The 110,491-nt window shown below is 67.0% G+C and carries 110 protein-coding genes and 2 tRNA genes (1 of these 112 cut by a window edge); 65 read left to right on the plus strand and 47 right to left on the minus strand.

Going from position 1 to position 110,491, the window contains the following annotated elements; translation table 11 throughout:
• Together AC5P9L_RS03215 and AC5P9L_RS03220 are read left to right on the plus strand one after the other, a co-directional pair.
• The coding region (locus tag AC5P9L_RS03215) for an integrase core domain-containing protein (RefSeq protein ID WP_224481892.1) at nt 1-135 on the plus strand (135 nt) is incomplete at its 5' end.
• Nucleotides 136-282: 147 nt separating this feature from the next.
• Nucleotides 283-669 (plus strand): VOC family protein, encoded by a 387-nt coding sequence (locus tag AC5P9L_RS03220; RefSeq protein WP_012481460.1) that lies wholly within the window; start codon nt 283-285, stop codon nt 667-669.
• A gap of 138 nt (nt 670-807) precedes the next feature.
• Here AC5P9L_RS03220 and AC5P9L_RS03225 read toward each other — a convergent pair whose 3' ends face one another.
• The 4 genes from AC5P9L_RS03225 to pdhA are packed head-to-tail and all read right to left on the minus strand — an operon-like array spanning nt 808 to nt 4,699.
• Nucleotides 808-2,205 carry a dihydrolipoamide acetyltransferase family protein gene (locus AC5P9L_RS03225; RefSeq protein WP_012481459.1) on the minus strand — a complete coding sequence of 466 codons (1,398 nt, stop codon included), beginning with the start codon at nt 2,203-2,205 and terminating at the stop codon, nt 808-810.
• Nucleotides 2,202-2,555 carry an SH3 domain-containing protein gene (locus AC5P9L_RS03230; protein ID WP_005411349.1) on the minus strand — a complete coding sequence of 118 codons (354 nt, stop codon included), beginning with the start codon at nt 2,553-2,555 and terminating at the stop codon, nt 2,202-2,204. Before AC5P9L_RS03230 ends, AC5P9L_RS03225 begins: the two co-directional genes overlap by 4 nt.
• A gap of 1 nt (nt 2,556) precedes the next feature.
• A complete protein-coding gene (locus AC5P9L_RS03235) occupies nt 2,557-3,624 on the minus strand; it encodes an alpha-ketoacid dehydrogenase subunit beta (protein ID WP_005414714.1) in 1,068 nt (355 codons plus the stop codon).
• Nucleotides 3,617-4,699, minus strand: a complete 1,083-nt coding sequence (gene pdhA, locus AC5P9L_RS03240; protein WP_188246401.1) for a pyruvate dehydrogenase (acetyl-transferring) E1 component subunit alpha — start codon at nt 4,697-4,699, stop codon at nt 3,617-3,619. Before pdhA ends, AC5P9L_RS03235 begins: the two co-directional genes overlap by 8 nt.
• A gap of 335 nt (nt 4,700-5,034) precedes the next feature.
• Here pdhA and AC5P9L_RS03245 point away from each other — a divergent pair, with 335 nt between their 5' ends.
• The 4 genes from AC5P9L_RS03245 to AC5P9L_RS03260 all read left to right on the plus strand — a co-directional run bounded on the left by AC5P9L_RS03245 (nt 5,035) and on the right by AC5P9L_RS03260 (nt 9,620).
• On the plus strand, nt 5,035-5,910 hold the full coding sequence (locus tag AC5P9L_RS03245) for a tryptophan 2,3-dioxygenase (protein ID WP_043034276.1): 876 nt from the start codon (nt 5,035-5,037) through the stop codon (nt 5,908-5,910).
• Between the two features lie 181 nt (nt 5,911-6,091).
• A complete protein-coding gene (locus AC5P9L_RS03250) occupies nt 6,092-7,591 on the plus strand; it encodes a peptide MFS transporter (RefSeq protein WP_005411345.1) in 1,500 nt (499 codons plus the stop codon).
• Between the two features lie 19 nt (nt 7,592-7,610).
• Nucleotides 7,611-8,216 carry a thioredoxin family protein gene (locus tag AC5P9L_RS03255; RefSeq protein ID WP_279915755.1) on the plus strand — a complete coding sequence of 202 codons (606 nt, stop codon included), beginning with the start codon at nt 7,611-7,613 and terminating at the stop codon, nt 8,214-8,216.
• Between the two features lie 264 nt (nt 8,217-8,480).
• Entirely contained in the window at nt 8,481-9,620 is a 1,140-nt protein-coding gene (locus AC5P9L_RS03260) for a hypothetical protein (RefSeq protein WP_049395603.1), read from the plus strand.
• A gap of 31 nt (nt 9,621-9,651) precedes the next feature.
• Here the strand turns inward: AC5P9L_RS03260 and AC5P9L_RS03265 are convergent, their stop codons facing one another.
• The gene (locus AC5P9L_RS03265) at nt 9,652-10,722 is read right to left on the minus strand and encodes a PDDEXK nuclease domain-containing protein (protein WP_162838282.1); all 1,071 of its coding nucleotides are present in this window, start codon (nt 10,720-10,722) and stop codon (nt 9,652-9,654) included.
• Between the two features lie 135 nt (nt 10,723-10,857).
• Entirely contained in the window at nt 10,858-11,415 is a 558-nt protein-coding gene (locus AC5P9L_RS03270) for a MarR family winged helix-turn-helix transcriptional regulator (RefSeq protein WP_005411341.1), read from the minus strand.
• 66 nt (nt 11,416-11,481) lie between these two features.
• On the opposite strand from AC5P9L_RS03270, the gene hppD reads away from it, so the two are divergent.
• Together hppD and hmgA are read left to right on the plus strand one after the other, a co-directional pair.
• Complete coding sequence (gene hppD, locus AC5P9L_RS03275) at nt 11,482-12,594, plus strand: 4-hydroxyphenylpyruvate dioxygenase (protein WP_005411340.1); 1,113 nt, start codon at nt 11,482-11,484, stop codon at nt 12,592-12,594.
• Nucleotides 12,595-12,679: 85 nt separating this feature from the next.
• Nucleotides 12,680-13,978, plus strand: coding sequence for a homogentisate 1,2-dioxygenase (gene hmgA / locus AC5P9L_RS03280; RefSeq protein ID WP_495230539.1), 1,299 nt, complete (start codon nt 12,680-12,682; stop codon nt 13,976-13,978).
• Between the two features lie 84 nt (nt 13,979-14,062).
• On the opposite strand, the gene AC5P9L_RS03285 is transcribed toward hmgA, so the two are convergent.
• Nucleotides 14,063-14,599, minus strand: a complete 537-nt coding sequence (locus tag AC5P9L_RS03285; protein ID WP_088429011.1) for a hypothetical protein — start codon at nt 14,597-14,599, stop codon at nt 14,063-14,065.
• Nucleotides 14,600-14,724: 125 nt separating this feature from the next.
• Between AC5P9L_RS03285 and AC5P9L_RS03290 the strand changes: the two genes are divergently transcribed.
• Entirely contained in the window at nt 14,725-15,381 is a 657-nt protein-coding gene (locus AC5P9L_RS03290) for a hypothetical protein (protein WP_262101677.1), read from the plus strand.
• A gap of 73 nt (nt 15,382-15,454) precedes the next feature.
• Nucleotides 15,455-16,414, plus strand: a complete 960-nt coding sequence (locus tag AC5P9L_RS03295; RefSeq protein ID WP_279915754.1) for a sodium:calcium antiporter — start codon at nt 15,455-15,457, stop codon at nt 16,412-16,414.
• A 72-nt stretch (nt 16,415-16,486) separates the two neighbouring features.
• Here the strand turns inward: AC5P9L_RS03295 and AC5P9L_RS03300 are convergent, their stop codons facing one another.
• From AC5P9L_RS03300 to AC5P9L_RS03335, 8 genes are all read right to left on the minus strand, one after another.
• Nucleotides 16,487-16,876: a Na+/H+ antiporter subunit G gene (locus tag AC5P9L_RS03300; RefSeq protein ID WP_012481450.1), complete on the minus strand. Its 390-nt coding sequence runs from the start codon at nt 16,874-16,876 to the stop codon at nt 16,487-16,489.
• Entirely contained in the window at nt 16,873-17,157 is a 285-nt protein-coding gene (locus AC5P9L_RS03305) for a K+/H+ antiporter subunit F (RefSeq protein ID WP_005411334.1), read from the minus strand. The genes AC5P9L_RS03300 and AC5P9L_RS03305 overlap by 4 nt, the downstream gene beginning before the upstream one ends.
• Complete coding sequence (locus tag AC5P9L_RS03310; protein WP_005411333.1) at nt 17,154-17,660, minus strand: Na+/H+ antiporter subunit E; 507 nt, start codon at nt 17,658-17,660, stop codon at nt 17,154-17,156. Before AC5P9L_RS03310 ends, AC5P9L_RS03305 begins: the two co-directional genes overlap by 4 nt.
• Nucleotides 17,657-19,192: a monovalent cation/H+ antiporter subunit D gene (locus tag AC5P9L_RS03315; protein WP_262101680.1), complete on the minus strand. Its 1,536-nt coding sequence runs from the start codon at nt 19,190-19,192 to the stop codon at nt 17,657-17,659. The genes AC5P9L_RS03310 and AC5P9L_RS03315 overlap by 4 nt, the downstream gene beginning before the upstream one ends.
• Complete coding sequence (locus AC5P9L_RS03320) at nt 19,189-19,581, minus strand: Na+/H+ antiporter subunit C (protein ID WP_024957677.1); 393 nt, start codon at nt 19,579-19,581, stop codon at nt 19,189-19,191. The genes AC5P9L_RS03315 and AC5P9L_RS03320 overlap by 4 nt, the downstream gene beginning before the upstream one ends.
• Nucleotides 19,581-22,409 (minus strand): monovalent cation/H+ antiporter subunit A, encoded by a 2,829-nt coding sequence (locus tag AC5P9L_RS03325; RefSeq protein ID WP_049460381.1) that lies wholly within the window; start codon nt 22,407-22,409, stop codon nt 19,581-19,583. The genes AC5P9L_RS03320 and AC5P9L_RS03325 overlap by 1 nt, the downstream gene beginning before the upstream one ends.
• Nucleotides 22,410-22,742: 333 nt before the next feature.
• Nucleotides 22,743-23,228 (minus strand): Mpo1 family 2-hydroxy fatty acid dioxygenase, encoded by a 486-nt coding sequence (locus AC5P9L_RS03330; protein ID WP_005411329.1) that lies wholly within the window; start codon nt 23,226-23,228, stop codon nt 22,743-22,745.
• 201 nt (nt 23,229-23,429) lie between these two features.
• Nucleotides 23,430-24,356 carry a phosphoribosylaminoimidazolesuccinocarboxamide synthase gene (locus AC5P9L_RS03335; RefSeq protein ID WP_043034284.1) on the minus strand — a complete coding sequence of 309 codons (927 nt, stop codon included), beginning with the start codon at nt 24,354-24,356 and terminating at the stop codon, nt 23,430-23,432.
• Nucleotides 24,357-24,500: 144 nt separating this feature from the next.
• Here AC5P9L_RS03335 and AC5P9L_RS03340 point away from each other — a divergent pair, with 144 nt between their 5' ends.
• From AC5P9L_RS03340 to AC5P9L_RS03385, 10 genes are all read left to right on the plus strand, one after another.
• Entirely contained in the window at nt 24,501-24,830 is a 330-nt protein-coding gene (locus AC5P9L_RS03340; protein ID WP_005411327.1) for a J domain-containing protein, read from the plus strand.
• Between the two features lie 29 nt (nt 24,831-24,859).
• On the plus strand, nt 24,860-25,534 hold the full coding sequence (rpe, locus tag AC5P9L_RS03345) for a ribulose-phosphate 3-epimerase (RefSeq protein WP_005411326.1): 675 nt from the start codon (nt 24,860-24,862) through the stop codon (nt 25,532-25,534).
• A 59-nt stretch (nt 25,535-25,593) separates the two neighbouring features.
• Nucleotides 25,594-26,076, plus strand: a complete 483-nt coding sequence (locus AC5P9L_RS03350) for a GNAT family N-acetyltransferase (RefSeq protein WP_062605509.1) — start codon at nt 25,594-25,596, stop codon at nt 26,074-26,076.
• A 352-nt stretch (nt 26,077-26,428) separates the two neighbouring features.
• Nucleotides 26,429-27,358 (plus strand): lipid kinase YegS, encoded by a 930-nt coding sequence (gene yegS, locus AC5P9L_RS03355; protein ID WP_005414700.1) that lies wholly within the window; start codon nt 26,429-26,431, stop codon nt 27,356-27,358.
• Between the two features lie 300 nt (nt 27,359-27,658).
• The gene (trpE, locus tag AC5P9L_RS03360) at nt 27,659-29,134 is read left to right on the plus strand and encodes an anthranilate synthase component I (RefSeq protein WP_279915898.1); all 1,476 of its coding nucleotides are present in this window, start codon (nt 27,659-27,661) and stop codon (nt 29,132-29,134) included.
• Nucleotides 29,135-29,201: 67 nt separating this feature from the next.
• Nucleotides 29,202-29,981 (plus strand): SIMPL domain-containing protein, encoded by a 780-nt coding sequence (locus AC5P9L_RS03365; RefSeq protein ID WP_005414698.1) that lies wholly within the window; start codon nt 29,202-29,204, stop codon nt 29,979-29,981.
• 2 nt (nt 29,982-29,983) lie between these two features.
• Nucleotides 29,984-30,571 (plus strand): anthranilate synthase component II, encoded by a 588-nt coding sequence (locus AC5P9L_RS03370; RefSeq protein WP_005414697.1) that lies wholly within the window; start codon nt 29,984-29,986, stop codon nt 30,569-30,571.
• Between the two features lie 16 nt (nt 30,572-30,587).
• Complete coding sequence (gene trpD / locus AC5P9L_RS03375) at nt 30,588-31,619, plus strand: anthranilate phosphoribosyltransferase (protein ID WP_005411320.1); 1,032 nt, start codon at nt 30,588-30,590, stop codon at nt 31,617-31,619.
• A gap of 76 nt (nt 31,620-31,695) precedes the next feature.
• Nucleotides 31,696-32,490, plus strand: a complete 795-nt coding sequence (gene trpC, locus AC5P9L_RS03380; protein WP_005411319.1) for an indole-3-glycerol phosphate synthase TrpC — start codon at nt 31,696-31,698, stop codon at nt 32,488-32,490.
• Nucleotides 32,487-33,203, plus strand: coding sequence for a haloacid dehalogenase-like hydrolase (locus tag AC5P9L_RS03385; protein WP_005411318.1), 717 nt, complete (start codon nt 32,487-32,489; stop codon nt 33,201-33,203). Before trpC ends, AC5P9L_RS03385 begins: the two co-directional genes overlap by 4 nt.
• Nucleotides 33,204-33,319: 116 nt before the next feature.
• On the opposite strand, the gene AC5P9L_RS03390 is transcribed toward AC5P9L_RS03385, so the two are convergent.
• Together AC5P9L_RS03390 and crp are read right to left on the minus strand one after the other, a co-directional pair.
• Entirely contained in the window at nt 33,320-34,081 is a 762-nt protein-coding gene (locus AC5P9L_RS03390) for a sulfite exporter TauE/SafE family protein (protein WP_323162977.1), read from the minus strand.
• A gap of 62 nt (nt 34,082-34,143) precedes the next feature.
• Nucleotides 34,144-34,833, minus strand: coding sequence for a cAMP-activated global transcriptional regulator CRP (crp, locus tag AC5P9L_RS03395; RefSeq protein ID WP_012481435.1), 690 nt, complete (start codon nt 34,831-34,833; stop codon nt 34,144-34,146).
• Nucleotides 34,834-34,982: 149 nt separating this feature from the next.
• On the opposite strand from crp, the gene speD reads away from it, so the two are divergent.
• Both speD and AC5P9L_RS03405 read left to right on the plus strand, forming a co-directional pair.
• The gene (gene speD / locus AC5P9L_RS03400; protein ID WP_005411315.1) at nt 34,983-35,777 is read left to right on the plus strand and encodes an adenosylmethionine decarboxylase; all 795 of its coding nucleotides are present in this window, start codon (nt 34,983-34,985) and stop codon (nt 35,775-35,777) included.
• A gap of 168 nt (nt 35,778-35,945) precedes the next feature.
• The gene (locus AC5P9L_RS03405) at nt 35,946-36,266 is read left to right on the plus strand and encodes a DMT family transporter (protein ID WP_005411314.1); all 321 of its coding nucleotides are present in this window, start codon (nt 35,946-35,948) and stop codon (nt 36,264-36,266) included.
• Between the two features lie 83 nt (nt 36,267-36,349).
• Here AC5P9L_RS03405 and coq7 read toward each other — a convergent pair whose 3' ends face one another.
• The gene (gene coq7 / locus AC5P9L_RS03410) at nt 36,350-36,994 is read right to left on the minus strand and encodes a 2-polyprenyl-3-methyl-6-methoxy-1,4-benzoquinone monooxygenase (protein ID WP_005411313.1); all 645 of its coding nucleotides are present in this window, start codon (nt 36,992-36,994) and stop codon (nt 36,350-36,352) included.
• Nucleotides 36,995-37,192: 198 nt separating this feature from the next.
• Between coq7 and rplM the strand changes: the two genes are divergently transcribed.
• On the plus strand, nt 37,193-37,621 hold the full coding sequence (rplM, locus tag AC5P9L_RS03415; protein WP_005414692.1) for a 50S ribosomal protein L13: 429 nt from the start codon (nt 37,193-37,195) through the stop codon (nt 37,619-37,621).
• A 2-nt stretch (nt 37,622-37,623) separates the two neighbouring features.
• Nucleotides 37,624-38,016, plus strand: coding sequence for a 30S ribosomal protein S9 (rpsI, locus tag AC5P9L_RS03420; RefSeq protein ID WP_005411311.1), 393 nt, complete (start codon nt 37,624-37,626; stop codon nt 38,014-38,016).
• Between the two features lie 323 nt (nt 38,017-38,339).
• Here the strand turns inward: rpsI and AC5P9L_RS03425 are convergent.
• A tRNA-Gln gene (locus AC5P9L_RS03425) sits at nt 38,340-38,414 on the minus strand.
• A 55-nt stretch (nt 38,415-38,469) separates the two neighbouring features.
• A tRNA-Met gene (locus AC5P9L_RS03430) sits at nt 38,470-38,546 on the minus strand.
• Nucleotides 38,547-38,667: 121 nt separating this feature from the next.
• Between AC5P9L_RS03430 and AC5P9L_RS03435 the strand changes: the two genes are divergently transcribed.
• From AC5P9L_RS03435 to bfr, 3 genes are all read left to right on the plus strand, one after another.
• Nucleotides 38,668-39,288 carry an RNA pyrophosphohydrolase gene (locus AC5P9L_RS03435; RefSeq protein WP_005411310.1) on the plus strand — a complete coding sequence of 207 codons (621 nt, stop codon included), beginning with the start codon at nt 38,668-38,670 and terminating at the stop codon, nt 39,286-39,288.
• A gap of 108 nt (nt 39,289-39,396) precedes the next feature.
• On the plus strand, nt 39,397-39,606 hold the full coding sequence (locus AC5P9L_RS03440) for a (2Fe-2S)-binding protein (RefSeq protein WP_005411309.1): 210 nt from the start codon (nt 39,397-39,399) through the stop codon (nt 39,604-39,606).
• A gap of 142 nt (nt 39,607-39,748) precedes the next feature.
• On the plus strand, nt 39,749-40,219 hold the full coding sequence (bfr, locus tag AC5P9L_RS03445; RefSeq protein WP_005414691.1) for a bacterioferritin: 471 nt from the start codon (nt 39,749-39,751) through the stop codon (nt 40,217-40,219).
• A 1-nt stretch (nt 40,220) separates the two neighbouring features.
• Here the strand turns inward: bfr and AC5P9L_RS03450 are convergent, their stop codons facing one another.
• Genes AC5P9L_RS03450 through AC5P9L_RS03460 form a run of 3 tightly spaced genes read right to left on the minus strand, consistent with a single transcriptional unit; the run spans nt 40,221 to nt 44,999 of the window.
• Nucleotides 40,221-42,449: an ATP-binding protein gene (locus tag AC5P9L_RS03450; protein WP_279915647.1), complete on the minus strand. Its 2,229-nt coding sequence runs from the start codon at nt 42,447-42,449 to the stop codon at nt 40,221-40,223.
• Between the two features lies 1 nt (nt 42,450).
• The gene (locus AC5P9L_RS03455) at nt 42,451-44,337 is read right to left on the minus strand and encodes an EAL domain-containing protein (RefSeq protein WP_005411306.1); all 1,887 of its coding nucleotides are present in this window, start codon (nt 44,335-44,337) and stop codon (nt 42,451-42,453) included.
• A gap of 44 nt (nt 44,338-44,381) precedes the next feature.
• On the minus strand, nt 44,382-44,999 hold the full coding sequence (locus AC5P9L_RS03460; RefSeq protein WP_005411305.1) for a DUF4126 domain-containing protein: 618 nt from the start codon (nt 44,997-44,999) through the stop codon (nt 44,382-44,384).
• 179 nt (nt 45,000-45,178) lie between these two features.
• On the opposite strand from AC5P9L_RS03460, the gene AC5P9L_RS03465 reads away from it, so the two are divergent.
• From AC5P9L_RS03465 to ampE, 5 genes are all read left to right on the plus strand, one after another.
• Nucleotides 45,179-45,922, plus strand: coding sequence for a DUF6776 family protein (locus AC5P9L_RS03465; RefSeq protein ID WP_005411304.1), 744 nt, complete (start codon nt 45,179-45,181; stop codon nt 45,920-45,922).
• Between the two features lie 4 nt (nt 45,923-45,926).
• Nucleotides 45,927-46,391, plus strand: coding sequence for a bactofilin family protein (locus AC5P9L_RS03470; protein WP_024958552.1), 465 nt, complete (start codon nt 45,927-45,929; stop codon nt 46,389-46,391).
• A gap of 31 nt (nt 46,392-46,422) precedes the next feature.
• Nucleotides 46,423-46,815: an iron-sulfur cluster insertion protein ErpA gene (gene erpA, locus AC5P9L_RS03475; RefSeq protein ID WP_005411302.1), complete on the plus strand. Its 393-nt coding sequence runs from the start codon at nt 46,423-46,425 to the stop codon at nt 46,813-46,815.
• A gap of 119 nt (nt 46,816-46,934) precedes the next feature.
• Nucleotides 46,935-47,840 (plus strand): NAD(+) diphosphatase, encoded by a 906-nt coding sequence (gene nudC, locus AC5P9L_RS03480; RefSeq protein ID WP_043034289.1) that lies wholly within the window; start codon nt 46,935-46,937, stop codon nt 47,838-47,840.
• A gap of 134 nt (nt 47,841-47,974) precedes the next feature.
• Nucleotides 47,975-48,862: a regulatory signaling modulator protein AmpE gene (gene ampE / locus AC5P9L_RS03485; protein ID WP_005414686.1), complete on the plus strand. Its 888-nt coding sequence runs from the start codon at nt 47,975-47,977 to the stop codon at nt 48,860-48,862.
• A gap of 553 nt (nt 48,863-49,415) precedes the next feature.
• Here the strand turns inward: ampE and AC5P9L_RS03490 are convergent.
• From AC5P9L_RS03490 to AC5P9L_RS03530, 9 genes are all read right to left on the minus strand, one after another.
• Nucleotides 49,416-49,841: a DUF2752 domain-containing protein gene (locus AC5P9L_RS03490; RefSeq protein ID WP_262101683.1), complete on the minus strand. Its 426-nt coding sequence runs from the start codon at nt 49,839-49,841 to the stop codon at nt 49,416-49,418.
• A gap of 43 nt (nt 49,842-49,884) precedes the next feature.
• Nucleotides 49,885-50,163, minus strand: a complete 279-nt coding sequence (locus AC5P9L_RS03495) for a CD225/dispanin family protein (protein ID WP_005411298.1) — start codon at nt 50,161-50,163, stop codon at nt 49,885-49,887.
• A gap of 34 nt (nt 50,164-50,197) precedes the next feature.
• Complete coding sequence (locus AC5P9L_RS03500; protein ID WP_005411297.1) at nt 50,198-50,485, minus strand: CD225/dispanin family protein; 288 nt, start codon at nt 50,483-50,485, stop codon at nt 50,198-50,200.
• 182 nt (nt 50,486-50,667) lie between these two features.
• On the minus strand, nt 50,668-52,557 hold the full coding sequence (locus AC5P9L_RS03505; RefSeq protein ID WP_099484737.1) for an MFS transporter: 1,890 nt from the start codon (nt 52,555-52,557) through the stop codon (nt 50,668-50,670).
• 98 nt (nt 52,558-52,655) lie between these two features.
• Complete coding sequence (locus tag AC5P9L_RS03510; RefSeq protein WP_111117894.1) at nt 52,656-53,450, minus strand: SDR family NAD(P)-dependent oxidoreductase; 795 nt, start codon at nt 53,448-53,450, stop codon at nt 52,656-52,658.
• Nucleotides 53,451-53,606: 156 nt separating this feature from the next.
• Complete coding sequence (yccS, locus tag AC5P9L_RS03515) at nt 53,607-55,784, minus strand: YccS family putative transporter (RefSeq protein ID WP_043034292.1); 2,178 nt, start codon at nt 55,782-55,784, stop codon at nt 53,607-53,609.
• A gap of 168 nt (nt 55,785-55,952) precedes the next feature.
• Nucleotides 55,953-59,075, minus strand: coding sequence for an efflux RND transporter permease subunit (locus AC5P9L_RS03520; protein WP_005411292.1), 3,123 nt, complete (start codon nt 59,073-59,075; stop codon nt 55,953-55,955).
• A 31-nt stretch (nt 59,076-59,106) separates the two neighbouring features.
• Nucleotides 59,107-62,340 carry an efflux RND transporter permease subunit gene (locus AC5P9L_RS03525; RefSeq protein WP_059035625.1) on the minus strand — a complete coding sequence of 1,078 codons (3,234 nt, stop codon included), beginning with the start codon at nt 62,338-62,340 and terminating at the stop codon, nt 59,107-59,109.
• 74 nt (nt 62,341-62,414) lie between these two features.
• Nucleotides 62,415-63,659, minus strand: coding sequence for an efflux RND transporter periplasmic adaptor subunit (locus tag AC5P9L_RS03530; protein WP_099472739.1), 1,245 nt, complete (start codon nt 63,657-63,659; stop codon nt 62,415-62,417).
• A 188-nt stretch (nt 63,660-63,847) separates the two neighbouring features.
• Here AC5P9L_RS03530 and AC5P9L_RS03535 point away from each other — a divergent pair, with 188 nt between their 5' ends.
• From AC5P9L_RS03535 to AC5P9L_RS03585, 11 genes are all read left to right on the plus strand, one after another.
• Nucleotides 63,848-65,167 (plus strand): M20 family metallopeptidase, encoded by a 1,320-nt coding sequence (locus tag AC5P9L_RS03535; RefSeq protein WP_012481426.1) that lies wholly within the window; start codon nt 63,848-63,850, stop codon nt 65,165-65,167.
• Nucleotides 65,168-65,792: 625 nt separating this feature from the next.
• Nucleotides 65,793-66,611 carry an NADPH-dependent 7-cyano-7-deazaguanine reductase QueF gene (queF, locus tag AC5P9L_RS03540; protein WP_012481425.1) on the plus strand — a complete coding sequence of 273 codons (819 nt, stop codon included), beginning with the start codon at nt 65,793-65,795 and terminating at the stop codon, nt 66,609-66,611.
• Between the two features lie 285 nt (nt 66,612-66,896).
• A complete protein-coding gene (locus AC5P9L_RS03545; protein WP_005411287.1) occupies nt 66,897-67,190 on the plus strand; it encodes a LysM peptidoglycan-binding domain-containing protein in 294 nt (97 codons plus the stop codon).
• A 45-nt stretch (nt 67,191-67,235) separates the two neighbouring features.
• Nucleotides 67,236-67,748 (plus strand): hypothetical protein, encoded by a 513-nt coding sequence (locus tag AC5P9L_RS03550; protein WP_005411286.1) that lies wholly within the window; start codon nt 67,236-67,238, stop codon nt 67,746-67,748.
• 342 nt (nt 67,749-68,090) lie between these two features.
• Nucleotides 68,091-70,313, plus strand: coding sequence for an NADP-dependent isocitrate dehydrogenase (locus tag AC5P9L_RS03555; RefSeq protein ID WP_005414674.1), 2,223 nt, complete (start codon nt 68,091-68,093; stop codon nt 70,311-70,313).
• A 314-nt stretch (nt 70,314-70,627) separates the two neighbouring features.
• Nucleotides 70,628-71,590, plus strand: coding sequence for a hypothetical protein (locus AC5P9L_RS03560; protein WP_024957688.1), 963 nt, complete (start codon nt 70,628-70,630; stop codon nt 71,588-71,590).
• Complete coding sequence (locus tag AC5P9L_RS03565) at nt 71,583-72,131, plus strand: GTP-binding protein (protein ID WP_005411282.1); 549 nt, start codon at nt 71,583-71,585, stop codon at nt 72,129-72,131. Before AC5P9L_RS03560 ends, AC5P9L_RS03565 begins: the two co-directional genes overlap by 8 nt.
• Entirely contained in the window at nt 72,124-72,540 is a 417-nt protein-coding gene (locus AC5P9L_RS03570) for a roadblock/LC7 domain-containing protein (RefSeq protein ID WP_005411281.1), read from the plus strand. Before AC5P9L_RS03565 ends, AC5P9L_RS03570 begins: the two co-directional genes overlap by 8 nt.
• Before the next feature lie 53 nt (nt 72,541-72,593).
• Entirely contained in the window at nt 72,594-72,953 is a 360-nt protein-coding gene (locus tag AC5P9L_RS03575) for a hypothetical protein (protein ID WP_005411280.1), read from the plus strand.
• Nucleotides 72,954-73,099: 146 nt separating this feature from the next.
• Nucleotides 73,100-74,830: a bifunctional isocitrate dehydrogenase kinase/phosphatase gene (gene aceK, locus AC5P9L_RS03580; RefSeq protein ID WP_049395367.1), complete on the plus strand. Its 1,731-nt coding sequence runs from the start codon at nt 73,100-73,102 to the stop codon at nt 74,828-74,830.
• Between the two features lie 61 nt (nt 74,831-74,891).
• Nucleotides 74,892-75,779 (plus strand): energy transducer TonB, encoded by an 888-nt coding sequence (locus AC5P9L_RS03585; protein WP_043034296.1) that lies wholly within the window; start codon nt 74,892-74,894, stop codon nt 75,777-75,779.
• Between the two features lie 34 nt (nt 75,780-75,813).
• On the opposite strand, the gene AC5P9L_RS03590 is transcribed toward AC5P9L_RS03585, so the two are convergent.
• The 3 genes from AC5P9L_RS03590 to trxA all read right to left on the minus strand — a co-directional run bounded on the left by AC5P9L_RS03590 (nt 75,814) and on the right by trxA (nt 79,904).
• Nucleotides 75,814-77,388 (minus strand): sensor domain-containing diguanylate cyclase, encoded by a 1,575-nt coding sequence (locus tag AC5P9L_RS03590; protein ID WP_005411277.1) that lies wholly within the window; start codon nt 77,386-77,388, stop codon nt 75,814-75,816.
• A 209-nt stretch (nt 77,389-77,597) separates the two neighbouring features.
• Nucleotides 77,598-79,346, minus strand: a complete 1,749-nt coding sequence (rho, locus tag AC5P9L_RS03595; protein ID WP_049395351.1) for a transcription termination factor Rho — start codon at nt 79,344-79,346, stop codon at nt 77,598-77,600.
• A gap of 228 nt (nt 79,347-79,574) precedes the next feature.
• Nucleotides 79,575-79,904, minus strand: coding sequence for a thioredoxin (trxA, locus tag AC5P9L_RS03600; protein ID WP_005411275.1), 330 nt, complete (start codon nt 79,902-79,904; stop codon nt 79,575-79,577).
• Between the two features lie 511 nt (nt 79,905-80,415).
• On the opposite strand from trxA, the gene rhlB reads away from it, so the two are divergent.
• The 8 genes from rhlB (at nt 80,416) to AC5P9L_RS03640 (ending at nt 87,559) form a co-directional block, all read left to right on the plus strand.
• Nucleotides 80,416-82,143, plus strand: coding sequence for an ATP-dependent RNA helicase RhlB (gene rhlB / locus AC5P9L_RS03605; protein ID WP_049395352.1), 1,728 nt, complete (start codon nt 80,416-80,418; stop codon nt 82,141-82,143).
• Between the two features lie 177 nt (nt 82,144-82,320).
• On the plus strand, nt 82,321-83,007 hold the full coding sequence (ftsE, locus tag AC5P9L_RS03610; protein ID WP_005411273.1) for a cell division ATP-binding protein FtsE: 687 nt from the start codon (nt 82,321-82,323) through the stop codon (nt 83,005-83,007).
• A 3-nt stretch (nt 83,008-83,010) separates the two neighbouring features.
• On the plus strand, nt 83,011-83,958 hold the full coding sequence (gene ftsX, locus AC5P9L_RS03615) for a permease-like cell division protein FtsX (RefSeq protein ID WP_227415287.1): 948 nt from the start codon (nt 83,011-83,013) through the stop codon (nt 83,956-83,958).
• 7 nt (nt 83,959-83,965) lie between these two features.
• Nucleotides 83,966-84,808, plus strand: coding sequence for a response regulator (locus AC5P9L_RS03620; RefSeq protein ID WP_005411271.1), 843 nt, complete (start codon nt 83,966-83,968; stop codon nt 84,806-84,808).
• A 9-nt stretch (nt 84,809-84,817) separates the two neighbouring features.
• The gene (gene ung / locus AC5P9L_RS03625; RefSeq protein ID WP_005414662.1) at nt 84,818-85,531 is read left to right on the plus strand and encodes a uracil-DNA glycosylase; all 714 of its coding nucleotides are present in this window, start codon (nt 84,818-84,820) and stop codon (nt 85,529-85,531) included.
• A gap of 278 nt (nt 85,532-85,809) precedes the next feature.
• Nucleotides 85,810-86,685 carry an RNA polymerase sigma factor RpoH gene (rpoH, locus tag AC5P9L_RS03630; RefSeq protein WP_111174144.1) on the plus strand — a complete coding sequence of 292 codons (876 nt, stop codon included), beginning with the start codon at nt 85,810-85,812 and terminating at the stop codon, nt 86,683-86,685.
• Between the two features lie 174 nt (nt 86,686-86,859).
• Nucleotides 86,860-87,243: a type II toxin-antitoxin system RelE/ParE family toxin gene (locus AC5P9L_RS03635; RefSeq protein WP_033834072.1), complete on the plus strand. Its 384-nt coding sequence runs from the start codon at nt 86,860-86,862 to the stop codon at nt 87,241-87,243.
• Nucleotides 87,227-87,559 carry a helix-turn-helix domain-containing protein gene (locus tag AC5P9L_RS03640; RefSeq protein ID WP_005414661.1) on the plus strand — a complete coding sequence of 111 codons (333 nt, stop codon included), beginning with the start codon at nt 87,227-87,229 and terminating at the stop codon, nt 87,557-87,559. Before AC5P9L_RS03635 ends, AC5P9L_RS03640 begins: the two co-directional genes overlap by 17 nt.
• Before the next feature lie 78 nt (nt 87,560-87,637).
• Here the strand turns inward: AC5P9L_RS03640 and purD are convergent, their stop codons facing one another.
• Both purD and purH read right to left on the minus strand, forming a co-directional pair.
• Nucleotides 87,638-88,921, minus strand: coding sequence for a phosphoribosylamine--glycine ligase (gene purD / locus AC5P9L_RS03645; RefSeq protein ID WP_227415286.1), 1,284 nt, complete (start codon nt 88,919-88,921; stop codon nt 87,638-87,640).
• Nucleotides 88,922-88,982: 61 nt separating this feature from the next.
• Nucleotides 88,983-90,566 carry a bifunctional phosphoribosylaminoimidazolecarboxamide formyltransferase/IMP cyclohydrolase gene (gene purH / locus AC5P9L_RS03650; protein WP_043034540.1) on the minus strand — a complete coding sequence of 528 codons (1,584 nt, stop codon included), beginning with the start codon at nt 90,564-90,566 and terminating at the stop codon, nt 88,983-88,985.
• 223 nt (nt 90,567-90,789) lie between these two features.
• On the opposite strand from purH, the gene AC5P9L_RS03655 reads away from it, so the two are divergent.
• From AC5P9L_RS03655 to AC5P9L_RS03680, 6 genes are read left to right on the plus strand one after another with little or no spacing between them, the layout of a single operon-like run.
• Entirely contained in the window at nt 90,790-91,407 is a 618-nt protein-coding gene (locus AC5P9L_RS03655; protein ID WP_227415285.1) for a CDP-alcohol phosphatidyltransferase family protein, read from the plus strand.
• A 34-nt stretch (nt 91,408-91,441) separates the two neighbouring features.
• A complete protein-coding gene (locus tag AC5P9L_RS03660; protein ID WP_012481414.1) occupies nt 91,442-93,193 on the plus strand; it encodes a bifunctional alpha/beta hydrolase/class I SAM-dependent methyltransferase in 1,752 nt (583 codons plus the stop codon).
• The gene (locus AC5P9L_RS03665; RefSeq protein WP_133050255.1) at nt 93,193-94,521 is read left to right on the plus strand and encodes a phosphatase PAP2/dual specificity phosphatase family protein; all 1,329 of its coding nucleotides are present in this window, start codon (nt 93,193-93,195) and stop codon (nt 94,519-94,521) included. Before AC5P9L_RS03660 ends, AC5P9L_RS03665 begins: the two co-directional genes overlap by 1 nt.
• Nucleotides 94,518-94,955: a hypothetical protein gene (locus AC5P9L_RS03670; RefSeq protein ID WP_005411261.1), complete on the plus strand. Its 438-nt coding sequence runs from the start codon at nt 94,518-94,520 to the stop codon at nt 94,953-94,955. The genes AC5P9L_RS03665 and AC5P9L_RS03670 overlap by 4 nt, the downstream gene beginning before the upstream one ends.
• A 13-nt stretch (nt 94,956-94,968) precedes the next feature.
• Nucleotides 94,969-95,598, plus strand: a complete 630-nt coding sequence (locus tag AC5P9L_RS03675; RefSeq protein ID WP_005411260.1) for a lysophospholipid acyltransferase family protein — start codon at nt 94,969-94,971, stop codon at nt 95,596-95,598.
• Complete coding sequence (locus AC5P9L_RS03680; RefSeq protein ID WP_005414654.1) at nt 95,595-96,590, plus strand: phosphatidate cytidylyltransferase; 996 nt, start codon at nt 95,595-95,597, stop codon at nt 96,588-96,590. The genes AC5P9L_RS03675 and AC5P9L_RS03680 overlap by 4 nt, the downstream gene beginning before the upstream one ends.
• Before the next feature lie 125 nt (nt 96,591-96,715).
• Here AC5P9L_RS03680 and fis read toward each other — a convergent pair whose 3' ends face one another.
• The 3 genes from fis to prmA form a co-directional block, all read right to left on the minus strand.
• The gene (gene fis, locus AC5P9L_RS03685; RefSeq protein ID WP_005419706.1) at nt 96,716-96,991 is read right to left on the minus strand and encodes a DNA-binding transcriptional regulator Fis; all 276 of its coding nucleotides are present in this window, start codon (nt 96,989-96,991) and stop codon (nt 96,716-96,718) included.
• A 114-nt stretch (nt 96,992-97,105) separates the two neighbouring features.
• The gene (locus AC5P9L_RS03690; RefSeq protein ID WP_012481410.1) at nt 97,106-97,873 is read right to left on the minus strand and encodes a DUF3426 domain-containing protein; all 768 of its coding nucleotides are present in this window, start codon (nt 97,871-97,873) and stop codon (nt 97,106-97,108) included.
• Between the two features lie 42 nt (nt 97,874-97,915).
• The gene (gene prmA, locus AC5P9L_RS03695; protein ID WP_227415290.1) at nt 97,916-98,836 is read right to left on the minus strand and encodes a 50S ribosomal protein L11 methyltransferase; all 921 of its coding nucleotides are present in this window, start codon (nt 98,834-98,836) and stop codon (nt 97,916-97,918) included.
• Between the two features lie 164 nt (nt 98,837-99,000).
• Here prmA and AC5P9L_RS03700 point away from each other — a divergent pair, with 164 nt between their 5' ends.
• Both AC5P9L_RS03700 and AC5P9L_RS03705 read left to right on the plus strand, forming a co-directional pair.
• The gene (locus tag AC5P9L_RS03700) at nt 99,001-99,966 is read left to right on the plus strand and encodes a hypothetical protein (RefSeq protein ID WP_227415284.1); all 966 of its coding nucleotides are present in this window, start codon (nt 99,001-99,003) and stop codon (nt 99,964-99,966) included.
• Nucleotides 99,963-100,337 carry a hypothetical protein gene (locus AC5P9L_RS03705; RefSeq protein ID WP_005411254.1) on the plus strand — a complete coding sequence of 125 codons (375 nt, stop codon included), beginning with the start codon at nt 99,963-99,965 and terminating at the stop codon, nt 100,335-100,337. Before AC5P9L_RS03700 ends, AC5P9L_RS03705 begins: the two co-directional genes overlap by 4 nt.
• A 97-nt stretch (nt 100,338-100,434) precedes the next feature.
• Here AC5P9L_RS03705 and accC read toward each other — a convergent pair whose 3' ends face one another.
• From accC to AC5P9L_RS03725, 4 genes are all read right to left on the minus strand, one after another.
• The gene (accC, locus tag AC5P9L_RS03710; protein ID WP_005411253.1) at nt 100,435-101,802 is read right to left on the minus strand and encodes an acetyl-CoA carboxylase biotin carboxylase subunit; all 1,368 of its coding nucleotides are present in this window, start codon (nt 101,800-101,802) and stop codon (nt 100,435-100,437) included.
• A 10-nt stretch (nt 101,803-101,812) separates the two neighbouring features.
• Entirely contained in the window at nt 101,813-102,292 is a 480-nt protein-coding gene (accB, locus tag AC5P9L_RS03715) for an acetyl-CoA carboxylase biotin carboxyl carrier protein (RefSeq protein WP_005411252.1), read from the minus strand.
• Nucleotides 102,293-102,351: 59 nt separating this feature from the next.
• Nucleotides 102,352-102,795 (minus strand): type II 3-dehydroquinate dehydratase, encoded by a 444-nt coding sequence (aroQ, locus tag AC5P9L_RS03720; protein WP_005411251.1) that lies wholly within the window; start codon nt 102,793-102,795, stop codon nt 102,352-102,354.
• Between the two features lie 388 nt (nt 102,796-103,183).
• A complete protein-coding gene (locus AC5P9L_RS03725) occupies nt 103,184-103,912 on the minus strand; it encodes a DOPA 4,5-dioxygenase family protein (protein WP_005411250.1) in 729 nt (242 codons plus the stop codon).
• 166 nt (nt 103,913-104,078) lie between these two features.
• Here AC5P9L_RS03725 and AC5P9L_RS03730 point away from each other — a divergent pair, with 166 nt between their 5' ends.
• Nucleotides 104,079-104,906, plus strand: coding sequence for an isocitrate lyase/PEP mutase family protein (locus AC5P9L_RS03730; RefSeq protein ID WP_099485031.1), 828 nt, complete (start codon nt 104,079-104,081; stop codon nt 104,904-104,906).
• A 33-nt stretch (nt 104,907-104,939) separates the two neighbouring features.
• On the opposite strand, the gene AC5P9L_RS03735 is transcribed toward AC5P9L_RS03730, so the two are convergent.
• The gene (locus AC5P9L_RS03735; RefSeq protein ID WP_099485032.1) at nt 104,940-105,470 is read right to left on the minus strand and encodes a hypothetical protein; all 531 of its coding nucleotides are present in this window, start codon (nt 105,468-105,470) and stop codon (nt 104,940-104,942) included.
• Between the two features lie 127 nt (nt 105,471-105,597).
• On the opposite strand from AC5P9L_RS03735, the gene AC5P9L_RS03740 reads away from it, so the two are divergent.
• Complete coding sequence (locus AC5P9L_RS03740; RefSeq protein WP_005411247.1) at nt 105,598-106,194, plus strand: NAD(P)H-dependent oxidoreductase; 597 nt, start codon at nt 105,598-105,600, stop codon at nt 106,192-106,194.
• Nucleotides 106,195-106,210: 16 nt separating this feature from the next.
• Nucleotides 106,211-106,804, plus strand: a complete 594-nt coding sequence (locus tag AC5P9L_RS03745; RefSeq protein WP_005411246.1) for a TetR/AcrR family transcriptional regulator — start codon at nt 106,211-106,213, stop codon at nt 106,802-106,804.
• Nucleotides 106,805-106,817: 13 nt separating this feature from the next.
• On the opposite strand, the gene AC5P9L_RS03750 is transcribed toward AC5P9L_RS03745, so the two are convergent.
• Nucleotides 106,818-107,612: a D-alanyl-D-alanine carboxypeptidase family protein gene (locus AC5P9L_RS03750; protein WP_171968905.1), complete on the minus strand. Its 795-nt coding sequence runs from the start codon at nt 107,610-107,612 to the stop codon at nt 106,818-106,820.
• A gap of 121 nt (nt 107,613-107,733) precedes the next feature.
• On the opposite strand from AC5P9L_RS03750, the gene AC5P9L_RS03755 reads away from it, so the two are divergent.
• Together AC5P9L_RS03755 and AC5P9L_RS03760 are read left to right on the plus strand one after the other, a co-directional pair.
• Nucleotides 107,734-109,287, plus strand: a complete 1,554-nt coding sequence (locus AC5P9L_RS03755) for an alkaline phosphatase (RefSeq protein WP_227415283.1) — start codon at nt 107,734-107,736, stop codon at nt 109,285-109,287.
• Between the two features lie 42 nt (nt 109,288-109,329).
• Nucleotides 109,330-109,896 (plus strand): GIY-YIG nuclease family protein, encoded by a 567-nt coding sequence (locus AC5P9L_RS03760; RefSeq protein WP_165711085.1) that lies wholly within the window; start codon nt 109,330-109,332, stop codon nt 109,894-109,896.
• A 7-nt stretch (nt 109,897-109,903) separates the two neighbouring features.
• On the opposite strand, the gene AC5P9L_RS03765 is transcribed toward AC5P9L_RS03760, so the two are convergent.
• On the minus strand, nt 109,904-110,047 hold the full coding sequence (locus tag AC5P9L_RS03765) for a hypothetical protein (protein ID WP_165711084.1): 144 nt from the start codon (nt 110,045-110,047) through the stop codon (nt 109,904-109,906).
• Nucleotides 110,048-110,145: 98 nt separating this feature from the next.
• Here AC5P9L_RS03765 and AC5P9L_RS03770 point away from each other — a divergent pair, with 98 nt between their 5' ends.
• Nucleotides 110,146-110,491, plus strand: the start of a protein-coding gene (locus tag AC5P9L_RS03770; protein ID WP_005411241.1) for a LysR substrate-binding domain-containing protein. 554 nt of this gene lie beyond the right edge of the window; 346 of the gene's 900 nt are visible here — the first part of the coding sequence; it begins with the start codon at nt 110,146-110,148; its stop codon lies beyond the right edge, outside the window.

Consider the following 110,491-nt stretch of genomic DNA (forward strand, 5'->3'; position numbering starts at 1 on the left):
TCCTCGGACCAGCGCAATTCCGTGCTGACCCAATGGCTGCACCACTACAACTGGCACCGCCCTCACATGGGGATCGGTGGCCAGCCACCTATTTCCAGAGTCCTGCTGAACAACGTGGTGGGTTTACACAGTTAGTCGACTGTCGCGCGCAGCGCGGAGTTTTAGGCAGGTTGAGGGAAGAGCAGTCGACTAACAGTCGACTCTACCAACAGTCGACTCTACTGACAGAATCTGTCAGCAGGCTCGTTCCACCATGATTGCTCCCAACAACGGAGCTTCCCCATGTTCACGCCCAGCACCCTGCTGCAGTACGTGCGCGACGTCGCCGCCAGCGCCACCTTCTACGGCGGCATCCTCGGCAAGCCGCCGGTCGAGCAGTCGCCCGGCTTTGCCCTGTTCCTGCTCGGCGATGGCGCCGCACTCGGCCTGTGGCAACGCGACGACGTGCAGCCTCCGGTGTCCGCGCAAGCAGGCGCCGCCGAACTGGCAATGGTGGTGGCCAACCCCGACGCCGTGCAGCAGATGCACGATGCGTGGCGCGCTCTTGGTGTGGAGATCCTGCAGGCGCCGGTGACGCTGGAGTTCGGCCATACTTTTGTCGGGGCAGATCCTGATGGCCACCGCCTGCGTGTGTACAGCCGCGCCGAGGGCCTGGTCGCGCGCGATTGATCGCCCGCATTGTGTAGATCCACGCCATGCGTGGATGGAGCGCGACGGAGCAGGCACAAAAAAACGCCGGGCAATGCCCGGCGTTTTCTCCAAGTCATGTGCCAACCAACGGTTGGCACCCACCGATCAGGTGGCCGATCAGCTGGCCAGCGCCAGGTCGTCCATCATTGCGCGCAGGAAGCGCGCCGCTTCGCCGCCGGTGGCCGCGCGGTGGTCGAAGGTGACCGACAGCGGGATCACCTTGTGCGCTTCCACGCCGCCCATCACCGGGGTCATCTGGTGGCGGGCACGGCCGGCACCGACGATGGCCACGCACGGCGGCACCACGACCGGGGTCGCGTAGCGGCCGGCGAACATGCCGAAGTTGGACAGCGAGATGGTGTAGCCGCTCAGTTCCGAGGCGGCGATCGAACGCGATTCCACCTGCTCGCGCAGGCGGTTGACGCCTTCGCGGATGCCACGTGCATCCAGCATGTCGGCATTGCGCAGGGCCGGCACGAACAGGCCGTCGTCGGTGTCCACGGCGATGCCGATGTCCACCTGTGCGTGCAGGGTGCGGGTCAGCGCTTCACCGTCGAACCAGGCGTTCATCGCCGGCACCTTCTGCGCGGCGACCACGATCGAACGCACCAGGCGCGCGGTGACGTCGTTGCCCGGCAGCCAGGCGTGGATGTCGGCGTCGTCGTTCAGCGTGGTCGGCACCACCTTGCTGTGCGCATCGGCCATCACGCGGGCCATGTTGCGGCGCACGCCCTTCAGCGGTTCCGGCTGGCCCTTGGCGACCACGCCCGGCGGCTGGGTGCGCATCGGCTTGCCGGCGGCGGACAGCGGGGTGCGGGCTTCGCTCTGCACCGGGGCAGACACCTGCGCCGGGGCCGGCGCGGCATAGGCAGCAGCGGCAACCGGTGCCGGAGCAGCGCCGAGCTTGGCGGTGCCGTTGGCGGCAGCCTGCTTGACGTCGGCCATGGTGACCGCGCCATCGGTGCCGGTAGCGGCCACGCGGCTCAGGTCCACGCCCAGCTTGCGCGCCATCGCACGTACGGCCGGCACGGCCTTGACGCCACCGACGGCCAGCGCCTGTTCGGCATGCACGGCATTGGAGCTCTGCATGGCGCCGACCACGGTACCGGCGTCATCACGCTCGGCAGCGGCGGGCTTGGCTTCTTCTGCGGCCACCGGTGCGGCAGCAGCGGGAAGCGGCGGCGGGGTCGGTGCGGCAGCCGGCGCGGCCGGTGCGGCATGACCATGGCTGTGGCCGGTGTCCTGGCCATCGGCACGCTGCGGCAGGTTCGGGTCCAGTTCGAAGCTGGCCAGCACCGAGCCGGTCGGGATGATGTCGCCGGCACCGCCGGACAGCTTCAGCACCTTGCCGGAGAACGGCGAGGGCACTTCCACCACGGCCTTGGCGGTCTCCATCGAGACCAGCGGCTCGTCCAGCTTGATCACATCGCCTTCCTTGACGAACCACTCGACGATGGTCGCGTCCGGCAGGCCTTCGCCCAGGTCGGGCAGGTTGAAGTTCTTGGTCTGGCTCATTTGCAGTTCTCTTCCAGCAGTTCCAGTTCGCGGGCCGGCAGCCAACCCGTCGCGCCATTGGCGCGCTCGGACCACCACCACCCGCCGTGTTCGTGATGAAGCTTCACCATCTCGCCGCTTTCCACATCCAGCTCGCGGGCGTCGTAGTCGCACAGCGCTTCGGCGCGACCCTCGTCCAGCAGCTGCAACCAGGCGATGGGCGCCCAGCCAGCGCGCCCATCGTTGGTGCGTACCCAGGCAAACGCCGGCCATTCCTCGTCACGTACACCTACTTCGACGATCTGGCCGGTGTGGAACCGGAGCGGGTTGGGATACTGGCTGCGGTAAGCCCCCAGAAGGCGGGCCCGCATGTCAGCCGGCCGCCACCGCGCGCTTGGCCGCAGCCACGATCCGCTCAACGCTCGGCAGGTACTTCATTTCCAGGCGGAACAGCGGAATGTGGGTGTCGTAGCCAGTGACGCGCTCGACCGGGGCCAGCAGGTCGTAGATCGATTCCTCGGCCAGGCGCGCGGCGATCTCGGCGCCGAAGCCCGCGGTTTTCGGGGCCTCCTGCACGATCACGCAGCGGCCGGTCTTGGCCACCGATTCGGCGATGGTGGCGAAGTCCAGCGGACGCAGCGTGGCCACGTCGATGACTTCGGCACTGATGCCTTCGCCGGCCAGCTTGTCGGCCGCTTCCAGCGCTTCCTTCACCTGCGCGCCCCAGGTCACCAGGGTCACGTCGGTGCCGTCGCGCAGCACGAAGCAGACGTCCAGCGGCAAGGCTTCGCCGTCGTTGACGACCACTTCCTTGTACTGGCGGTAGATGCGCTTGGGCTCCATGTAGATCACCGGATCCGGTTCGCGGATCGCGGCCAGCAGCAGGCCATAGGCACGCTGCGGCGACGACGGCAGCACCACGCGCAGACCCGGCACGTTGGTGAAGATCGCCTCGTTGGCTTCGCTGTGGTGTTCCGGCGCGCGGATGCCACCGCCCCACGGCACGCGCAGCACCATCGGGCAGTGCAGGCGGCCACGCGTGCGGTAACGCAGGCGTGCGGCGTGGCAGACGATATGGTCGACCATCGGGTACATGAAGCCATCGAACTGGGCTTCGGCCACCGGCTTCATGCCCTGCGCGGCAAGACCAATCGTCAGGCCGGCGATGGTGGTTTCATCCAGCGGGGTGTCGAGGATGCGGTCCGAGCCGAAGCGCTGCTGCAGACCGGCAGTGGCGCGGAACACGCCGCCGTTGACGCCCACGTCTTCGCCCAGCACCAGCACCGACGGGTCGTGTTCCAGCTCCCAGGCCAGCGCCTGGGTGATGGCTTCGATGAGGGTGATCGGGGTGGTGGTCATGCTCTCTTCTCCGCGCGCGACCGCAGCGCTGTCGGCGGCGTTGGTGTGCGCGCCGGGCGCGCCGTTCTTGATCTCATCCATGGCGCTTCTCCAGGGCGATCGCCTGGGCACGCTGGGCCAGCAGGTCCGGCGGCGGATCGGCATACAGGAAGTCGAACATCGCCTCGACCGGCTGCACCGGCGTGTTGAGGTACAGGTTCACTTCCTCGTCCACGCGCGTGCCGCACTCGGCGACCCAGGCAGTCTCTTCGTCCTCGCTCCACACACCGGCGTTGATCAGGTACTTGCGCAGGCGCAGCATCGGCTCGCGCTGCCAGGCATCCTTCACTTCGGCGTCGTCACGGTAGCGGCGCGCGTCATCGGCAGTGGTGTGGTCGGACAGGCGATAGGTCATCAGTTCCAGCACGGTGCCGCCGTCGCCGGCCAGCGCACGTTCGCGCGCCTGCTCCATTGCCGCCAGCACCGCGATCAGGTCATTGCCGTCCACCTGCAGGCAGTGCAGGCCACCGGCCAGGCCTTTCTGCGCCAGCGTTTCGGCACCGGTCTGGGCCGAACGCGGAACCGAGATGGCCCAACCGTTGTTGACGATGCACAGGATCAGCGGGAGCTTGTAGGCGCCGGCCGAATTCAGTGCTGCGTAGAAGTCGGTCTTGGAGCTGCCGCCGTCGCCGCACACGGCCACCGCGATCTGCGCTTCCTTGTTGAGCTTGAACTTCAGCGCCGCGCCTGCGGCATGCAGGCACTGGGTGGAAATCGGCACGCAGAACGGGAAGTCCTTGGCCGCGTTGCCGCCGTAATCGTTACCGCGTTCGTCGCCGCCCCAGTACATCAGCACGTCGTGCGGGCGCACGCCACGCATGAACATCGCGCCATACTCGCGGTACGAAGGCGCGAACACGTCGTCCTTCTGCATCGCCGCGCCGATACCCACGTGCGCGGCTTCGTGGCCCAGGCAGGCGGCATAGGTGCCGAGCTTGCCGGTGCGTTGCAGTGCGATGGATTTGCTGTCGAACGTACGTACGAACAGCATCTGCTTGAACAGCGGTACCAGGACCTTGGGGTCGCGCAGCGACGCGGGCAGGTCATCGCGGACGAGTTTGCCGTCCGTATCCAGGTACTGCAGGTATTCGATCTTGAATTCAGCGGCAACCGTCATTGCGTACTGCACCTTCGACAGAGAAGTTACAAATGATATGAATCGCCATGTTAAGGAACGCGTACGGAATAGCCTTCCTGCGCCGCAACACGGGGATTCCCCGTTTTACCCCTGCCGGCGGGTGGGGGGCCAATAACAACAACGTATTCAGTCGTTGCTGCAAAGCATCAGAATACGCCTCAGGCTGACCGCCAGTACAACGGCCTGGACGGTTCCACGCGCAGGCCCGGGATCGGCCGATGCTCCACGGCCAACCGCACGCCCCGGTATGGACCCGGCGGCTGCCAGCGCGGCGGCAACGCGCTACCCTTGCCGCCCCCGATCTGGTCCCGCCCATGTCCGTCGACAACAACCAACGCGATCTCGAAGCCGGCATCCACACCGACCTGCAGGGACGCCTCACCTACGGCGGCTACCTGCGGCTGGACCAGTTGCTCAGCGCGCAGCAGCCGCTGTCCAGCCCGCCGCACCATGACGAGATGCTCTTCATCATCCAGCACCAGACCTCGGAGCTGTGGCTGAAGCTGCTGGGCCATGAGCTGCGTGCCGCAATCGGCTTCCTGCAGCGCGATGAAGTCTGGCAGTGCCGCAAGGTGCTGGCGCGCAGCAAGCAGGTGCTGCGCCAGCTGACCGAGCAGTGGTCGGTGCTGGAAACACTGACCCCGTCCGAATACATGGGCTTCCGCGACGTGCTGGGCCCGTCGTCGGGCTTCCAGTCGCTGCAGTACCGCTACATCGAGTTCCTGCTGGGCAACAAGAACGCGCAGATGCTGCAGGTGTTCGAGCACGACCCGGCCGGGCAGGCGCAGCTGCGCACCGTGCTGGAGGCGCCGAGCCTGTACGAGGAATTCCTGAAATACCTGGCCCGCTTCGGCCATGCCGTGCCGGCGGTCTACGAGGCCCACGACTGGACCCAGCCGCACGTGGCCGACGACGCCCTGCAGCCGGTCTTCGAACGCATCTACCAGGACACCGACCGCTACTGGCGCGAGTACGCGCTGTGCGAAGACCTGGTGGACCTGGAGACCGCCTTCCAGCTGTGGCGCTTCCGCCACATGCGCACGGTGATGCGGGTGATCGGCTTCAAGCGCGGCACCGGTGGCTCATCCGGCGTGGGCTTCCTGGCCAAGGCACTGGAGCTGACCTTCTTCCCCGAGCTGTTCCAGGTGCGCACCAACCTGCAGGCCGCGCCCCCGGCAGAACAGGCCTGATCCGTATTCAGCTTGGATCGCGGCCGACGGCTGGATCGTTTCAGATGCAAGTTCAGCGAGCAGGCTGGCACCTGCCTCAAACGGCGTGTATTTGACGTGAACGCCAGAAGTCGGTGATCCTCGCCCGTTGCTCCAACTGCACAGCGGACGTGCTCGTCATCCACCGAACCAGGAAACCCGCATGAGCGTAAACGCCACTGCGAACACCCCAGAGCCGGCGCTGCCGGACTTCAAGACCACGCTGGGCCACCCGCGCCCGTTGTGGATGCTGTTCATGACCGAGTTCTGGGAACGCTTTGCGTTCTACGGCATCCGCTGGGCCTTGGTGCTGTACATCGTCGCCCAGTTCTACAACGGCAGCGCTGCCGGTGAAGGCGACGCCAGCCGCATCTACGGCGCCTACCTGGCCCTGGTGTACGCCGCGGCGATCTTCGGTGGCTACGTGGCCGACCGGGTACTGGGCTACCAGCGCTCGATCCTGACCGGCGCGATCATCATGGCCGCCGGCCTGTTCATGATCTCGCTGCCACAGGAGCACATCTTCAAGCTCGGCCTGGCCACGATCATCGTCGGCAACGGCCTGTTCAAGCCCAACATCTCGACCATGGTCGGCAAGCTGTACGGGCTGAAGGACGAGCGCCGCGATTCGGGCTTCACCATCTTCTACATGGGCATCAACATCGGCGCGATGATCGCCCCGGTGCTGACCGAGTACCTGGCCCGCAAGGTGTTCGGTACCGATGCGATGCCGTCCTACAAGGTCGTGTTCATCGCCTCGGGCGTGGGCATGCTGATCTCGCTGGTGTGGTTCTACATCGGTCGTGCCGGCCTGAAGGGCATCGGTGCACCGCCGGCCGGCGCTGAAGGTTTCGGCCGCATCATCATGGTGCTGGCCGGTGCCGTGGTCGCCATCCCGGTCGCGTACTTCCTGCTGGCCACCGGCGCCACCGCGCTGGCCTGGATCCTGGGTGCGATGTTCACCGCGCTGGCCGTCCTGCTGCTGGTCGAGGGCATCCGCGAAGGCAAGGTGCAGCGCGACCGCGTGATCGCCATGCTGATCATCTTCGCCTTCAACGTGATGTTCTGGATGTTCTTCGAACAGGCCGGCAGCTCGTTCACCTTCCTGGCCGAGAACATCGTCAACCGCCAGTTCGGTGACTGGACCTTCCCGACCGCGTGGTTCCAGTCGGTCAACTCGGTGGCGATCATCACCCTGGCCCCGGTGATCGCCTGGATCTGGGTGGCCATGGGCCGCGCCAATCCGTCCATCCCGCGCAAGTTCGGCCTGGGCCTGCTGTTCAACGGCGCCGCCTTTGCGCTGCTGATGTTCGCCCTGTCGCAGATGGTCGTGGACGGCAAGATCCCGTTCTGGACCCTGTTCATGGTCTACGTCATCCAGTCGGTGGGTGAGCTGTGCCTGTCGCCGATCGGCCTGTCGATGGTGACCAAGCTGGCCCCGGTGCGCCTGGTCGGCTTCGGCATGGGCGGCTGGTTCCTGTCCACCGGCATCGGCAACAACCTGTCGGGCATCTTCGCTGGCGTGGTCAGTGGTGAAGGCGGCATGACGGTCGAGTCGGCCCTGAAGGGGTATACCTTCGGGTTCTGGGCCCTGATCGGCTCCGGCGTGGTGTTGTTCCTGATCGCCCCGCTGATCAACAAGCTGATGCACGGCGTCAAGTAATGATGGGAGGGTAGAAGGCATGCGTAGCAAGCTCGGTACTGCGGTAGTGGTGGTCTGTGCGGCGCTGATCGGCGCCTGTTCCCAACCGCAACCGCCTGCCACCGCCGAGCCCACGCAGCCTCTGGATACCCGACCCACCGAGCCACCGGTCGCTGACCCCAGCGAACCGGTGGCCTCGGGCAACACCCCGGTGGCGGCAGACATTGCCGCCATCGCCGGGCTCGGTGCGCAGTTCGACCCGGCCCGCAACCCCGCCGATGATCTGGCCACCGCCAAGGTGGAAGCCCAGCGGGGCAAGAAGCGCATCCTGCTGGAGGTCGGCAACGCCGCCTGTGAGCGCTGCCGCGCGCTGGACGATGTCGTGGAAGGCAACGGCGACCTGCGTCGCTTCCGCGATGCCCACTACGTGTGGGTGAAGGTCAACGCCAGCGACGAGCAGCCCAACACCGCCTTCTTCGCTCAGTTCCCGGTGATGGAGCGCGACTACCCGCACCTGCTGGTGCTCGATGCCGATGGCGGACTGCTGGTGTCGCAGGCCACCGGCGAACTGCGCAGGGGCGAAGCCTTCCAGCCGGCACGGGTGGGCGCGTTCCTGAAACAATGGGCGCCTGACAAACCGGAATAGGGGTAGTGCCGGCCGCTGGCCGGCAGGGGTGGTGGTGGGTGGGTGCCGACCGCTGACCGCCAACCCCGGTGGACGCCGACCGCTGACCGCCATCCCCGGTGGGTGCCGACCGTTGGTCGGCACAGAAGTGCCTCCACGCATCACGTGGATCTACTGTGGTTGCGGTCACATTCCCGGAATCGGCATCTCAATATCGCAACGCGCTCGCCGTTACCGGCAAGGACCTCAGTCGACATCCCGTCGACGCAACCTTCCGGAACGCCCATGCACAGCGACCACGCCGAACGACTGCCCGAACCCGCCAGTGAGTTGGCCGAGGGTGGAGCAGGCGAGGGCGTAACCCTGCCGCCGCAGGAGGCGCTGCTGGATGACACCGGAACCGGCGAGGCCACCGTCGACCTGGCGCCGCCGCGCCATCGCCTGCCGCAGATCGCGCTGCCCGACAACGTGGTGCTGAAGGGGGCGGTGCAGAAGCTGGTCGAGCAGAAGTCCCGGCTTGATGCGCTGGCCGCCGACGGTCAGCTGGCCGGGCTGCTGCCACCGGAGTGGCAGGGGCACGGCGTGCGTGCGATCGAGCTGTCCACCTTCATCCAGGGCGTGCTGCCGTTCCTGCAACCCGGCGAACGTGGCGAAACCGCGCCCGCGCGCCTGCCGGTGCGCCATGTGCTGGGAGACGACAGCCGCTGGGGCCTGGAGGATGTCGCCGAACCGAAATCGCTGGCCTGGTACCTGGCCAGTGACGAACGCGCCACCGCTGGCAGCAAGGACGTGGCCGAGGCCTATCTGGTGGGTGCGCTGGGACTGGCGTGGATGCAGGAAGGGCGCAGCCGCCCCGGCTTCCTGCGCGCGATGGGGCAGGACAGCCTGGCCGCGCGGGTGACCATGCTCGGCTACCCGCCGGCCAACGAACTGGCGCTGTACAGCGTCACCGCGCATGGGCAGCAACAGATCTGGTGCGTGCATGGCCGCCGTCGCATGCGCCCGCTGGTGGCGCCTTGGCTGAGCGTGCCGGTGCTGACCGCGTATGGCGTGCCGGCGCCGGTCGCGTGGCCGTCCAGTTTCCCGCCGGTGGAGGCCGTGGCCGAGCTGCTGGCGACCGCACGGCAGGGGCGCGCGCTGCCGGAAGTGGACCTGGCCAAGGCGGTGGCGAAGATCGCCGAGGACGCTGCCTCGGAAGCCTGGCAACCGGTCAGCCTGCTGCAGCTCAATACCTGGTCACCGCGTTGGCATTTCTTCCTGGGCACCTTCGTCGGCCTGCCGTCGCTGCTGCTGGTGGCGGCAGCGCTGGCGCTGCCAGGGGCGGTCGAAGCCGCCACGGTTGCGGCTTCCCTCGGCTTCGCCGGTGGTGCCATCGCGGCGCTCGCGGTGCCGTGGATCCATGCACGGCGCAAGCATCTGAGCTGAAGCATGGACGCCATCCGCGCGTGGCGTAGATCTACGGGAGGCCGGGCGCCGCGGTCTGCAGCTGCTGCCGCGCCCGCTCCATGGCAGTCTGCAATCTTTGCTTGAGGACCTCCCGGGAGGGCAGCGTGGTCAGGTACTCCGCAACATGGATGCCTGAGCGGTCCAGCTCCAGCAATTCAATCTGGCCCGCCTTCTTCCCTGTGCAGAGGATGATGCCCAACGGCGCCTGCTCGCCGTCCTCACGTTCGTACCGGTCCAGCCAGCGCAGATAGAGTTCCATCTGTCCCTTGTAGGCCGGCTTGAACTCGCCGATCTTCAACTCGATGGCAATTAGTCTGCGCAGGCGCCGGTTGTAGAACAGCAGGTCCAGGTGGAAGTCATCGCCGTCGATCTGGATGCGCTTCTGGCGGGCGACGAAACTGAAGCCCGTGCCAAGTTCAAGCAGGAAGCCCTGCATCTCGCGAAGGATCGCGGTTTCAAGGTCCTGCTCGTCCCAGCTGTCCTTGAGGCCAAGAAAGTCCAGCACGTAGGGATCACGCAGTACCAGCCCTGGAGACAGCTGCTGGTTGCCGCGCAGTGCCGCCAACTCTTCGGCGATGGTCTGCTCTGGCTGACTGGAGAGTGCCGTGCGCTCATACAGCATCGAATCGACGCGCTGGCGCAGCGTACGTACACTCCAGCCCTCGGTGGCGGCCATCTGTGCATAGAAGTCGCGCTTGAGTGGGTCCGCCAGTGGGATCAGCGCGATGAAATGGGTCCAGCTCAATTGTCGTATCAGCGATACGACAATCTGCTCGTCTGCAAATGCGATGGAGAACTGCACCATCCGGCGCAGGCTCTTCTCACCGAAGGATGTGCCGAACTCGGCAGACAGCGCCTTGGCGATCCGGGTGAAGAGAACCTCTCCGTAGCGCGCACGTCGCCCAGCCATCTGGTCCACATGGATGCGACGCCCGATTCGCCAGTACAACAGAGTGAGCTCGGCGTTGATGGTCCTGTGCATCCTGTTGCGCGCCGCGCAGATCAGCTCTCTGAGACACTTCAGGGCGGGATCTGCGGAAGGTGAATGCGTCCGATGGCATCGTTTGCGGTCGGTCCGCAGTCCGCCAAAGAGCGGGTCCCGTCAGATCAAAGGGAGCGGACGACAATCGCCCAGCCACTGTTCCGCTACCGGCCGGGGTCGGCACCCGCGACTTGGGGCCCAAAACGACTTAATCCCCTCCGTCCCCTTTTTCTTTCAGACCCCTTCGCCCATCCGTTCCAGGCCTTCGCCGGCCAGGCGCAGGATCAGCTTCTCCAGCACCTGCTCTTCCTCTTCGCTCAGCACCGACATCAGCTTGCGGGTGATCTCGATCACCATCGGCGCGATGGTCTCGTACACCTCGAAGCCGGCTGCCGACAGCGCCAGCACCGAGCGGCGGCGGTCGTCGCCGTGGGTCTCGCGCTTGATGAAGCCGCGCTCCAGCAGGCGGGCCACGGCGCGGCTGACCGCCACCTTGTCCATCGCCGTGCGGTCGGAGACCTCGCTGGCCGAGGAGCCCGGGTACAGCGCCAGGATGGTGATCACCCGCCATTCGGGAATCGCCAGACCGTAACGATCGCCGTATAGCTTGGCGATGTTGCCGCTGACCCGGTTGGACAGCACGCTCAGCCGGTACGGCAGGAACTGTTCCAGGTCGAGCAGGACGTGCGAGGAACGCAGGCGGGTCGAAACGGGATCGGCGGGGCTCATGTTGCGGTGCACCTTGCTGGTGGTTTCAAGTGTAACTATAAGGGGTAGGTCCAGACCCTGCATTCTCGCCGGGTCCCTACCTGCCCGCACCTGGTTTGTACCGATGCGGTACCGATTCGGAGCCACGCCATGAATACCGCAGTCCCGACCGCCTCGCATCCCAACCCCGGCATGCAGGTCACCACCTTCGAGAACCCGATGGGCATCGACGGCTTCGAGTTCGTCGAATTCGCCGCCCCGGCCGGCCGTGGCCAGGAGCTGCACGAGTACTTCCGGAAGATGGGCTTCAGCGCGGTGCTCAAGCACAAGCAGCGTCCGATTACCGTCTATCGCCAGGGCGACGTCAACTTCCTGGTCAATGAGGACCCCGATTCGTTCGCCGCCGACTTCGCCGAGAAGCACGGTCCGTGCGCCTGCGGCTTCGCCATCCGCTTCAAGAAGCCGGGCCAGGAGGTCTACCAGACCGCGCTGGGCAACGGCGCCGAAGCCATCGCCTTCAAGCCGGACAGCAAGGCGGTCAGCGCGCCGGTCATCAAGGGCATCGGCGACTGCATGCTGTACCTGGTCGATCGCTACGGCAGCGCCGGCAGCATCTACGACGGCGACTACGAGCCGATCGCCGGTGCCGACCTGCACCCGGTGGGCTTCGGCCTGACCTTCATCGACCACCTGACCCACAACCTGTATTTCGGCAACATGCAGCAGTGGTCGGACTACTACGAGCGCCTGTTCAACTTCCGCGAGATCCGCTACTTCGACATCAAGGGCCTGAAGACCGGCCTGGTGTCCAAGGCGATGACCGCGCCGGACGGCATCGTGCGCATCCCGCTGAACGAATCGTCCGACCCGAAGAGCCAGATCAACGAGTACCTGGACGCGTACAAGGGCGAGGGCATCCAGCACATCGCCTGCTTCACCGAGAACATCTACGAGACCGTCGAAGCGATGCGCGCGCAGGGCGTGGACTTCCTCGATACGCCGGAGACCTACTTCGACGTGATCGACCAGCGCGTGCCGAACCACGGTGAAGACGTGCCGCGCCTGGCGAAGAACAAGATCCTGATCGATGCCGATCCGGAAACCCACCAGCGCAAGCTGCTGCAGATCTTTACCCAGAACTGCATCGGCCCGATCTTCTTCGAGATCATCCAGCGCAAGGGCAACGAAGGCTTCGGCGAAGGCAACTTCACCGCACTGTTCGAGAGCATCGAGCGCGACCAGATCCGCCGCGGCGTGCTGTAAGGTCTGCAGGCGATGTCGGCGTCCCGCCGGCATTGCCTGTCCGAATGGTCGTGCCGGCCGCTGGCCGGCAATCTCTGGAGTTCCCATGTCCCCCGCCATCACCGCCCGCGGCTACCAGTCCGGCTTCGGCAACGAATTCGCCACCGAGGCCGTTGCCGGCGCGCTGCCGGTCGGGCAGAACTCACCGCAGAAGGTGGCCCACGGCCTGTACGCCGAACAGTTGACCGGCACCGCCTTCACCGCGCCGCGTGGCAGCAACCGCCGCAGCTGGCTGTACCGGATCCGCCCGGCGGTGACCCATGGCGAGTTCACCCCGTTCGCGCAGTCGCAGCTGCAGTGTGATTTCGGCGCTCAGCCGGCCTCGCCAAACCAGCTGCGCTGGAGCCCGCTGCCGCTGCCGGAGCTGCCGACCGATTTTGTCGAAGGCCTGTACACGATGGGTGGCAACGGCTCGCCCGATGCGCATGCCGGCGTGGGCATCCATCTATACGCTGCCAACCGCGACATGGTCGGCCGCTACTTCTACGACGCCGACGGCGAGCTGCTGATCGTGCCGCAGCTGGGCGCGCTGCGCCTGCTGACCGAGCTGGGCGTGATCGAGATCGAGCCGCAGCAGATCTCGGTGATCCCGCGCGGCGTGCGCTTCCGCGTTGAACTGCCCGATGGCCCCAGCCGCGGCTATATCTGCGAGAACTACGGTGCGCTGCTGAAGCTGCCCGACCTCGGCCCGATCGGATCCAACGGCCTGGCCAATCCGCGCGACTTCGAGACCCCGCATGCGGCGTTCGAGGATGTGGATGGCGATTTCGAACTGATCGCCAAGTTCGAGGGCCGCCTGTGGCGTGCGCCGATCGACCATTCGCCGCTGGACGTGGTGGCCTGGCACGGCAACTACGCGCCGTACCGCTACGATCTGCGCCGCTTCAACACCATCGGTTCGATCAGCTACGACCACCCGGATCCGTCGATCTTCCTGGTGCTGCATTCGCCCAGCGACACCCCGGGCACCAGCAACATGGACTTTGCGATCTTCCCGCCGCGCTGGCTGGTGGCGCAGAACACGTTCCGTCCGCCGTGGTTCCACCGCAACATCGCCAGTGAGTTCATGGGCCTGGTGCATGGCGCCTACGATGCCAAGGCCGAAGGCTTCGTCCCGGGTGGCGCCTCGCTGCACAACTGCATGAGTGGTCACGGCCCGGACGCGCCGACCTTCGACAAGGCGTCCAATGCCGATCTGTCCAAGGCCGATGTGATCAAGGACACGATGGCCTTCATGTTCGAGACCCGCGCAGTGATCCGCCCGACCGCACAGGCGCTGGCCGCCGGCCACCGCCAGGGCGATTACCAGCAGTGCTGGAACGGCCTGCGCAACAACTTCCGCTGACCCTAAAAAGGGGACGGAGGGGATTAAGCCGCAATCAGCACACGTGTGCCTGAAACGACTTAATCCCCTCCGTCCCCTTTTTCTTCAGGCGATCTCGGCGAACGCGTCGCAATGCTCCAATGGCAACGCCTCCAGCAGGCGCTGCCGCACGCGCTGGCAATAGCCATCCGAAGTGAGCGTGGGCAGCAGCTGCATTGCCGACTGCAGTCGCTGCAGCACCTCGTCCTCCGCACGCGCCTGCTGCAGGTCGCGGAACAGCACCGCCGCCTGTGGATGCCGCTGCATTTCCAGGATGCCCAGCACGTAGATGCGCGCTGCCACCAGTGAGCGCCGGCGTTCGACCGCGGGTGCAGCAGGTGTCGCTGCCGGCGGCGTGGGCACCGGCGCCACCGCGGCTGCGGTCGACGGTGCTGGGGTCGTGGCGCCCGTGCCGGTGCTCAGGTACCCCGCCTGTACCAGCTGGATGACCATCGCCGGTGCTTCCTGGCCGAGCAGACCGGTCAGGTCGGCGACGGTACGCTGGCCGTCGCACAGGATCAGCAGCCGGCGCTGGCGCATGTCCAGCGGCGCGCGGTGGGCCTGCAGCGCGGTTCGGGCGAGATCGGTCTTGCGCGGTTGCATGGAAGGGACGGCCAGGTCGGTGCTCGCCGAGCCTGAACGAAGGCGATGAAACCGCGATGACAATGCAGCGCCTGCACACCGGATGGGCTAGCGTGCAGCCATCCTTGTGCCAGGGAACCGCACCGATGAAGCACCTTCCGCTTGCTGGTCTGTTGCTCCTTTCGCTCACCGCCTGCAGTGCTGGCCCCGACAAGCAGGGGGCGGCCGGCAGCGGCAGCGACACCCCGGCGGAAACCGCCTCGGCGACCGGACCCGCGCAGTCGACGGATCCCGACCTGGCCGCCCGTCCAGCCAATGACCGTCGTGAGGACAGTCCCGCGCGCCTGGATGGCTTCGCTGGGGCGAAGCTGGGTACCGGCATCGCCGAGGTCCGTGCCGGCTTCGGCACGCCGCTGCAGGGTCTGGGCACCGATGCGGCCGGCAAGCCGCTGCCGGCTGACGACAGCAACGACGGCTGCTACTTCCTGCGCCCGCAGGATGCCGAAGATCCGCGCCTGATGATCGAGGGCCGCAAGCTGGTGCGCTACGACGTGCGCAGCGCCGCCATCACCGCACCGGGCGGTGGCAAGGTCGGCATGACCCTGGGTGAGCTGCAGGTGCTGTATCCCGAGCGCGCGGACGTCGGCCCCGACAAGTATGACGAGAAGGCCCAGCACCTGCGCGTGCGCCCGGCGCAGGAGGGCGGGGCGGTGATCGACTTCGCACTCGGTGCCGATGGCCGGGTGGGTGCCTGGCGCGTCGGACAGACCCCGCAGGTCGATTATGCGGAAGGCTGTGGCTGATCCTTGATCCACGGCCCAGCCGCGCGTACGGGCCAGGCGTAGAATCGCGCCACGACCGCTGGGGGAGTGCTCGATGATCGCCATTGCCATTGCCTGGTTCCTGCTCGGCCTGCTGCTGCTGGCGCTGGGCGGGGACTCCATCATCAAGGCCGTGTCCGGCCTGGCCCAGCGTTTCGGCGCCAGCCCATTCACTGCCGGGCTGTTGCTGCTCGGGGTGACCACCTCGTTGCCGGAACTGGCAGTCAACGCGCGCGCGCTGGCGGTGGGCCAACCGGAGCTGGCACTGGGCAACGCGGTGGGCAGCAGCATCGTCAACCTGGGCTTGACCCTGGCGGTGGCGGCCATGGCTGCGCCCCTGCTGCTGCGCGCTCGCCTGCAGACGGTGCTGTGGTGGTCGCTGCTGGCGGCGGGTGTGCTGCTGATCCTGTTCGGGCTTGATGGCGGCCTGGCACGCTGGGAGGGCGGCATACTGCTGGCCGGCTTCATCGTGGTGCAGGTGCTGCTGCTGCGCCGTGGTCGTAGCGAGAGCGCCGAGGTGCAGGTGGCCATCGCCGAGTCCGCACTGAGCCGCACCAGCCTGCCGTTGAACGTGCTGCGCGTGCTGATTGCCGCGTTGGCGCTGTACTGGGGCGCGCGCCTGGTGGTGGGCGCCGCCGCCGACTTTGGCGTCGCCCTGGGTTGGACGCCGCTGCTGGTCGGCCTGCTGCCGGTGGCGATCGGTACCGCACTGCCGGAGGTGGCCACCGCCATCGCCGCCGCGCGTCGCGGGCATGGCGACATGGTGCTGGGCCACGTGCTGGGTTCCAGCGTGGTCAACCTGCTGCTGGTGATCGGTGCGATGGCCGTGCTGCAGCCGCTGGCGCTGCCGGCCTCGTTCGTGCGCCTGGAACTGCCGGCGCTGCTGGCGTTCGCGCTGGTGCTGTACCCGATGCTGCGTGGCGACCTGAAGATCAGCCGCGGCGAAGGTGTGATCCTGCTGGTCGCGTTTGTCGGCTGGTTCGTGCTGGAGCTGCTGCTGGTCGGCGCGGCATGAGGTAGTGCCGGCCGCTGGCCGGCAACCCCATGGCCTTCGACGGAGCCCTTGCGGTAGTCGGCCAGCCCGGCACTACCGGTTCTGCGTGGTTTCTTCTTCCCGCACCGGCTCCGGCGGCGGCAGCTGCTCCTCGGCGGCACGTTCGTTGCCTGGCAGGGTGGGGCGGGTCTCCATCAGCAGCGACAGCGCGGCCTTGGCCATCATGTGCGCGCTGATCGGTGCGGTGATGAACAGGAACACGGTGATCAGCAGCTCGCGCGGCTGCGGGTCCTGGCCGAGGAAGATGTGGTAGCAGACCGAGCACACCAGCACGCAGCCCACGCCCAGCGTGCTGGCCTTGGTCGGCGCGTGCAGGCGCTTGAAGAAGGTCGACAGCTTCACCAGGCCCAGTGCGCCGACCAGGATGAAGAAGCAGCCGAACAGCAGCAGGATCGACAGGCCGATCTGGATCGCGGTGATCATTCGACGATGTCCCGGCGCAGCACGAACTTGCTCAGCACCACGGTGCTGCCGAAGCCGAGCATGGCGATGATCAGCGCCGCCTCGAAGTAGATCGGCGAATTGAGGTACATGCCGAACAGCATCAGCTCGGCGATCGCGGTCACCGACAGGGTATCCAGCGCAAGGATGCGGTCGGGCACGGTCGGCCCGCGCAGCAGGCGCCAGGTGGCCAGCAGCATGGCCAGGCCGACCACGTGCATGCACACCACCAGTGTGGTCTGGATGACTTCAAAACCGGTCATGGGAAGATCTCCATCAACGGCGCCTCGTAACGGCGCTTGATCGTATCGATCAGGTCCTGCGGGTCCTCCAGGTGCAGCACATGCACCAGCAGGAACTTGCGGTCGTCGCTGAGCGCGGCCGAGACCGTGCCCGGGGTCAGGGTGATCATGCTGGTCAGCGCGGCGATGCCGTGGATGTTGGCGATGTCCAGCGGCAGCCAGATGAAACCCGGGTGGATGTTCTTTTCCGGGCCCAGCACCTGCAGGGCGACACGGATGTTGGACATCAGGATGTCCCACAGGGTCACGCACACCAGCCTGGGCAGTGGCCGCAGGGTGCCGATGCGGGCGAACTCGCGGTCCAGGCGCGCGGCGAACAGCGGCACCACCACGCCCAGCAGCAGCCCCAGCACGATCTGGCCGAGGGTGAAGCTGTCGGACATCAGCAGCCAGAACGCCACCACCATGATGCTGAGCATCGGCGAGGGAATCAGGCGACGGAACAGGGAGCGCTGGGCGGTCATGGCTGGCGGATCTCCGGCGTGGTCGCACGCAGTTGCTGCACGTACTCGCTGGGTTGCAGCAGCTGTGCGGCGGTGGCGTCGGTGTAGCGCATCAACGGTGCCGCGGCCAGGGTCATGCCGATGCCGTAGGCCAGCAGCAGACAGGCGGCGTAGAGTTCTACCCGGCGCAGGGGAGCCTTGCGCGGCTTCGGTGCCTCCGGATCGACCGGCGGAACGCGCCAGAACAGGCGGATGCCGCCGCGGGTCAGGCCCATGATCACCAGCAGGCTGCTGACCAGCACGGCGGTCCAGACCGGGCCGGTGTACTGCGCCGGCATGCCGGCCAGCAGCGCGGCCTTGGCCAGGAAGCCGGACAGAGGCGGCAGGCCGGCCACCGACACCGCGCCAATCAGGAACAGCACCGCCGGCGTTTCCTTGCCTGGCATCGGCGCCACCACCTCCTTGCGGTCGCTGGCGCCACCACGGCGGCGGCGGATCAGGTCGGCAACCAGGAACAGCGCAGCGGCGACGAAGCTGCTGTGCGGCAGGTAGTACAGGCCGGCCGACAGCACCTGCGGCGTGCCCACCGAGAAGGCGATGAACAGCGTGGCTGCCGACACGATGACCAGGTAGGAAATCAGTACGCGCAGGCGGGTCGCGGCCAGGGCGCCGAGCCCGCCCAGCACCAGCGTTGCCACGCCGGCCCACAGCAGCCAGTCGCGGCCATAGCCGGCCATCGCGCCGGCATCGTCGCCGAACCACAGCATCTGGATGCGCAGCACCGAATACAGGCCGACCTTGGTCATGATCGCGAACAGGGCCGCCACTGCGGCCGGCGCGCGTGAATAGGCTTCCGGCAGCCACAGGTACAGCGGCATCAGCGCGGCCTTGGCGCAGAACACCAGCAGCAACAGGCCCATCGTGGCCTTCACCAGGGCCAGCTGCGTCGGCGGCACCGCAGCAATGCGCTGCGACAGCTCGGCCATGTTCAGCGAACCCAGCGTGGCGTACAGCAGGCCCAGCGCGATCAGGAACAGGGTCGAGGCGGTGACGTTGAACACCACGTAGTGCAGGCCGATGCGCATGCGCAGGCCGCGGCCACCGCTGAGCAGCAGGCCATAGGAGGCGATCAGCATCACCTCGAAGAACACGAACAGGTTGAAGATGTCGCCGGTCAGGAACGCACCGTTGAGGCCGACCAGCTGGAACTGGAACAGTGCATGGAAGTGCGGTGCGCGGCGGTCCCAACCCGAGCAGGCGTGCAGCAGGCAGGGAATGGCCAGCAGCAGGGTGGTCAGCAGCATCCATGCCGACAGCCGGTCGGCTACCAACGCGATGCCCAGCCGCGACGGCCAGTCGCCCAGCAGGTAGACGTTGATGTCACCGCCCGCGGTCGACGCGAACAGCAGGCCCACCGCCAGCGCCAGCGCCGACAGCGAGGTCCACGCGACCGCGCGCTGCACCCTGGGGCCGTAGCGGCGGTGTTCGACGAACAGCGACAGCGCGGCGCCGAGCAGCGGAATCAGGATTGGCAGGATCACCAGATGGTTCATGCGCGGTCCTCGCCCTGGCGCGCCGATGCGTTCTCATCCTGCAGGTCGTCGTCGGGCTCGTGGGCGTCCACATGGTCGCTGTGGTTGTCGCTGCGGCTGCGCATGGCCAGCACGATGCTCACTGCGGTCATCGCGAAGGCGATCACGATCGCGGTCAGCACCAGTGCCTGCGGCAGCGGGTCGGTGTAGTTGCCCAGGTGGCTGTCCACGCCCTCCTGCAGCACCGGCGCCTTGCCCAGCACCACGCGGCCACCGGCGAAGATCAGCAGGTTGGTAGCGTAGGACAGGAAGGTCATGCCGAGGATCACGTCGAAGCTGCGCGCACGCAGCAGCAGGTAGATGCCGATGGCGGTCAGCACGCCGATCGCGGTAGCCAGGGCCAGTTCCATCAGTGCATCTCCCCGGTGCGGGCCGAACGGCGTTGCAGGTCGATCTCACCCTTGCGGGCAGCGCGGGTACGCGACGGCTTGATCGTGCCCATCATCGACAGCATCAGCATGGCGCCGCCGAACACCACCAGATAGACGCCGATGTCAAAACCGATCGCGCTGGCCAGCGGCACGTCGCCGATCAATGGCAGGTGCAGGTCGAGGTGGCCGCTGGTGAGGAACGGTACGCCGAACAGCATCGAGGCGCTGCCGCTGAGCAGGGCGATCAGCAGCCCCATGCCGATGCAGCGGATGTAGTCGAAGCCGAAGCGCGATTCCACCGACGCGGTGCCCTGGATCACGTACTGGATCAGCAGCGGCACCGCCAGCACCAGGCCGGCGATGAAGCCGCCGCCCGGTGCGTTGTGGCCGCGCAGGAACAGGAAGATCGACACGGTCAGCGTCAGCGGGAACATGATCTGCGCCAGGTCGGCCGGCACCGGCAGCTTGATCGGCGGGCCGGGCATGATCTGTTCCGGTGCCATCCGCGTGCGCCGCAACAGTGCGTGCACCACCAGCGCGGCAATGCCGAACACGGTGATCTCGCCGAAGGTATCGAAGCCGCGGAAGTCGACCAGGATCACGTTGACCACGTTCTGGCCGTAGGCCTCGGGCAACGCACGGGCGAGCAGTTCGCCGGCCATGGTGTTCGGCGGCAGGGTCATCGCCGAATAGGCCAGCGCACCCAGGCCGGCGCCGGCGATGATCGCGATCACCGCATCGCGGCGCTTGCGCCAGCGCGGACGTTCCGGCCCGGACTGCGCGGGCAGGTAGTTCATGCCCAGCAGCATCAGCACCAGGGTGACCATCTCCACGAGCAGCTGGGTCAGGGCCAGGTCGGGTGCGGACAGGAACACGAAGGTCAGCGCCACCATCAGGCCGACGCCGCCGACCAGCAGCACCGCCAGCAGGCGCTGCTTGTAGATGCGCAGGGTGGCCGCCGCGCAGGCCATCATCACCAGCCACAGCGCCCAGCCCAGCAGCGGCATCGGCTGTGGCGCGGTCCAGTTTGGCGACGCCGGATCTGCCACGAATGGCGCGGCGGCAACTGCGATCGCCACCAGCACCAGGCCCAGCAGCATGCGCTGCAGGCTGCCGTTGGCGATGCCGTTGGTCAGGCGCATGGCCAGTGCGGACACGGCATCCAGCTGTGCATGGAACACATTGCGGCCAGTGCTGACGTTGGTCACGGCATGCAGGTTGATCAGCTTGCGCAGGCCGAAGTACAGCGCCACGCCGCCGATCACGCCGATCGCGCTCATTGCCAGCGGCAGGTTGAAGCCGTGCCATACCGCCAGGCTGTACTCGGGCATGGCGCTGCCGAGGATCGACGCCGCAGCGGCATGCAGCACCGGTGCCACGGTCAGTGCCGGGGCGATGCCAACTGCCACGCAGATCACCACCAGCAGTTCCACCGGTACCTTCATCCAGCGCGGCGGCTCATGCGGCACGCGATCCAGGTCGTGCGGGCCGGGGCCAAAGAAGGTGTCGTGCACGAAGCGCAGGCTGTAGGCCACCCCGAATACGCCAGCCAGCAATGCGGCGATCGACACCGCCGTGCGCATGATTCCCGGGCCTCCGGCCGTGATCGCCTCGGCAAACAGCATTTCCTTGGACAGGAAGCCGTTGAGCAGCGGGATGCCGGCCATCGCCAGCGAGGCGATGATCGCCAGCGCGCTGGTGAACGGCATCAGCCTGCGCAGGCCGCCCAGCTTGCGCATGTCGCGGGTGCCGGTCTCATGGTCGATGATGCCGGCGGCCATGAACAGCGAGGCCTTGAAGGTGGCGTGGTTGAGGATGTGGAACACACCGGCCACCACCGCCATCGGCGTGGACAGGCCGAACAGCAGGGTGATCAGGCCCAGATGGGAAATGGTCGAATAAGCCAGCAGGCCTTTCAGATCGTGCTGGAAGATCGCGTTCCAGGCGCCGATCAACAGCGTGATCGCACCGATGCCGCTGACCGTGTAGAAGAACAGGTCGCTGCCGGCCAGCGCTGGATGCAGGCGCGCCAGCAGGAACACACCGGCCTTCACCATGGTGGCCGAGTGCAGGTAGGCAGAGACCGGAGTGGGCGCGGCCATCGCGTGCGGCAGCCAGAAATGGAACGGGAACTGCGCGCTCTTGGTGAAGATGCCCGCCAGCACCAGGAACAGCGCGTACGGGTACAGCGCGCTGGCGCGGATCTGCTCGCCGGCGGCCAGCACCACGTCCAGGTCGAAGCTGCCGACGATGCGCCCGATCAGCAGTACGCCACCGAGCAGCGCAAGGCCGCCGCCGCCGGTGATCACCAGCGCCATCCGCGCGCCCTCGCGCGCGTCCTGGCGATGTGACCAGAAACCGATCAGCAGGAACGAGCTGATGCTGGTCATTTCCCAGAAGATCATCAGCAACAGCAGGTTGCCCGACAGCACCATGCCCAGCATGGCGCCCATGAACAGCAGCAGGTAGCAGTAGAAGCGGTGCGCGTTGTCCTGCTGGCTCAGGTAGTAGCGCGCGTACAGCACCACCAGCGCGCCGATGCCCAGCACCAGCCCGGCGAACATCCACGCCAGCCCGTCCAGGCGCAGGGTGAAGTCCAGGCCGATCTGCGGCAGCCAAGGGACCATCGTCCGCACCACCTGGCCGTCGAGTACGGACGGGGTCAGCCAGCCGAGGATGGCCAGTCCGCCCAACGGCGCCAGCGCCGCCAGCCAGGCAGCAGTCGAGCGCGAACTACGCGGGAAGGCCGCAACAGCCGCTGCCATCAGGAACGGCAGGGCCAGCAGCAGGGGCAGGCTGGGGAGCATGCAGGGAATCCATGATTCACGAGCAGGTCAGGGAGGATAACAGGCTGCGAAATGTCGCTGAAACCCATCGAACAGCGATCAATTGCATGTAACGTCCGCTGATTCATATTTTCTGCGACGCAACATCGCGTTCCTGCAGTCCCTCCCCGGTTGCCCTCGGGGGACGCCCTACGCCCACGCAGGGAGACCGCAGGCCCTGTCGCACAGGGGCTGCCGTCGACGGGCGGGAAGTGGGGAGCGGATCACCGGCGCAGGCTGGCAGGGCCGTCGTGGAGTGCGGGTGATGGAATCTGCCCGTTCAGGAAACGAGGGGCGCCGTCGACCCTGGGCAGGTCAGTAGCGCCAGTCGAGCTTGCGGTAGAACTTGGCCATCACCCAGGCCGGGCCGATCAGCAGGTAGGTCAGGTCGGTCAGGAAGCTGGGCTTGCGGCCCTCGAACTTGTGGCCGATGAACTGCGCGATCCAGGCCACCACGAACACGCCCACCGCCAGCCAGAACAGGTTGTGCAGGCCGATTTCGGCCTCCAGCAGGCGGCACAGGCAGCCGAACACGAAGAACTGGATGAGCATGCCGATGCCCAGCGGGCGCGACAGTTTGTTGTAGAAGCACCAGGCGCTGAACATCGCGAACGCCGACCAGATGCCGTACTGGAACCAGGTGATCAGCGGCGGCAGGCACCAGAGCAGAGCCACCACCGACCACAGGATCGCCGGGACCGCCACCACGTGGATGCGCTGGTTGATCACATTGCGGTGGTCGTCGGAGTAGCTGGCGAAATAGCGGTCGATCGGCCGCGCAAGCTCGGTGGATGTCTGCATGCTGCGTTGCTTCCTCGGACAACGGTAGTGCCGGCCGCTGGCCGGCACTCCAGAGCATAGCCGAGTTCATGAGGTTGCCGGCCAGCGGCCGGCACTACCAGAGCCAGGCCATTCCTGGCTGCAGGTGTTCGCGAGGTTGCCGGCCAGCGGCCGGCACTACCGAACGCGCCCCCCGCCTTTCCGGCCGGGGGCGCAGGCGCATCAGTCGACGCTGATCCCGGCCAGGCGCTGCAGTGCCTCGGCATACTTGGCGCGGGTGCGCTCGATGATCTCGGCCGGGATGGTCGGGCCCGGGGCGGTCTTGCCCCAGTCCAGCGTCTCCAGGTAATCACGCACGAACTGCTTGTCGTAGCTCGGCGGGCTGGTGCCCACTTCGTACTCGTCGGCCGGCCAGTAGCGCGAGGAATCCGGCGTCAGCATCTCGTCCATGATGTACAGGCGGCCATCGGCGTCGGTACCGAACTCGAACTTGGTATCGGCCAGGATGATGCCGCGCTCGCGGGCGTAATCGGCGGCGAACTTGTAGATGCGCAGGGTGGCGTCGCGCACGCGCTCGGCCAGTTCCGCACCGACCTGCTTCACCATTGCATCGAAATCGATGTTCTCGTCATGGTCGCCGACAGCGGCCTTGGTCGAGGGGGTGAAGATCGGCTCGGGCAGCTGCTCGGCCTGGCGCAGGCCGTCGGGCAGGTCGATGCCGCTGACCTTGCCGGTGCGCTGGTAATCCTTCCAGCCGCTGCCGATCAGGTAGCCGCGGGCGATTGCTTCCACCGGCACCGGCTTCAGCTTGCGGGTGACCACCGCGCGCCTGGCATACAGGGCCGGGTCCACGCCTTCGGGCAGCACGCTGGCCACGTCGATGCCGGTCAGGTGGTTGGGCATCAGGTGCGCGGTCTTGGCGAACCAGAAGTTGGACACCTGGCAGAGCATCTCACCCTTGCCCGGGATCGGGTCGGGCAGGACCACGTCGAACGCCGACAGGCGATCGGTGGCCACCATCAGCAGGTACTCGCCCGGCGGGGTTCCGGCTGGCAGCCGCTCGCGCGGGATATCGAACACATCACGCACCTTGCCGCGATGGCGCAAGGGCAGGCCGGGGAGATCGGATTGCAACAGCGTGGTTGGCACGGGCACTCCTGGGGCGTTGTCGATACGGCTGCTGCCCAACGGACCCGGCGGGCCCGCTGACCAGCGGGCGGCCTAGTGTAAAGCCGTCCGGGCCCGCTGTGACGTAAAATGAGCGTCCATTTCGTCGGTCGACCCCGGAGCGCCATGCGCTGGTACGGAAAACTGCTCGGATTCATCGCCGGCGCCCTGCTGTTCCGGCCCAATCCGCTGTTCGGGGCGGTGGTCGGCCTGCTGATCGGCCATGCCTTTGATTCGGACTGGTTCCGCCTGAACAAGGAGAACCCGTACCGGGAGCTGGGGCTGACCTCCGAGGCCACCGATGCCGAGGTCGAGCGCGCCTACCGCAAGCTGATCTCGCAGTACCACCCCGACAAGCTTGGCGGCGCCGCCCCCGAGCTGCAGCAGCAGGCCGAGCAGAAGTCGCGGCGCATCAACGCCGCCTACGACCGCATCAAGACCCTGCGCAAGCGCTGACCCCTTTCCCCTCGTTGCAAGGCCCGGCCATGTCCCACTGCCTCATCGCCCCCTCCATCCTGTCCGCCAACTTCGCCCGCCTCGGCGAGGAAGTCGACAACGTCCTCGCCGCTGGCGCGGACTGGGTCCACTTCGACGTGATGGACAACCACTACGTGCCGAACCTGACCATCGGCCCGATGGTCTGCCAGGCGCTGCGCAAGCACGGCGTGACCGCGCCGATCGACGTGCACCTGATGGTCGAGCCGGTGGACCGCATCATCCCGGACTTCGCCGAGGCCGGTGCCACCTACATCAGCTTCCACCCGGAGGCGAGCCGCCACGTGCACCGCACCATCCAGCTGATCCGCTCGCTGGGCTGCAAGCCGGGCATCGTGCTGAACCCGGCCACGCCGGTGGACATCCTCGACTGGGTGCTGGAGGACCTGGACCTGGTGCTGCTGATGTCGGTCAACCCGGGCTTTGGTGGCCAGGCCTTCATCCCCTCGGCGCTGGACAAGCTGAAGGTGGTGCGCAAGATGATCGATGCCAGCGGCAAGGACATCCGCCTGGAGATCGACGGCGGCGTGAAGGCCGACAACATCGGCGAGATCGCGGCTGCCGGTGCCGACACCTTTGTCGCCGGCTCGGCCATCTTCAACGCCAAGACCAGCTACCAGGACGTGATCGCGCAGATGCGCGCCAACGTCGCCGCCGCCCGCTGACAAAAAGGGGACGGAGGGGATTAATCTCGTTTAATTCCCTCCGTCCCCTTTATCTGCGCATGGCACTGTTGAACATCCGTCCGGCCACCGTGGCCGATGCTGGCCTGATCCTGCATTTCATCCACGAACTGGCCATCTACGAGAAGGCCGAGCATTCGGTACAGACCGATGAGATCGGCATCGCCGAGAGCCTGTTCGGCGCCGATGCCACGGCGCGCGCGTTGATCTGCGAAGCCGACGGCGAGGCCATCGGCTATGCGGTGTACTTCTACAACTACTCCACCTGGCTGGGCCGCAAGGGCATCTACCTGGAAGACCTCTACGTCAGCCAGGAAAAGCGCGGCGTGGGCGCCGGCAAGGCACTGCTGAAGTACATCGCACGCCAGGCCGTAGCCGAGGGCTGCGGTCGCTTCGAATGGTCGGTGCTGGACTGGAACACCCCGGCCATCGAGTTCTACACCGCTGCCGGTGCGAAGCCGCAGGACGAGTGGACCGTGTACCGGCTGCAGGGCCAGGCGCTGCACGATTTCGCCAACGGGTGAAGCGAAGTGCATCCACGCATGGTGTGGATCTACCAACCGGGTGGGTGCGAACCGCAACCCGGGGGGGGAGCGAACCGCAACTTGGGGGGGGAGCGAACCGCAACTTGGGGGGGGGAGCGAACCGCAACCTGGTGGGTGCGAACCTTGGTTCGCACTCCCTGCACATCCCAAAAAAAAGCCACGCCAATTACTGGCGTGGCCTCGCTGCATGCGTGGGAGGCTGATCCTGCCTCCATCCGTCGTCCCTGCTATGGACTCCCATTCTCCGGTAGCTGAATGACATCTGCGTGACATTCACCGCAGGCAAACAGCGCATTGCTAGCCTGTGCCACCGCATCCCTGGAAGCTCTGCATGACCACCCCGCGCTGGCGCCTGATCCTCAACGGCAAATCCGCCGGCAATGATGAGTTGCGCGACGCCGTCGGCCATTGGCGCGGACAGGGCGTGCAGCTGGAAGTGCGGGTGACCTGGGAGGACGGTGACGCCGAGCGCTATGTCGCCGAGGCGATCGACCATGGCGTGGATGTGATCGTGGCCGCCGGTGGCGATGGCACGCTCAGTGCAGTGGCCGAGACACTGGCGCATCGTGAGGAGCTGGCAGATGCGCTGCCCTCGCTGGCGCTGATCCCGATGGGGACCGCCAACGATTTCGCGACTGCGGCCGGCATACCGACCGAACCGAAGGAGGCCTTCGCCTTGATCGGGCAGGCGACGCCGCACGCCATTGACCTGTTGCGCGTGGACGCCGATGGCACCCAATGGTGGTGCGCCAATCTCGCCAGCGGTGGCTTCGGCACGCAGGTGACGGTGGAGACTGATGCGGGCTTGAAGAAGATGCTGGGCGGGCTGGCCTATGTGATCACCGGCATCGCCAAGCTGGGCCGCATCGAGCCGATCACCGCGCGCCTGTCCGGCCCGGATTTCGCGTGGGAAGGCGACTTCATTGCGCTCGGCATCGGCAATGGTCGCCAGGCCGGTGGCGGCCAGCAGTTGTGCCCGCAGGCACTGATCGATGATGGGTTGCTGGATGTGACGGTGCTTCCGGAGCTGGAAGGGGAGGTCACCGCCACCCTTGGCCAGATGCTGAAGTCAGGCACCCAGGCTGCGCTGGAACAGCTGGCCACGCGTGCGCGGCTGCCGTGGCTGGAGGTCGCATCCGAGCGCCCGCTGACCCTCAATCTGGATGGCGAGCCGGTACAGGCCCGCCAGTTCCGCATCGAGTGCGTGCCGGGCAGGGTACGGATGCATCTTCCGGCCGGCTGCCCGTTGCTGGGTGGGTAGGGAGGTAGAGTCGACTGTTAGTCGACTGCTCTTCGTTCCGACGGCGTAAAACCCCGCGCTACGCGCGCAAGTCGACCAACAGTCGACTCTACCGGTCCGCGTCGTCGGTTCCCGTGGCTGGCCCCGCCCGTCCCGTGGTTCAGTTTTCCAGGGTTCCCCTGCCGTCCAAGCTGCGATACAGTCAAGGGGTGTCCAGCCTGACGACCCCGCATACCCTTTCTTCCGCACGCCGTTGGTGGCGATGGTGGCCCGTTGCCGTCGTCCGCCCCCATAACGCTGTGTCCCGGAAGGAAAGTCGTCTTGAACTCGCACGCTCAGTTTCAGCAGCAGGCCGCTGAAGGCCACACCCATATTCCCGTCGTCCGCGAAGTGCTGTCCGACCTGGACACACCGCTTTCGGTCTATCTGAAGCTCGCCGACGGCCCCAATACCTACCTGTTTGAATCCGTCGAAGGCGGCGAGCGCTTTGGTCGTTACTCGATCATCGGCCTGCCGGCGCGCCGCGTGTACGCCTTCGACGGCCACACGCTGACCGTGCGCGAAGACGGCCAGGTGGTGGACACCCGCGAGGTGGCCGACCCGTTCGCCGAAGTCGAGGCGCTGCGCAGCGCCCACTCGGTGCCGAAGCTGGAAGGCCTGCCGGGCTTCACCGGTGGCCTGGTCGGCTGGTTCGGCTTCGAGTGCATCGGCTACATCGAACCACGCCTGGCCCCGCCGGCCGGCCGCGATGAGCTGGGCACGCCGGACATCCTGCTGCTGGATTCCAACGAGCTGGCCGTGTTCGACAACCTCAAGGGCCGCCTGTACCTGATCGTGCACGCCGACCCCCGGGTCGAGGGCGCCTTCGAGCAGGCCCAGGCGCGCCTGGATGCGCTGACTGCCAAGCTGCGTGCACCGGGCGCCGGTTATCCCGCACCGCTCAACAGCGATGTGCTGGACGAATCCGATTTCGTTTCCGGGTTCACACGCGAAGGGTTCGTCGATGCGGTCCAGCGCAGCAAGGAATACATCCGCGCCGGTGACATCTTCCAGGTGGTGCTGAGCCAGCGCCTGAGCGTGCCGTTCAAGGCGCGGCCGGTGGATGTGTACCGCGCGCTGCGTGCACTGAACCCGTCGCCGTACATGTATTTCCTGGATGTCGGCGACCTGCAGGTGGTCGGCTCCTCGCCGGAAATCCTGGTGCGCCTTCAGGATGGCGAAGTCACCGTGCGCCCGATCGCCGGCACCCGCCCGCGTGGCGCCACGCCCGAGCAGGACCTGGCGCTGGAAGCCGAGCTGCTGGCCGACCCGAAGGAACGCGCCGAGCACCTGATGCTGATCGACCTCGGCCGCAACGATGCCGGTCGTGTGTCCAAGGCCGGCACCGTGGAAGTGGGCGAGCAGTTCGTGATCGAGCGCTACAGCCACGTCATGCACATCGTCAGCGAAGTGACCGGGCAGCTGCAGCCGGGCCTGAGCTATGCCGACGTGCTGCGTGCCACGTTCCCGGCCGGCACGGTCAGCGGTGCGCCGAAGATCCGCGCGCTGGAAGTGATCCGCGAGCTGGAACCGATCAAGCGCAACGTCTACGCCGGCAGCATCGGCTACATCGGCTGGCACGGCGATGCCGATACCGCGATCGCGATCCGCACCGCGGTGATCAAGGATGGCCGCCTGTACGTGCAGGCTGGCGCCGGCATCGTCTACGACTCGGATCCGGACAAGGAATGGGACGAGACGATGAACAAGGGCCGCGCGCTGTTCCGCGCCGTTGCCCAGGCTGCCAAGGGCCTGTAAGCCTGCCTCGCCACGGCCGCCGCGCCGTGGTCGTTCCGCTGTTCCCTTTCAAGACAAGGAGTACCGCATGAAGCTGCTGAGCGCATTGCTGTGGTCGTCACTGCTGGCCACGATGGCCCCGTCTGCGTGGGCGCAGGCCAATACCATTCCGTCGCAGCCGCACCTGCTGGTGAAGGGCGAGGCGCGTCGCGTGGTGATGCCGGACCGGTTCGGCCTGCAGTTGAACATCGAAGAGACCGACATGGACGCCGACGCCGCGCGCCGCCGCGTGCAGGACAACGTTGCCCGCGTGCTGGCACTGTTCAAGCAGCACAAGGCGGTGGAAGGCAGCGTGCGCGCGGACAACCTGCGGATTGGTCCTGCGACGCGCTATGAGCAGAATCGGCAGGTTTTCATCGGCACCCGCGTGTCACGCCAACTGCGCGCCAGCTTCGCCAGCGTCCAGCAGATGCAGGACGTGCTGGGGGCGCTGAAGGCCAACGAGAACGTGCAGGTCAGCAGCGTGGCCCCGACCTACTCGGGCGAAGTGGCGCTGCGCCGCGAACTCAAGGGCGAGGCGGCGGCCCAGACCCGCGAGTCTGCGCAGGGCCTGGCCAAGGCCTACGGCACCCAGCTGCGCGGGCTGTACAGCATCTCCGATGTGGCGCCGAACTTCGCCTATGGCGTGCAGGCGGGCAATTGGCCCAGCAGTGGGGATCTGGTGACGCCGCCCTCGCCGCCCGCGCCCGAGGCACCGATGAACAGCATCGAGACCACGGGCTCGCGCCTGCGCGAGTCGGTGGAAGCCGGCCCCATCACCTACACCGAAAACGTGTACGCCATTTTCCTGATAAGCGACGGAACCTGACCATGTTGTGGATGATCGACAACTACGACAGCTTCACCTACAACCTCGTGCAGTACCTGCAGACACTGGGCGCCGAGGTGAAGGTGGTGCGCAACGATGCAATGAGCGTGGACGAGATCGCCGCGCAGAAGCCGGAGCGCATCGTCATCTCGCCCGGCCCGTGCACGCCCAACGAAGCGGGCGTGTCGCTGGAACTGATCGAGCGCCTGGGCCCGACCACGCCGATCCTCGGCGTGTGCCTGGGCCACCAGGGCATCGGCCAGGTCTACGGCGGCACGGTCATCCGTGCCGGCAACATCATGCACGGCAAGACCTCGCCGATCCGCCATGAAGGCAAGGGCGTGTTCGCCGGCCTGCCGGACCGCTACCAGGCCACCCGCTACCACTCGCTGGTGGTGGACAAGAACAGCCTGCCCGATGTGCTGGAAGTGACTGCCTGGACCGAGAACGACGACGGCTCGATCGAAGAGATCATGGGCCTGCGCCACCGCCAGTTCCCGGTGGAAGGCGTGCAGTTCCATCCCGAATCCATCCTCACCGAACACGGCCACGCCCTGCTGCGCAATTTCCTGCAGCGCCCGGCGGCCTGATCCAAGGAGCATTCCCATGAGCTTCTCCCCCCAGGAAGCCCTGCATCGCACCATCGAACACCGCGAAATCTTCTTCGACGAAATGGTCGACCTGATGCGGCAGATCATGCGCGGCGATGTCTCGCCGATGATGACCGCCGCCATCCTCACCGGGCTGCGCGTGAAGAAGGAGACCGTGGACGAAATCGCCGCGGCGGCCACCGTGATGCGTGAATTCGCCCGGCCAGTGCCGGTGGCCGATACCTCCAACCTGGTTGACATCGTTGGCACCGGTGGCGATGGCTCGCACACCTTCAACATCTCCACCTGCGCGATGTTCGTCGCTGCTGCTGCAGGCGCGCGCGTGGCCAAGCATGGCAACCGCAGCGTGTCGTCCAAGTCCGGCAGTGCCGATGCGCTGGAAGCGCTGGGCGCGGTGATCGAGCTGCAGCCTGACCAGGTGGCCGCGGCCATCGACCGGACCGGCATCGGCTTCATGTTCGCGCCGATCCATCACCCGTCGATGAAGGTCGTTGCGCCGGTACGCCGCGAGATGGGCGTGCGCACCATCTTCAACATCCTCGGCCCGCTGACCAACCCGGCCAGTGCACCGTCGGTACTGATGGGCGTGTTCCATCCCGATCTGGTCGGCATCCAGGCGCGCGTGCTGCGCGAACTGGGTACCGAGCGCGCGATGGTGGTCTGGGGCCGTGACAACATGGACGAGATCTCGCTGGGCGCCGGCACCCTGGTCGGCGAACTGCGCGACGGCAAGGTGCGTGAGTACGAGATCCACCCGGAAGACTTCGGCATCGCCATGTCGGCCAGCCGCAACCTGCGCGTGGACGGACCGGAGCAGTCCATCCAGATGCTGCGTGCCGTGCTGGACAACGAGCCCGGCCCGGCGCTGGACATCGTGGCGCTGAATGCCGGCGCCGCGCTGTACGTGGCCGGGGTGGCCAGCGACATCGGCGACGGCCTGGCCCGTGCCCGTGCCGCCATCGCCAACGGCAGTGCCCGCCAGCGCCTGCAGCAGTATGTGGAGACCACCCGCGCGCTGGTTGCCTGAGCGCGCGGTTCAGCCTGACCCTCTCGATGGCCGATAATGGCCGTCCTCACCGCCCCCCCGCACCGACCCGAAGACGATGAGCGACATCCTGCAGACGATCCTGGCCCGCAAGGCCGAAGAAGTGGCCCAGCGCCGCGTCCAGCGCCCGCTCGAGGAGCTGCAGGCCGCCGTGGCCAGCGCCCCGCCGGTACGTGGCTTCGTGCGCGCGCTGCAGGCGGCGGTGGCCAATGGCGACCCGGCGGTGATTGCCGAGGTGAAGAAGGCCAGCCCCTCCAAGGGCGTGATCCGCCCGGATTTCCGCCCGGCCGACATCGCCGTCAGCTACGAGTTCGGTGGCGCCAGCTGCCTGTCGGTGCTGACCGACGTGGACTTCTTCCAGGGCGCCGACGCCTATCTGCAGCAGGCCCGCGAAGCCTGCACGCTGCCGGTGCTGCGCAAGGATTTCGTCATCGACGCTTACCAGGTGTACGAGGCGCGCGTGCTGGGCGCCGACTGCATCCTGCTGATCGTCGCCGCGCTGGACGATACCCAGCTGGCCACGTTGTCCGAGCTGGCGCTGTCGCTGGGCATGGACGTGCTGGTGGAAGTGCATGACATCGACGAACTGGAGCGCGCGCTGCAGGTGCCGGCGCCGATGATCGGCATCAACAACCGCAACCTGCGCACCTTCGAGGTGTCGCTGCAGACCACGCTGGACATGCAGCAGGCGGTGCCGCGTGACCGCCTGCTGGTCACCGAGAGTGGCATCCTCGGCCCGCAGGACGTCGCGCTGATGCGCGATGCCGGCATCCATGCATTCCTGGTCGGCGAGGCCTTCATGCGCGTGGAAGAGCCGGGCGAGGGCCTGCGTCAGCTATTCTTCGCGGCATGACAACGCACTATCCGACGCCGCGCGACGATGCGCCGCTGGTGGTCTTCGATTTCGACCACACCCTCTACGACGGCGATTCGGGCACCCATCTGTTCGCCTCGCTGATCAAGCGCAACCCGCTGCGCATGCTGGCCGCGCTGCTGGTCACGCCGATCGCCGGGCCGTTGGTGGCGATGCTGCCGACCCGCCGAACGGGTATTTCGGTCTACGTGTGGATCGGCAGCTTCGGCCTGCACCGTGCGCGCGATTTCAACAAGGTGATCGATGCCTACGTGCTGCGCAACGAGGCGCAGATGCGCGCCAAGCTGCTGCCGCAGGCGCTGGAAGTGTTCGCCGCGCACCGTGCCAAGGGCGACCGTGTAGTGGTCGCCACCGGCGCGCCGCCGGAACTGGCCCGCGCCATCCTGGCGTTCGTTGCCCACCAGGACGTGCCGGTGATCGGCACCGAGGTCGGCCCGCGACTGGGCGGCGTCGGCCCGACCCGCCACTGCCACAACGAAGAAAAGATGCGCATGCTGCGCGAGCGCGGCTACGGCAATATCGACATCGCCTACTCCGACAGCACCGCCGACCTGCCGTTGCTGCTGGCCGCCAAGGCGCCGGTGGTGGTGAACCCGAAGCGATCCAGGGTGGACTTCTTCCGGCGCGTGCTGCCGGCCGGCACCCGCATCCTCAACTGGGGCTGCGTGGACCGCGGCGGCGACAAGGCGTAGCCCGGGGCCGGATCCCGTCCGGGGCCTGACCCCATCGCACGATGACGGATCTGCCGGCCAGCGGCCGGCACTACCCTCCTCCGTCCCGGTAGTGCCGGCCGCTGGCCGGCAAACGCTCAATGCCCCAGGTACCCGTACACCGCATGGCCGATCTGGAACAGGCTGATCCCCAGCACCAGCACGCCAACGGCCACCAGCACCCAGCGCTCCTTCACCCGCTTGACCAGGATCGCCGCCACCGGCGCGGCCATCATGCCGCCGATCAGCAGGCCGGCGACGATCTGCAGGTGCTGCACGCCCATCGACAACAGGAAGGTCGCTGACACGGTCAACGTGACCACGAACTCGGCCGCGTTGACTGTACCGATGGTGGTGCGCGCCTGGCCGCCACGGGCGAGCAGGGTGGACGTGGCGATCGGTCCCCAGCCGCCACCGCCGCTGGCGTCGAGCAGGCCCGCGAAGAAGCCCAGTACCGGCACCCGGCGGATCTCGCCCTTGGGCATCCAGCGCCCCGCGGCGCGCGCCAGGATGATGATCGCCAGCACCAGCAGGTACAGGTAGATCAGCGGCCGGATGATCTCGCCCGGGATCTGGGTGAGCACGTACGCGCCCAGGGCGCCGCCCACCGCACCGGGCAGGGCCAGCCGCAGGAACAGGCGTTTATCGACATTCCCGGCGGCGAGGTGCGACACACCCGAGGCGCCGGTGGTGAACACTTCAGCGGTGTGGATGCTGGCGCTGACCTGCGCCGGTGGCAGGCCCATGCTCAGCATCACCGACGAGGACACCAGGCCGAAGGCCATGCCCAGTGCGCCGTCAACCAGCTGCGCGCCAAGGCCGATGAGGATGAACCACCAGAATTCGCTGCTCAGTTCCATGCACCGAGCCTAGCGCGCGAAGGAGTGCGGACCAAGGTCCGCACCCACCGGGTGCTCAACGGTCAACGGGTGCCGTACAGCACCACGGTCTTGCCGCGGGCATGCAGCAGGCCGTCGGTCTGCAGCTTCTTCAGCACGCGGCCGGCCATTTCGCGCGAGCAGCCGACCAGGCGCGCCAGTTCCTGGCGTGACACGCGCAGCTGGCTGCCCTGCGGATGGCTCATCGCTTCTGGTTCCTGCGCCAGATCGTGCAGTGTGCGCACGATCCGATCGGTAACATCCAGGAATGCCAGGCGACTGGCCTTGCGGCTGGTATCGAGCAGGCGCTTGGAGATCTGCTGGCCCAGCGCATACAGCAGGCGCGGGGCGTCGGCCGACAGCGGGCCGAGGAACAGCTGGTGCAGGCGCTCGTAGCTGATTTCGGCCAGTTCGCAGGCGGTACGGGTCCGCAGGATCACCTCGCGGCGGTCCGATTCGACGAACAGGCCCATTTCGCCAACGAACTCGCCGGCACCGAAGTAGCCCAGCACAAGCTCTCGATCGTCATCTTCCTCGGCCATGATTGAAACCGAGCCGCTGACAACGTAATACAGGGTTCCCGCCGGGTCACCGGGTCGGAAGACGTCGGTACGGGTGGGATATCGCCGCCGGTGGCTGTGCGCCAGGAAACGATCGATGGTGGCGATATCCAAGGCCAGTGGACTGCTAGCTAGGCGCACGGTTGACACGATAGGGGCGCTCCCTCTGCGCATGAACGGATTCACGGGGTCGATAGCGGAGCTTAACCAGCGCAATTGTTAAGGGCAAACAGTGTGCCAGAACTCTTGCGTCTTCACGTTCCCCCCGGGGGCAGTTTGCCCCATAATTCCCCCTTTCCCTTCTTACACAGGAATCGACCGCCGTGGTCAAGCCGTTGCCTCGCCTGAGGCTGCAGGGTTTCAACAACCTCACCAAGGCGCTGAGCTTCAACATCTATGACGTGTGTTACGCGCGCACCGAAGAGGAGCGTCAGCGTTACATTGAATACATCGATGAAGAGTACAACGCCGACAGGCTGACTCAAATCTTGACCGATGTCGCCGAGATCATCGGCGCCAACATCCTGAACGTGGCCCGCCAGGACTACGACCCGCAGGGTGCCTCGGTGACCATCCTGATCTCCGAAGAGCCGGTGATCGACAAGAAGCTGGCCGGCAAGGAGCTGATCTCCGACGCCGTGGTCGCGCACATGGACAAGAGCCACATCACTGTCCACACCTACCCGGAAACCCATCCGCAGGAAGGTATCGCGACGTTCCGCGCGGACATCGACGTGGCCACCTGTGGCGTCATTTCCCCGCTGAAGGCCCTGAACTACCTGATCGAGAGCCTTGAGTCGGACATCGTGATCATGGACTACCGCGTCCGTGGCTTCACCCGCGATGTGAAGGGCAAGAAGCACTTCATCGACCACAAGATCAACTCGATCCAGAACTTCCTGGCCAAGAACATCAAGTCGCGTTACGAGATGTTCGACGTCAACGTCTACCAGGAAAACATCTTCCACACGAAGATGCACCTGAAGGACTTCGACCTGGACCAGTACCTGTTCGAGGAAAAGGCCAAGAACCTGTCGTTCAAGGAACGCATGAAGATCGAAGCGCTGCTCAAGCGCGAGATCGAAGAGCTGTTCCACGGCCGCAACCTGTCCGAGTAAGCCCATGTGCGATGCCCGCAGGCATCGCCACCCAGGCGGGACGACCCGCCCCGTGGAACCAGTGCCCCCGCACGCGTTACAGTTCCACGGTGATGTACCGACCCACGGCCCGGTGTGAAAACACCGGGCCGTTTCGTTTTTTTCAAAAAAGGTAAGGAGCCCCCACCCATGCCCTGGATCTACCTGCTGCTGGCCGGCCTGTTCGAGATCGGTTTCGCCCTCGGAATGAAGTACTCCGAAGGCTTCAGCAAACCCCTGCCCACCGCTGCCACGGTGGTATCCGCGCTGATAAGCCTGTACCTGATGAGCCAGGCGATGAAGAGCATCCCGGTCGGCACGGCCTACGCGATCTGGACCGGTATCGGTGCCATGGGCGTGGCGGTGCTGGGCATCTACCTGTTCAACGACAGCGCATCGCCGGCCCGCCTGGCCTGCGTGGGCCTGATCGTGGCTGGTGTGATCGGCCTGAAGCTGGTCTCGCCGAACTGATTGATGGCCCGACCAACGGTCGGGCCCCACCGTCGCCCCCCCGCATCTCCTGGTAGGCCCGCACCGTTGGTGCGGGCGACCCTTCAAATGCGGTAGGCGATGGTCTTCATCACCCTGGAGGCCAGTGCCATCACGCCCGGGATCGGGAACGGCAGGCGGCGAGCGCCGGCCTGCTCGGCGTGGTCCGCATGGCGGGCCTCGTCTTCCTTCATCACCGCGATGACCGCGCGGCTGCGCAGGTCGCCGGCCGGCAGGTCGACCAGGTGCTCGTCCAGGTGGGCCTCCACCTGGCGCTCGGTCTCGACCACGAAGCCCAGGTTCCAGCCGTCGCCGCGCAGCCCGGCCAGGGTGCCGATGGTGTAGCTGCCGGCGTACCAAAGCGGGTTGAACAGGCTCGGACGGCTGTCCAGTTCGGCCAGCCGGGTGGCGCACCAGGCCAGGTGGTCGGTTTCTTCCTGCGCCGCTTCCAGCAGGTGTTCCCGCGTGGCCGGGTCGCGCGCCACGGCGGCCTGGCCGAAGTACAGGCCCTGCGCGCAGACCTCGCCGACGTGGTTGATCCGCATCAGGCCTGCGGCATGGCGCCGCTCGGCGCTGTCCATGCCGGGCTCGCCGGTGTCCGTGGCGGGGTAGGGGCGGGCCGCCGGCGGATTGCCGAACACTGTGTCCAGGGCGCGCTGCGCCTCGGTCAGCAGGTGGTCCAGCGGAGTGGTCTGGCGGAGCACGGTCATGGCAGTACGCGGTGGGGCGGAAGACCCCCCGATTCTCGCCCGGCCCCGCGCCCCTGCCAACCCGGCCCAGGGGACGGGTTGCGCTCCCGCGGCAGGATGAGTACAATCCCGCCTCTTACGCTTCACCTTTTCACAACGCGTGGCAGAGTTCCGGCGAGCCTTTCGCCGCAATGAGCCCGACCTAACCTAGAGTTCTTCATGAGCACTTTCACTGCCAAGAACGAGACCGTCCAGCGCGACTGGTACCTCGTCGACGCCGAGGGCAAGACCCTGGGCCGTCTCGCCACCGAGCTGGCCCGCCGTCTGCGTGGCAAGCACAAGCCGGTCTACACCCCGCACGTTGATACCGGCGACTACCTGGTCGTCATCAATGCAGAAAAGATTGCCGTCACCGGCAAGAAGCTGCAGGACAAGATGTATCACCGTTTCACCGGTTACATCGGCAACCTGAAGACCGAATCCCTGGCACAGGCGCTGGAGCGCCACCCGGAGCGCGTGATCGAGATCGCCGTGAAGGGCATGCTGCCGAAGGGCCCGCTGGGTCGCCAGATGTACCGCAAGCTCAAGGTCTACGCTGGCACTGAGCATCCGCACGCCGCACAGCAGCCGCAGGTTCTGGATATCTAATCATGGCTATCACTCAAAACTACGGCACTGGCCGCCGCAAGTCCTCCACCGCTCGCGTGTTCCTGCGCAAGGGTTCGGGCAACATCACCGTCAATGGCCGTCCGCTGGACGAGTTCTTCGGTCGTGAGACCGCGCGCATGATCGTGCGCCAGCCGCTCGAGCTGACCAAGAACACCGAAAGCTTCGACATCCTGGTCACCGCCGCTGGCGGCGGCACCACCGGCCAGGCCGGTGCGATCCGTCTGGGCATCGCCCGTGCTCTGGTCGAGTATGACGAAACCCTGAAGTCCGAGCTGCGCAAGGCTGGCTTCATGACCCGTGACGCCCGTGAAGTCGAGCGTAAGAAGGTCGGTCTGCACAAGGCCCGTCGCGCCACCCAGTTCTCCAAGCGCTGATTTACCGCGCCTGGTTGGGCTCCTTCGGGAGCCCGCTGGATGGAAAAGCAAAAGCCCGGCTTCGGCCGGGCTTTTGTCGTTCCGGGGTCATGGATTTCCTGGTTGCCGGCCAGCGGCCGGCACTACCCGTGGTTTCGCGTGCCGGGAGGGTGGGGTCAGGGCCTTTCCCTGCGGAAAAGGATCCGACCCCCGGGGTTCTCTCTGGGGAAGAGTCCCCTTGTTGTTCAAGGGGGTGTGCCGACAGGCGCGGGGACAAGGTGGAATGCGCGACCAGATTAAAAACAAAAGGCCAGATCTTTCGATCTGGCCTTTTGTTTTTAATCTGGCTGCCCCGGATGGATTCGAACCACCGAATGCCTGAGTCAGAGTCAGGTGCCTTACCGCTTGGCGACGGGGCAAAACGTGCAACTATTTTCTCACTTTTCACGCTGAAAAACAACTTGATTTTCAGTGTGGTGGCTATGGGTGGACTCGAACCACCGACCCCAGCATTATGAGTGCTGTGCTCTAACCGGCTGAGCTACATAGCCTTGGTGAGCCCGCTATTCTGCGGATGTGTACCGCCCCTGTCAACACTTTTGTGTCGTGCTTGTGGGCCGACAGAGGGCATGGGATAGTCCCGGCCAGTAGATTTTCTTAGGAGTCCGCATCGTGATCGATCCGGACGGCTATCGACCGAACGTCGGCATCGTGCTGATGCGGCAGGACGGCCAGGTGTTCTGGGCACGACGCGTGCGCCGGGACGGCTGGCAGTTCCCGCAGGGTGGCATGAACACCGACGAGACGCCTGTCGAGGCCATGTATCGTGAACTGCAGGAAGAGACCGGCCTGCTGCCCGAGCATGTGGAAGTGCTCGGGGCGACGCCCGGCTGGCTGCGCTACAAGCTGCCGGCGCGGGCCATCCGCCGCAATGAGCGGCAGGTCTGCATCGGCCAGAAGCAGGTCTGGTTCCTGCTGCGCCTGACCGGCGACGAATCCCACGTGAAGCTGGACCACACCGACTCGCCCGAGTTCGACCACTGGCGCTGGGTGGACTTCTGGTACCCGGTGGAGCATGTGGTGATGTTCAAGCGTGGCGTCTATGCGCGTGCGTTGCGACATCTGGCGCCGCTGGCCCGCGGGGTGGCCGGGCAGGGGGTTACCGCCATGCCCAAGAGCGCCGCCGAAGCCTGGATGCCTGGCCATACCGCCGGGCACGACCGCCCACGCAAGCGCCCTCGGACCCGCGGCTACTGGCCGAAGAAGGCCACGGGCGATGGCCCGGCCAGCTGACGGGCTGAACGGTATCGAGAATGGTTCAGGTCTCTGATTGACAACCATTCTCGTTTCCATTGGAATAGCCAACAGGCCGCTTCTGGCCTGCCAGCCCGGTTCACGCCTGTGTACGTCTGCATCTGCAACGGAGTCACCGACCACCAGATCCGCGAAGCCGCCAGCCATGGCGTCAGTACGGTGGCCGAACTGACCATGCGTACCGGCTGTGGCGCTACCTGCGGTTCCTGCCTGGACATGGCCGGCGATCTGCTGGCCAAGGCGCGTGCCACCCACGATCTGCCGCTGCCGGTATTGGGTCTGGCCCAGGTCGCCTGATCGTCTCTTGGCGGCGCGTTGACGGCGCGCTTTCGCATTCTTCACGTGCGGCCGCACAGGCCAATGCGCACGATTCGCGTTCCTTCACGGCTGCAGGCAAGGCGTTAAAGTGCCTGCGTTTTCAGCGTGCAGGAGCATCCCCATGAAGGGCGACACCAAGGTCATCGAATTCCTCAACAAGGTCCTCTACAACGAGCTGACCGCGATCAACCAGTACTTCCTGCATGCCAAGATGCTGAAGAACTGGGGCATCAAGGAACTGGCCGAACACGAGTACAAGGAATCGATCGACGAGATGAAGCATGCCGACATGCTCGCCGACCGCATCCTGTTCCTCGAAGGCCTGCCGAACTTCCAGGCGCTGGGCAAGCTGCGCATTGGTGAGAACCCGACCGAGATCCTGCAGTGCGACCTGTCGCTGGAACGCGATGGCGTGGTCACCCTGCGCGAGGCCGTGGCGTATGCCGATTCGGTCGGCGACTACGTCAGCCGCCAGCTGTTCGTGAAGATCCTCGATTCGGAAGAAGAGCACATCGACTGGCTGGAAACCCAGCTCGACCTGATCGAGCGCATCGGTGAACCGAAGTACCTGCTGAGCAAGCTGGAAGAGTGAGTCAGCCGGCCTGGCCGGCGCGATGCTGTGCCAGGTAGCCCGTCAGCGCTACGCGCGCTCGGGCGAATTCCGCAACCAGCAGCGCCACCGCTACTGCGGGGCGCTGCAGGCTGCCGCTGCGGGCTTCGTGCTCGATGCGCTGCGCGACTGACGACAGCGACAGTGCGCCCACGTTCGCGCTGGATGACTTGAGGCTGTGCGCGACGGCCTGCAGGCGAGGCTCGTCGCCGTTCTGCGCTGCCTGCTGCAGCTGCTGCACCATTGCCGGCGCATCCTCCAGAAACACCGAGACGATCTGGATGGCGCTCTCCCCGATCACTGCATGCAGTTCGTCCAGCACGTCGCGGTCCAGCACCGGCTGCGGCTTGGAGCCGACTCGGCTGTCATCGTCCTGTAGAGCCGAGCCATGCTCGGCTGATGGAGCGCGACGGCTATCGGCCGTCAGCCGGGCATGGCTCGGCTCTATCGAAGGCGGTGCAGGTGATGCGGTTTTGCCGCCGCCCCAGCGCTGCAGCAGCGCATGCAGGGTGGCGCGTGCAATCGGCTTGGACAGATAGTCGTCCATGCCGGCCTGCAGGCAGCGCTCGCGGTCACCGGCCATGGCATTGGCGGTCATCGCGATGATCGGCAGGCGTGGGCGCCCGTTTTCCACTTCCTCGGCGCGCCAGCGGCGGGTGGCGGCATAGCCGTCCAGCACCGGCATCTGGCAATCCATCAGCACCACATCCACGTCGCCTTCGCGCAGGGCAAGCAACGCCTGCTCGCCATCGGCGGCGTTGCGCACTTCGCACTGGAACACGCGCAGCAGCTGCTCGGCCACCATGCGGTTGACCGTGTTGTCCTCCACCAGCAGCACGCGCAGGTGCAGCGGCGGCAGCGTGGGCTGGCCCTGTCCGGCGTTGGCCAGCAGCGCGGCAGGGCGCGCATGCGCAACCGGTGCAGCCAGCAGTGCATGCAGCCCAGCGTCGTCGAAATGCGAGGGTAGCTGCCGCTGGCGTGGGCGTGGCGGAAGGGCATCGTCCTGCAGCCACAGCACCTGCAGCCCGTCGTCTTCGCCACGTTCGGCCAACACCTGTTGCAGCGTCGCTTCACCGATGCGGCGCGCACGTGCATCGACCAGCAGCCACGCCGGTGCCGGTTGCCCCGGCCTCGGCACCGCGCGCAGGCGCTCGACCACGGCATCGAACTGCGCCAGGGCGTGCACCAGCAGTCCATGATGGGCCGCGATGCGCTCGATGCGTGCCTGCAGGATGGCATCGCTACTGAACAGCAGCAGCGCGTCTGGCGTGCGCGCCATGGCCGGCAGGTCGCCGGGCACCTTCAACAACGGGATCTCGAACCAGAACGTGGCGCCCTGGCCGGGCGTGGACTGCACGCCGATGCGTCCGTGCATCAGGTCGATGATGCGCTTGCAGATCGCCAGGCCCAGGCCGGTACCACCGTAGATGCGGGTCGTTGAGGCATCGGCCTGGCTGAAGGACTGGAACAGGCGCGCCTGCAGTGCCTCGTCGATGCCGATGCCGGTGTCGATGATCTCGAAGCGCAGCTGGTGCTGTGCGGGACCTTCGCCCAGGCGCTGCACGCGCAGCTGTACCTGGCCGCGCGCGGTGAACTTGATCGCGTTGGCCAGCAGGTTGCTCAACACCTGGCGCAGGCGTACCGGATCGCCACGCACCGGCAGGCGCACCGACGGGTCCAGCTGCAGCCCCAGCGACAGGCCCTTGGCGTCGGCGGCGCGCTGCATCAGCTGCACCACGCCATCGAGCAGGTCGCGCAGGTTGAAGCTGGTGATTTCCAGTTCCAGCGCCTGCGCTTCCAGTCGCGAGTAGTCGAGGATGTCGTCGACGATGCGCAGCAGCTGCTGCGAGCTGGCCGAGGCGGTGGCCAGCATCTGCCGCTGGTCCTCGCCCAGCGGGCCGCGTGCGATCAGCTCCAGCATCGGCAGGATGCCGTTGAGCGGCGTACGGATCTCGTGGCTCATCGTGGCCAGGAACTCACCCTTGGCCAGCACCGCCGCCTCGGCGGCCTGCTTGGCCTGCAGCAGCTGCTGTTCCAGCTGCCCCTGTCGTTCGGTGGTGCGGCGCAGCTGGTCACGTTCGGCGGCCAGCAGGCTGCGCTCGCGTTGCAGCTGGGCCAGTGCCCGGTTGCGCGCGCGCAGCCGCAGGCCCAACAGCAGCGCGCTGATGGAGGCCGCAGCAAGGGCAACCAGCAGCGCGACCCACATCGGCACGTCAGAGCACCGCGTTGTGGAAGTCGAAGTTCAGATCGCTGCCGGCCGACTGCACCATGTTGCCCTGGATGTAGTCGACACCGCCCACCCACATCGCGGCGGCGGCCTGTGGATCTTCGATCTGCTGGCCGATGATCTGCTGCCCGGCGGCGTGCGCCCGCTCGATTGCCCGGCGCAGCTCTTCGCGCGTGGCCGGATTGGAATGACTGCTGGAGAAGCGCGCGGCCATGCGCACGAACGACAACGGCAGCTGGGTCAGCAGCGCATCGGCTTCGCCCCCGGGTTCGAACTGGCTCAGGCAGAAGCGCACGCCGGCGCCGGCCATGCGCTGGCAGAACTGCTGTAGCGGCACGGTATGGATCAGCGCGTCGGGCAGGCGGACGTCGATCACCAGCGCGCTGCCGGGCAGGTCGCGCTGCTGCAGCGATTCCAGCAGCCAATCCGCGAACGCATCGCGTTGCAGGGTGCGCAGCGACTGCGAAACGAACAGGTTCAGTGGTTGCGTCGCGTGCCGGTAAAGGTCGAGAAGGCCCAGTGCATGGTCCATCACCTGCTGGTCGAGATCGGCGATGCGCCCGGCAGCCTCTGCGGCCGGAATCACCTGGCCTGCGGCCAGCAGCGTACCGTCGGCCTGGCGAAGGCGCAGAAGCAGCTGGTACTGCGCGGTGTTGCCGCCGGCGACGGCGACGATCGGCTGGTAGGCCAGCTCAAGCTGGCCTTCCAGCAGTGCCAGGTGTTCCTGCTCGCTGGTCACGTCGCGGTGCACGTGGCCGGCCACGCCAGCGCTGAGCAACCGTGCCTGCAGGGTGGTGCGCTCGACTGCCTCCAGCGCGCTGTTGGCATCGTCGAAGCCCGGCGACAGCGGTGCATAGCCGACCACGCCCCGCAGATGCACCGATTCGTCATCGCGGATCACGAAGGCCCGCGCCGACAACTGCTCGCGCAGCGCAGCGGCAATGCCTTCCAGGCTGTCCTCGCTGACATTGCGCGCAAGCAGCAGGAAGCTGTTGTCGTTCAGGCGCGCCAGCAGGTGCGGGTGGCCGGCTTCTGCCAGGCGTTGCCCGGCCTGCACCATCAGGCGCTCGAAGGCGGCATAGCCATAGCGCTCGCGCAGGCCCAGTGCGCTGGATATCTCGACGAACAGCACGCCGCCCTGGTCGCGGTGGGCGAGCGCGGCGTTGAGCTGCTGCAGCACGTGATGCCGCGTCGGCAGCCCGGTTTCCGGATTGCTGGTGGCCGGGGTGCCGGATACGCCGGGCAGGGTTGCGGCCTGCGCCCGCGCGCGGCGGATGCGGTTGGCCACGGCGGCGATCAGGTGGCGCGGTCGGATCGGCTTGCTCAGGTAGTCGTCGGCGCCACTGTCGAGCACCTCGAACTGGCGTTCCGGGTCCGGGTCGCCGCTGAGGAACACGATGGGCAGCAGCTGCAGGCCGGGCTGCTGGCGGATCAGCGCGGTCAGGCGCATGCCGTCCAGACCGGGCAGGTGCAGGTCCATCAGGATCAGGTCGGGGCGATGTTCCTTGATCGCCTGCAGCGCACCGTCGGCATCGCTGTGCACGATCGCCTGCATGCCGGCGCCATGCAGCACGCTCTGTGCGAACAGTGCCTGGGCGCGATCATCCTCGACGATCAGCACGCGGTAGGGCGAATCGGAATGCAGCGGTGCCGGGTCATTGCCGCCGGCCTCGGCCAGCAGGGATGGGCCGGGCAGCGGCGGCGGTGCGCTGCCGATCGATGCGGGTGCGTCGGAGGCGGCCAGCGGCGGAACCGCTGCCGGCGCTGCGGCGACGGCGCTCGCCGGTTCAGCGGTCCAGCGTTGCCAATGATCGGCCGGAGGGGTTTCAGCGCGTCCCGGGCGGGCGCCCGCGGGGGATTCGTTTGCGGCCATCGGTGCTCCTGGTGTTCGCGCCCATTATGCGACAAGCCCGGCGATCAACCGGTGCCGGGCTGGCGTGGACTGTCGGGCGATGCACTGCGTGCCAGCCAGCGCACGCCCTTCCACAGGGTGCGCCAGACCAGCCACACCAGCAGCGCGCCCGCCAGGCTGCAGGCCAGCACCACGATCAGCGCGATCCACGGGTGTGCCAGGGCCAGGGCCAGACCACCGACCACCACGGTGTCCTCGGCGGCGGAGGCCACCCAGTTGCTGGCAGGCTCGGGCGAGGTATTGAGCAGGGCGCGGGTGCCTGCCTTCAGGCCGTGGCTGGCCAGCGCGACACCTGCACCGGCAGCAAGTGCGCCGGTGCCCAGCTGCCCATCCGGCGACAGCGTGGCTGCGGCAAGGAAGGCACCTGCGGGTACACGTGCCAGGGTCTGCACCAGATCCCACGCCGAGTCGACGCCGGGAATCTTGTCGGCGAAGAATTCGGTCACCGCCAGCGCCGCCGAGGTGCCCAGCACCCACCACGATTCAGTGGCCTGCAGGGCCGGTGGCAGGTCGACCCAGCCGAGCAGGCCGGCCAGGCCGACACCGAACACGGTGAGGTAGACGCGGATGCCGGCCAGCCAGGCCAGCAGGATGCCGATCACGAACAGGTGGGCTTCGGTCATGGCGATGCTCCGGCGACGGAACTGTGCAGGGGACCACACTATCGACGATGGCATGCCTGAACGCCACAGACCGTGGCTCGCCACTGCGCAGGAAACCCACCCGTCCTGTCATACACTAGCCCGTCGTTTGCCACAGGGGCCGTACCGGTGTCGCCCTCGCGATGCCCCGGAATCCACCCATGACCAACCGTCCTCCCATGCGCGTGCAGGTCCGCCTGCCCGGCGCGCCGCAACCGCCGGCCGACCGCCGCCGCCTGCTGGTGATCGGCGGCATCTGGCTGCTCAGCCTGGTGCTGGCGGTGCTCGGCGGCTGCTGGATGGCCACCCCGCGCGATGCGCAGGGCCAGCGCCTGCAGGCCGCCGAGAAGCGTGCCGAGACGCTGCAGGCGCAGCTGACCGAACTGCGCCAGAAGCAGGCCACGCTGGAAGCCTCCGACCGCATCAGCCGCGCCGCCAACACCGAGGTGCAGTCCTCGCTGGCCGAGCGCGATGAGGAAATCGCCGGCCTGCGTGCCGACGTTGCCTTCTATGAGCGCCTGGTGGGTTCGACCAGCCAGCGCAAGGGCCTGAACACCCATTCGATCGAGTTCAGCCCGGAAGCGGCCGGCACCTGGCAGTACACCGCGGTGCTGACCCAGAACCTCAACCGCGGCGCCATCAGCCAGGGGCAGATGCGCTTCACCGTGGAAGGCGTCAAGAACGGCAAGCTGGCCACGATCAGCTGGGATGATCTGCACCAGCGCAGCAAGGTACCGGGACAGGATTACTCGTTCCGGTACTTCCAGCAGCTCACCGGCAGCGTGATGCTGCCGGCTGACTTCACCCCGCAACGCGTGCGGGTGACATTGGGGAGTGGTACGGGGGGTACCACCCAGGTATTCGACTGGAAACAGGCCGGTGCGCCGGCCAGCAAAGGGGAGTAGGCAGATGTTCGGAAGCAGCAAATCCAACCGTGAAGGCCAGCTGGTGGTGGATGCCCTGATCGGCAACCAGGTGGTGATCCGCGGTGATGTGGAATTCAGTGGTGGCCTGTACGTGGAAGGCCGCATCCATGGCAAGGTGATCGCCGCCGAAGGCGCCAGTGGCGCGACCCTGACGGTCGCCGAGCATGGCGTGATCGAGGGCGAGATCCGTGCCCAGGTGGTGGTCATCAGTGGCCGCCTGGACGGCGACGTGCACGCCAGCGAGAAAGTCGAACTGACCCCGAGCGCGCGGGTCAACGGCAACGTCCATTACCAGGTGGTGGAGATGAATGCGGGCGCCCAGCTGAACGGTCGCCTGATCCATGCCAGCGCCCCGATGGCCGCCCTGCCGGCCCCGGAAGCTGATGAGGCCAATGGCGGCAAGGGTGACACCGCCGCACGCCGCAAGCTGGCCGAGGCGATGGCTTGAAAGCCATCGTCGGCATCCCCATGCTGACACCATGAGCACGCTAGTCTCCCTGCCCGGCGCCACCCCGGCCGCCGCGCCCGATTACCAGTCGCTGGAGCGCCCGCTGAACTTCACCGAGTCGGCGGCCGCCAAGGTCAAATCCCTGATCCAGGAAGAGGGCAACCCCGACCTGGCCCTGCGCGTGTACATCGAAGGTGGTGGCTGTTCGGGTTTCCAGTACGGGTTCGAGTTCGACGAGAACCGTGCCGAGGACGATCTGGCGGTACAGACCAGCGGGGTGACCCTGCTGGTCGACCCGTTGAGCCTGCAGTACCTGATGGGCGCCGAGGTGGACTACACCGAGAGCCTGACCGGTGCACAGTTCGTGATCCGCAACCCGAACGCAAAGACCACCTGCGGCTGCGGCAGCAGTTTCAGCATGTAGGCGGGGCGCGGGGCCTGCGTCCCGCGCGACAAGGTGTGTGGAGCAAGCTCCACACCCACAGACGGCTTCGGCAAAGCCCGCGGCTTGCCACCCGCATCGATTGGCGGCACGCTTGCAGGATGCCCAATACTCCTTCGCCGCTTTCCGGTTTCGCCTTCGTGGGCGAACCGCTGGAGCGCGCCGATGCCCTGCGCGAAGATGCCGATGCACTGGCGCGCCTGTGGCCGGGCGCGCACATTCTGGTGCTCGATCAGGGCGGCAGCGCCTTCACCGGCGATGACGACCAGCCGCTGGCGCTGACCGGCGCCGACATCGGCGGCGGTCCCGGCTCCGCGATCTTCCTCGGCCTGCGCGGGGAACAAGCGTGGTTCTCGGTTGAAGCCGCCAGCGTCACCGTCACCGCACCACGTCGCCTCGACCTGCGCCAGGCCGCGCTGCTGTGGTCGGTGGCTGATGCGACCGCTTTCAGCTACGCACGTGGCATGTCCTACTGGCACTCGCGCACCCGTTTCTGCGGGGTATGCGGTGGTGCCGTGGCGTTCGCCCGCGGCGGCTTCGTGGGGCGTTGCGCGCAGTGTTCCACCGAGCACTACCCGCGTGTCGACCCCGCGGTGATCGTGGCGGTTGAAAACCAGGGCCGCCTGCTGCTCGGCCGTCAGTCAAACTGGGCGCCACGTCGCTACTCGGTGCTGGCCGGCTTCGTCGAACCGGGCGAGACCTTCGAGCAGACCGTGGTACGCGAAGTCCACGAAGAGAGCAAAGTGCGGGTGACCGCTTGCCAGTATCTGGGCTCGCAGCCGTGGCCGTTCCCGGGCGCACTGATGGTCGGCTTCCGGGCGCAGGCGCAGGACGATCTGCCGACCGTGGACGGCGAGCTGGAAGACGCGCGCTGGTTCAGTGCCGACGAGGTCGGCGCGGCACTGGCGCGCGATGTGGAGGACGATGGCCAGGGCATCCGCCTGTCGCCGCCGATCTCGATTTCGCGCGGCCTGATCGAGCACTGGTACCGGCAGCAGAAGGGCTGAGAGGGGCTGGCTGGGGCGATTGCATTGCCGCCACCTGAACACGGCACGGGTTACAGTCCGGTTCACCGCTGAGGGCGCCGCTGCGACAGGTAAGGTAGCGGCGCCGAGCGTTCTGTTTCGTAGGGAGACCTGCCATGTTCACCACTCTGGCCGCCGTGCTGGTGGCACTGGCCCTGGGCCATGTTGCTCCGGCCGCTGCTGCCTCGCTGCGCCGTTTCGACGGTTTCCGGCGTTGGCTGGGCTGGCTGGATGCGCGTGGTGGCAAGGCCTGGCAGGGACCGGCCGGCGTTGCCTTGGCCCTGCTGCCGCCGCTGTTGCTGATGGCGCTGCTGGCGTGGCTGTTGCGCGGGGTGCTGTTCGGCCTGCCGTCGCTGCTGCTGGGCGTGGCGGTGCTGGCCTGGTGCTGGGGCCCGCGTGACCTGGACCGCGATATCGAGGCCATCATCGATGCCGATGATGCGGCGACGCGGCAGGCTGCAGTGCGCAACCTGCAGTCGGCCGGCGGCAGCCTGCGCGAGGACATTCCGTCACTGGTCGAGGCGACGGTGCTCAACGCACTGCGGCGCTGGTTCGCGGTGCTGTTCTGGTTCCTGTTGCTGGGCCCGGCTGGCGCGCTCGGTTACCGGTTGCTGGCGCTGATGGCGGAAAGCCCGATGCGTGCCCGCGTGCCGGTGGAGCCGCTGGCGCTGGCGCAGCGGCTGCTGGGCTGGATTGAGTGGCCGGTGGCACAGCTGATGGCGTTCTCGATGGCGCTGGTGGGCAATTTCGATACGGCGTGGAAGGCGTGGCGCCAGGCCCATGGCGAGCGCCTGACCGGCAACACCGGGTTCCTGGGTGCGGTGGCGCGGGCCAGCGTCAACGCCGAACTGCGCGAGGATGCGCACGACTACACCGAGGCGGGGCTGTTGCCGGTGTGGCAGCGGTTGCCGGACCTGCGTGATGCGATGAGCCTGGTGTGGCGGATGCTGCTGCTGTGGCTGGCGATCCTCGCCCTGCTGGTGATTGCAGGCTGGGTGACGTAGTTGCTGTTGCAGGGCTTGCAGCCCTGCACCTGCAGAGGCAACAGAGCAACAGCTGGATTGCTGCGGGTTGGCGGGGTGGGTCGGATGGCGGGGGACGCCGTGAATCCATCCATGGAGGCTTGGTCGCCGCTTGCTCGTGTGCGCTGTCCTGCGCACACGGCAAGACCCGGGTTGGGCGTCCTGCCCAACCCGCCCGAGGCATGCCTCGGGCCCATGCGGCTCACACCCCCGCCATCCGACCCACCCCGCCTTCGACAGTTTTCCGCGCACGGACGTTCTCCAGAGCCGAGCCATGCTTGGCTCCGAGCGAGCGTAGCGAAGCGATCCGCTTCTGCTTTTGATCTTTTCTTTCTTTTCCGTGGTGGACGCGCACGGAAACTGTCCGTGGCCGGGCGGGATGGGTTTGCGGGGGTGTCCGCGGCATGGATGCCGCGGCCAAGCCTCCACGGACGGATTCACGGCGTCCCCCGCAAACCCATCCCGCCCGGCCAACCCCAAGGCTTCTGCCTTCAAACGCCGCCCACCACGAGGGGCTGCGTCGTTGGCTGGAAACCTAGATCGGTGCCAGTGCAGTGAACGGTGCCCACGGCAGGTTGCGCAGCAGCGCATACCCGGGCAGCGCCCAGAGCCAGAACACAGGATTGGCCAGCACCCGCATCAGCGGGTCGAGCACGCGTGGGCGGATGCCGGCGATGTTCAGCAGCATCAGCAACAGGAACGGCAGGCTGATGACCAGCAGCGGGTTCATCGCCATCGCGCCGGGCAGGTCGAAGTGGACCAGGGAATACAGGCAGCGCGTGCTGCCACAGCCCGGGCAGTACAGGCCGGTCAGGGCGTACAGCGGGCAGCTCGGCAGTGGATTGCCGGCGACATACGGATTGACGTTGCGCAGCACCACCGTGGCACCCACGGCCAGGCCGGCGGAAGCCAGCAGCGGTGCCCAGCGGGCGAGTCGGGAACGAGCGGGAAGCGCGGACATGCAACAACGGATCCGGCGCAGGCGCCGGATCCGTCCAGGCGTATCAGTAGCCGCTGTTGCTCATCGCGCCCATGCCGCCGAGCACGACGAAGAACAGCACGTACAGCACGACCAGCACGGCCCAGGCAATGGCCGACCAGATGGCCCACTTCTTGGCCTTGGCGGCGGAGTCCTGGGCGCCGGCGATGTCGCCAGCGGCCAGCTTGCCGTTGACCTGTGCGGCGTAGACGATCGACACGATGCCGGCCGGCAGGCAGCAGAACAGGGTGGTCAGGATGGCCCAGACCAGGTTGTTCGGGACCTGCGGAGTAGCGGTATTCATGGGTTCAAGCTCCTTGATGGGTGGTGGTGGTGAATCATTGGTCGGAAAGAGCGCCCAGTACGGCCAAGCCGCCGAACAGCCCGAGCCACAACAGCAACAGGACCGGCAGGGCCACGGCCGAAGCCACTGCCCACCAGCCCGCCTTGCGCGACGCGCTGTAGGCCCCCGGCAGATCGCCAGCCGCGCGGCGGCCATCGACCTGGGAGGCATAGACGATCGACACCACGCCCAACGGCAGGCAGCAGAACAGCGTCGTCAGGATCGCCCAGACCAGATGGTTGGGGATGTAGACCGGACGGCTGAGCGGTGGTGGTTGATTCAAAGCGAGACTCCATTCCTTGGTGGCCGGCCTTGGTGAATCGGCCGAACCTCCCCCCTGTGGGTGCGTAATCTACCGCAACCGGCGTTGCATGTATGCGTTTACACGCACGGCATGTCGTGTTCGCCACTGGACGGTGGCGTATGCGGGGGAGGTTGCCGGGCCTGCCTGTCAGTCCGATTCTGTCAGGCGTGATCGCCGCGCAGGGCCCGCACCTGGGCTTCCAGCGCCTGGGCGTTGGTGGTGTGGCCGTCCATGGACGGTGCCGCCACCACCTCGACGGTGGCTCGGAAACGGCGCGGCACCCGCATGCGGCCGAGGCGGCTGTCGCGCCGGCTCCACATGCTCGACCACATGCCGCGCAGGGCCATCGGCACCACCGGCACCGGCCGCCGTTCGAGGATCTTCTCGACGCCGGACTTGAACGGGGCGATTGCACCATCCCTGGTCAGTGCGCCTTCCGGGAAGATGCAGACCAGCTCGCCTTCGGCCAACGCGGCGTCGATGTCATCGAACGCGCGCTGCATCAGCGCCGGGTCTTCGCGCGCACCGGCGATCGGGATCGCCTTGGCGGTACGGAAGATCCAGCGCATCACCGGGATGTTGAAGATCCTGTAGTACATGACGAAGCGCACCGGACGCGGAATCGTCGCCGACAGGATCAGTGCGTCCATGTAGCTGACATGGTTGCAGACCAGCAGCGCGGCACCTTCGTCGGGCACGTTGGCTTCGATGCCGTGCGGGCGCAGGCGGTACAGGGTGCGCACCATCAGCCAGCTGAGGAAGCGCATCAGGAATTCGGGGACGATGGTGAAGATGTAGATCGCCACCAGCGCGTTGGCGATGGCCAGCGCCAGGAACTGCTGCGGGATGCTCCAGTGCAGCAGCTTGTGCGCGGCCAGCGACAACAGGGCTGCGCCGACGATGAAGCCGGAATTCTGGATGTTCAGTGCGGCGAACACGCGCGACATCTGCGCCTTCGGCGTGCGGCTCTGGATCAGCGCGAACAATGGCACCACGAAGATACCGGTGAACAGGCCGATGCCGATCAGGTCGATGACGATGCGGATGCTGCCCGGCTGCTGCAGGAAGGTGCCGATGGTCAACCCGTGCACCGTCGCCTCGCCGCTGCGCGCGAAGTACAGGTCGAGCAGGAACGCGGTCATGCCGAACGCGCCCAGCGGCACCAGGCCGATTTCCACCGTGCGTGCCGACAGCTTTTCGCACAGCAGCGAGCCGACGCCGGTGCCGACCGAGAACAGGGCCAGCGCAAAGATGTACAGGGTTGGTTCGCCGCCGAGGTTGGTCACCGCATAGGCCGGCAGCTGCGAGGTCAGCACGGTGCCGACGAACCAGAACCAGGACACGCCCAGGATTGAATTGCGCACCGCCTTCTGCTGGCGCGCCATGCGCAGCACCGCCAGTGATTCCGGCAGCGGGTTCCAGTTGATCTTCAGGTCCGGGTCGCCGGCATCGACCTTGGGAATCAGGCGGGCGGCGATGTTGCCGCAGATCGCCAGCGCGATGATCACGCACGCGGCCACCACCGTGCCATGGCTGCCGGCCACGGTGAACACCAGGCCGCCGACGATCATGCCGGACAGGATCGACATCGAGGTGCCCATCTCGACCAGACCGTTGCCGCCGGTCAGCTCTTCGGGCTTGAGCACCGAGGGCAGCACCGAGTACTTCACCGGGCCGAACAGGGTTGACTGCATGCCGGTGCAGAACAAGGCGACCAGCAGCACCGGCAGGCTCTGGGTGAGGAAGCCGGTGGCCGCCAGCGACATGATCACGATCTCCATGGTCGTGGTGATCACGATCAGTCGCGATTTCTCCAGTTTGTCGGCGATCTGCCCGGCCAGTGCCGAGAACAGGAAGTACGGCAGGATGAAGATGGCCGGTGCCAGCGTGGCGTACAGCCCCAGTTCTTCCTCCGGCACGGCCATGAACAGCAACATGCTGATGATCGCCTGCCGGTACACGTTGTCGTTGAACGCACCCAGCGCCTGGACGACGAAGAACGGCAGGAAACGGCGCTGGCGCAGCAGGGCGAACTGGTTGTGACCGGACATGGAACCTCCTTGACCGGCGCAGCCTAGCATTCCTGCCTATCCGCTGTGGGTGCGGACCTGTGGGTGCGGACCGTTGGTCCGCACACCTGTCGATGGTCTCAGACGATATCGTCGACCACGCCGCCGTCCACGCGCAGTGCTGCACCGGAGGTGGCCGAAGCCTGCGGCGAGGCCAGGTACACCACCATGTTGGCTACTTCCTCGACCGTGGCGGTGCGCTGGATCACCGAAGACGGCCGGTGTGCCATCACGAACTCGCGGCCGATCTGCTCCAGCGGCTTGCCGCTGCGCTGGCGTTCATCTTCGAACATCGCCGCGAAACCGTCGGACAGGGTCGGGCCGGGCAGCACCGCGTTGACGGTGACGCCACTGCCGGCCACGCGCTTGGCCAGGCCGCGCGACAGCGACAGCTGCGCGGTCTTGCTGACACCGTAATGGATCATGTCGGCGGGAATGTTGCGTGCCGATTCGGAGGAGATGAACAGCACGCGGCCCCAGCCGGCGTCGACCATCGCCGGCAGCAGTGCCCGCGACAGACGCACGCCGGACATCACATTGGTCTGCCAGTAGCGCTCCCAGGTGGCGTCTTCGGTCTCGAAGAAGTCCTCGGGGCCGAAAATGCCGGCGTTGTTGACCAGGATGTCGACCTTGGGCAGGCCGGTCAGCAGCACATCGACACCGGCTGCATCGGAAAGGTCGGCGGCGACGCCGATCACCTCGGCACCCGGAACGGCGGCGAGCAGGCGCTGGCGGGCGCGTTCGACACTGTCGGTGCTGCGGCCGTTGAGAATGACCCGCGCACCCGCCGCGGCAAGACCCTGGGCGATCGCCAGGCCGATGCCGGCGGTGGAAGCGGTAACGAGCGCGGTGCGGCCGGCGAGTTCGATCTTCATGGGGGGAGTCCAGGAGCAGGGGATCACCCAGTATCCGCGCAGGAACGTGATCGGGATGCAGCGCCAGGCGCAACACACGGTTGCACACGGTGCAGTAGATCCACGCCATGCGTGGATGGACTGCGGGTCGCGCCAGGCCCTGCCCGGCGCCGGCCTTCAGGTGAGCGTGCGCACGGCCTCATTCGCCGCCGCCCGCACCTTCGGCAGCATCCGCAGCACCAGCGCCATCTGCGTGCGGATCAACTGCAGCTTCGCCGGCATCGCCTCGTCGATCTGCTCCAGCTCGGCCGCCACCGCGCGATCAGCGTCGTTGTCGTCCTCGTTGACCGGCTGCCGTGCGGTCAGGGCCGAGGCCAGCTGCTGCAGCGCTTTCCGCACGCGGTCACCGGCGGCCAAGGCCAGCGGATCGCCGGCGTAGCTGTCCACCTGGTCGCGGTGTGCACCCAGCGCCGACAAGTGCCCAAGCAGCGTGTTGGAGAGCGCCAGGAAGTGGAAGCCGGCATCCAGGTTGCGGCGCACATGACCGGGTTCGCGCAGCATGTTCGACAGCGCGGTGGACAGCGCGGCGTCGGCGTTGTGCATGTCGCGGCGGGCGATGCGATAGGCCAGGTCATCGCGCATGCCGCTGCGGTACTGGCCCAGCACCGAATCCAGGTAGCGCGCGGCGGTATCCAGCACCCGCGCCAGCACAAGGTGCAGCTGGCGGCCCTGCCAGTCGGGCAGGATCAGGAACGCGGCGGCAGCGGCAATCGCGCAGCCCAGCAGCGTGTCGACCATGCGCGGCACGATCAGCACGAAGCCATCGCCGATCAGGTTGAAGCAGGTCAGGGCCATCACCGTGATCGCCGCCGATGCCACCAGGTAGCGGTCGGTGCGGGTGAAGAAGAACAGCAGCGCCGACAGCAGCGCGATCAGCAGTTGCACGTGCAGTTGCGGGAACAACTGCAGCAGCGCCCAGGTGAGCACGAGGCCCGCCACGGTGCCGACGATGCGCTGCGCCAGGCGTTGGCGGGTGGCGCCGAAGTTGGGCCGGCACACGAATACGATGGTCAGCAGCACCCACGAGCCGTTCTGCGCATTGAACAGACGGATCGCGGCGAAACCGGCGATCAGCGCCAATGCCATGCGCAGGCCGTGGCGGAACAGGACCGAGCCGGGCGTGAGCTGCTGGCGCACGCGCACGCCCATCTCGCGCAGGGTATGCGGGTTGCTGTCGCGCAGGCGCGTATCGACATTGTCGAGGCTGGCCTCGGAGCGTTCGGCGTCCAGCAGGCGGCGTTCGATGCTGCGCAGGTTGTGCACCAGCAGGTCCAGCGAACCCAGCAGTCGCTGCCACTGCGGGCGCTGCTGGTCGCGCAGATAGGCCAGCGCATCGGCCAGGTCGCGCCCGGCCTGCTGGTTGGTTTCGCCATACACGAACGGGCGGCGCAGGCGGATCGCCTCGCCCAGGCGCGCGCAGGCCTGGCCCTGAAGATCGAGCAGGCGCTGGCAGCGGTACAGCACGTCGCTGTGGAAGAACGCATCGACCAGGGCGCCGTAAGGGTAGTGCGAGGAACTGGCGCGCTCGTGGAAATCCTGTGCCATGTAATAGAGGCGCAGGTACAGGCCGGAGTTCACGCCCGGCCGCCCGGAACGGCCGAAGCGGGCGAGAATCGCGGTCTTGGCCTCGTTCAACGCGCCGACCACGCGCCGGTTCTGCTCGGCCAGGTCGAGCTGGCGGCGTTGCAGGTCGGCCTCACGTACCGGTTCGAACAGGGCGGCCTTCAGCTGCAGGTAGCGGCCCAGCTCGATGTAAAGCCGCGCCACGCGCTCGCGCACCGGTCGGTTGGCGAACAGTGCGGTCCACAGGATCGACAGCAGTCCGTACCAGACGGCGCCCGCCAGCAGGTGGCTGACCGCTTGCAGCGCGGTATGCAGGTCGCTGGCACCGTGCTGCTCCAGCCCGATCATGGTGTAGATCGCCAGCGTTACCGTGGCCTGGGCGATGGATGCGTAGCGCTCGCCGAGCGCGCCCAGCAGGGTCAGGCCGAAGGTGGACAGTGCCAGCGCGCCGATGAAGATCCACGGCCAGGGGAACAGCCAGATCACCGACGCCGCAGCGATGCAGAAACACAGCAGCGACAGCGCCACCGCCTTGGTCCGGCCCCACCAGTTGTCGTCGGTCTCGGCGATGGCGCTGGCGATGATGCCGAGGAAAACGCCGGGCAGGGCGGTCAGCGCATCCAGCTGCCAGCACACGGCAAGCGCTGCGGTCAGGGCGATGAACACGCGCAGGCCGTAACTGGCCTTCTCGTGGGCCCACAGGCGGCTGAGGCGGGATTGGCGGGCGGGCATGCAGGCTCGGTGGAAGGATCTCCCACCATTATTGCGGGGTGCGCGTGAAATATGGAGGGCGGACCACCGCGGTAGTGCCGGCCGCTGGCCGGCAGATTTGCCGTACCGAGAAAGCCGGCCAGCGGCCCGCTCTACCCTTAGATCCACGCCATGCGTGGATGGGCCGTTCTACGCACGCTGCGCGCGCTTGAGCAGCTTCGCTTCGCGCTTGCGCGCGCGACGGGCCCGCCAGCGTTCGGCCAGGCACGAGAAGATCACGTACAGCGCCGGCGTGCTGAGCAGGGTCAGGCTCTGCGAGAACAGCAGGCCGCCGATCATCGCGATGCCCAGCGGGCGGCGCAGTTCGGAGCCTTCGCCCAGGCCGATCGCCAGCGGCACCGCCGCCAGGATCGCCACCATCGTGGTCATCATGATCGGGCGGAAGCGCACGATGCTGGCCTCGCGCGCGGCATCGCGCGGTGCCAGGCCATGCTCGCGCTGCGCCACCAGCGCGAAGTCGATCATCATGATCGCGTTCTTCTTGACGATGCCGATCAACAGCACCAGCGCGATCATCGAGATCACCGACAACTCGGTGTTGGTGCCGAACAACGCGAGCAGTGCACCCACGCCCGCCGCCGGCAGCGTGGACAGGATGGTGACCGGATGGATCAGGCTCTCGTAGAGCATGCCCAGCACCAGGTACACGGTCAGGATCGCGGCGAACACCAGGATCAGCATGTCGCTGGGGTCGGAGTTGAAGCCGAAGCCCGCATCATCGGCCAGGCGGATGTCACCAGGCATGCGCATGCCGGCCACGGTCGCGTCGATGATCGCCTTGGCCTCACCCATGCTCACGTTCGGAGCCAGGTTGTAGCTGAGGTCCATCGTCGTGTACTGGTTCTCGTGGGTGATCTGCGACGGGGCCAGGCCGGGCATCTGCGTGGCCACCGCGGTGATCGGCACCATGTCGCCGTTGCGCGCACGCACGTACACCTCGTCCAGCGCGGCGGGGGTGGCGGTCTGCGAGGGCAGGGCGTTGACCACCACGCTGTACTGGTTGATGTCCGAATAGATGGTGGAGATCTGGCGCTGGCCGAACGCACCGTACAGCGCACCGTCGATGGCACCCACGGTGATACCCAGGCGTGCGGCCTTGGCGCGGTCGATCTGGATGTTCTGGCGCAGGCCGGCGTTGTCCACGTCGGTACCGACATCGCGCAGCTTGGGGTTCTTCTTCAGCTCCGCCTGCAGCTTGGGCAGCCATTCCTGCAGCGATGCCAGGTCGTTGCCCTGTAGCGAGATGCGGTACTGCGCGCCCTGGCTGGAACCGCCGCCATCGTTGCTCGGCAGATCCTGGATCGCGCGCAGGCGCAGCTGCAGGTCGGGGTAGCGGTCGGCCTTGGCACTCAGCCGTGCGAGTGCGTGCGCGGTGGTTTCGCGACGGCCATCGCTGCGCGACTTCAGCTCGATGTTGAACTGTGCGCTGGAGCCCTGGCGGCCGCTGCCCAGGCGCACGCCCACGGTCTTCACCGCGGGGTCGGCCATCAGCATGTCGGTGATGCGACGCTGGCGGGCGACCATGTCCTCGAAGGACACCGTGGCGCTGGAATTGGCGCGGCCCCAGATCAGGCCGGTGTCCTGCGGCGGGAACGCGCCCTTTTTCACCGCGCCGAACAGGAAGACGGTGGCGCCGATCAGGATCAGCGGGGTCAGCGACAGCAGCAGCGCGTGGCGCAGCGAGAAGTCGAGGAAGACCGTGTAGATGCGAAGCATGCGCTCATGGCCGGCATCCAGCCAGCGGCCGAAGCGCGACGGCGGCGCGCTGTGGTCGTGTGCGCTGAGGAACCGGCTGCACAGCGCCGGAGTCAGCGTCAGCGAAACGATCATCGAGACCACGATGGCCGCCACCAGGGTGACGGTGAATTCGCGGAAGAACGCACCCATCATGCCGCTGGCGAACAGGAGCGGGATGAACACCGCCACCAGCGAGGCGGTGATCGAGACGATGGTAAAGCCGATCTCGCGCGCGCCGGTGAGCGCCGCCTGCATCCGCGGCATGCCTTCGTCGAGGTGGCGCATGATGTTCTCGATCACCACGATCGCATCGTCGACCACGAAGCCGATGGCGATCACCAGCGCCAGCAGGCTCAGGTTGTTCAGGGTGAAGCCCATCACGTACATCACCAGCGCGGCACCGGCCAGCGACAGCGGCACGGTCACCGCAGCGATCAGCGTGGGTGCCAGCCGGCGCAGGAACAGCGCCATGGTCAGCACCACCATCGCCAGGCTGATCAGCAGGGTGATCTGCACTTCATGCAGCGACGAGCGGATGGTCGGCGTACGGTCGAAGTACGGCGTCATCGTGGTGCCGGGCTGCAGGTAATCGCGCAGGGTCGGGATCTGCGCCTTGACCCGGTCCACGGTCTCCACGATGTTGGCGCCGGCACGGGTGAACACGTACATCACCACCGCCGGTTTGTGGTCGAACCACGCGGCCTGGTAGGCATCCTGCTGGCCGTCGTAGACGTTGGCGATGTCCTTCAGGCGGATCACCCGGCCATCGCCCTGGGTCTTGACCACCAGGTCGGCGAAGTCGGCGGCACGCGCCACCGAGTCGTTGGCGATGATCGCGGTAGTGGTGTTGCCGTCGCTGAGGAAGCCGGTGGGCGAGGTCACGTTGGCCGCGCGCACGGCGTTGCGCAGGTCGTCGGCGGTCAGGCCGAGCGCGTTCATCAGGCGCAGGTTGACGTCCACACGCACCGCCGGCGTCGAAGCGCCAGCGATGTCGACCGAAGCAACGCCGCTGATCTGGCGGATGCGCTGGGCCAGCAGCGAGTCGGCGACGTTGTACAGCTCGTCGGCCGACTGCGTCTGCGAGGTCAGCGCGATGGCGATGACCGGGTCGTCGTTCGGATTCGCCTTCTGGTACATCGGCGAGCCCATGCCCGAAGGCAGGTCGGCCTGCGCCGAGTTGATCGCGGTCTGCACGTCCAGCGCGGCCGAATCGATGTTGTGGCCGCTCTGGAAGATCATGAACACCAGCGAGCTGCCTTCCGAGCTCGACGAGCGCATGCGGTCGATGCCCGGCAGCTGGCCGAGGTGGCGCTCCAGCGGCGCGGTGACTGTCGAGGCCATGGTCGCCGCATCCGCGCCGGACTGGCTGGCGTGCACGAAGATCACCGGGATCTCGATGTTCGGCAGTGCCGATACGCCCAGGCGCAGGTAGCAGATCAGGCCGACCATGAACAGGCCGATGGCCAGCAGCGCGGTGCCGATCGGGCGGCGGATGAAGGGGCCGGACAGGTTCATCGTGCGGCCCACCGCAGCAGCGGGGCGTGGATCATGCCTGCGGCTCCTGCAGCGAACCGTTGCGCAGTGCGCGCTGCTCGCGGCGGCGCGCCAGCCATTCGGAGAAGCGTTCCATGTACAGGTAGATCACCGGCGTCGTGTACAGCGTGACCAGCTGCGACAGCAGCAGGCCGCCGACGATGGCGATGCCCAGCGGGCGGCGCAGCTCCGAGCCGATGCCGGTGCCCAGCGCCAGCGGCAGTGCGCCGAGCATTGCCGCGGCGGTGGTCATCATGATCGGACGGAAGCGCAGCAGGCAGGCGCGGCGGATCGCTTCATGCGCGTTGGCACCGGCGCGACGCGCCTCGATCGCGAAGTCCACCATCATGATGCCGTTCTTCTTGACGATGCCGATCAGCAGCACGATGCCGACGATGCCGTCCACCGACAGGCTCAGCCCGCACAGCATCAGCGCCAGCAGCGCGCCGACGCCGGCCGGTGGCAGCGTGGAGATGATCGTGATCGGGTGGATGTAGCTCTCGTAGAGCACGCCGAGCACGATGTAGATCACCACCAGCGAGGCCAGCAGCAGCCACACCACATCGGTCTGGCTGCCGGTGAATTCGGCGGCCTTGCCGATGAACTCGGCATGCAGGTGTGCCGGCATGTCCAGGCTGTCCTTGGTCTCCTGGATCGCACGCACCGCTTCGGACAGCGAATAGCCCGGCGCCACGTTGAACGAGACCGTCACCGCCGGCAGCTGCTGCTGGTGGCTGACCACCAGCGGCGCACTGCTGACCTTGCCTTCGGCCAGCGCCGACAGCGGGATGATGTTGCCGGCGCCGACCGTGATGCCGGTGTTCTGCGCGCCGATGCCGGTGGCGGTGGACGAGTTGGACGAGGTGACCTGGCCGAAGCTGGTGGCATTGGTGCCGGTCAGCGCGCCGGCGCCGTTGGAAGCCACGGCCAGCTGTTCCATCAGCGCGGTGCTGGTGCGGAACTCCGGCGCCACTTCCAGCACAACCCGATACTGGTTGAGTTCGGTGAAGATGGTCGAGATCTGGCGCTGGCCGAAGGCATCGTAGAGCGTGTCGTCGATGGTCTGCATCGGCACGCCCAGCACACTGGCCTTGTCGCGGTCGATGTTCAGTTCAAGCGCGCGGCCCTGGTTGGACAGGTTGTTGTCCACGTCGGCCAGTTCCGGGCGCTTGCGCAGCGCTTCGGTCAGGCGCGTGGCCTGCGTGGCCACCGTTGCCGAATCCACGTCCGACAGCGAGTACTGGTACTCGGTGGCGGCCACGCGGGTGTCCAGGGTCACGTCCTGCACCGGCTTCAGGTACAGCGCCACGCCCGGGATTCCGGCCACCGCCTTCTGCAGGCGCGGCAGGATCTCATCCAGGCCATCACGCTGGCTGCGCTCCTTCAGCACGATCGACAGCTGGCCCTGGTTGAGCGTGGGGTTCATGCTGCCGGCACCGATGAATGCCGACACGCCGGTCACGTCCGGATCCTGGCGCAGGGCTTCGGCGACCTGCCTGGTGCGCTGTTCCATCTGCGGGAAAGCGATGTTCTGGTCGGCCTGCACCACGCCGGTGATCAGGCCGGTGTCCTGCTCGGGCAGCAGCCCCTTGGGAATCAACACGTACAGCAGCACGGTCAATACCAGCGCGCCACCGGCCACGGCCAGGGTCAGGCGCTGGTGGCCCAGCACCCAGTCCAGGCTGTGCTCGTACAGGCCGACGGTGCGCGTCCACAGGTTCTGTTTGCCGGCCGCCGCTGCGCGCTCATGCGCATCCTCGCCCTCGGGCAGGGCATCGGGCTTGAGCAGGTAGGCGCACATCATCGGGGTCAGCGTCAGCGAGATCAGCATCGACAGCACCACGGCGATGCTCAGCACCCAGGCGAACTCGTGGAACAGACGGCCGGTGACGCCAGGCATCAGCAGCAGCGGCAGGAACACCGCCACCAGCGAGACCGTCAGCGACAGCACGGTGAAGCCGATCTGGCGTGCGCCGATCTCGGCCGCTTCCTTGCCACTCTTGCCCTGCTCGATGTAACGCACGATGTTCTCGATCATCACGATCGCATCGTCGACCACGAAGCCGGTGGCCACCACCAGCGCCATCAGCGACAGGTTGTCCAGCGACATGCCGGCAAAGGCCATCACCGCGAAGGTGCCGGCCAGCGACAGCGGCACCGCCACCGAGGGAATGATCGTGGCCCACAGCCGGCGCAGGAACACGAAGATCACCGCCACCACCAGGCCGATGGTGAGGATCAGGGTGAACTGCACTTCGTGCACCGAGGCGCGGATGGTCTCGGTGCGGTCGTTGAAGATCTCCAGGTGCACGTCGGCCGGCAGCACGCCCTGCAGCTGCGGCAGGATCGCGCGGATGCGCTCGACGGTCTGCACGATGTTGGCGCCCGGCTGGCGGCGCACTTCCAGCAGCACCGCCGGCTTGCCATCGGCCCAGGCCGCCAGCTGGTCGTTCTCCACGCCGTCGACCACCTCGGCCACGTCGGACAGCCGCACCGGGCGGCCGTTCTTGTAGCTGATGATGGTGTCGCGGTACTCGGCGGCGCTGGCCAGCTGGTCGTTGGTGCCGATGCTGTAGGACTGGGTCTTGCCGTTCAACGAGCCCTTGGGCGCATTGACGTTGGCCTGGGTGAGCGCGCTGCGCAGCTGTTCCAGGGTCAGGCCCATGTTCGACAGCTGCGCCGGATTGACCTGGATGCGCACGGCCGGGCGCACGTTGCCGGCAATCGAGACCAGGCCGACGCCCTGCACCTGCGACAGGCGCTGGGCCAGGATCGAGTCGGCGTAATTGTTGACGTCGCGCAGCGGGCGCGTGTCGGAGGTCAGTTTCAGGGTGACGATGGCTGCGTCGGCCGGGTTCACCCGGTTGTAGACCGGCTGGTAGGGCAGCGACGAGGGCAGGGTGGCCTGGCGGATCGCCGCCTGCACGTCCTGCGCGGCGATGTCGATATCGCGGTCCATCGAGAACTGCAGGATGATCGTGGACAAGCCAGCCGACGAGTCGGAGGTCATCAGCTCCAGCCCGGAGATCTGGCCGAACTGGCGCTCCAGCGGCGTGGTGACCAGCGAGGCCATGGTGGTGGCGTTTGCGCCGGGGTACTGGGTGGTGACCACCAGGCTGGGCGCATCGATTTCCGGCAACGCCGACACCGGCAGCTTGCGGTAACCGAGGATGCCCAGCAGCAACAGGCCCGCCATCAACAGCGAGGTAGCGATCGGGCGGCGGATGAAGATCGTCGAAAAGCCCACGGACTGATCCTTGCTGGCACTTCAATGTCGGCGCCGGCGGGTCCGCCGGCGCGAGGGAGAACCGTGGCCTGCGCTCAGCGCGGACCGCCACCGCGACGGCCACCGCCGCCACCGTTCTTCTGTTCGGCCGCCTTCAGCTCGGCCTCGGTTGGTGCGGCCGGGGTTTCGCCCGGCTTCAGTGCGGTGACCTTGCTGCCCGGCTTCAGGCGGAACTGGCCTTCACTGACCACCCGCTCGCCGCCCTTCAGGCCTTCGGCGATCTGCACCTGGCTGTCGCCCACTTCCACGCCGCTGCGCACGGTCTGCATCTTCACCGTGTTGTCGCCCTGCACGACGTAGACGTACTCGCCATCCGGCCCACGCAGCACGGCCTGGGTCGGAATGACCACGCCGCCGGCAATCGTGCGCAGCTGCATGCGCACGTTGACAAACTGGCCCGGCCACAGGCTGTTGTCGGTGTTGTCGAACAGCGCGCGCGCCTTGAAGGTGCCGCTGTCGGCACTGATCAGGTTGTCGACCACGTCCAGCTTGCCGTCGCCGGACAGCACGTGCGAGTCGGCGCGGTCCAGTGCCGCCACCGGCACCGCGCCGGCGGCCTGCGCCTGGCGCACGTCGCCGAGCTGGCGTTCGGGCAGGTTGAACAGGACGTGGATCGGGTGGATCTGGGTCAGGGTGACCAGCGCGGTGCCGGCGTTGACCACGTTGCCCGCGTCGACCGCGCGGATGCCGGCGATGCCGGTGATCGGTGCGGTGACCCTGGTGTACTGCAGCTGCACCTGTGCCGAGCGCATGCTGGCTTCGTTCGCCGCGACTGCGCTTTCGTACTGTGCCACTTGGTTTCGCTGTGTATCCAGATCGGTCTTGGCGACGAACTGGCGGTACTCCGGCGCATTGGAGCGCTGGTAGTTGGAGCGCGCGGTGGCCAGCAGCGCCTCGTTCTGGCGCTTGGCTGCCGCGGCCTGGTCGTAGCTGGCCTGGGCGGTGCGTGGATCGATTACTGCCAGCACGTCGCCCTTCTTCACTTCCTGGCCTTCGCGGAAGTTCAGGCTCATCAGCTGGCCACCGACCTGCGGGCTGACGGTGACGGTGTTCATTGCCGTCACGGTACCCAGTGCGCTGGCATACACCGGTACGTCCTGGTGCGTGGCCTCGACCACGGTCACCGGCACCGGGCCGGCATCCGGGTCTTCGCCACCCTGGCGCGCTCCCGCTGCCGGCTTTCCAGCCTTGTCCTTGCCCCCGCCGATGACGCGCAGGCCGACCACGGCCAGCACCAGAACCGCCACGACCAGCAGCACGATCTTCCAAACACGTGACATTACGAGGACTCCAAGAGGGCTGGACGGGGCGCGGCCCCGGTTGGCAATGCGCAAAGCATACCTGTGCCACATCACGTTTCCTGCATGACGGATGGGACGGGCGCTAAGACCGGATCCGGCCGCGGAGGTTCCCGTGGCGGCGGTGTTGCCCTACATTCAGCTGGACCCCTCTTGCTGTGGAGATTGCGATGCGCCGTTCGCTGCTGTTGTCCGCCCTGCTGCTGGCCCTGCCGGCCGTTGCCCACGCCCAGGACGGGCAACGGCCCGAAGTGACCGCCGCTGCCCAGCGCCTGCAGGCCAAGGTGGTTGAATGGCGCCGCGACTTCCATCAGCACCCGGAACTGTCCAACCGCGAGGCGCGCACCTCGGCCGAGGTCGCCAAGCGCCTGCGTGCGATGGGCTTGAAGCCGAAGACCGGCATCGCCCACCACGGCGTGGTGGCGATCATCGAAGGCGGCAAGCCCGGCCCGAAGATCGCGCTGCGTGCGGACATGGACGCGCTGCCGGTAACCGAACAGACCGGGCTGCCGTTCGCCTCCAAGGCCACCGACCAGTACCGCGGCCAGACCGTGGGCGTGATGCATGCCTGCGGCCATGACGCGCACACCGCCACCTTGCTGGGCGTGGCCGAAGCGCTGGTGTCGATGAAGAAGGACCTGCCGGGCCAGGTGATGCTGATCTTCCAGCCGGCCGAGGAAGGCGCACCGCCGCCGGAAGAGGGCGGTGCCGCGCTGATGCTGAAGGAAGGCCTGTTCGCCGACTTCAAGCCGGAGGCGGTGTTTGGCCTGCATGTGTTCTCCAGCGTGCAGGCCGGTCAGATCGCGGTTCGCGGTGGCCCATTGATGGCCGCCTCGGATCGTTTCGGGATCAAGGTGATCGGTCGCCAGACGCACGGCTCGGCACCGTGGAACGGTGTCGACCCGATCGTTGCCACCGCTGATCTGGTCGGTACCGCGCAGACCATCGTCAGCCGCCGCGCGAATCTGTCCAAGCAGCCGGCGGTGCTGACCTTCGGTGCGATCAACGGTGGCATCCGCTACAACATCATTCCCGATGAAGTGGAGATGGTCGGCACCATCCGCACCTTCGACGAGGGCATGCGCCAGCAGATCTTCGCCGACCTGCGCAACGTCGCCGAGCACACCGCCGCCGCGCACGGTGCGAAGGCGGTGACCGACATCTACGAATCAGAAGGCAACCCGGCCACGGTGAACGACCCGGCGCTGACCGCGAAGATGCTGCCGAGCCTGCAGGCGGTGGTGGGCAAGGACAACGTGTACGAGCCACCGCTGCAGATGGGCGCGGAGGATTTCTCGCTGTACGCGAAGGAAGTGCCGGGGATGTTCTTCTTCGTTGGTTCCACCAGCGTGGGCATCGACCCGGCGACGGCGCCCGCCAATCATTCGCCGAAGTTCCTGCTGGATGAGAAGGCGCTGGATGTCGGACTGCGCGCGTTGCTGCAGGTGAGCCTGGATTACCTGCACGGTGCCGGCACGCCTGCGGGGTGAGGGTTTCCGGCAGGGCTTGCAGCCCTGCACCCGCCTAAATCAACGTCAACGTCAAAAGCGGGCATTCCGTGGGATGGCGGGGTGGGTCCGGTTGAGGGGGACGCCGTAAACCCGTCCATGGGGGCTTGGCCGCGGCATCCATGCCGCGGACACCCCCTCAACCGGACCCACCCCGCCTTCGACAGTTTCCCGCGGCTGTTGGTGCCCGCTGCTGTTGGTGGGTGCCGACCGTTGGTCGGCACGGCGGACGTCATGAATGTCTGAAGGATCGGCTTCTGATTTTGATTTTCCTGATCTTTCCCGTGGTGGTGGTGGCGCGCAAGGAACTGTCAGGGGCCGGGTGGGTAGGCGGGGCGGGGGTGTCCGCGGCATGGGCCCGAGGCATGCCTCGGGCGGGTTGGGCAGGACGCCCAACCCAGGCCTTGCCGTGTGCGCAGGACAGCGCACACGAGCAAGCCGCGGCCAAGCCCCCAAGGACGGGTTTACGGCGTCCCCCGACCCGCCTACCCACCCGGCCAAGCCGATAGACCGCCTTCCACGACCAACCAACAAAACCACCACGGAGGGGCTCCGCCGTTGGCCAGCCCGGCCGAAGGCCCGCCGTCCGCGCGATACAATGACCCCCATGAACACCCCACAGGATTCCAGCCTCGGTCGCGAGGTCAGTTACCCGTCGCAGTACGATCCCGGCCTGCTGTTTCCCATCCCCCGCAGCGGCGCCCGCGCCGAAATCGGCCTCGATGACGCCGCGCTGCCGTTCGTCGGCCATGACCGCTGGCACGCCTTCGAGCTGAGCTGGCTCGACCCGCGTGGCAAGCCGCAGGTGGCCGTGGCCACCGTGCAGGTGCCGTGCACTTCGCCGCGGCTGATCGAATCGAAGTCGTTCAAGCTGTACCTCAACTCCCTCAACAGCACCCGCATCGACAGCGCCGAGGCACTGCGCGCGCGCATCGTGGCGGATCTGTCAGATTGTGCCGGTGCGCCGGTCCAGGTCGAGTTCGGGCTGCCGGGCCTGCGCGAGACGCCGCTCGGTGAATCCATCGACGGGCTGGAGCTGGAGATCGACTGCTACGGCCCGCCGCAGGCGGACTTTCTCTCGGCCAATGCCGGTGAGGTGGTGGAGGAGACCCTGGTCTCGGCACTGCTGAAGTCCAACTGCCCGGTCACCGGCCAGCCGGACTGGGCGACGGTCAGCCTGCGTTACCGCGGGCCGAAGATCGATCGTGCCGGCCTGCTGCGCTATCTGGTCAGCTACCGCGAGCACGCCGAGTTCCACGAGCAGTGCGTTGAGCGGATCTTCAGCGAGGTGTCTGCGCGCTGCCAGCCGCAATGGCTGGAAGTGGAGGCGCGCTATACCCGCCGTGGCGGCCTGGACATCAATCCGTGGCGTGCCAGTCCCGGCATTGCCGCCCCGGCCGCGACCTACCGCGAACTGCGCCAGTAACCGCCGCAGGCGGTTGCCCGTTGTGCCGGGCCATGCCCGGCGAACACCGGCCAGCGGCCGGCACTACCATGATTCGCAGGCGGTTACGGGTAGTGCCGGCCGCTGGCCGGCAATCGGCCAAGGCCGGATCCCCCTGGCACAGCCGACCAGCGGCCGGCACTACCGGGCACCGTCTCTCCCGATTGTTCAGCCGCCCCCCGGGGCGGCTTCACATCTGCACCATCCCCATTTAACAACCGCCATGGCACCGTGCGAGCCACGTAGTCATGCAGACGGGAGTTGTGGATGAGTACCGAGAAGAAAGCCGATTTCTCCGGCGTCAGCGCCAGCGTCGACAGTACCGCCGAGCAGGTGCCGAAGGCGGACTTCTCCGGCGTGAGCGCTTCGGTGGACAGCACCGCCGAGATCGTCAGCGGCGGCACCTATACCGTGCAGAAGGGTGACTCGCTGTCGAAGATCGCCAAGCAGCATCTGGGCGACGCCAACGCCTGGAAGAAGATCTTCGAAGCCAATCGCGATGTGCTTGACGACCCGGACAAGATCTTCCCGGGCCAGACCCTGAAACTGCCGCCGAAGTAAGCCGGCGATCAAACGCCGTCCGACAATCCCTGGGAGGAACCCCGAATGATCAAGACCACCCCGCTCCAGACCGCCCTGATCGCCGCCCTGTTGGGCAGCGTTGCCTTGGTCGGTTGCAAGAAGAAGGAAGAGTCGACCGACACCAACGCCGCTCCGGCCGCCACGGCTCCGGCCGAGCCGGCAGCGCCGGCACCGATGACCGGTGCACCGCCGCCGATGGCGGAAGCTGCCGCGGTCAGCGTTTCCACCGTCACCGTGGGCAAGACCGCTGCCGCCGACAAATCGGTCGCCCCGGCTGCACTGTTCTCGCCGAAGGATGATGTCATCGTCTCGGTCAAGACCGATGGCGCCGCCAACAACGTCAATGTCGGTGCCAAGCTGACCTTCCAGGACGGCCAGGTGGCCGGCGAACAGACCGCGACCCTGAATGCCAGCGGCGCGGAGACCACCAACGTCACGTTCAAGAATGCAAAGGGCTGGCCGGCCGGCAAGTACCGCGCCGAGGTCACGGTCGATGGCAAGGCGGCTGGAACGCCGCAGGAGTTCGAGGTCAAGTAAGTCCTGCCGACTCTCTCCCGGCAGGACTCACGATGGACGCAGCCGCAAGGCTGCGTCCTTTTTTATTGGCCGGTGGCTGGCTTCATCCATGCATGGCGTGGATTCACTGACGGCGGCGTTCGCGCAGATCCACGCCGCGCGTGGATGGATCACAGCGTTGCCGCCGTGCAGTACCGCCGCGTATGGCGCGGCTTTGCCCCGCGCGGCTGAAAACGCGACAATGCAGGGGTTTCCCCGCCGCGCGCCCACCCTGACGGCGACGGGGGAAAGCGACACGGTTGCACGTGGCCCGGCGCTGGCGCCGGCCTTCCCCTGAGCATTGCTACAGAGTCCAAGTCCCCCATGTCCAAGATCCTCTACACGCTGACCGACGAAGCACCGTTCCTGGCGACCCAGTCGCTGCTGCCGATCGTCGACGCCTACACCGCCACTGCCGGCATCGTGGTGGAAACCCGTGACATCTCGCTGTCCGGCCGCATCCTGTCGCAGTTCCCGGAACTGCTGTCCGACGCGCAGAAGGTCAGCGACGACCTGGCCGAGCTGGGCCAGCTGGCGACCACCCCGGACGCCAACATCATCAAGCTGCCGAACATCTCCGCCTCGGTGCCGCAGTTGAAGGCGGCCATCAAGGAACTGCAGGACCAGGGCTATCCGCTGCCGGATTACCCGGAAACCCCGGCCGACGACCAGCAGCGCGACTACAAGGCGCGCTACGACAAGGTCAAGGGCAGTGCGGTGAACCCGGTTCTGCGCGAAGGCAACTCCGACCGTCGTGCACCGCTGTCGGTGAAGAACTACGCGCGCAAGCACCCGCACCGCATGGGCGCCTGGGCGTCGGATTCGAAGTCGCACGTCGCGCACATGGCCGCCGGCGATTTCTACGGCAGCGAGAAGTCGGCCACCCTGGCCAACGCCGGTGCGCTGAAGATCACCTTCCACGGCAAGGACGGCAGCGCCGTCGTGCTGAAGGAAAAGACCACGGTCAAGGCCGGCGAGATCGTCGATGCCGCCGTCATGAGCCGCAAGGCGCTGGCCGCGTTCATCGGTGAGCAGATCGCCGATGCCAAGGCCCAGGGCGTGCTGTTCTCGCTGCACCTGAAGGCGACCATGATGAAGGTCTCCGACCCGATCATGTTCGGCGTGGCGGTCAACGAGTTCTACAAGGACGTGCTGGCCAAGCACGCCGACGTGCTCAAGCAGGCCGGTTTCGATGCCAACAACGGCATCGGTGACCTGGCCGCGCGCCTGCCGTCGCTGCCGGAAGCCACCCGCGCCGCGATCGAAGCGGACCTGGCCGCCGAGTACGCGCAGCGTCCGGGCGTGGCCATGGTCAATTCGGACAAGGGCATCACCAACCTGCACGTGCCGAGCGACGTGATCGTCGACGCCTCGATGCCGGCGATGATCCGCGACTCGGGCAAGATGTGGAACGCCGAAGGCAAGCTGCAGGACACCAAGGCGGTCATTCCGGACCGCTGCTACGCCGGCGTGTACCAGGCCGTCATCGACGACTGCAAGGCGCACGGCGCCTTCGACCCGGCCACCATGGGCTCGGTGCCGAACGTCGGCCTGATGGCGCAGAAGGCCGAAGAGTACGGTTCGCACGACAAGACCTTCCAGATTGCTGCCGACGGCGTGGTCAAGGTCACCGACGATGCCGGCAACGTGGTGTTCGAACACGCCGTGGAAGCCGGTGACATCTGGCGCATGTGCCAGACCAAGGACGCGCCGATCCAGGACTGGGTCAAGCTGGCCGTCGAACGCGCCCGCCTGAGCAGCACCCCGGCCGTGTTCTGGCTGGATGCCGCCCGCGCCCACGACGCGCAGGTCATCGCCAAGGTCGAGCAGTACCTGAAGAACCACGACACCACCGGCCTGGACATCCGCATCCTGCCGCCGGTGGAAGCCACCGCGTTCTCGCTGGACCGCATCCGCAAGGGCGAGGACACCATCTCGGTGACCGGCAACGTGCTGCGCGACTACCTGACCGACCTGTTCCCGATCATGGAGCTGGGCACCAGCGCCAAGATGCTGTCGATCGTGCCGCTGATGGCCGGTGGCGGCCTGTTCGAGACCGGCGCCGGTGGTTCGGCCCCGAAGCACGTGCAGCAGTTCGTCGAAGAGGACTACCTGCGCTGGGATTCGCTGGGTGAGTTCCTGGCCCTGGCCGCGTCGCTGGAACACCTGGGCAACCGCTACGACAACGCCGCCGCCCGCGTGCTGGCCAAGGCGCTGGACGAAGCCAACGGCCAGTTCCTGGACAACGACAAGTCGCCGTCGCGCAAGCTGGGTGGCATCGACAACCGTGGCAGCCACTTCTACATCGCGCTGTACTGGGCGCAGGCGCTGGCCGCACAGGACGAAGATGCGGCACTGAAGGCACGCTTCGCACCGCTGGCCAAGGCACTGACCGACAACGAGCAGAAGATCGTCGAAGAGCTGATCGCGGTGCAGGGCAAGGCCGTGGACATCGGCGGCTACTACCGCCCGGACGTCGCCAAGGCGAGCAAGGCGATGCGCCCGAGCGCGACCTTCAACGCCGCGCTGGAGCAGCTGCGCGGCTGATCCATCGCCGTTCGGTTGTGACACCGGAACCCGCGCTTCGGCGCGGGTTTCTTTTGGGCTCCGGGTCAGAACCCTTTTGCCATGCAAAAGGGTTCTGACCCCATTCGACCCGCGTCCAGAACCGTGATTCCCGTCGGCTGTCGGAATGTCGTCAACGAGGCATGAAACTTGCCCGCGATGGCCGTCGCAGAACTGATCGGACACCGTCTGCAACCGCCCTCGATCTGAGCAGTCGATCACGACGGCTGCCGCTGGCGATGCCCTAGCCTTGGCGACGCGAGGCCACCGGGGAGGTGGCCGCACGGGGAACACGGATGGCACGCGTGCTGGTAGTGGGAACCGACATCCAGGGCGAGCAGGCCCTGCTGCAGCGGCTGCGCGTGGCATCGGCCCTGCCGGACGGCCAGATCCGCCGCAGCCAGGACCTGGACGATTGCGACCTGCTGGTCATCCGCGATACGCCGGCGCTGCGCAACGCGGCCCAGCGCATGCGCCAGCAGCGTCCGCGACTGCAGTGCTGGATCGAAGACATCGGCGGCCAGCTGCGTGATGGCGACGGGCACCAGGACGTGCTTGATGACAGTGCCATCGGTCGCGCGCTGCGCCGCATGCAGTTGGCAGTGGAGCCCTTGGCCATGCACGCACCCGCACCGATCCGCCTGGCTGATGGTGCGCATGCCATCACCCGTCTGCTGCGCGAGCGGCTGCCGCTGCGACAGGGCCAGGCACTGCTGAGTGATGCGGGCGAGCCACTGCTGCTGATGGACCTTGAGCATGACCAGGCCGTGCTGCTGCAGGAACCGGCTACGGCCCTGGTGGAGCGTTTGGCCGATGCCTTCGAACGCCTGCAGCTGGATGCGCTGACACCCGCACGCCTGCATGGCCTGGCCGGCGAGCGGCCACGCCAGCCACTGCGGCCGCTGCTGTGGCAATGGGCGCAACGTAGCCGCCATTGGCAGGCACTGGACGAACGCCTGCGCGGTGCTTCGGTAAAGCTGCTGCGCTGGCCCGATTTCCGTGTGCTGGGCCATGACCATGATGGCTTCCGCCTGTGCTCGCTGCTGCTCAAGCGCGCGTGCACGGTGGACGAGTGCGCGATGTTGCTTGATCTGCCGCCTGCGGCCGTGCGCGATTTCATCCATGCCGCTTACCTGTGCGGTTACGCGCAGCTGCAGGCAGCACCGGCGGTACCGCTGGCGGAACGCGCTGCCGGCGCTGACAACGGCCTGCTCGCCCGCCTGTGGCGTCACCTGCGTGGGAGCGAGCGCAATGCGTGAGCACAAGGTGGTGGTGCTGGGCGGCATGGGCAGTGGCAAGTCGACCCTGGTGCGCAGCATCGCGGCCGGCGCGGTGGTCGACACCGACGTGGCCAACAGCGACCGCCTCGGTGCCGACAAGGCCTCCACCACGGTCGCCCTGGACTATGCGGATATCGACCTGCCCAATGGCGAGCGGCTGCGCCTGTATGGCACGCCGGGACAGCAGCGTTTCGATTTCCTCTGGCCGATCCTGCTGCAGGGCGCCCGCGGCGCCGTGCTGCTGCTGGATGCGCGGCGCGCGGGCGTGGTTGCCGAACTGGAGGATTATCTGCAGGTGTTGCGGCCGTTCGCATCGTCATTGGCGCTGGTGGTGGCCGTCACCCATCTCGACCAGGCACCGCACGCCGCGCTGGACGACTGGGCCGCCCGTGCCTGCCTTGATGACCAGCCGCTGCCGCTACTGGCCGTGGATACCCGCGACCGCGAACAGGGATTGCTGCTGATGGATGTATTGATGGGCGAGATGGAAGCGCACGCACTGGTGGCCGCGCATGGCTGACGGGCAGGTGGCGCTACTGCCCGACGCCGGCCAGCGTGAGCGCCTGCAGCCCTTGCTGCGAGACCTGCAGCAGCGGGTGGAAGGCATACGCACGGTGGTGCTGGCCAGTGTGGATGGCTTCGCCCTGGTCAGTGCCGGTGCCGAAGGGCGCGGTGAACGCCTGGCAGCGATGACCAGCGCGATGCTGGCGCTGGCTGCAGCGGTCGGGCGCGAACTTGTGCTTGGGGATCTGCAGACGCTGATGCTGGAGGCCGCGGGCGGCAAGGTGCTGATGCTGGCGATCCAGGCCGAGGGGCGCGTGCCGTTGCTGCTGATGGCGGCCTGCGACCAGCGCAGCGTGATCGGCCAGGTGCTGTGGCAGAGCAGGGAATGTGGCCAGGCGATCCTGGCCGAACTCGGCGGATCGTGAGCCCGGCCGCAGGGGAACGAGGGGCTCGAACCAACATCGACAAGGGGTGCGACGTGGCTGGACTGAATGAATCGTTGAACGCACTGATGGGCATCGACGGCGCGCAGGCAGTGGCGCTGGTTGACTATGAAAGCGGCATGCTGCTGGGCGAAGCCGGTGCCGGCATGGACATGGAAGTGGCCGCCGCCGGCAACACCGAAGTGATCCGTGCCAAGATGAAGACCGCCGCATCGCTGAACCTCAACGACAGCATCGAGGACATCCTGATCTCGCTGGGCAAGGCGTACCACATCATGCGCCCGGTGGCGAAGAAGAAGGGCCTGTTCTTCTACATCGTGCTGGACCGTACCAGGTCCAACCTGGCATTGGCGCGGCGCAAGGTGCAGGACGTGGAAGCCGAACTGGCGATCTGAGCCAGTAGTGCCGGCTGCTGGCCGGCATCTGCATCGATCCATCGACGGTCCAGGTGCTGCCGGCCAGCGGCCGGCACTACCTTCGCGCTCGACGGCATCGCACACGCCAGCGTATGGTGAAGCCGGTCCTTCCGGGTGAGCCATGCATGTCCAGGCCTGACATCGCTGCCGAGCTGGCACCGCGCATCGCGGTAGCCATCCGCGATGGTTTCGAGCAGTACCACGCCCGCTTTGCGGCGATCACCGCGCGGGCGCGGCAGCGCTTCGAGCAGCGCAACTGGGCCGGTGCGCGACAGGATGCGGTCGAGCGCATCGCCCTGTACGACCTGTGCATCGCCGAGCAGATGGATGCGCTGCGCCGCCTTGCCGGTGACGCGATCGGCGAGCGCGTGCTGTGGTTGCGGGTGCACGCCCGCTATAGCGCGCTGCTGCAGGGCCTGATCGACGCCGAGCTGTACAAGACCTTCTACAACACGTTGTCGCGGCGCCTGTTTGCCACCCGGGGCGTGGACCCGGCGCTGGAGTTCATCGCCTTCGATGTCGAACCCTCCGATGCCATCACCCACCCGGTGGCGCGGCATACCTACGCGGTTTCGCCGACGCGGCCGGTGGAGGCGCTGCAGCGGGTGCTGGCCGACTATCGCTTCGATATCCCCTATGCGCACCAGCTGCGCTGTGCCGCGGCCATCGCGGTGCGCCTGCAGGATGACCTGGCCCACTGGGGCGATACGCCGGTACGCAGCATCGAGCTGCTCGACACGGTGTTCTACCGCGAGCGCCGCGCTTACCTGGTTGGCCGCGTGTTCGGCGAGCACCGGTTCTCGCCGTGCGTGATTGCCCTGGTGAACGACGAGCGTGGCCTGCGCGCCGATGCGGTGCTGACCCGGCGCCGGGACGTGGCCCACCTGTTCGGCGTGTCACGCAGCTATTTCCAGGCCAACCTGGCCACGGTCGGTGATGCGGTGGTGTTCCTGCGCAGTCTGCTGCCGGGCAAGCCCATCGATGAGATATACACCGTGCTGGGCCGCGCCAAGCAGGGCAAGACCGAGCGCTACCGCACCTTCTTCCGTCATTTCAACGAGCACCCGCAGGAGCGGCTGGTGCATGCAGAGGGCACGCCGGGCATGGTCATGGCGGTGTTCACCCTGCCCAGTTACCCGCTGGTGTTCAAGCTGATCCGCGACCGTTTCGCGTGGCCCAAGGCGATGTCGCGACAGCAGGTGGAAGAGAAGTACGCGCTGGTGTTCAACCTCGATCGTGTCGGCCGCCTGCTCGATGCGCAGCCCTATCGTCATCTGCGCTTCCCGCGCCAGCGCTTCGCGCCGGCCTTGCTGGATGAACTGCTGCAGCAGTGCGCGCAGAGCGTACGCATCGATGGCGATGAGGTCGAAGTCGCACTGTGCTATGTGCAGCGTCGTTTTCGTCCCTTGAATCTGTACCTGCGCGAGCAGGGCGCGGAGGCGGTGCGGGCGGCGGTGCTCGACTATGCGCAGGCGATCACCGACATGGCGCGCAACAACATCTTCCCCGGTGACATGCTGCCGAAGAATTTCGGCGTATCACGGCACGGCCGGGCCGTGTTCTACGACTACGACGAGCTGTGTCTGGTCAGCGACTGCGTCTTCCGCGCCTGGCCGCAGCCGCGTACGCCGGAGGAAGCGATGTCCGACGAGCCATGGTTCCATGTCGGTCCGCGCGACGTGTTTCCCGAGCGCTTCGGCCCGTTCATGGGCCTGCCCGCTGCAGAGCTGGCAGCGGTGCGCGAGCACTACCGGCACCTGTTCGACCCGGGCTGGTGGCAGGGCCTGCAGGAACGCTTCGCCCGAGGTGACTATCCGGACACGCCGCCCTATGCTGGCGCGCACCGGTTGGCGTGAGCCAGCTGTCATGGGTGTTGGGACTGAGGTACTCTCGCCCTTCATCACCAAGGATCCGGCAATGATGCGTTCCCCATTGTTCCTCGCTCTCGCGTTGGCCGTCGGTGCCGGCGCTCCGCTGTTAGCCGGCGATGCCAACGCGCAGACCACGCGCGCGGTGCGTGCCACCACCGAATTGAGCATGACACTGACCGGAAAGATCGAGGTCACGGCAGAAGGCGCAGTCAGCGCTCTGGTGCTCGATCAGAAGGCAAACATCAGCCCGGGTGTTGCCGCGTTTGTTGAACGCACCATTCGCCCTTGGCGTTTCGAGCCGACGCGGGTCGATGGCAAGGCCGTCGCCGCACAGGCACCGTTTCGGGTGCGTCTGCGTGGCAAGTCCACGGGCAAGGGCGACTACGAAGTCAGCATGACCAGCGTGGATTTCAGCGAGTACGATCCAAAGGCCACCGATTCGGTGACCGCAGAGCGCCTGGCGCCGCCGCGCTATCCGGACGAGGCAATGAGGATCGGTGGTCAGGGCGATGTGATCCTGATCATCAAGGTCGCCCGTGATGGCACGGTGGCCGACGTCATCGCCGAGCAGGTCAACATGACCGTGGCGGGGCCGGAGCGGACCATGGCCAAGCTGCGCGATGTGCTGGCCAAGGCCAGCATCAATACCGCCCGCAAGTGGACCTTCATTCCTCCAAGCAGCGGGAAGGACGTCACACGGGAATTCTGGTCGGTACGCGTGCCGGTCAACTATGCGTTCTCGGATGATCGCAATGCCGCTGCCGAGCGCTATGGCCGCTGGCGCGCCTTCATTCCAGGACCGAAGCAGCGCGCACCGTGGGTGACCGGTGACGCGGCGGAAAACGGCAGCGACCTGCTGCCCGAGGGCGGCATCTACATGGTCGACGGCGCCAAGCGCGGCCTGCGCCTGCTGACGCCGCTGGAGCAGGGCTGACGGTCACTGCGGAGCCGGCCAGCCCGGCTTCGCGTCAATCGGCGTAGGGGTAGACCACCACTCGGTTGCGGCCCTGTTCCTTGGCCAGGTACAGCGCCTTGTCGGCCAGCCGCAGCGCCTGCTCGGCATCGACATGGAAGCTGGGGAAGTGGGCCACGCCCAGCGAGACGGTGATGGTGCCGACCGGTTCAAACGGATGGTCGGCAATGTGCTGGCGCAGACGCTCGCCAGCCTGTCGCGCTGACTCGGCGCTGATGCCCGGCAACAGCAGCAGGAACTCCTCGCCGCCGGCGCGGCAGAGGATGTCGCTGTCGCGCGAGTAGCGGCGCATCTGGTTGGCGATGTGGACGATGGCAGCGTCGCCGACGTCATGGCCGTGGTTGTCATTGATCGATTTGAAGCGATCGATGTCCAGCGCCAGGATCGCGAACGGGATGCCCTGTACCTGCAGGGCATCCAGCGCCTGCTGCAGGCCGCGGCGGTTGAGAAGACTGGTCAGCGGATCGGTGCGGCTGGCGCGGTTGAGCGTGCCGATGCGGTCCTGCAGTGCATTGAAGCTGTGCAGTACCGCCTGCTTGAGCTGGGCGACCTCGAAGTACCACGCGCGGATGCCGCTGACGTGGCTGATCGCATTGCCGGTGTCTTCGCCGCCCTGCACGTTGCGTGCGAGCTGCCACAGCGGCATCGAGATGCGACGGGCGAACCACCAGGTGATCAGCAGCGACAGCAGGCCCAGCGGGATTGCGTTCCAGATTACCGCAGTCATCAACCGCGACAGCGGCTGCAGCGTGGCCTCGGTCGGGCGCTGGGCGATGATGCCCCAGCCGGTGGCCGCCACCGGCGCATAGCCGGCCAGCATCGACACGCCCAGGTTGTTGCGCACCTGCTGCGCGCCACGCTCGCCGCGCACCACGGCCTTTACTGCGGGGTTGCCGACCACGTAGTCGCCCACCCGCTTGCCATCGGCGTGGTACAGCAGGCGGCCATGGCGATCGACCACGTACAGGTAGGAACCATCACGGTAGTAGTGCTTGCCCAGCAGCGTGTGCAGTGCGCTGCGCTGGCGCAGGTACAGGGTGCCGCTGACGTAACCACGGTAGTGGCCCTGGCGATCGAAGATCGGGTGCGACAGCGAGACCAGCAGCTTGCCGGTGGCCGACTGGTACGGGTCGCTGATCATCGGCTGGCGCGCGGCCAGCGCGGCATTGTTGCCGACGCTGTGCAGCACTTCGCCCTGCAGCTGCAGGGTCTGCGGCGAGGTGGCGATCACCAGGCCGTCGGCATCCACCACCAGCGAAGAGTTGAAGCTGTTGGTCTGCAGCTGCAGGCGGCTGGCTTCGTCCTGGGCCTGTGCCGGGTCGAGGTTGCCCTGGCCGAGCCGCGTGGCGGCGTAGGCCAGTTCCTGCTGGGCAGCCAGCAGGAAGTTCTGGGTCGTTTCGGCCAGTTTGGTGGCGTAGACGCGGTTGGCCTCCAGGGTGTTGCCGACCAGCTGGTCGCGCTGCACCCGGTAGCTGGCCAGCAGGGTGTTGGCCAGCGCGATGATGGCGCTGAGCAGGGCCAGGGCGAGGATCAGCTTGCCCAGGTTGAGGCGGGGAGACAGCGTTCGCATGCGTCGACGGATCCGGCAGGAGGCTGGACCCGACCGGTTCTCCGGAAGGGGCGACAGCGGGAATCGGTGGCCAGGCCCTCGGGGCCGGGCAGGGCATCGGGCGGATTATCGCCAAAACCGGGCGGCTGTGAAGTGAAGTGGGTCGCCCTGCAGGTGAAAAAAAACCTGCCGCAGCGAGCGGCAGGTTCTTTTCGATGCAATGCCGTGGCTCAGCGCTTCATCGAACCGAAGAACTCGTCGTTGGACTTGGTGTTCTTCATCTTGTCCAGCAGGAACTCCATCGCCGCCATTTCATCCATCGGATGCAGCAGCTTGCGCAGGATCCAGATCTTCTGCAGCAGTTCCGGTTCGATCAGCAGGTCTTCGCGGCGGGTACCCGAACGGTTGATGTCGATGGCCGGGAACACGCGCTTTTCAGCGATACGACGGCTCAGGTGCACTTCGCTGTTGCCGGTGCCCTTGAACTCTTCGTAGATCACCTCGTCCATCTTCGAGCCGGTGTCGACCAGCGCGGTGGCGATGATGGTCAGGCTGCCGCCTTCTTCCACGTTGCGCGCGGCACCGAAGAAGCGCTTCGGGCGGTGCAGGGCGTTGGCGTCCACGCCACCGGTCAGCACCTTGCCCGAGCTCGGCACCACGTTGTTGTAGGCGCGGGCCAGGCGGGTGATCGAGTCGAGCAGGATCACCACGTCCTTCTTGTGCTCGACCAGGCGCTTGGCGCGCTCGATGACCATTTCGGCCACCTGCACGTGGCGCGCGGCCGGTTCGTCGAAGGTCGAGCTGATGACCTCGCCGCGCACGGTGCGCTGCATTTCGGTCACTTCTTCCGGGCGCTCGTCGATCAGCAGCACGATCAGGTGCACGTCCGGGTGGTTGGTGGTGATGGCGGTGGCGACCTGCTGCATCATCATGGTCTTGCCGGCCTTCGGCTGCGACACGATGAGCGAGCGCTGGCCCTTGCCCTGCGGCGCCATCAGGTCGAGGATGCGGCCGGTGATGTCTTCCGACGAACCGTTGCCGCGCTCCAGGGTGAAGCGGCGGCGCGGGAACAGGGCGGTCAGGTTCTCGAACAGCACCTTGTTCTTCGACGCTTCGATCGGCTCGCCGTTGATGGTGTCGACGATGTTCAGCGCGAAGTAGCGCTCGCCGTCCTTCGGGAAGCGGATGCGGCCGGAGATATGGTCGCCGGTGCGCAGGTTGAAGCGGCGGATCTGGCTGGGCGAGATATAGGTGTCGTCCGGGCCGGCCAGGTAGCTGGCTTCGGCCGCGCGCAGGAAGCCGAAGCCGTCCGGCAGGATTTCCAGCACGCCGTCGGCGGCGACGCCGTCACCGTGGCGGGTCAGTACCTTCAGCAGGGCGAAGATCACATCCTGCTTGCGGGCGCGTGCCACGCCTTCGGAGATCTGCAGCTGCTCGGCGATTTCCAACAGCTTCTGTGCCGGCATGCGCTTGAGGTCGCTCAGCGAATAGACCGGGAAGCCTTCCGGTACGTTGGCGTGCGGACGCGGCACGAAGGGCTGCTGCTCGCCGCCGTCGTTGGGCATGCCGTCGTCGCGGAAGCGGTTGTTGTTGCGGTCACGGTCACGGTCGCGGCGGTTGCGGAAGCGGTCACGGCGGTTGCCCTGGCCTCCCTGGCCCTGCTGGCCGTTCTGGTTGTACGGGTTCTGGCCCTGGTTCTGGCCACCGCCCTGGTGGTTCTGCTGCCGCGGCTGGCCGGATTCGCGACCCTCACCACCTTCGCCACCGCCACTGCTGGCAGGGGCCTCGGCGGCGGGCGCGCTCGGTGCGGGGGCGGGGGCCGGTGCCTCGGGCGCGGCGGCCAGCGGCAGGGTCGGCTGCGCCGGAGCGGCGCTGGTTTCGGCGGCTGCCGGGGCGGCGGCCTTGCTCACGCGGGGCTTGCGCACGCGCTTTTCGGCGGGCGCATCGGCGCTGCCGGTTTCGGAAGTGTTATCGGACAAGAGCGTTATTCCTCGCTTGAAGGTGCGAGCGCCCGGCTGGGGCGGCGAACGTTGGGAATGGGTCTGGAAGAAACTGCGTCCAGAGGGTGCGGCACGCGAACGCGGCCGGATGTGCCGACACTATCATCGGCCTGCGGCGCCGTGCAAGGGCTGCCGGGAACAGCATTCATCATGGACGCAGGGCGTCCGCCGGCAGCCGCGGGTGGCGGCTGCCGGAAAACAGCAGGATCAGGCCAGGGCCTTGTCCAGCAGGCCGGCCAGCTGGGCCTTGCCCACCGCACCGATCTGCTCGCCGACCTTCTCGCCGTCCTTGAACACGACCAGGTACGGGATCGAACGCACGTGGTACTTGGCGGCCAGCGCACGATTGTGGTCGACGTTGACCTTGGCGATCTTGGCGCGGCCCTGGTAGGCATCGGCCAGTTCGTCCAGCGCCGGGGCGATCATCTTGCACGGGCCACACCATTCGGCCCAGAAATCGACCAGCACCGGTTCCTTGGAATTCAGCACTGCGCTATCAAAGTCGGCGTCGCCGACATGTACAACCTTGTCGCTCATCTTGGTTTCTCGTCTTGGATTGCACCCGGCCATGCCGGAGGTGGGTGAACTGGGCCATGCCCGGTGGCGCGACCCTCGTCGTTGCCTCGCGGCGCACTGCCGCGGTGCGTTCGGCGGGATGCCTGGACGCTCACGGCCGGCAGTGTACCCCTATCGCAGGGCGGGGACAGGCGCCGGCTGGAACCCAGCGTATCGTGATCGCTTCGAAGCCCGGTATGTGTCGGATTTCACTGTCTTCCCGAAGATGGGGGTGGCAGCGGGCGACACCAGCGGGACCGGCGGGGTCGTTCAAGTCCCGTGTGGCTGGATGAAGGCGCGCCGTCTCTCCATCCGGTGAGACGGGGCATTCCGGTTTGCCGGCCCGAGTGCGTTAAACTGGGCCATTGTGCGGCGCGCGGACCGGGTGGTCCCAGCCTGCCAACCCGCCGCAGGGGCCGCAGTTTGCGACGGTGCCCCTAGACGATGAAGTGCCAGCCGCCCCACGGGCCGGCGGCCATACCAAGACGGACTCATGAGCGACAAACCGCTGACCGATTTGACCTTTTCCTCCTTCGAGCTGCACCCGGCCCTGCAGGCCGGCCTTGAAGGAGCCGGATTCACCCGCTGCACCCCGATCCAGGCGCTGACCCTGCCGGTCGCGCTGCCCGGCGGTGATGTTGCCGGCCAGGCCCAGACCGGCACCGGCAAGACCCTGGCCTTCCTGGTCGCTGTCGTGAACCGCCTGCTGACGCGTCCGGCGCTGGCCGATCGCAAGCCGGAAGATCCGCGCGCGCTGATCCTCGCCCCGACCCGCGAGCTGGCCATCCAGATCCACAAGGATGCGGTGAAGTTCGGTTCCGACCTGGGCCTGCGCTTCGCCCTGGTCTATGGCGGCGTGGATTACGACAAGCAGCGCGAGCTGCTGCAGCAGGGCGTGGACGTGATCATCGCCACCCCGGGCCGCCTGATCGACTACGTCAAGCAGCACAAGGTGGTGTCGCTGCACGCCTGCGAGATCTGCGTGCTGGACGAAGCCGACCGCATGTTCGACCTGGGCTTCATCAAGGACATCCGCTTCCTGCTGCGCCGCATGCCGGAGCGCACCACCCGCCAGACCCTGCTGTTCAGTGCCACCCTCAGCCACCGCGTGCTGGAGCTGGCCTACGAGCACATGAACGAGCCGCAGAAGCTGGTGGTCGAAGCCGAGACCATCACCGCCGCGCGCGTGCGCCAGCGCATCTACTTCCCGGCCGACGATGAGAAGATCCCGCTGCTGCTGGGCCTGCTTTCGCGCAGCGAAGGCGCGCGCACCATGGTCTTCGTCAACACCAAGGTGTTCGTCGAGCGCGTGGCGCGTTCGCTGGAAAAGGCCGGCTACCGTGTCGGCGTGCTGTCCGGCGACGTGCCGCAGAAGAAGCGCGAGAGCCTGCTCAACCGCTTCCAGAAGGGCCAGCTGGAAATCCTGGTGGCCACCGACGTGGCTGCGCGCGGCCTGCACATCGACGGCATCAAGTACGTCTACAACTACGACCTGCCGTTCGACGCCGAAGACTACGTGCATCGCATCGGCCGCACCGCGCGCCTGGGTGAAGAGGGCGACGCGATCAGCTTCGCCTGCGAACGCTATGCCATGGGCCTGCCGGACATCGAGGCCTACATCGAGCAGAAGATTCCGTCCGAGCCGGTCACCAAGGAACTGTTGACCCCGCTGCCGCGCCCGGAACGCCCGGCTCCGGCTGCAGGCGAGGAAGGCGAGGACAATGAAAGCGTCGGCCAGATCTTCCGCGAAGCGCGCGAAGCCCGTGCCGCCGAGGAAGAGCGTCGGGGCGGTGGCCGCAGTGGCGGCCGTTCCGGCGGTGGTGGTGGTGGCCGTGGTGGCCGTGACGGTGAGCGCAGCGGCGAACGCCGTTCGCGTGGCCCGCGCAAGCCACGCGCGGAAGGCGAGCAGGGCGCTGCCGCGCCGGCCGCCGGTGCCGAAGGCGCCGCTGCCCAGGCCCCGCGTCCGCCGCGCCCCCCGCGTGCCGAAGGCGCACCGGAAGCTGCGGTGGACGGCGAGCACAAGCCGCGCAAGCGCCGCCGCCGTCGCCACGGTCGTCCGGTCGAGGGTGCCGAGGGCGTGCAGAACGCCGCCGGCAATGGCGCCAGCCCGGTCACGCCGGTGCAGGTGGTGGCCAAGCCGGTGCGCACGGCTGCTGATACCGGCGATTCGTTCCTGACCCGCATCGGCCGCAAGATCCGCCGGATGCTGTCGGGCAGCTGATCGGCGCTGCCGATCAGCGGGTAGCACCCGACCGTTGGTCGGGTGGCTTCAAGGGCGTGCCGACCAACGGTCGGCACCCACCCTGGCCGGCAGTTGTGTGGGTTGCCGGCCAGCGGCCGGCACTACCGATCGTGTGACCGTCTCCACGACGTCGCGCCGGTCCTGCATAATCGGGGCATGAGTGTCCTGCGCTTCGACAATGTCAGCAAACAGTACGCCGGTGGCCACGAGGCACTGACCGATGTCAGCTTCGAGGTCGCGCCGGGCGAGATGCTGTTCGTCACCGGCCATTCCGGTGCGGGCAAAAGCACCCTGCTCAAGTTGATCCATCTGGACGAGCGGCCCAGCCGTGGCGCGGTGGTGTTCGACGAGCGCAACCTGCTGAAGGTGCGTGGCGGCGATGTGCCCCGCCACCGTCGCGCGGTGGGTGCGGTCTACCAGGACCACCGCCTGCTGATGGACCGCTCGATCGCCGAGAACGTGGCGCTGCCGCTGATCCTGCGCGGCACCCGCCGTGGCGACATCAGCAAGCGCGTGCGCTCGGTGCTGGAACGGATGGGCCTGGGCCACCGCGAGAAGGCGCTGCCCTCGCAGCTGTCGGCCGGTGAGCAGCAGCGCGTTGGCATCGCCCGCGCCATCGTCGGTGAGCCCAAGCTGCTGGTGGCCGATGAGCCGACCGGCAACCTCGACCCGACCCTGGCGGCGGAGATCATGGCCCTGTTCGCCGAGCTGCCCGCGCGCGGCACCAGCGTGCTGGTGGTCAGTCACGACCTGCCGCTGCTGCGCCGCATGCGCAAGCGCGTGCTGATCCTCGACCACGGCCGGCTGGTGGATGACATCTCGCCGCAGGATCTGGCGGAGTAACGCATGGCGAAGAACGAAAACAGCGAAGCCGCCGCCCCCTCGCGCGTGGGCGTCTGGTTCCAGCACCACGCGCACAGCGTGGTGTTCAGCCTCGGCCGTGCCTGCCGCAAACCGTGGGCGACCCTGCTGACGGTGATGGTCATGGCGCTGGCGCTGGCCCTGCCGCTGGGCCTGTCGATCGCGCTGGACAACCTCAAGCAGTTCGCCGGCAGCGTGCAGCAGTCGCGCGACATCAATGTGTTCCTGAAGGGCAACGTCGATGGCCCCGGCGCGCTGCGCCTGGCCGGCCAGCTGCGCGACCGCGACGACGTGGCCGAAGTGAACGTGCGCACGCCCGAGCAGGGCCTGCAGGAACTGCGCGACGCCGGCCTCGGCGAGGCGATCGACGCACTCAATGACAACCCGCTGCCCTCGCTGCTGGTGATCACTCCCGGCCAGGGCAAGGACGACGCGCGCCTGGCACGCGCGCTGGAGAGCCTGCCCGAGGCCGACCTGGTGCAGCACGATGCACTGTGGCGCCAGCGCCTGGATGCCTGGCTGGCGTTCGGCGCGCGGCTGGTGCAGGTGCTGTCGGTCCTGCTCGGCGTCGGTGCCGCGCTGGTGGTCGGCAACACCGTGCGCCTGGACATCCAGGCCCGCCGCGAAGAGATCGGCGTGCTGCAGCTGCTCGGCGCCAGTGATGGCTTCATCCGCCGCCCGTTCCTGTACCTGGGTGCGTGGTATGGCCTGGGCGCCGGCGCGGTTGCGCTGGCGCTGATCGGCGCCGCCGGTGCCGCACTGCGCGTGCCGCTGGCCGAACTCTCGCGCAGCTACGGCAGCCCGTTCGTGCTGCACGGCCTGGACCTGCTGCACGGTGGCCTGGTCCTGCTCGGCACGCTGCTGCTGGGCTGGCTGGGCGCGTGGCTGGTCACCGGCCACTTCCTGCGCCAGACCCGACCGACCGAAACCTGAAACCGGCATGCAACCGCAAGCGCTGAAGCACCTTGAAGGGCCCGCGACGCGGGTGATGGTGGTCGATGGCTCGAAGCTGGTCCGCAAGCTGATCGCCGACGTCCTGCAGCGCGACCTGCCAGGCGTGGAGGTGATCGGCTGCGACAGCATCGAGGATGCGCAGCAGGCGCTGGCGCAGGGCCCGGTGGACCTGGTGACCACCTCGCTGACCCTGCGTGATGGCGACGGCCTGGCGCTGGCGCGGATGGTCCGCGAAGCGGCCGGCCAGGCCTACGTGCCGGTGATCGTGGTGTCCGGCGATGCCCAGCAGCATCTGGAGCAGCGTCGCTTCACCGAGTACGTCACCGACTATTTCGACAAGGCGCTGGGCCACGAGGCGCTGGCGACCTTCATCCGCGGCTATGTGCAGCCGCAGACCATTCCCGGCGCGACCATCCTCTACATCGAGGACAGCCGCGTGGTGGCCGAGGCCACCAAGCGCATGCTCGAACGCCAGCAGTTGAACGTGCTGCACGTGGTCAGCGCCGAAGAGGCGTTCACCCTGCTCACCGCCGAGTCGCTGGGCCGCAGCCGCCACCGCATCGACCTGGTGCTGACCGACGTCACCCTGAAGGGGGAACTGAGCGGCCGCGACGTGGTGCAGCGCGTGCGCGTGGACTTCGGCTACGGCAAGCGCCGCCTGCCGGTGCTGGTGATGACCGGCGACGGCAACCCGCACAACCAGACCGGGCTGCTGCAGTCCGGCGCCAACGACCTGGTACTCAAGCCGATCGAAGAACGGCTGCTGGTCACCAAGGTGCTGTTCCAGCTGCGCCTGGCCCGGTTGAACGATGGACCCCTGATTCGATGAAGTGGTGCAATGATTGATGAAGTAGCGGACACCCCGACGATCCAGCTGGAACCGAGCTGGAAGCAGCATGTCGGCGATTACCTCCTGCAGCCGCAGATGCGCGAGCTGTCCGGCTTCCTGCGCCAGCGCAAGGCCAGTGGCGCGGCGGTATTCCCGCCCGGCCCGCAGATCTTCGCCGCATTCGACGCCACGCCATTCGAGCAGGTGAAGGTGGTGATCCTCGGCCAGGACCCGTACCACGGCCGTGGCCAGGCGCATGGCCTGAGTTTCTCGGTGCCGCCGGGCGTGCCGGTGCCGCCGTCGCTGCTGAACATCTACAAGGAGATCGAGAGCGATCTCGGTATCCCGCGCCCGGACCACGGCTGCCTGATCCCGTGGGCGCAACGCGGCGTGCTGCTGCTCAATGCCGTGCTGACGGTGGAGGAGGGCAAGGCCGGCGCACACCAGGGCCGTGGCTGGGAGGGCTTCACCGATCACGTGGTGGACGTGCTCAACCGCGAACGCGAAGGCTTGGTGTTCATGCTCTGGGGTGCCTACGCGCAGCAGAAGGGCAAGGTCATTGATACCCGTCGCCATCGCGTTCTGAAGGCCCCGCATCCGTCGCCGCTGTCGGCCCATCGTGGCTTCCTCGGCTGCCGCCATTTCTCGATGGCCAACGAGTACCTGCAGCGTCGCGGCCAGGCCCCGATCGACTGGTCGCTGCCGCCGCGCTCGGTGCTCTGAGCGCCGGCTGGCGGCCGGGCCTGAACGCCGGACAACGTTCCCTGGCCTGAATGGGCCTCCAGAACGGCCCGTTCAGCTCCGCTTGACCGGAATCGGCCGGTTCCCGGCAGGTAATTGCTTGAATTCCAAGGGATTGTGAATCCCGAAAAGCGCGCTCGCCACTGTCATCAAATCGCGCTACGGTAGGGCTCTGTTTGGGACCAGTGTTGCATCAATAGGATGCTGGAACTTTTTCCTCCTTTAGCAGTCCAAATCCCGGACTGCTAAGATGGGTGCCTATGAGCCAGAACACCTCTACTGCCCTTGTGGCAAACAATCTCCCGATTCCCAGTGCGCTCGGTTCGCTGGACGCCTACATCGGTGCCGTGCACCAGATCCCGGTGCTGTCGGTCGATGACGAACAGGACCTGGCCCGTCGCTTCCGCGACGGCAACGATCTGGACGCCGCCCGCGAGCTGGTGCACTCGCACCTGCGCTTCGTGGTGCACGTGGCCCGCGGTTACAACGGCTACGGCCTTGCCCTGGGCGATCTGATCCAGGAAGGCAACATCGGCCTGATGAAGGCGGTCAAGCGCTTCGACCCGGAAATGGGCGTGCGCCTGGTCTCCTTCGCCGTGCACTGGATCCGTGCAGAGATGCACGAGTTCATCCTGAAGAACTGGCGCATCGTGAAGGTCGCCACCACCAAGGCGCAGCGCAAGCTGTTCTTCAACCTGCGCAAGTCGAAGACGCGCCTGGGCTGGATGAACGCGGCGGAAGTGAGCGCGGTGGCCAAGGACCTGAACGTGTCCGAGCGCGAAGTCATGGAAATGGAGTCGCGCCTGTCCGGCCGCGATATCGGTTTCGATGCGCCGACCGACGAGGACAACGAACACGCACCGCCGTCGCCGGCTGCGTTCCTGGTTGCCGATGACGAAGACCCGTCGATGGCCTACGAGCGCGAGGACAGCGAAGACAACCAGATGCAGCTGCTGCGCGAAGGCCTGGCGGAACTGGATGCCCGCTCGCGCGACATCATCCGCCGTCGCTGGCTGGACGCCGACAGCAAGGTGACGCTGCAGGAGCTGGCCGACGAGTACGGCGTGTCGGCCGAGCGCATCCGCCAGGTTGAGGCGAACGCGCTGAAGAAGATGAAGGCGCTGTTCACCGCGTAAGCGGGAAGGCGTTGGAATGAAGAAGGCCCGGCGGTGATGCCGGGCCTTTTTGTTTTTGGAGCGCATCCACGCATGGCGTGGATCAATCCTGACGCCAGGGCGGCAACTGCGCCGACCGCAGCATGCGCTGGACGCTGATTTTCACGCCGTACCACTCGGTGGCACGGTATGATCATGTCACGTGTCTTCCGCACCCGAAGCTTCAACCGCAGTACACGACGTTCTTCACTGACCGATAGAGCCTTGTGCCGCGCGGTGGTGGAAATGCGTCAAGGACTGATTGATGCAGACATAGGGGGCGGCCTTCTCAAAAAGCGAGTTGCGCTGCCGGGCCGCGGAAAGCGCGGTAGCGCCCGCGTTATTGTCGCAACCAAGGTGGGGCGCTACTGGTTCTTTCTCTTCTGCTACGAGAAGAACGCGCGCGCGACCATCAGTAGTGCGGAACGGGATGCCCTTCAGCTGTATGCGTCTGAGTTCTTGAGAATGAGCCCTGCACAGTTGGACAGGGCAGTTATCTGCGGAGAACTGCAGGAGATTTGCCATGACAAAGACGGTTGAACATAGACGTGCAAAGAGTGCGATCCTCGATGCGGTGCATGAAGGCGCGGCGGGCCTTTACGCCAGCGGCTTCATCGACAAGCGGCGCATGAGCATGTACGAGGCGCTTTGTCTGGAGCCTGTGCCCGAATACAGCAGCGCCCAGATCCGTGCACTTCGCACGTCGTTGGAACTTAGCCAGCCGGTGTTCGCAGGTGTGCTCAACACCAGCGTTTCGACGGTCCGTAGCTGGGAACAGGGCGAGAAGAAGCCGAGCGGGCCGTCGCTGAAGCTTTTGAACCTGATTGATCGGAAGGGTCTCGAAGCAGTCCTGTAAAGCAAAGGCCCGGCAATGCCGGGCCTTTGCTTTACCGTGGTATTCAATCCGCGCCATGCATGGAAGCGGGGGTGTGCCTCACCCCTCGCGTGCGATCGCGCGCCAGCCGATGTCGTTGCGGTGGAATTCGTTGGCCCAGGTCACCTTGGCCACGCCGGCATAGGCGTTCGCCTGCGCGTCGCGCACGCTGTCACCCAGTGCAGCCACGCACAGCACGCGGCCGCCGGCACTGAGCACCTGGCCCTGTGCATCCAATGCCGTACCGGCGTGGAACACCTTGGCAGTGGCCGGCACTTCATCCAGGCCGGAAATCACGTCGCCGGTGATCGGCGCTTCCGGGTACGGCTTCGCCGCCAGCACCACGCCCAGCGACGGCCGCGGATCCCACTGTGCGTCGATCTGGTCCAGGCGGCCGTCGATGGCCGCTTCCACCAGTTCGACCAGATCCGACTGCAGGCGCAGCATCACCGGCTGGGTTTCTGGATCGCCGAAGCGCACGTTGAACTCGATCACCTTCGGCGCGCCGCTGGCGTCGATCATCAGGCCGGCATAGAGGAAGCCGGTGAACGGGATCCCGTCGGCGATCATGCCTTGCACGGTCGGGTTCACCACGTCGCGCATCACGCGGGCATGCACTTCCGGCGTGACCACCGGGGCCGGCGAATACGCGCCCATGCCGCCGGTGTTCGGACCGGTGTCGCCGTCGCCGACGCGCTTGTGGTCCTGCGAAGTGGCCATCGGCAGCGCGTGCACGCCGTCCACCATCGAAATGAAGCTGGCTTCCTCGCCATCGAGGAACTCTTCGATCACCACGCGCGCACCGGCATCGCCGAAGGCGTTGCCCGACAGCATGTCACGCACCGCGTCTTCGGCTTCGGCCAGGGTCATCGCCACGATCACGCCCTTGCCGGCGGCCAGGCCATCGGCCTTGACCACGATCGGGGCGCCCTTCTCGCGCACATAGGCCAGCGCGGCATCCACCTCGGTGTGCACGGCGTAGAACGCGGTGGGGATGTTGTGGCGGGCCAGGAAGTCCTTGGCGTAGGCCTTGCTGCCTTCCAGCTGCGCGGCGGCGGCGGTCGGCCCGAAGATGCGCAGGCCGGCGGCGCGGAAGCGGTCGACCACGCCGGCCACCAGCGGTACTTCCGGGCCGACCACGGTCAGCGCCACGCCTTCGGCCTGGGCCAGCGCCAGCAGGCCGTCGATGTCGGTCACTTTCACCGCCACGTTGCGGCACTTGTCTTCGCTGGCGGTGCCGGCGTTGCCGGGCGCCACGATCACTTCGGTGACACGGGAGGACTGGGCCAGCTTCCATGCCAGGGCGTGTTCGCGGCCGCCAGAGCCGATGACGAGGATCTTCATGGGACAGGGTTCTCGGGTACGGAAGAGATAAGCCGGGCAGAGCCCGGCTTCGTGATGCGGATCAGTGGCGGAAGTGGCGCACGCCGGTGAACACCATCGCCAGGCCATGTTCGTCGGCGGCGGCGATCACTTCGGCATCGCGCATCGAACCGCCCGGCTGGATGACCGCCTTGATGCCGGCGGCAGCAGCGGCGTCGATGCCGTCGCGGAACGGGAAGAACGCATCGGAAGCCATCACCGAACCCTCGACCACCAGGTTTGCATCGGCCGCCTTGATGCCGGCGATGCGCGCGGAATAGACGCGGCTCATCTGCCCGGCGCCCACGCCAATCGTGCGGTTGTCCTTGGCGTACACAATCGCGTTGGACTTCACGAACTTGGCCACCTTCCAGGCGAACAGCAGGTCGGTGAACTGCTTGTCGGTCGGTGCCAGCTTGCTGACCACCTTCAGTTCGTCGCGGGTCATGCCGCGGTTGTCCGAGGACTGCAGCAGCAGGCCCGAGCCGACGCGCTTGCTGTCGAAGTTGTTCAGGCCATCACCGTGCGGGATGCGCAGCACGCGCACGTTGGCCTTCTTCTGTGCGTATTCCAGCGCGGCCGGCTCGTAATCCGGGGCAATCAGCACCTCAACGAACTGGCGGTCGAGGATGACCTTTGCAGTGGCGGCGTCCAGCGGCTTGTTGAAGGCGATGATGCCGCCGAAGGCGCTGGTCGGGTCGGTGGCGTAGGCCAGCTCGTAGGCATCGCCGTTGCCGGCGCCAACCGCCACGCCGCACGGATTGGCGTGCTTGACGATGACGCAGGCCGGCGTATCGAACTGGCGCACGCATTCCCACGCCGCATCGGCGTCGGCCAGGTTGTTGTAGCTCAGTTCCTTGCCCTGCAGCTGCTGGAAGGTGGCCAGCGTGCCCGGCACCGGGTACAGGTCGCGGTAGAACGCGCCGCTCTGGTGCGGGTTCTCGCCGTAGCGCAGATCCATCACCTTCACGAAGGTGGAGTTCATCTGTGCCGGGTACTCGGCACGCACCGGCACGGCGGCGTCGGTGGCGGTGACCGCCGACAGGTAGTTGCTGATCGCCGCGTCGTACTGGGCGACGCGGTTGAACGCGGCCACCGAGAACGCGAAGCGGGTGGCGGCCGACAGTTGGCCGTTGTTGGCCGCCAGCGAGGCCAGCAGTTCGGCGTACTGCGACGGATCGGTTGCCACTGCCACGCGGGCGAAGTTCTTGGCTGCCGAACGCAGCATGGCCGGGCCGCCGATGTCGATGTTCTCGACCGCGTCGGCCAGCGTGCAGTCGGCCTTGGCGGTGACCGATTCGAACGGATACAGGTTCAGCACCAGCAGGTCGATGGCGCCGATGCCGTGCTCAGCCATCACCGCATCATCCAGGCCCGAACGGCCGAGCAGGCCGCCGTGCACCATCGGGTGCAGGGTCTTGACCCGGCCGTCCATCATTTCCGGGAAACCGGTGACGTCGGCCACGTCCTTCACGGCCAGGCCCGCATCGCGGATCGCCTTGGCGGTGCCGCCGGTGGACAGCAGCTCCACGCCGCGTGCCGCCAGCGCAGTGGCCAGCTCGACCAGACCGGTCTTGTCGGAAACGGAGAGGAGGGCCCGGCGGACGGGCAACAGATCAGCAGTCATGGGACAGAATCGGCAGCGGAGCGGGGCCGATATTGTAGGCGGTGGGGGCCGGTGGCGGGCGCTGGAAGGGGTAATTTGCCGTGGCGATCGACGCAAGGCCGGGTCGGGCACACCGATCCGGCCCGATCCGGGGGCTGGCCTGCGGACCAGAGCAGGGTTGCCGGAATCTGCCAACGATGGGGTAGGCTGTGCCCGCACTGCCAAGGATCAGCGGGTACGGATCATGTCGATCTATGCATTGAAAGGACGTTTCCAGGACCTGTTGCGTCCAGCCGTACGCCGTCTGTACCGCAGGGGGATCACTGCCAATACGGTGACCGTGGCCGCTGCCGTGGTCTCGCTGCTGGTGGCCGCCGCCGTCTGGTGCTGCGCGCCGGCCCAGCCCCTGCTGTACCTGCTGCTGCCGCTGTGGATGCTGCTGCGCATGGCGCTCAACGCGATGGATGGCATGCTGGCCCGCGAGTTCGGCCAGCAGTCGCGGCTGGGCGCCTATCTGAACGAGCTGTGCGATGTGATTGCCGATGCGGCGCTGTACCTGAGCCTGCTCAGCATGCCGGGCGTGCGCCCCGAGATGCTGTGGCTGCTGGCCTGGACCGCGGCCCTGAGCGAGTACGCCGGGGTGCTGGGGCTGATGGTCGGTGCCAGCCGCCGCTATGACGGCCCGATGGGCAAGAGCGATCGCGCGTTCGTGATCGGTGCGCTGGGCCTGCTGCTGGCGTTTGAGTGGGTTGGCGCGATGACGGTCACTGGCGTGGCCGCGGTCATGGCGGTGCTGTGCGTGCTGACGATGGTCAACCGCGTCCGTCGGGGACTGCGGGAAGCAGCGGTTTCGCCGAATTAATCAAGCAGATACAAAAAGACAATCAGGAGATTGCATGCGTCAGGCGCAGGAACGGGAATTCCACAGCTTCGACCAGGTACCGCTGTTCTACCGGTACTGGGCGGGCACCACCGCAACGCCGGCCACCAAGGCCATCGTGCTGCTGCACCGCGGCCATGAGCACTCCGGCCGGGTCACCCACCTGGTCGATGAGCTGGACCTGCCCGACACCGCCTTCTTCGCCTGGGACGCGCGCGGCAATGGCCGTTCGCCGGGCGCACGCGGCGATGCACCGGGCTTCCCGGCGCTGGTGCGTGATCTGGACAGTTTCATCGCCCACATCGGCGCCGAGCACGGCATTGCGGTGGAAGACATCGTGGTGATCGCGCAGAGCGTAGGGGCGGTGGTCGCCGCGACCTGGGTGCACGACTACGCACCACGCCTGCGCGCGCTGGTGATGGCTTCGCCGGCGTTCAAGGTGAAGCTGTACGTGCCGTTCGCACGCCCGGGCCTGGCGCTGATGCAGAAGCTGCGCGGCAATTTCTTCGTCAACAGCTACGTCAAGCCGCAGTGGCTGACCCATGACCCGGGGCGGGTGGAAAGCTATCGCACCGACCCGCTGATCACCCGGCCGATTTCGGTGCGCGTGCTGCTGGGCCTGTACGAGGCGGCCGACCGCATCGTGGCCGATGCGCAGGCGATCAGCGTACCGGTGCAGCTGCTGGTGTCCGGCTCGGATTTCGTCGTGCACCGTGGCCCGCAGGACCGCTTCTACGAGCGCCTGTCCAGCCCGATCAAGGAGCGTGTGCATCTGCCGGGCTTCTTCCACGACACGCTGGGCGAGCGCGATCGTGCACCAGCACTGGCGCGCATCCGCAGCTTCATCCAGGCGCGTTTTGCCGAGCCGCTGCGCGAGCTGTCACGGCGCGACGCGCACCGTCACGGGCCAACCTTCGAAGAATCCGAGATCCTGGCCTGGCCACCGGAGCGCAACAGCCTGGCCGACCTGCGCTGGCGCGTGGTGCGTGGCGGCCTGCGCTTCGGCGGCACGCTGTCCGAAGGCATCGCGCTGGGCCTGCGGACCGGTTTCGATTCCGGTAGCACGCTGGACTACATCTACCGGAATGAGGCGCGCGGCAAGGGCCCATTGGGGCGGATGGTCGACCGCAACTACCTGGATGCAATCGGCTGGCGTGGCATCCGCGTGCGCGGCCAGCACCTGCAGGAACTGCTGCGCGACGCTGCCCAGCGCCTGCGCGGGCAGGGCACGCCGGTGCGTGTGCTGGACGTGGCCGCCGGCCATGGCCGGTATGTGCTGGAAGCGCTGGGCCAGGGCGAACAGCGCGCCGACCGTATCGTGCTGCGTGATTTCAGCGATCTGAACGTGACCCAGGGCCAAGCGTTGATCGAGCGCCTCGGTGCGGCCGACATCGCCTGCTTCGAGCAGGGTGATGCGTTCGATCCGGCGCAACTGGCCAAGGTCGATCCAGCACCGACACTGGCGGTGGTCTCGGGCCTGTACGAACTGTTCCCCGACAACGACGCCGTGCTGCGCTCGCTGCAGGGTATCGCCGCAACGGTGCCGGCGGGCGGCTACCTGGCTTACACCGGCCAGCCCTGGCACCCGCAGCTGGAATTCATCGCGCGCGCCTTGACCAGCCATCGCGGTGGCGCGGCGTGGGTGATGCGCCGCCGTACCCAGCAGGAGATGGATGAGCTGGTGCGCCTCGCCGGCTTCGAGAAGGTGGCGCAGCGCATCGACGACTTCGGCATCTTCACCGTGTCGCTGGCGCGCCGGACCGCGTGATGGCGACGCTCGCCGCAACCCCGCTGGCCGCGGAAGGGCGCCCCTGGCGGCGCGCCCTGCTGTGGCTGGCCCTGCTGGGTCCGTTCTTCTTCGCCAGCTATGGCTTCGCCAACTGGATGGCCGGCCGCCACGCCACCCTGCCGGTGATGGCGTTCGCGTGGGAGACACGCATCCCGTTCGTGCCGTGGACGATCGTGCCGTACTGGTCGATCGACCTGTTCTACGCGATCTCGTTCTTCCTGTGCCGGCAACGGCTGGAACTGGACCGGCATGCGCTGCGGCTGTTCAGTGCGCAGGTCATCGCGGTTACCTGTTTTCTGCTGTGGCCGCTGCGCTTCAGCTTCGAACGGCCGGAGATCGGCGGCGTGTTTGGCTGGTTGTTCGACGTGCTGCTGGGCTTCGACAAGCCGTTCAACCAGGCGCCGTCGCTGCACATCGTGCTGCTGATCGTGTTGTGGGTGAAGTTCGCGCAGTATCTGCACGGGGTGTGGCGCGGTGTACTGCATCTGTGGGCGCTGCTGATCGGCGTCTCGGTGCTGACCACGTTCCAGCATCATTTCATCGATATCCCGACCGGCCTGCTGGCCGGTTGGCTGTGCGTCTGGCTGTGGCCGGAGCAGGGCACGCCACCGTTGCGGGCCTGGCACACCGCGCGTGATGCCAAACGTTGGCGATTGGCAGCGCTGTACCTGCTGGGGGCCGCTGTATTGCTGGTGCCGGTGGTGCTTCTGCGTGGCGCCGCGTTGTGGCTGCTGTGGCCGGTGGTGTCGTTGCTGCTGGTGGCGCTGGCCTATGCCGGGCTGGGTACGGCGGTGTTCCAGAAGCGCGCCGATGGTCGCCTGACCATGGCCGCGCGCTGGCTGCTGGCGCCGTACCTGGGCGCAGCCTGGATCAACTCGCGGCTGTGGACGCGGCGCGCGCCGCAGCCAGTGCCGGTGATGGATGGCGTGTGGCTGGGGCGCATTCCCTGCGCGGCCTTGCCGGCACCCTTGGTGGGCGTGGTCGATGCCTGTGCCGAGCTGTCCTGCCGCGCGCCGGGCGCCGCGTATGCCAGCGTGCCGATGCTGGACCTGGTGGTCCCTGCACCGGAACAGCTGCGCGAAGCGGCCGAGGCCATCGAGCGCCTGCATGCGCACGGACCGTTGCTGGTGTGCTGCGCGCTGGGCTATTCGCGCAGCGCCGCCAGCGTGGCCACCTGGCTGCTGCGCAGTGGTCGTGCGGCCGATGCGGACGCGGCGGTGGCGATCGTGCGTGCTGCGCGCCCTGGCATCGTGCTGGGTACGGCCCATCTGCGTGCCATCACCGACGCGGCAGGAGTGCGCGCATGAGCACGGTTCCCGATCTGGCGACCATGCAGCTGCTGCTGCGGCAGGGGCGTTGGCCGGCATGCCTGTCGCTGGGGCTGCTGCTGGTGGCATTGCTGCTGCTCGGCACCGAGCCGGGCCTGGCGATGATCGCTGCAGGGTTGCTGCTGGCCAGCATGTCTGCAGGGGTGGCCCAGACGTACCACGCGTGGCGGGTTGCGCTGGACGCCAGCCTGCTGCAGCTGCTGCGCGATGAGCGTATGGACGGCGATGCCGCCGCGCGCCGCACTGATCAGCTGCTGCAGGACAGCGGCCTGCGCCGCGCGTCGCCCGAGGCGCCCCTGCGGGGCTGGGACGCGCGCTGGGTCGGCATGCGTCGCCTGCTGCTGCGCCAGTACCTGCTGACAGCGGTGCAGTTCGCACTGCTGGTGCTGGCCGTGTTGTGGCCGCAGACGTGAACGGGAGGGACCAATGTTCGCCGAACTGATTGCCCGCGCCTGCAGTGGTGCGATCCATGTAGTGACCGGCGCACGCGCGCTGTGGATCGGTTGCGCGCCGTCCAGCGAGCGCCGTGTGTACTACGGCAACCACGCCAGCCATGGCGACTTCGTGCTGATCTGGTCGTCGATGCCGCCTGCGTTGCGGCGCCAGGTGCGGCCAGTTGCCGCGGCCGAATACTGGCAGCGCGACGGCCTGCGTCGCTACCTGATCGATGCGGTGTTCAACGGCGTGCTGGTCGAGCGCGAGGCCGGCCATCGCCAGCAGGATCCGCTGCAGGCCCTGCGTGACGCGGTGGACGAAGACTGCTCGCTGATCCTGTTTCCGGAAGGTACCCGCAACGTGGGCGATGAGCCGCTGCTGCCGTTCAAGAGCGGCATCTATCATCTGGCACGGCAACGGCCGGAGCTGGAATTCGTGCCGGTGTGGATCGACAACCTGAAGCGGGTGATGCCCAAGGGCCGGTTCCTGCCGCTGCCGCTGCTGTGCACGGCCACCTTCGGTACGCCGCTGCGGCTGCAGGCCGACGAGGACAAGGCGGCCTTCCTGGCCCGCAGCCGGCAGGCGCTGCTGGACCTGGCGCCGAACGGGGGGCGCGCATGAGTTTCCTGATCGATGTGTCCGGCGACCTGGCAGCGCAGAGCGTGGGCCAGCAGACCGGCCTGCTGTTCGCTGGCGTCGGTGCGGTGCTGGTACTGGCCACGTTGGTGGCCGAAACGCTGCGATGGCGCCAGCGCGGCCGGCCCAGCGCGGTCATCGCCAACCTGGTGTCGCGCATCCGCGCGTGGTGGGTAATGGCGATCGTGGTCGGGCTGGCGCTGTTCTTCGGCCGCGCCGGGGTGATCGTGCTGTTCGCGATCATCTCGCTGTTCGCACTGCGCGAGTTCATCACCCTGGCGCCGACCCGCTCAGGCGATTACTACGCGCTGCTGGCCGCGTTCTACATCGTGCTGCCGTGGCAGTACTACCTGGTGTGGATCGACTGGTACGGCATGTACACGCTGCTGATTCCGGTCTACGCGTTCCTGTTCCTGCCGATCCTGTCGACCATCGGCGGCGACACAACGCACTACCTGGAGCGGACCGCTAAGGTGCAGTGGGGGCTGATGATCTGCGTGTTCTGCATTTCGCATGTGCCGCTGCTGCTGAACCTGCACGTGCCGGGCCATGACCCCTCGCGCAACGTGCTGCTGTTTGCTTTCCTGGTGATCGTGGTGCAGTCCTCGGACGTGCTGCAGTACATCTGGGGCAAGTTGTTGGGCAAGCACCTGATCGCGCCGAAGCTGTCGCCGTCGAAGACGGTGGAGGGCTTCGTCGGCGGCGTGCTGAGTGCCAGCGCACTGGGCGCGGCGCTGTGGTGGATCACCCCGTTCACGCCGCTGCAGGCGTTCGGCCTGTCGCTGCTGATCAACCTGATGGGGTTCTGGGGCGGCCTGGTGATGTCGGCGATCAAGCGTGACCGGGGCATCAAGGACTGGGGCCACATGATCGAGGGCCATGGCGGCATGCTCGACCGGCTGGATTCGGTGTGCTTCGCCGCGCCGGTGTTCTTCCACGTGGTGCGGTATTACTGGAAGGCGGGCGGCGGCGGTTGATTCTGCCGGTTTCCATCCACGCATGGCGCGGTTCTACCGGTAGTGCCGGCCGCTGGCCGGCAACTGCAACATCCTGCCACCGTTCGTGGGGTTGCCGGCCAGCGGCCGGCACTACCCGTGCGCGTTTACGCGCTGATGCCGTATTCCTTCAGCTTCTTGCGCAGGGTGGCACGGTGGATGCCCAGCATCGCGGCGGCGCGGCTCTGGTTGCCTTCGCAGTGGTTGAGCACTTCCACGAACAGCGGGATCTCCATCTCGCGCAGCACGATCTCGTAGACATCGTCCGCATCGCAGCCATCGAGGTCACGCAGGTAACGGCGCACGGATTGGGCGACATGTTCACGCAGCGGTGGCCGGGGAGCGCCACGACTGTTGTCAGGACGAGAGAGGACAGCGTTCAAGGGGGTTCCCGATTCGGTGGGCCCGTGCGCGCGGTGCGCGCGGCCGGACGAGGTGGTGGCGGCCAGTCTAGCGCGAGCGTGCCCGGCCTGCCACGGCCGGTCGCCTTTTCACGTTCAGAGGAAGTCGAAGGTGAATGCGACGGTGGATGCGGCGGGCTCCTGCACACGGAAGGCGACGCGCGCGCTCTGGCCCGGTTCCAGCAGGGCGGCGCCGGGGTTCTCGCCCAGGTACTGCGCAGGCGTGAACACACCGCTGCCGATCACCCGGCCATCAGCATCGGACAGTGACAGGCGCAGGTCCGGCCAGGCCTGTGCCCAGCGTGCGTCGTTGCGGATGCTGGCCTGCACCTGCAGCACGCCGGCCTGCCCGGGCAGCGGCCGGATCTCGCGGCTGGTCATGGTGAAGGCGGTGGGTTCATGCCAGGCCGGCAGGCTGCAGCGCAGGAGGCCGCAGAGCGTGCCCAGCCAAGCACGGTTGCCGGCGTCGGCGGCCAGCCGCGCACGGTCGGCCAGCACGCTCTGCAGCACCAGCAGCAGCGCCAGCCCTGCAACCAGCAGCCAGTGCCAGCGCGGTGCCGGCAGGCTGCGGGGGCGCGCACTGCCAAGGAAACTCGGCGCGTCAACGGCGGTCGTCGTCGCCGGCACTGCAACCGGTGCCGACGCGATGGCCGCAATGTCATCAACGATGACAGGCGCATCGTCGTGCTGCATCTCCGCCGCCACATGCGCCGCTTCGGCGGGCCCGGCTGGCACCTGCATGGCAGGCGACGCGTGTTCTTCCGGTTCCTGCGTGCGCGCATCGGTCGCAGGCACGGGCGAACCTTCCGGGGCGGTGCGCAGGAAGGTTGCCAGAGGGCGTCGCGGTGGGTTCGGCTCGGACATGCTCAGGGTGCGGGCTCGGATCCAGCAGTCATTCAACCACGATCAGGCGCGGCGCACGCCGGTGATGCGCATCCAGTCGCCATCCTGGGTCGCCTGCAGGTCGTCGAACCATTCCGCATAGCGCTGCAGCAGTTCACCTTCCTGGCCGTGCAGGATGCCGGACAGGGCAATACGGCCGCCGGCAGCCACGCGCGCGGCCAGCAGCTCGGCCAACGCGTCCAGTGCCGAGGCGAGGATGTTGGCGACCACGATCGGGTAGGTGGCGACCGGTTCGTCCGGCGGCAGGTACACGTGCATGCGCGCCTGTTCGCCGTTGCGCTCGGCATTGTCGGTGGTGGCGACCAGGGCCTGCGGATCGTTGTCCACGCCGATGGCCTCAGCGGCGCCCAGCTTCAGCGCGGCAAGCGCAAGGATGCCGGAGCCGCAGCCGAAGTCGAGCACGCGCTGGCCCTGCAGCAGGCCATCCACGGCCAGCTGGTCCAGCCAGCGCAGGCAGAGCGCGGTGGTCGGGTGGGTGCCCGAGCCGAACGCCAGGCCCGGGTCCAGCCGCACCACGGCGGCGTCGGCAGCCTGTGCGGCCTCCGGCAGTTCATGGTTCCACGGCACGATCCAGGTGCGGCTGCCGAAAGCCATCGGCTGGAACTGGTCCAGCCAGGCGCGTTCCCAGTCCTCGTCCTCGACCGCGCGGAAACTGCCGCTGCTCCAGTCCAGTTCCGGGTCGAACGCCTCCAGCGCGGCCAGCAGCAGCAACGCGTTGCTGTCGGCGGGAAACAGTGCGCTCAGCACCAGGGTGTCCCATAGCGGGGTCTCGCCCACGCCCGGCTCGAGAATGGCCTGTTCGTTGCTGGTATCGGCCTCGGCATCAAGCAGCGTGACGGCCAGTGCGCCGACATCCTCCAGCGCATTCTCATAGCGGGGCTGGGTAGCTTCGGTGCAACGCAGGGTCAGTTCCAGGAACGGCATGGCGGTGGGGGCAATCGCGGGAAAGGGGGCCATGCTAGACCATCGGAGCGTCTCCGTATTGCCTGAGATGCCGCTCGGAGATGAACGGAACCGATTCAGACAGGCCTGGCGGGCCTTGCTAAACTTGGTGCTTTCCTGTGCGCCATGAACGTTCACTGCCGCCAATGGCCTTTGCTCCGACCCTGAAAACCTGGTTGCTCGTACTGCCGGCGGTGGCCGTGCTGGGCGTGGCCGGGTATCGGGCCAGCGGCCATGCCGGGTCGGTACCGGTGACCGCAGGCGAACTGCCGACGGCGCAGGTTGCGTCGGACGATGCGGCGCCCCTGCCGGTCGTGCCGGAAGCGTTGGCGCGTCGCCTGGCGGCGTTCGAGCGCGGCAACGCGCTGCCTTCGGGCCTGCCGCTGGACCTGCGCGCGGACATCGAGGATGCCACCGATCTGTACGCCTACGCGCAGCGCCTGCGCGTGCAGGCCGACGACGGCAATCACGAGGCGCGCTGGATGCTCAGCCGGGTCTACGACTACTGCGCGCAGTACGCCATCGATCCGGGCGGTTATCGGTTGGACAACAATGTGCTGGCCGGGCTGGGCCTGACCGCTGCACCGGCGATGGTGCAGGCGCGCGAGCGCGTGGCGCAGCGCTGTGGCGGCTTCGTGCCGGGCGACAAGCTGGGGTCCGCGCTGGTGCTGGCCGAGCGCCGCAAGGCAGCCACGCAGGGCAACCTCGCAGCGGAAGCATCGCTGTTTGCCGAAGGCGAGCCGCTGAATGACAGCTCCGAGTACCGCCGTGACCTGGTCGAGCGGGTGCGCACATCGCGCGATCCGGAGGCCTTCATGGCCATTGCACCGGGCATGGGCGTGCGCGCGGCGGGCGACCAGGCGCTCACTGGCCTGGTGGCGGGTGAACAGCTCAGTGAACTGGCGTGGCGGGTTGCGGCCTGCGAGCTCGGTCTACCGTGTGGTGCCGACAGCGTGCTGGTCAACAGTTTTTGTGCGAATGGAGGGATCTGTTCGCAGGATGGGACGCAGGATTTCCGGGATTTCGTGTATGACGCTGCGGTTTCGCGGCAAGGTGCGGGGAAAATGAAGCAGTGGATCAAGCGATTGGTTGGCAAGAGGGGCGGGCAATGAACTACCGTCGATTCCTGCATGGGGCCAAGTTCTGGTTCTGGGTGGCACTGTTCGTGGCCTATTCGGCCGGCGCGGTCGGGCTGTTGATGATCGACACCTATGAAGATCGTTACCGGCATCTGTCGAAAGTGGAACTGACCACGGTGAAGGCGCAGGAAGATGTGCGCCGCGTGGGTGCCAGCCAGGTCGCTGCGGTCTATCGCGCGCAGAGCGGCATGCCGTTCGCATCGTTGCCGGCAGGCAGTACCTTCCAGGTGGTGTGGCCCGATGGGTCCACCGAGACGATGGTGATCGTCGACCCGAGCTCGCCCAATGGTGTACGCCCGCTGGCGAATTCGCAGATCCCGGCCGAAGCTGCCGACAAGCGCTGATGCACCTGCTGCAGAGCCGAGCCCACGCTCGGCTCTACGGCAATGGAAAAAGGGCGGGGATATCCCCGCCCTTTTCATGTCCAGTACCTGCTGCCGATCAGGTCAGTGCGATCGGCTTGTTCTTGCGCTCGGCAAGACGCTTTTCCAGGTAGTGGATGTTCTGGCCACCGGCCTGGAAGCCCTTGTCGCGCATGATCCGCTGCTGCAGGGCGATGTTGGTCTTGATGCCGTCGACCACCATCTCGCTCAGCGCCACCCGCATGCGGGCGATGGCGGTTTCGCGGTCCGGGCCGTGCACGATCAGCTTGCCGATCATCGAGTCGTAGTTCGACGGCACGCGGTAGCCACTGTAGATGTGGGTATCCACGCGCACGCCGGGGCCACCCGGCGGATGGAAGCCGGTGATGGTGCCCGGGCTGGGCACGAAGGTCTCGGCGTCTTCGGCGTTGATGCGGCACTCGATCGCGTGGCCGGTCAGCACCACGTCGCTCTGCTTGATCGACAGCTTCTGGCCGGCGGCGATCTTCAGCTGCTCGGCCACCAGGTCGATGCCGGTGACCATTTCGGTGACCGGATGTTCCACCTGGATGCGGGTGTTCATCTCGATGAAGTAGAAGCGGCCGTCTTCGTACAGGAACTCGAAGGTGCCGGCGCCGCGGTAGCCGATGCGCACGCAGGCTTCGGTGCAGACCTTGCCGATCTGCTCGCGCTGTTCGGCGGTGATGCCCGGTGCCGGCGCTTCTTCCACCACCTTCTGGTGGCGGCGCTGCATCGAGCAGTCGCGCTCACCCAGGTGGATGGCGTTGCCCTGGCCGTCGGCCAGCACCTGGATTTCCACGTGGCGCGGGTTCTCCAGGAACTTCTCCATGTAGACCTCGCCATTGCCGAACGCGGCCTTGGCCTCGCTCTTGGTGGTTTCGATCGAGGTCTTCAACGAGGCCTCGGCATGCACCACGCGCATGCCGCGACCGCCACCGCCACCGGCCGCCTTGATGATGACCGGGTAGCCGATCTCACGGGCGATCTTGGTGTTGGCGACGATGTCATCGCCCAGCGGGCCGCCCGAACCGGGCACGCACGGCACGCCGGCCGACTTCATCGCGCGGATGGCTTCGACCTTGTCGCCCATCATGCGGATGGTGTCGGCCTTGGGGCCGATGAAGATGAAGCCGGATTCTTCCACGCGCTCGGCGAAGTCGGCGTTCTCCGACAGGAAGCCGTAACCGGGATGGATCGCCTGCGCGTCAGTGACTTCAGCCGCGGCGATCAGCGCCGGAATGTTGAGGTAGCTCTGCGGCGACGGCGCCGGGCCGATGCAGACCGACTCGTCGGCCATGGCCACATGCTTGAGGTTGCGGTCGACCGTGGAATGCACGGCCACCGTGCGGATGCCGAGGGTGTGGCACGCGCGCAGGATGCGCAGCGCGATCTCCCCTCGGTTGGCGATGACGACTTTGTCGAGCATGGCGTGCCCCTCAGCCGATCACGAACAGCGGCTGGTCGAATTCCACCGGCTGGCCGTTCTCGCCGAGGATGGCGACGATGGTGCCGGACGTGTCGGCTTCGATCGGGTTGAACATCTTCATTGCTTCGATGATGGCCAGGGTCTCGCCTTCCTTGACCTGCTGCCCAACGGTGACGAAGGCCGGCTTGTCCGGGGCGGACGACGCGTAGAAGGTGCCGACCATCGGCGAGCGCAGCACGTGGCCTTCCGGCAGTGCCGGGCCCGGCTTGGCGGTACCGCCGGTGGAGGCTTCGGTCGGCGACTGCATCGGCATTGCCTGCGGTGCCGGGGCGGCCGGAGCGGCGTACACCGGGGCGGCGACCGGAGCGGCATAGCCGGCCACCGGGGCACGCGACAGGCGCACCGACTCTTCGCCTTCCTTGATTTCGATTTCAGCCAGGTTCGACTCTTCCAGCAGGTCGATCAGCTTCTTGATTTTGCGCAGATCCATGAGGGCCTCTTTGGTTTCTATCTAGGTGAGGAGAGCGCCGTGGGCGCCCGGGTCGACAATCAGGTGGCGGATACCCGCAGCAGCGCCGCGTCCATCGCGTAGCGGTAGCTGTCGGCACCGAAGCCGCACACCACGCCCACCGCCTTGTCACTGAAGTAGCTGTGCTGGCGGAACGGTTCGCGGGTATGCGGGTTGGACAGGTGGATCTCGATGAACGGCACCGCCACCGCGGCCAGCGCATCGCGCAGGGCGACCGAGGTGTGGGTGAAGGCGGCGGGGTTGATCAGGATGAAAGCGGTTCCGTCGTCGCGTGCGGCCTGCACGCGGTCCACCAGCACGTGCTCGGCATTGGACTGCAGGCTCTCCACCGCGTGCCCGGCGGCCGATGCCTGGCTGGCCAGGGCCTGGTCGATGTCGGCCAGCGTGGTGTGGCCGTAGACCTCCGGCTCGCGTGTGCCGAGCAGGTTGAGGTTGGGGCCGTGCAGGACCAGCAGCTTCGCCATGGGATCCGGAAGACGGGAAAGGGCGGCAGTCTGGCGGAACCGGCGGATGCTGTCCAGTTCGGCGAAGTTTGCAGCGTTTCAATCGAACGTTTGAAATCTGCCGGAGCGCTTGTGGCCGTATGGCGGGCGCTGGATCAAGGCGCGCTGAATGGCTCGCAGGCCGGGGATGCATGCACGTAGGCCGACGATGGCGGCAGGCATGGGCAGGGCTGATGCTGTCATGGGTGGTGCTGCAGTAGATCCACGCCACGCGCGGATGAGGCCACCATTCAATAGATCCACGCGATGCGTGGATGGAGGACGTTCGGTACGTAGCACGCTACGCACCCACCGAGGGGCAGCCCAAGGTGCGCCGCACGCCACCCACTGCCCCCCGCCACGCCCCCGCTCACGTCTCCAGCGGCACCGTCGGCACCACGTTCGGGAACACCTCTTCCAGCGGTTCCCGTTCTCCAGGCTTCGGTGCCGGCCAGTTGTAGGCATTCACCGGCTGCGCGCGGTTTACCCACAACGCGTAATACAGGTGGTCGGCGCGGCCATCACCGGTATTGGGGTGGATCAGGATGGTCAGGCCCAGGCTGTTGAGCTGCAGCCAAGGCACCAGCACCGGCAGCAGGTCGTTGGTGAAGCCGAAGTAGAACGACGGGGTGACGTGCGGCCCGCGTGGTTCCAGGTTCCAGTTGCCCAGCTCCACCGGGAAGCGCTCGGCCGTCCAGCGCCGCAGCAGCGCAGCCTTCTCGAAGCTGTCCTCGTCGAAGTAGATGTGCGCGTGATAGCTCTTGATGTCGGTGTAGGCGCGTGGGGTCACGGGCAGGGTGGCCTCGCCGGGACGCACGCTGGCCGGGCGCGGGGTCGGTTCGCTGGCCGTGGCCTGGCCCCAGGGGCTGTGCCCTTCCGGTGCTGGCGGCACGATGGCACGGAAGCCGGGGCGGCCAGGCTCGGTGGTGTTCACCGCGTCGTTGCCGCGCGGTGCTGCGGCGGCGGTCGAGGCACTGGCCAGGCCGCCAGCGGCCAGACCCGCCGAAGCGATCAGGCGGCGCCGTGCCGGCGAAAGCAGGTCGGCCCAGTGGGCGTCATCATCGCCGGCGTCGGTGAGGGTCTGCGGGTCCGGGTGCATGAAGGGCTCCGTGGCGGCATCGTGTGGGCAGGCAAGCACGCTCGGGCACCCGCATCCACAGCGTCCAATAAGCAGGGGGCATCACCTCATGCAGGTGCGCCCCGTTGTCGTTGAGCGTGGCCGCTGGGCGGGCTAGGGTGCAGGTCTGCCGCCCCGGAGCCCTTCCATGATCTCGCCCGATGCCGACACACAGCAAAAGCGCGCGTTCTTCCGCCAGCTGCACGCGCAGGGTTGCTTCGTGCTGCCCAACCCATGGGATGTGGGCAGTGCCCGCTACCTGCAGCGGCAGGGCTTCCAGGCACTGGCCACCACCAGTGCCGGCTGCGCCTGGAGCGAAGGACGGCCGGACGGAGCGGTTTCGCTGCAGGCCACGCTGGCGCATCTGCGCGTGATGGTGGCAGCGACCCCATTGCCGTTGAATGCCGACTTCGGTGATGGCTTCGGCGTCACGCCGCAGGCGGTGCAGGAGGCGGTGGCCGCGGCGATCGACACCGGCATTGCGGCATTGTCGATCGAGGATGCCAGCGGCGTGGCCGATGCACCGCTGCGTCCGATCGACCAGGCGGTCGAGCGCCTGCGCGCTGCCCGTGCAGCCATCGACCGCGCGGGTGGCGACGTGCTGCTGGTCGGCCGCGCCGAGAACTTCTTCGTTGGCGTGCCGGATCTGCAGGACACCCTGCAGCGCCTGCGTGCCTACGCAGAGGCCGGTGCCGACGTGCTGTATGCACCTGGCATCAGCACGCGCGAGCAGATCAGCGCGGTGGTCGCCGCTGCCGGGTCGAAGCCGGTGAACCTGCTGGTCGGTGGACCGACACCGCTGCGCCTGCAGGACATTGCCGCGCTCGGCATTCGCCGGATCAGCCTGGGCGGCGCACTCGCCCGTGCCGCGTGGGGCGGGCTGATGCAGGCGACCCAGCCGATCGTGCAGGACGGACGCTTCGATGGGCTGCAGCAGGCGGCCTCCGGGGCTGCCTTGAACGCGCTGTTCCGCTAGATCCACGCCGTGCAAGGCGGGAGGGGCCGGCGACTACAGCGCCTCGATCTCCCGCTTGGGTAAGGTCACGTCGGGTTCCAGCGCCGGCAGCAGTTGGCGAAGCAGGTTTGGATTGCCCTGCAGCCCGGTGCCATCCAGATACGTCCAGCCGGAACCACCAACGCGGCGCACGGCCACCATGAACGTGGTGCTGCGCATTGGGGTTTCACGCACCCGTATCAGGGATTGGCGTGGCACGAAGCAGACTTCTTCCTCTCCGGCAGCATAGGTCCGGGTCGGCACACCTACATCTTCGCTGATGACCACTACACCGGCGTTGTGCTGCTTCTTCAACGCATCACGGGTGAGCGCCTGGAAGGCGTCATCGCCGCCGGCCAGTCGCTTGAGGCTGGGATGGGTGCGTTCGATGAGGAAGTCCGCATCGCCGCGGGCGTATGCAGTCATCATGGCGCGCACATCTTCGCGCAGTGCCTTCGCATCACTGGGACTGAGTTCACCTGCGAAGGCGGATGGCAGCAACAGCGACAGCAGCATCAGCATCGTCAGGGGCAGGCGTCGATCCATGTTCGGGTGTCTCACAGGGCACCGCCGCACTATACGGTGGATGCGAAAACAGCGTCCCATCGATGGCGCTGGTATCCTGTAAATCACTACTTACTATTGGTAGGTATTGATTTCTGGAGCCCCCCCCATGCACAGCCTCATTGTCATCGCCCACCCTGAACCCGGTTCGCTGACCCATGCGATGGCGCATCGCATCGGCGATGCCATCACTGCTGCCGACGCCCGCAACACCGTGGCCTACGCCGATCTGATGGCCGAAGGCTTCGATCCGCGCTTCAACGCCCAGGACCAGGCCTTGTTCCGCAGCACTGGCGCGGTACCGGCCGACATCGCCGCCGAGCACGCACGGCTGGAGGCCACCGATACACTGGTGCTGGTGTTCCCGTTGTACTGGTGGTCGTTCCCGGCACTGCTGAAGGGCTGGATCGACCGTGTCTTCACCAACGAATGGGCCTACGCACAGGACGCGCAGGGCAAGCTGGTGAAGAAGCTGCAGCGCCTGAACGTGCATCTGGTGGGGCTGGGCGGTGCCGATGCAGCGATGGTCGAACGACGCGGCTACGATGCGGCGATGAAGACGCAGATCGACATGGGCATCTTCGACTACTGTGGCGCACGCGTGCTGACGTCCGACCTGCTGCTGGATGCCGATACCGGTGCGGCTGGAGCGCATCTGCAGACCGCGCTGGCGATCGGCCGTAAAATAGGCACTCCGATGCGCTGATCGCCGTGTTCCGCCGATGCCCGCCAACGCCGCTCCCACGCGCCGCCGATTGACCCGCGAGCAACGCGCTCGCCAGTTGCTGGACGTGGCCTGGGCGCTGGTCGGTGAAGAAGGCACCGACGCGTTGACGCTGGGACGGCTGGCCGAGGCGGCGGGCGTGACCAAGCCGGTGGCCTACGATCACTTCGTGACCCGCAACGGCCTGCTGGCCGCGCTCTACGATGACTATGACGGGCGGCAGACGGTGGTCTTCCACGAGCGTATCGGCCGCGCCCGCGCGCAGCTGGCCGACCGTGCGGCGGCCATCGCCTCCGGCTACATCGACTGCATCCTCAGCCAGGGCAGTGAAGTGCAGGGCATCCTCGCCGCGCTGGTAGGAGCGCCGGAACTGCACGAGGTGCGGCGGCGTTACCAGCAGGACTTCATCGACAACTGCGACGCATGGCTGGGTCCGTTTGCCGCCGATGGCACGGTGCCCCTTGCTGGGCGCTGGGCGATTCTCGGTGCGGCTGAAGCCCTGTCCGAAGCCGTGGCGGCAGGCGCGCTGGACAAGACCAACGCCGAGGCCGAGCTGCAGCGGCTGATCGTGGCGACGGTCAAGCGGCGCTGAGCGGCTTCGGGCGTCAGGCCCCGGCGGTGCTGCTGGCCAGCGTGGCGAATCCTGCCGCCAGCTGATCGCGCACCAGTGCATCGCGCGCGTCGCGGCTTTCAGAACCCAATACCACGGTGATCAGGCGTACCGGCTGATCCCGCCCGGGCACTGCCCGGCATGCGGTGGCGGCCAGGCAGAAGCCTGCTGCCTGGGTGTAGCCGGTCTTCAATCCATCCACGCCGTCATCGCCAAGCAGCGCATTCTGGTTGTTGCGGCTGAAGCTGCCATGCACGAACGCGCGCTGCGCGGTGATTGCCAGTATCTGCGGATGGTCATTCAGCAGGCAGGCGGCCAGCACCGCCATGTCGCGCGCGCTGGACGCATGGTGCGGCGTGGTGATGCCGGAGACGCTGGCGAACCAGCTGCTGCGCAGGCCGAGCTGGCGTGCGTGCCGGTTCATGCGCTCCAGGAACGCAGGCTGCGATCCGTCCAGGTGGCGCGCGATGGCCAGCGCCGCGTCATTGCCGGAGACGATCATCAACCCTTCCAGCAGGCGCGCGAGCGTGACCGTTTCGCCGGGCACCAGGCCCATGCGCGTTTCATCGTCGGCGACCGCATGCACGTCGTCGGCGGCGATGGTGACTTCGGCGCCCCACGAGCGCCCGCGCTCCTCGACACATTCGTAAGCCGCGTAGGCGGTCATCAGCTTGGTCAGCGAGGCCGGCTGCCTGGCGATATCCGCGTTGTGCTGGTGAATCACCGCGAAAGTTGCCGCATCGAGGGTGATGGACGACAGCGGTGCACGCGCAGGAGCAGGAGACGGCATGGAAGCGACGATGGCAGTGGGGACCCAGGAGGATAGTGTGCGGCGGCTGCACGAAGCTGAAATAATGCAACGATATAACGTATCGCCATTGTGGGCCGCCGATGGCCCGACGGGACATCCGATGACTGCACGCATTCCACGCCGCTGGCTTCATTCTTCGTTGCTGCTCGCGCTGGCCGCACTTGGCGGCTGCCAGCCCAGCCTGCGCGCCGAGGCTGTTTCCACCGCCGAAGCCGGTCCGCTCAATGTGATCGTGATGATCAACGACGGTGCCGGCTGGGGTACCTGGGACGCCGCCGCCTACTGGCAGTACGGCAGCCGTGACGGCGCACCCTATGCGGATTTCCCACTGCGCCTGGCGGTGACCACCTTTCCGTTGAACGCGAGCAGCCAGCCGACCGGTGACAACGCGCAGACGCTTGGCTACGACCCGAGCGAGGCCTGGGATGACGCGCCGGTTCCTGCGCAGGACCTGCCCTTTGCGGGCTACCAGTACCTGGCCGCGGTGGCTACCGACAGTGCGGCGGCGGGCACTGCGCTGTCCTCGGGGATCAAGACCTACAACAACGCCATCAACTTCAACAACGATGGCCAGCCGGTCGAGTTCAATACGCTGCGCGCCAAGCGCCTGGGCATGGCCACCGGCGTGGTCACCTCGGTGCCGTTCGCGCATGCCACGCCGGCCGCGTTCGCGGCGCAGAACGAATCGCGCAGCAACTATCACGCCATCGCACACCAGATGCTGGCGCAGGGCCACATGGACCTGGTGATGGGCACGGGTGGCCCGGGCTACAGCGTCGACGGCCGCGCCTGCCATGAAGGTACGGACGCGGCGAAGGCGGAGGGCTGTGCGAATCCATGGGAGTGGGTGTCGCAGCAGGATTGGCAGCAGCTGGAAGCGGGCAGCACCATCGGCGGCAATCCGGCGGGACCGTGGCGCCTGATCCGCAGCAAGGAAGCGTTCGCCGCACTGGCGCAGGGACGGTTGCCGGCCGACCGGCCGCTGATCGGTGTACCGCGCGTGGCCAACACACTGCAGCAGGCGCGCCAGCTGCAGGTGCTGGGCAAGGATGCAGGCACGCCTTCGGGAGTGAGGAAGATCGACAGCGTGCCCGATCTGGCGACGATGACGCGTGGCGCACTGCAGTTCCTGCAGCAGCGCTCGTCCAAGGGGCTGTACCTGATGGTGGAAGGCGGCGCCACCGACTGGGCCGCACATACCAGTGCGTGCGGCACCGAATGGCATTACGGCCAGTGCAGCGATCAGCCGCAGCATGGCCGGCTGATCGAAGAGACCGTGGAGTTCAATGACGCGGTGGAGGCGGTGGTCGACTGGATCGAGCGCAACGGTGGCTGGGAGCGCAACCTGCTGATCGTCACCACCGACCACGACAACAGCATGCCGATGGGCCCGGATGCACAGGACGTGGCTTTCGCACCGGTAAGCAACAACGGTCGCGGCCGCATGCCCGGAATCAGCTTCCGCCCCACCGGCAACCACTCCAACGCGCTGGTGCCGCTGTGGGCCAGGGGCGCCGGCGCGGCGCTGCTGGGCAAGCGCGTGCGGGGCGTCGATGCCGGCTACCGTCAGCACGTGCGCTGGAACGACGGCAGCTACATCGACAATACCGACGTGGCTGCCGCAGTGCAGGAAGCGCTGCAGCGTCCACGGTAACGCCCGGTTGCACGCGGGCTGTTGTCGAGGCAGCCTGCGCACATGCAGTCGGATATCCGCATCGACGGTCGTGTCTTCGCCTACGTCTTCCCCTGTGCGTGGGAAGACTACGCGAAGATTGGTTTCTCACGTGATCCGCTTGGGCGCATCAGCGCATTGCACCGGCGTTGGTTCGAGTTCTTCGATCTCGACGCCGGTGCGCTGGTGGAAGCGGAAAGCGAGCGCGATGCGCGGGATCTGGAGCTGCAGCTGCGTTCGCCGTTCAAGGCGCACCGCGCTCCGGCGCCGATGACGGTCCAGGACAAGGCTGGAGGCCGCACCGAATGGGTACGTGGTGCCAACCACGCTTTGTCGCTTGCGGTTGCCGGCCTGGGCGAACAGGGCTATCGCTGTTATCCACTGAAGGGATGGCTGCGAGCCGCGCTTCGCCTGCGCATGGACCGGCTGCACGACTGGGCGGCGGTGCAGCTTCCCGAAGACGAAGGCCTGCGGATCCCCGGTGGCCCCGGCGAAAGAGCGCTGCGTGACACCCTCGACGGTTGTCAGGCATTGGACATCGATCCGATCCCGTGGCTGCCTGAACACGTCCAACGCTGGTATGCAGGTTGAGGAGCGTTCAACGGGCTCGCGGCGGCTGAACCGGCGCGGCCGGTTGCCGCGCGGACTGCGGGGCAGGTGTGGACGGGCTGGCCAGCTGGCGTGCCAGCTCGGCGCTGGCCACGTGGCCCTGCAGGAACAACAAGCCGCCGAAGATGTTCATGAGCGTGCCTCCACTTGAGTGGATTGCACGATACGGGCAGCATGGACGGGCAAAAAGCGACATTTCCGCAAGCATGACTTGAGAGAATTTCAAGCCTAATGTCCCGCCCTCCGCTCCATGCCCTCCAGGGCTTCGTGGCTGCCGCCCGGCTTGGCAACCTGTCGCGCGCGGCGGCGTCGATGAACCTGACCGTCAGCGCGCTCAGCCACCAGATGAGGCAGCTGGAAGAACGGCTCGGGCAGCCGCTGCTGATCCGCCAGCCGCGTGGTATCACCCTTACCCTTGAGGGGCAGCGCCTGCTCGAGCAGGTGGGGCCGCATCTGGATGCGATAAACGAAGCCTTCCAGCCCTATGCCGCGCGTGCCGAGCACGTGCTGACGATCAGTGCGGTGCCATCGATGGCATCGGCCTGGCTGGTGCCGCGCCTGGGTCACTTCGTGGCTG

The sequence above is a fragment of the Stenotrophomonas sp. YJH_SMC_64 genome, assembly GCF_059371375.1.

What these genes read in the sequence shown, in the direction of transcription:
- AC5P9L_RS03220 (WP_012481460.1), top strand. Translation starts at nt 283, where the DNA reads ATGTTCACGCCCAGCACCCTGCTGCAGTACGTGCGCGACGTCGCCGCC.
- AC5P9L_RS03225 (WP_012481459.1), bottom strand. Translation starts at nt 2,205, where the DNA reads ATGAGCCAGACCAAGAACTTCAACCTGCCCGACCTGGGCGAAGGCCTG.
- AC5P9L_RS03230 (WP_005411349.1), bottom strand. Translation starts at nt 2,555, where the DNA reads ATGCGGGCCCGCCTTCTGGGGGCTTACCGCAGCCAGTATCCCAACCCG.
- AC5P9L_RS03235 (WP_005414714.1), bottom strand. Translation starts at nt 3,624, where the DNA reads ATGGATGAGATCAAGAACGGCGCGCCCGGCGCGCACACCAACGCCGCC.
- pdhA (WP_188246401.1), bottom strand. Translation starts at nt 4,699, where the DNA reads ATGACGGTTGCCGCTGAATTCAAGATCGAATACCTGCAGTACCTGGAT.
- AC5P9L_RS03245 (WP_043034276.1), top strand. Translation starts at nt 5,035, where the DNA reads ATGTCCGTCGACAACAACCAACGCGATCTCGAAGCCGGCATCCACACC.
- AC5P9L_RS03250 (WP_005411345.1), top strand. Translation starts at nt 6,092, where the DNA reads ATGAGCGTAAACGCCACTGCGAACACCCCAGAGCCGGCGCTGCCGGAC.
- AC5P9L_RS03255 (WP_279915755.1), top strand. Translation starts at nt 7,611, where the DNA reads ATGCGTAGCAAGCTCGGTACTGCGGTAGTGGTGGTCTGTGCGGCGCTG.
- AC5P9L_RS03260 (WP_049395603.1), top strand. Translation starts at nt 8,481, where the DNA reads ATGCACAGCGACCACGCCGAACGACTGCCCGAACCCGCCAGTGAGTTG.
- AC5P9L_RS03270 (WP_005411341.1), bottom strand. Translation starts at nt 11,415, where the DNA reads ATGCAGGGTCTGGACCTACCCCTTATAGTTACACTTGAAACCACCAGC.
- hppD (WP_005411340.1), top strand. Translation starts at nt 11,482, where the DNA reads ATGAATACCGCAGTCCCGACCGCCTCGCATCCCAACCCCGGCATGCAG.
- hmgA (WP_495230539.1), top strand. Translation starts at nt 12,680, where the DNA reads ATGTCCCCCGCCATCACCGCCCGCGGCTACCAGTCCGGCTTCGGCAAC.
- AC5P9L_RS03285 (WP_088429011.1), bottom strand. Translation starts at nt 14,599, where the DNA reads ATGCAACCGCGCAAGACCGATCTCGCCCGAACCGCGCTGCAGGCCCAC.
- AC5P9L_RS03290 (WP_262101677.1), top strand. Translation starts at nt 14,725, where the DNA reads ATGAAGCACCTTCCGCTTGCTGGTCTGTTGCTCCTTTCGCTCACCGCC.
- AC5P9L_RS03295 (WP_279915754.1), top strand. Translation starts at nt 15,455, where the DNA reads ATGATCGCCATTGCCATTGCCTGGTTCCTGCTCGGCCTGCTGCTGCTG.
- AC5P9L_RS03300 (WP_012481450.1), bottom strand. Translation starts at nt 16,876, where the DNA reads ATGATCACCGCGATCCAGATCGGCCTGTCGATCCTGCTGCTGTTCGGC.
- AC5P9L_RS03305 (WP_005411334.1), bottom strand. Translation starts at nt 17,157, where the DNA reads ATGACCGGTTTTGAAGTCATCCAGACCACACTGGTGGTGTGCATGCAC.
- AC5P9L_RS03310 (WP_005411333.1), bottom strand. Translation starts at nt 17,660, where the DNA reads ATGACCGCCCAGCGCTCCCTGTTCCGTCGCCTGATTCCCTCGCCGATG.
- AC5P9L_RS03315 (WP_262101680.1), bottom strand. Translation starts at nt 19,192, where the DNA reads ATGAACCATCTGGTGATCCTGCCAATCCTGATTCCGCTGCTCGGCGCC.
- AC5P9L_RS03320 (WP_024957677.1), bottom strand. Translation starts at nt 19,581, where the DNA reads ATGGAACTGGCCCTGGCTACCGCGATCGGCGTGCTGACCGCCATCGGC.
- AC5P9L_RS03325 (WP_049460381.1), bottom strand. Translation starts at nt 22,409, where the DNA reads ATGCTCCCCAGCCTGCCCCTGCTGCTGGCCCTGCCGTTCCTGATGGCA.
- AC5P9L_RS03330 (WP_005411329.1), bottom strand. Translation starts at nt 23,228, where the DNA reads ATGCAGACATCCACCGAGCTTGCGCGGCCGATCGACCGCTATTTCGCC.
- AC5P9L_RS03340 (WP_005411327.1), top strand. Translation starts at nt 24,501, where the DNA reads ATGCGCTGGTACGGAAAACTGCTCGGATTCATCGCCGGCGCCCTGCTG.
- rpe (WP_005411326.1), top strand. Translation starts at nt 24,860, where the DNA reads ATGTCCCACTGCCTCATCGCCCCCTCCATCCTGTCCGCCAACTTCGCC.
- AC5P9L_RS03350 (WP_062605509.1), top strand. Translation starts at nt 25,594, where the DNA reads ATGGCACTGTTGAACATCCGTCCGGCCACCGTGGCCGATGCTGGCCTG.
- yegS (WP_005414700.1), top strand. Translation starts at nt 26,429, where the DNA reads ATGACCACCCCGCGCTGGCGCCTGATCCTCAACGGCAAATCCGCCGGC.
- AC5P9L_RS03365 (WP_005414698.1), top strand. Translation starts at nt 29,202, where the DNA reads ATGAAGCTGCTGAGCGCATTGCTGTGGTCGTCACTGCTGGCCACGATG.
- AC5P9L_RS03370 (WP_005414697.1), top strand. Translation starts at nt 29,984, where the DNA reads ATGTTGTGGATGATCGACAACTACGACAGCTTCACCTACAACCTCGTG.
- trpD (WP_005411320.1), top strand. Translation starts at nt 30,588, where the DNA reads ATGAGCTTCTCCCCCCAGGAAGCCCTGCATCGCACCATCGAACACCGC.
- trpC (WP_005411319.1), top strand. Translation starts at nt 31,696, where the DNA reads ATGAGCGACATCCTGCAGACGATCCTGGCCCGCAAGGCCGAAGAAGTG.
- AC5P9L_RS03385 (WP_005411318.1), top strand. Translation starts at nt 32,487, where the DNA reads ATGACAACGCACTATCCGACGCCGCGCGACGATGCGCCGCTGGTGGTC.
- AC5P9L_RS03390 (WP_323162977.1), bottom strand. Translation starts at nt 34,081, where the DNA reads ATGGAACTGAGCAGCGAATTCTGGTGGTTCATCCTCATCGGCCTTGGC.
- crp (WP_012481435.1), bottom strand. Translation starts at nt 34,833, where the DNA reads ATGCGCAGAGGGAGCGCCCCTATCGTGTCAACCGTGCGCCTAGCTAGC.
- AC5P9L_RS03405 (WP_005411314.1), top strand. Translation starts at nt 35,946, where the DNA reads ATGCCCTGGATCTACCTGCTGCTGGCCGGCCTGTTCGAGATCGGTTTC.
- coq7 (WP_005411313.1), bottom strand. Translation starts at nt 36,994, where the DNA reads ATGACCGTGCTCCGCCAGACCACTCCGCTGGACCACCTGCTGACCGAG.
- rplM (WP_005414692.1), top strand. Translation starts at nt 37,193, where the DNA reads ATGAGCACTTTCACTGCCAAGAACGAGACCGTCCAGCGCGACTGGTAC.
- rpsI (WP_005411311.1), top strand. Translation starts at nt 37,624, where the DNA reads ATGGCTATCACTCAAAACTACGGCACTGGCCGCCGCAAGTCCTCCACC.
- bfr (WP_005414691.1), top strand. Translation starts at nt 39,749, where the DNA reads ATGAAGGGCGACACCAAGGTCATCGAATTCCTCAACAAGGTCCTCTAC.
- AC5P9L_RS03455 (WP_005411306.1), bottom strand. Translation starts at nt 44,337, where the DNA reads ATGGCCGCAAACGAATCCCCCGCGGGCGCCCGCCCGGGACGCGCTGAA.
- AC5P9L_RS03460 (WP_005411305.1), bottom strand. Translation starts at nt 44,999, where the DNA reads ATGACCGAAGCCCACCTGTTCGTGATCGGCATCCTGCTGGCCTGGCTG.
- AC5P9L_RS03465 (WP_005411304.1), top strand. Translation starts at nt 45,179, where the DNA reads ATGACCAACCGTCCTCCCATGCGCGTGCAGGTCCGCCTGCCCGGCGCG.
- AC5P9L_RS03470 (WP_024958552.1), top strand. Translation starts at nt 45,927, where the DNA reads ATGTTCGGAAGCAGCAAATCCAACCGTGAAGGCCAGCTGGTGGTGGAT.
- erpA (WP_005411302.1), top strand. Translation starts at nt 46,423, where the DNA reads ATGAGCACGCTAGTCTCCCTGCCCGGCGCCACCCCGGCCGCCGCGCCC.
- nudC (WP_043034289.1), top strand. Translation starts at nt 46,935, where the DNA reads ATGCCCAATACTCCTTCGCCGCTTTCCGGTTTCGCCTTCGTGGGCGAA.
- ampE (WP_005414686.1), top strand. Translation starts at nt 47,975, where the DNA reads ATGTTCACCACTCTGGCCGCCGTGCTGGTGGCACTGGCCCTGGGCCAT.
- AC5P9L_RS03490 (WP_262101683.1), bottom strand. Translation starts at nt 49,841, where the DNA reads ATGTCCGCGCTTCCCGCTCGTTCCCGACTCGCCCGCTGGGCACCGCTG.
- AC5P9L_RS03495 (WP_005411298.1), bottom strand. Translation starts at nt 50,163, where the DNA reads ATGAATACCGCTACTCCGCAGGTCCCGAACAACCTGGTCTGGGCCATC.
- AC5P9L_RS03505 (WP_099484737.1), bottom strand. Translation starts at nt 52,557, where the DNA reads ATGTCCGGTCACAACCAGTTCGCCCTGCTGCGCCAGCGCCGTTTCCTG.
- AC5P9L_RS03510 (WP_111117894.1), bottom strand. Translation starts at nt 53,450, where the DNA reads ATGAAGATCGAACTCGCCGGCCGCACCGCGCTCGTTACCGCTTCCACC.
- yccS (WP_043034292.1), bottom strand. Translation starts at nt 55,784, where the DNA reads ATGCCCGCCCGCCAATCCCGCCTCAGCCGCCTGTGGGCCCACGAGAAG.
- AC5P9L_RS03520 (WP_005411292.1), bottom strand. Translation starts at nt 59,075, where the DNA reads ATGAACCTGTCCGGCCCCTTCATCCGCCGCCCGATCGGCACCGCGCTG.
- AC5P9L_RS03530 (WP_099472739.1), bottom strand. Translation starts at nt 63,659, where the DNA reads ATGTCACGTGTTTGGAAGATCGTGCTGCTGGTCGTGGCGGTTCTGGTG.
- AC5P9L_RS03535 (WP_012481426.1), top strand. Translation starts at nt 63,848, where the DNA reads ATGCGCCGTTCGCTGCTGTTGTCCGCCCTGCTGCTGGCCCTGCCGGCC.
- queF (WP_012481425.1), top strand. Translation starts at nt 65,793, where the DNA reads ATGAACACCCCACAGGATTCCAGCCTCGGTCGCGAGGTCAGTTACCCG.
- AC5P9L_RS03545 (WP_005411287.1), top strand. Translation starts at nt 66,897, where the DNA reads ATGAGTACCGAGAAGAAAGCCGATTTCTCCGGCGTCAGCGCCAGCGTC.
- AC5P9L_RS03550 (WP_005411286.1), top strand. Translation starts at nt 67,236, where the DNA reads ATGATCAAGACCACCCCGCTCCAGACCGCCCTGATCGCCGCCCTGTTG.
- AC5P9L_RS03555 (WP_005414674.1), top strand. Translation starts at nt 68,091, where the DNA reads ATGTCCAAGATCCTCTACACGCTGACCGACGAAGCACCGTTCCTGGCG.
- AC5P9L_RS03560 (WP_024957688.1), top strand. Translation starts at nt 70,628, where the DNA reads ATGGCACGCGTGCTGGTAGTGGGAACCGACATCCAGGGCGAGCAGGCC.
- AC5P9L_RS03565 (WP_005411282.1), top strand. Translation starts at nt 71,583, where the DNA reads ATGCGTGAGCACAAGGTGGTGGTGCTGGGCGGCATGGGCAGTGGCAAG.
- AC5P9L_RS03570 (WP_005411281.1), top strand. Translation starts at nt 72,124, where the DNA reads ATGGCTGACGGGCAGGTGGCGCTACTGCCCGACGCCGGCCAGCGTGAG.
- aceK (WP_049395367.1), top strand. Translation starts at nt 73,100, where the DNA reads ATGTCCAGGCCTGACATCGCTGCCGAGCTGGCACCGCGCATCGCGGTA.
- AC5P9L_RS03585 (WP_043034296.1), top strand. Translation starts at nt 74,892, where the DNA reads ATGATGCGTTCCCCATTGTTCCTCGCTCTCGCGTTGGCCGTCGGTGCC.
- AC5P9L_RS03590 (WP_005411277.1), bottom strand. Translation starts at nt 77,388, where the DNA reads ATGCGAACGCTGTCTCCCCGCCTCAACCTGGGCAAGCTGATCCTCGCC.
- trxA (WP_005411275.1), bottom strand. Translation starts at nt 79,904, where the DNA reads ATGAGCGACAAGGTTGTACATGTCGGCGACGCCGACTTTGATAGCGCA.
- rhlB (WP_049395352.1), top strand. Translation starts at nt 80,416, where the DNA reads ATGAGCGACAAACCGCTGACCGATTTGACCTTTTCCTCCTTCGAGCTG.
- ftsE (WP_005411273.1), top strand. Translation starts at nt 82,321, where the DNA reads ATGAGTGTCCTGCGCTTCGACAATGTCAGCAAACAGTACGCCGGTGGC.
- ftsX (WP_227415287.1), top strand. Translation starts at nt 83,011, where the DNA reads ATGGCGAAGAACGAAAACAGCGAAGCCGCCGCCCCCTCGCGCGTGGGC.
- AC5P9L_RS03620 (WP_005411271.1), top strand. Translation starts at nt 83,966, where the DNA reads ATGCAACCGCAAGCGCTGAAGCACCTTGAAGGGCCCGCGACGCGGGTG.
- ung (WP_005414662.1), top strand. Translation starts at nt 84,818, where the DNA reads ATGATTGATGAAGTAGCGGACACCCCGACGATCCAGCTGGAACCGAGC.
- rpoH (WP_111174144.1), top strand. Translation starts at nt 85,810, where the DNA reads ATGAGCCAGAACACCTCTACTGCCCTTGTGGCAAACAATCTCCCGATT.
- AC5P9L_RS03635 (WP_033834072.1), top strand. Translation starts at nt 86,860, where the DNA reads ATGTCACGTGTCTTCCGCACCCGAAGCTTCAACCGCAGTACACGACGT.
- AC5P9L_RS03640 (WP_005414661.1), top strand. Translation starts at nt 87,227, where the DNA reads ATGACAAAGACGGTTGAACATAGACGTGCAAAGAGTGCGATCCTCGAT.
- purD (WP_227415286.1), bottom strand. Translation starts at nt 88,921, where the DNA reads ATGAAGATCCTCGTCATCGGCTCTGGCGGCCGCGAACACGCCCTGGCA.
- purH (WP_043034540.1), bottom strand. Translation starts at nt 90,566, where the DNA reads ATGACTGCTGATCTGTTGCCCGTCCGCCGGGCCCTCCTCTCCGTTTCC.
- AC5P9L_RS03655 (WP_227415285.1), top strand. Translation starts at nt 90,790, where the DNA reads ATGTCGATCTATGCATTGAAAGGACGTTTCCAGGACCTGTTGCGTCCA.
- AC5P9L_RS03660 (WP_012481414.1), top strand. Translation starts at nt 91,442, where the DNA reads ATGCGTCAGGCGCAGGAACGGGAATTCCACAGCTTCGACCAGGTACCG.
- AC5P9L_RS03665 (WP_133050255.1), top strand. Translation starts at nt 93,193, where the DNA reads ATGGCGACGCTCGCCGCAACCCCGCTGGCCGCGGAAGGGCGCCCCTGG.
- AC5P9L_RS03670 (WP_005411261.1), top strand. Translation starts at nt 94,518, where the DNA reads ATGAGCACGGTTCCCGATCTGGCGACCATGCAGCTGCTGCTGCGGCAG.
- AC5P9L_RS03675 (WP_005411260.1), top strand. Translation starts at nt 94,969, where the DNA reads ATGTTCGCCGAACTGATTGCCCGCGCCTGCAGTGGTGCGATCCATGTA.
- AC5P9L_RS03680 (WP_005414654.1), top strand. Translation starts at nt 95,595, where the DNA reads ATGAGTTTCCTGATCGATGTGTCCGGCGACCTGGCAGCGCAGAGCGTG.
- AC5P9L_RS03690 (WP_012481410.1), bottom strand. Translation starts at nt 97,873, where the DNA reads ATGTCCGAGCCGAACCCACCGCGACGCCCTCTGGCAACCTTCCTGCGC.
- prmA (WP_227415290.1), bottom strand. Translation starts at nt 98,836, where the DNA reads ATGCCGTTCCTGGAACTGACCCTGCGTTGCACCGAAGCTACCCAGCCC.
- AC5P9L_RS03700 (WP_227415284.1), top strand. Translation starts at nt 99,001, where the DNA reads ATGGCCTTTGCTCCGACCCTGAAAACCTGGTTGCTCGTACTGCCGGCG.
- AC5P9L_RS03705 (WP_005411254.1), top strand. Translation starts at nt 99,963, where the DNA reads ATGAACTACCGTCGATTCCTGCATGGGGCCAAGTTCTGGTTCTGGGTG.
- accC (WP_005411253.1), bottom strand. Translation starts at nt 101,802, where the DNA reads ATGCTCGACAAAGTCGTCATCGCCAACCGAGGGGAGATCGCGCTGCGC.
- accB (WP_005411252.1), bottom strand. Translation starts at nt 102,292, where the DNA reads ATGGATCTGCGCAAAATCAAGAAGCTGATCGACCTGCTGGAAGAGTCG.
- aroQ (WP_005411251.1), bottom strand. Translation starts at nt 102,795, where the DNA reads ATGGCGAAGCTGCTGGTCCTGCACGGCCCCAACCTCAACCTGCTCGGC.
- AC5P9L_RS03725 (WP_005411250.1), bottom strand. Translation starts at nt 103,912, where the DNA reads ATGCACCCGGACCCGCAGACCCTCACCGACGCCGGCGATGATGACGCC.
- AC5P9L_RS03730 (WP_099485031.1), top strand. Translation starts at nt 104,079, where the DNA reads ATGATCTCGCCCGATGCCGACACACAGCAAAAGCGCGCGTTCTTCCGC.
- AC5P9L_RS03735 (WP_099485032.1), bottom strand. Translation starts at nt 105,470, where the DNA reads ATGGATCGACGCCTGCCCCTGACGATGCTGATGCTGCTGTCGCTGTTG.
- AC5P9L_RS03740 (WP_005411247.1), top strand. Translation starts at nt 105,598, where the DNA reads ATGCACAGCCTCATTGTCATCGCCCACCCTGAACCCGGTTCGCTGACC.
- AC5P9L_RS03745 (WP_005411246.1), top strand. Translation starts at nt 106,211, where the DNA reads ATGCCCGCCAACGCCGCTCCCACGCGCCGCCGATTGACCCGCGAGCAA.
- AC5P9L_RS03750 (WP_171968905.1), bottom strand. Translation starts at nt 107,612, where the DNA reads ATGCCGTCTCCTGCTCCTGCGCGTGCACCGCTGTCGTCCATCACCCTC.
- AC5P9L_RS03755 (WP_227415283.1), top strand. Translation starts at nt 107,734, where the DNA reads ATGACTGCACGCATTCCACGCCGCTGGCTTCATTCTTCGTTGCTGCTC.
- AC5P9L_RS03760 (WP_165711085.1), top strand. Translation starts at nt 109,330, where the DNA reads ATGCAGTCGGATATCCGCATCGACGGTCGTGTCTTCGCCTACGTCTTC.
- AC5P9L_RS03765 (WP_165711084.1), bottom strand. Translation starts at nt 110,047, where the DNA reads ATGAACATCTTCGGCGGCTTGTTGTTCCTGCAGGGCCACGTGGCCAGC.